Below are 115,343 nucleotides of genomic sequence, written 5' to 3'. Positions count from 1 at the left end.
TTGCTTCTTGAACCCACATATCAATTCGCTCTACATCTTTTTTTGAAATTAAAGCTGATACATCCGTTTCCTCAAGCAATGGATCACCAACAACAACTGATTCCATCGCTTTCTTTAGCTTTGAGAGAAATTCATGTATTTTCGTTTCATGTACAAAAACACGTTGTACTGAAATACAAACTTGCCCATTATTAACAAATGCTCCCCATTTTACACGTTCAATTATTTCATCTGTTAACTCTACATCTTCATCAATAATAACAGCAGCATTTGAGCCTAGTTCTAACGTAACTCGTTTTAGCCCAGCCTTTTGTTTTATTCCGATTCCAACTTTTGGACTTCCGGTAAAAGTAATAGAAGCAACGTAATCATTTTTGACGATTGCCTCACCAACCGTGGGGCCAGGGCCAGAAATGATATTTAAAGCTCCATTTGGCAATCCTGCCTCTTCAAATAACTCAACTAATGCATAAGATGATAATGGCGTTTGATCAGCTGGCTTTAATACAACTGTATTTCCGGCAGCGATTGCTGGTCCAACTTTATGCGCTACTAAATTTAATGGGAAATTAAATGGTGTAATAGCCCCTATAACCCCAATCGGCTTTCGGATTGTATATGCAATACGCCCATCTGCACCAGGTGCGGCGTCTAATGGCAATGTCTCACCATATATACGCTTCGCTTCTTCAGCTGCAAATTTGTACGTTTGAACAGTACGATCTACTTCTCCCCTTGCAGCACGTATTGGTTTTGCAGCTTCTTTTGCAATAATCTCTGCAAATTCTTCTCTTCTTTCATCCATTTTTTGTGCAACTTTCTCTAAAATAGTCGCACGATCATATGCAGATAATGTATTCATTTTTGTCATTGCATTTTTTGCAGCGGTAACAGCCTCTTTTACATCTTCTTCCGTGCCTTGTGCAATTTCCGCTAATGTTTCTTCAGAATATGGTGCGTATAATGGTTTATACGTGTTTACAGATTTCCAATCTCCATTTATATATAAATGCTTTTTCATACTTCTTCTCCTTCCAAATATATGTATACAACAATACTTCACCTAGTGAAAGGTTCAACTTATGTCATTGTATCATAGCCCCTATCCCTCAAAAAACATTATGCTCAAAAAAACTCTGCTATATAGCAGAGTTTACGAGCTAATTTGCTCTTGTAACGAAATTTGTTTTTCATCTTCTAAAATAACAATCGATTCTACTATCTTTGTAACTTCTAATCTTTTTATATAATGTCCATCTAATTCTTTCACACAAAACTTATAATTTTCAATTTCAATGGAATCCTCTTCAGCAATCTCTATATTCTTCGTTAAAATCCAACCACCGATTGTATCAACACCATCATCATCAATCCCTAAACCAAATAACGTATTCACTTCACTAACAAGTACTTTTCCCTCTAGTATCGTCTTCGTTTCACTAACTTGTTGAATTTCTGGCTGCTCATCCGTATCAAACTCATCCTGAATATCTCCAACAATTTCTTCCAAAATATCTTCAACAGTAACAAGTCCAGATGTCCCACCATATTCATCTATCAATATAGCAATATGTGTTCTTTCTTTTTGCATTTTTAAAAACAAATCATGAATTGGAATAGAATCGATAACTAAAATAATTGGTCTCATATATTGCTCTACTGTCTTCTTATTAACAGCTTTATGTTGTACAAACTCAGTAAAAATATCTTTAAAATTCACAAAACCTATTACGTGGTCTTTGTCGCCATCAACAACTGGATACCTTGTATATTTTTCGCGAGACATTTTTTGCAAAGCTTCTTCAGCAGGCATTTCTTTACTTATAATATTCATTTCAGTTCGAGGTACCATTATTTCTTTTGCAATCCGATCATCAAATTCAAAAATTTTATTTACATATTTATATTCAGATTGATTAATCTCACCATTTTTATAACTTTCTGAAACTAACAACCGTAATTCTTCTTCTGAATGAACCTCATCATGCCCCTTCGGCGGTTTCAGCCCTAGCAGCTTCGTAATGATTCGAGCTGAACCATTTAATAGCCAAATGAATGGGAATGCAATACGATAAAAGAAAATTAACGGCTTAGAAACAAGCAAACTCACTTGTTCAGATTTTTGAATTGCAAATGTTTTTGGGGCCAATTCCCCTATTACAACATGTAAAAAAGTAATTAACAAAAATACTAAAGTTACAGCAAAAATGTCTGCTAGTTGAGTAGAGATATTCCAATTTGCAAAAAGCGTATCAAACATTTGCTTTAACGCAGGTTTACCAAACCACCCAATTCCTAAAGCTGTAACAGTAATTCCTAACTGACAAGCAGATAAATATTCGTCTAAGTTTGTAATGACTGTTTTGACCGATGTTGCACGATTATTTCCTTCTGCAATTAAATAGTCAATTCGTGAACTTCTCACTTTAACAATTGCAAATTCTGCTGCAACGAAAAATGCCGTTAAGGCAATTAAAACAATCACTATACTTATACTATATATGTCCAAATACTTTTCCTTACTTACTTTGTAAGCAAGGAAGCCACCTCCTACTTAATTTTATTCAAGTGAAGTAAGCATTCTAATACTCTAACAAAATTCTACATTAGCAACCACCTTTTTATATATTATATGCATACATAAAAAAGATATTTATCATTATGATAATCTAATTCATTTACACTCGTCAAATTATTCTAAATGTTACGATAAGACATTTTTATTTAAAAGAACTATTCTCCTCAACTCAATTTCGTGAAAAAACACTTTCTTTGCCGATTCCACACTTCTTTTGTCGCACTAGAAGGGAACTTACTTCATAGCTCGAAATCATTCAACAGGATATATATAGGGGGGATTATTTTGGAATATAAAACACCATTTATCGCAAAGAAATTAGGTGTTAGCCCAAAGGCTGTTGTCCGGATCGCGCAACAATTAAATCTTACGATAGAGAAAAACAAATATGGCCACTTTATTTTCACACAAGAGGATGTCGATCAAATGTTAGAACACCATCGATTTCAAATAGAGCAATCTCAAAATTCTCAATCTACTCAAAAGGCTTCCTCAAATGAAGTTGAGGAATTAAAAACTCAAGTTAATACAATTGTTCAAAACATATCATCGAATGATTTTGAGCAATTAGCTAATCAATTAAACACTATTACGAGAAGACTTGATCGAATGGAAGAACAAATGCAAGATAAGGCAAATGATGTCGTCACGTACCAACTTTTACAACACCGTCGTGAAATGGAGGAAATGTTAGAGCGAATTCAAAAGTTAGAAGCTGCCCTAACGAAAGAAGAACCCATTTATATTACTCCGGATTCAAAACCAACATATGAACGAGAAAAGAAACCGAAGCGCCGCAAAATGATTTTTAGTATATTTGGATTATAATTTTTAGACCCTTATTAAAATAATAAGGGTCTTTTTTAATGAAGAGTTATATCCTATACAAATATTATTCTCTTTATTATACATATTCACTTCGCTTTATTTCGTTAACATAATATTTTTACTGTATTCTGTAATTAATGCCTGTGCATGAGCATTCCCTTGAATCACATCACGAAATTCTTTTAAAGAATACAAATGCGTAACCCCTTTTCGAGCATGAATTCTTACTGGTACACCTTGTAAAGTATCATGAAACTGAAAAGGATTATCTATTGGTTCAATTGGAAAACCAAGTGTAAGTAAATACATATACATTCTTTTTGTTACTGCTGCAATGTACCATTCAGCTTTTGTTTCTAACGCATGTATAAATAAAATAGCTGTTAGCCTTTTGAAATGTCCTCTTCCACGAGACGTTTTCGAAATACTTAACTTGCCTATTTCATATACATTCTTCAAATCTTTTACTAAATCATTTTTAGAAAACGGATAGAAAAACTCAGAATTCGATTGTTCAGGTACCGTATACTTAATACATTCTACTGTACCAATAGGATGTTCATCTTCTATTAATAAAAATCGTGATGGATTTAAATTACGTTCTACGAACATTAAGTTTCTTTCTTCACAAAAATCTCCCCATAGTTGCTCGAACCCAAAATGTTCTTCCTTTGTTTGAACACGCTGGAACATATTTAACCGCCTTTCCCATCGCCGCTCTGTTTTTTGATAACGCTTTCACTATCTATCATATAAGAACAAATCTTCGTATGCAACTAAAAATATTTATGACTTATTATATTCTGCAAAATGAATTAGATTCCAATTTAATCGACTTTTATCCCGCGCTCACATTCCTTTTAATAACACATTTGTAGCACTTTTCAAATCTAAATTACACTACGTTTCTTTCCATACAGCATATAATTCTTCTTAATCTAAAGAAATCCTTTATGAAAAAGGATTTCTTTTACTTCTTAATGCTTTTTAGCCATTTTTCAAAAATTTGTACCATCCCATGTTTTCCAGCTAATTTCTCTTCCCCTTGTTTCGTCTTATATGGATATAACTGCAAGAAAACACCGCATCCAGACTCAATTTTTTTACTATGCATATGGCTTCCTGGATATACACAAATGACTTCATAAATTGACCTTCGATAATAGACTCGCTTTCCATCCTGTTCTTCTACATACTTTATAGACCAGTACTTATACATTTGCTCAGTTGCTTTCGTATTTCCGACGTGCTGAAAAATATTGTACATTGGACTATACTTCACTTCAATAATAATAGAAGATTTATATACGTATTTCCCATCTTCTTTTACATAACAGTCTAAGCGAATATCTGGCTTCTTCGTATCCTCACCATTGTAAAAATTACTACCTTTACTTAATGCAATAAGAGGATGTGTTTCAATTAAGTCATTAAATGCGACATGCACCTTTATATCATCTCGTTCTAAAACTACTGTCGTTCCATCTTGTAATCCATCTACATAAAAATGTTCTTGTATTTGTTCACGGATGGAGTTTCTAGCCTCAAAACCAATTTGCTCTAAAAGTGAAATAACGATAAAAAAAGCGTAATATTCATACACTAAAAACGTTGGCTTATAAACAAATAATAATGATGGAGATTGATCCGTATATTGCGGGAGTACTTCTAAATGATGTAGTAATTGTTGATGTGGTATCGGTAAATCATGTAAGTTCATGTTACTTGTTTCAGTAACTTCCCTCCAAAATGAAGAGTGCATTAACATTTGAAAGTATTGTACATTTTCATGCACAATATGCGCCAATATTTTATATTCTTGTATTTTCATTGAGCTCTTTCGTAAATCGGCTTCTTTTAGTAAATGTATATTTTTATATTTTTGCTTCTCTCTATCGGTTACTGATCCATTACGCTCAATTGTTTGTATAATCGTTTTTACAGCTTGAAACTCTTCTGATTTTTTCTTTTTTTCTCTTTCTAATATTTCAATTGTTTGACGTAAAAAACTTTTAGCTTCAATTAAATAATGATAAAATTGCATCGCTTTATATTTAAGAAATGCATTTTCCTTACTATTTTTTTGTTCCATAAACTTACGATTATAATGTTTGGCATAAGGTTTTCGTTCTGCCACTATAGTTCCTTTTCTTGTTGGCTTTCGCTCTTTTCCTTCCCATTTATATTCATTTATAAATTTTGAGCTTGATTCTATTTTCTTAAAGATTTGCTTTATCATTTTCATTTTTTGCGGTAACTTTCTAAGTAACACTAAATAAGAAGAATCCTCAATATCGCTAAGTGCAGAGAAGGTTTTTTTATAGTAACCTCTATCCAAAATCAACTCATTTAAAATTGACTTCACATAGTCTTGAATCATTTCAAATTGATCATCAAAAAAGTTTTTCGGTACGATTTGAAATGCGCCATAATACGTTGTATCTTCTATACGCACTTCAAAATGGTATAGACCACAGCGCCATGGATAAAAGAATTCTGTTTTCCCGTGTTCATATATTAATACTCTTTGTTTTTTTTCATTTATTTCATATTGAGCCTCTTTTATATTTTTCTGTCCCTCATATACTTTATTCCATATAAAAGTAATATTCATTGGGATTTCATAATTGTACTGCAATCTTATTGGTTTTAATTCTTGTACTTTATAAATACATTGAACTAATGCTGTAGTAGATGTACAAAGACGATTTAATAAAATATAATCTCCTTTCCCCTCATTTCCAATGATTAACTTTAATACAAAAGGGAGCGTTTCATTCGTATCAACGATTTTTGTTTCATAACGCCCTTCATTTTGCATATCCATACAACTCCAGTTCTCTACGTTTTTCTCGTATATATGCTAAAGAGTGTTCAAATGTAGATACTCTGTTTGCAAGTGTAGATTGCAAAAGAGGTACTAAGGTCGCCCCCCTTTTTGCTTCTTCAGAAAGTAAAGGCCCAACCATCATTTCGGTCCCTCTGATTTTCGTCAATACACGCTGCTTTATTTGTAAATCAAACCCCTCTTCTCTACTAATCATATAGGTATGGTTATTTTGAAACGGTATGTTTTGCAAATAAGTCGCAATTGCATTTGCACATCGGAAAGAAATTCCCTTAGACGCGTCATGTGATGACAATACGACATGCAACTTATCTAATAGCTCTAATTCTTCTTCAGAAAACACTTCAATCATCGCTTTATTTCTCATCCAATTTATCCGAAATTCTCCCGCCGTTACTTTCAAAGGTGGATGTAATACGACTTTCCCCTGTTCCATGCCCATCTCACAAAACGGAATTTTCTGTAACGTTATTAGGTTCGTTCGGTCTAATAATCGATCAGAGAGCTCTTTCGTTGTTTCATCAAAATTTACAGTACCTACAAATATAATATTTTCTCCAATTTCAATTGTTGATGGAATTGAATTCTCTATGTCCTGTACACCCTCATACAAGTTTAAAATACGATTTTTTGTTTCAAGTTCAAGAACAGATAGAAACGGAGTAAACCAATGCTCAATATGAGACATGTTCATTTCATCAAAAACGATTATATACAGTTGATTTGGATTTTCTTTCGCCTTCATTAACGTCCTAACTAACTTCGCTTCAGATTCAATAAAAGTACCATTTGGATGAAGGTAACCAAGTAAATCATGTGGTTCTTGATACGATGGCGAAATTGGAATCCAAACCAACTCTTCCCCATACTGTAACCCTAATGCTTCTGCATAAGTTTGCACAAAACGTGATTTCCCAACGCCCGGTATACCACCAAGAATCGTTAACATATTTGTTTTTACACTTATATGGAAATTATAAATATCCGTTTCATCCAAATATAACCCTTTATTATGCACCATACTTTGTACATACTGTAAAAAGGACGATTCACGCTCATCCCATTCCCATTCATCTTTTTGTATTTTTATATCCTCTACTTCAACTAGCTTACCTTCTTCATGCATTCGTTTTTTTAATTGCTCATATACATAATCACTTACAAAATATAATTGATCTTCTACCGCTATTTCTACATACTTCGTCCAGTCACTGCAGTTTATATATTTACATTCACGTTTCTGTTCAAAATAGGCGATTGAGCTAATTGATGACTTTAGGGATATGTTTCCGTACAGTCTTCCATCGTGCCACAATAATTCGGGAGGCTCAAAGTCTTTCGGAAATTTTGGCATAAGAAATGATAAATAACCGTTGCTAAGTTTTCGCTCTAAAGATTCTCTTTTTTTATGATTTGTAACTTTAGGTGCCGGAATCATTTTATAGCTGCTTGCTATTTCTTTCGGTTCTTCTGTACATATTAACTCCACGTATACATTTCCTCTTTCATAATAAAGACGAAACATTACTAATTGCTTTTCTAATTTCCTCTTCTTTAATTCCGAAAAGATTTTTTCATTCTTTTTATTGCTACATAACCCTTCAAATACATATGGTTCATTTGTAAATTGTTCCTGTAAAGTGAATGGTATTGGCGATAAGCAGTGTACAAAGAAATTCTCTCCACTCTTCTCTTTCTCAGCTTTTGTAAATTTCCCTAAAAATCTCATATAGTACATTCGTTTTATAAAACTTGGCTGAAGAGCTTTATGTAATTTCACCTTAGTCACCTTCTTTTTTCATACTATTCTTAGTGTATGAAAGAAACGAAAAACTAGAAATAAAAAACCTGACGTTATCCGCCAGGTTCAAAATAAAAACTTATATTAATGAGAAGGAAATGCTTTTTTCTCTTGTAAAATTGCATTATGAGCAATTTTCATTTTCGCAAGTACGTAACGTAATCGATCTTCAGCGTTTTCATCTTTACTTATTTGTAATTCCGCCAAATTTTCAACAGAACTTGCTAAATTTTCAATGACTCCTCTTAGTTCAGGATGATGATTAAAAAAAGATTCTTGCACTAATACTTTCCTTAACTCACTAGCTAAATCAATTATTCTAGACAACTGTTCTTTTTCTTCCATTCTCATCCCTCCTGAATATCTTATGTAGTAAATATTCTCTAAACAAAGAAAAAAGCCCTTTAAATGAAAAGGACTTTTTACATTTTTATATTTCCAGTTAATAACATATATATTGATGTGATAGCCGCAACAATAATTGCCCACATCACATACTTCTCTGCACCTACAAAGCAACGGTTCCCTTGTTCTTTTCTTGCAAACGTGTAAACAATAATTCCAATTCCATACACAATTGAAACGAGTAGTAAATTCTTTAAACCAGCTGCATAAAGAAGCCATACAGAGTAAATAGAAGCAATTAAAGCTAACGCTCCGTTTTTTAATTTAGCGTCTTTTAGTTCGTTTGTAATGACTAATTTAAATTGGAATAACGCTGATAATAAATATGGTAATAAAATTGATGTTGATGCAATGAAATACATAATTTGATATGTTGATTCCGAAAACAAAACGATGATAAATATAATTTGGGCAACACCATTTGAAATCCATAATGCCATGTGCGGTGTTTGCTTCTTATTTGTTTTCGTAAAGACTTTCGGAAATACGCCATCTTTTCCTGCTACATGAGAAATTTCAGAAACAAGTAAAAACCAGCCAATTAATGTACCGACAAGTGAAGCAACTAATCCGATGTTAATCGCAACTGCACCCCATGGACCAACAACGTGCTCTAATACATGTCCCATGGACGGAGTTTCTAACACAGAAAGTTCGCCTCTTGTCATAGCTCCCATTGACAGGACAGAAATTAAAATATAAATGGACATTACTAAAATAAGTCCCAATACTGTTGCCTTACCAACATCTCGACTATTCTTCGCTCTTCCAGATAATACAACCGCTCCTTCAACTCCAATGAAAACCCAAAGTGTTACAAGCATTGTATTTTTCACTTGACCAAGTATAGCGGAAAGTGAGATCGTTCCTTCTCCCCAAAAATCATGTGTAAATGTGTCCCATCGAAAGGCTGTTACCATTACAACAATAAATAAAACGATTGGAACTAACTTCCCTATTGTTGCGATCACATTCATAATAGAAGCTTCACGGATTCCAAATAAAATTAAAAAATGAAGTGTCCATAATAAAAGTGATGCCCCAACGATAGACGCAACATTATTTCCTCCTTTGAAAATTGGAAAGAAATAACCTAATGTACTAAACAGTAACATAATTGTTGCGACATTACCTAAGATTCCTGCTAGCCAATATCCCCAAGCACTATTAAATCCAATATATTCACCGAAACCAGCACGTGCATAACTATAAATTCCACCTTCAAGTTCCGGTTTTTGTCTTGCTAACGTTTGATATACGAGCGCAAGTGGAATCATTCCCATCGCTGTAATACACCAGCCAATTATTATTGCACCACTGTTTGCTCCTACTGCTAAATCATGCGGTAAACTAAAAACACCGCCACCAACCATTGTTCCAACTACTAATGCGATTAATGGAAAAAATCCTAACTTCTTTTCTATTTGTACCACCCCATCTGTCATTCTAGGTGTTATGTTCGTTCAACTATTAAAGTCACCTTTTTCTCTAATAGACGTTTCTCTTATATTTTTTCAGGAAAACATTACTTATTCTAAAAGAAAATGAGCAAAAATGGAATACTTTTTTGAAAAAATGTATAAGTATGCACAAAAAAACCGCTCATTTTGTAATGAACGGTCATTTCAAACATATAAATTTGTATATTTCTTGTAAATTTAACGAAGTAACTTCTCTTTTTGTAAAAATTGTTTTGCGACTTCTTCACTACTTTTACCATTTACGTTAACTTCATAATTCATTTTTCGCATTTCTTCATCTGTAATCTTTCCAGATAATTTATTTAATACCTTTTCAAGTTCAGGATATTTCTGTAACGTTTCTTTTCTTAATAATGGTGCTCCTTGATAAGGTGGGAATAACCCTTTATCATCTTTCAGCACTTTCAGTCCGTATTGCTCCAATTCACTATCTGTTGAATATGCATCAATTACGTTAACATCTCCAGATTCAATTGCGCTATAACGCAGCTTCGGCTCCATCGTTTTAACATTCGAGAACTTATAGTTATATAATTTTTGCATTCCTTTATAACCATCTTCACGATCAGCAAATTCCAATGTAAATCCTACTTTGGCTTCCTGTGCAACATTCCCTAAATCAGAAATTGTATTTATATTCTTTTGATCTGCTATTTTTTTCGGCATAGCTAGTGCATATGTATTGTTATACTCCATTGGCTTCAACATAATCATATTATATTTCTTTTCCATTCCAATGCGAGCCTGCTCATATACTTCATCACGATTTGTACTCTTTGGTTCTTCTTTCACGAAAGTAGATAAAGCTGTTCCTGAAAATTCTGGATATATATCTACTTCCCCTGATTTCAACGCTTCAAATACAAATGCTGTTTTTCCAAGACCTGGTTTTAATTGTACGTGTAAATCTGTATCTTGTTCAATAAGCTGCTTATACATTTGAATTAAAATTTCAGGTTCTGATCCAAGTTTGCCCGCAATAACAATATCTTTCTTTTCTGTACTCCAAAGAAATGGAGAAGCAATCATTATACAAACAATACATATCGTCAATATAACACGCTTAGAAGAGCGTTTCGGTCGTTCAAGTATGCGAAGTACTATATCAAAGAATAAAGCGAGTAACGCGGCTGGTACGGCCCCTAAAATGATAAGTGCATGATCATTTCGATCTATACCTAATAGTATAAGCTTACCGAGCCCACCAGCACCAATGAGAGCTGCTAATGTAGCCGTTCCAACAATTAATACCATCGCTGTACGAATACCGGCCATAATGATAGGCAATGCAAGAGGAAGTTCTACCTTCCACAATCTTCTCCAACTATTCATCCCCATAGCTTTCGCGGCTTCTATTAGAGATTCATCTAATTCCCTTATTCCTGTATATGTATTTCGTAAAATAGGTAATAGTGCATACACAACTAATGCGATAATCGCTGGAAGTTTTCCGATTCCTACTAATGGAATTAATAGTCCGAGTAATGCAAGTGATGGCACTGTCTGCATTACTGCAGAAGTTCCTATTATAAATTCAGCCATTCGTTCTTTTCTTGTTAATAAGATGCCAAGTGGCACCGCTATAATTACTGCAAAAAATAATGAAATAAGCGATATTTGTAAATGCTCACTTAATGCAGTTAGTAATTCTATTTTTCGTTCTTGGAACGTTTGTATAAAATTAGTCACTGTTTAGCCTCTTTCCTTCATTTGTTCAACAATGTAATTGACAATATGACGACTTGTTAACGCTCCAATATATTGACCGTTTTTTTCAACTGGAACGACCTCCTCATCACGCACACGAACTAACGCTTCTTGTAAAGAAGAATGTAATGATAGCGCCTGCCCTTCTAATTGCACACTTTGATCAAGCGGCAATACATCTGCTATACTTTTCCCCTGATACCAAGTTCGTCCGCGATTTCCAATAAACTCCTCTACAAATTCATTTTTCGGATTATGTATAATTCTTTCTGGTGTATCTAGTTGAACAACTTTTCCTTCTTTCATAATACAAATGCGATCTCCAAGTGATAATGCTTCTTGCATATCATGTGTTACAAATACGATTGTTTTTTGAATCTTTTTTTGCAACTGTACAATATCCTTCTGAAGCTGTTCCCTACTTAATGGATCTAACGCACTAAATGGTTCATCCATAAGAACGATTTTCGGGTTTGCAGCTAATGCTCGCACGACACCGACACGTTGTTTTTGTCCTCCTGACAATTCATCAGGCATACGATTTCGATAAATATCCGGATCTAATCCAACCATATGTAACAATTCATCGACGCGTGCTTTAATTTCTTTTTTGCTCCATTGCCTCATTTCAGGAACAATTGCAATATTTTCAGCAATTGTCATATGAGGAAACAAAGCAATCTGTTGCAACACGTATCCTATATCCCAACGTAATTCGTTTATATTATATTGTTGAATATCTTTTCCATCGATTAAAATCGATCCTTCAGTCGTTTCGATTAAACGATTAATCATCTTCATTGTCGTTGTTTTCCCGCATCCACTCGGACCGATGAGAACAAAAAATTCTCCCTTTTTAATTTCTAAATGCAATGAATCCACTGCTTTCGTGCCATCTTCATACGATTTTGACACATGATTAAATTGAATCACAAATACAACTCCTTTAATGTTGTTTCCTTTATTTTGATGGAATATGGCATTCATTTCAAATGATACGCTTTTAAATTAAAAAAGAGCTCACATTTGAGCTCTAACGGTCGAACAATATTGTTTTCATAATAGCAGCATATTCGCGAACATACATTTTTCTCTTAGAACGAATTGGTGTTTCAGCAGCTAGTGCCTCCATCTTCATGCCTAAACGCTTTGCAATTATTTTCGTTCGATATAAATGATACGTATTACTTACAACTACTGCATGTTTCACATTATATAAATCCATACTAAACTTTAAGTTTTCATACGTATTTGTAGATTGATCTTCTATTAAAATACGACTCTCATCTATACCGTGTACCATTAAATAGTTTCTCATACTGTGAGCTTCCGGTATATCTTCATCTTCTCCTTGACCACCTGAAACAATTACTTTCGCTTCAGGATGGGAAAATAAATACTCCACCGCTACATCCAAACGATTTTGAAGAGATAAAGACGGTCTATCTCCAAATAACTTTGCACCCAGTATAAGAACGTACGGAGAGTGATAGCTCAACTTTTCACGAGCAACTTTGTTCATTCTAAACGTCATATAAATGATGTATAGTGGCGGTAATAATAAAATGATAAGAAAGATCCATTTGTTCATAAATAAGTTTGCACTCCCTTTCTTTTTATTATACAGAAAAAGAAAGGGCGGCAGAAGTGTTTTTTAAACGATTGATTTATTAGAAACATTCGCCGCTACTTTACGTTGTGATAGTACATAATAAATAGCGATTCCTAATGAGAAGATCAATATGCAGCTTAATACGTAAAACGGAAGCATTACTCCGGCTTTAGATACACCCGCTGTAAACAGCATTAATAATACAATTCGTATTCCAGTACCAATTAGGCGAAATAAGCTGTCTACACGTCCCATTACTTCGTTTGGAATTTCCTCCATCATCAATACATTTCTCGCCACTCTTGTACCCGCATTTCCAACTGCATGAAAAATTGCAAGTCCATATAAGAAAATTACGGAAGGTTCAATAATCATTGCGGTAATTGAAATTACATAAATGAACATCGTCATAACGATTGAAACTTCTGTTTTTACATATTTCATTATGAGTGGAATACAGATTCCTGCAACAACCGCTCCGACACCGTACATCGTGCCCTCTATTGCGTATACAGAGGCATTGGCTTTAAGTATATCCGAAATATAAACTGGTATTAAATAATTTGCCATCATAACACCTATAAACGGCATATAAGTGGCCAGTAAGAACCAAAAGAGCTTAGGACGTTTTTTCATAAAGTGAATTCCTTCAAACAATTGCTTCTTAAATGTTATTTTTCTTTTCACTTCTTTTTTCTTTACGTACGGTATACATAAGAAAAGAAAAAATGCTCCAGCAAAAGTTAACATGTCTACTAACAAAATCCACTTCAAAGATACAATTTCAATTAAGAAGCTCGCAGCCGCTCCAGAAATAACTTGTGTTAACTGTCCTTGTATTTCCATCGTTCCACTTAAACTTTTATAATGTTCTGCTTGAAATATCTCTTGGTTGAACGCAAATATTGTAGGATAAAACAATAAATAGTAGAATGATCCGGCTATATAAATAAGAATATAGTGAATAGAATGATAAGGTTGCCCAGCAAATCCCCATATAACCATTATTCCGATTACGGCTATTCCGATTCCTTCGTTACATAGCAATAAAGATTTTCTTGAAAAACGATCAATACTTTGCCCAATGAATGGTGTTAATAAAAACATAATGAGGGTTGCAATGATAGAAACATAACCAAATGTTGTCTCTCCTCCACTCTCTTTAATTAACAGCCAAGGAATCGTTATCATAACAATTCCGGAACCAATAGCAGATAGACTATTGGCTCCTAGAATGTAATACAAGCGAGAATCATGATAAAGTGAGGACATATCATTCCACTCCTAGTTGTTTTTTCACCTCTTTATATACGCTCATATATGCTTTTAATTCTTTAACTACATCATGAATTAATGGTTTTGCATCTTCTCCAAGTTCACCATCTTGCACATGTAATCCATCAAGCACAACTTGTTTTGGAATTGCATTTGCATAAACACCTCTAGCGACCGTTCGCATGCTGTTTAATGCATTTATTCCACCTTTACCGCCACCAGCAACCGCTAACAATGCAACTGGTTTATGAATAAATTCACTACTACTTAAGTAATCTAAAGAGTTTTTCAGCGCACCGCTCATCGCATTATGATATTCTGGTGTACATAATACAACCCCATCCGCAGCTTTCACTAACGTTTTTAATTTTTTCACTGCCTCTAAATCACGTTGTGACTCTTCTCCATTGTATAAAGGTAACTCCTCAATTGCTAAATCATATAATTCCCCTTCAAATTGATCCGCAATATATTTTGCCACCACACGAGTTCGACCAAATTTTCTTGGTGTACCGTTAATAACGACTAGTTTCATGATTATTTCTCCCCTTTGTTTTCAAGTTCTACTTATATATTATCAGAAATTTCTATACAAAACACAATATAAAGAGTTAACTTGTTTCATAAAATAGTATGATAAACAAAAAAGAACTCATACTTTCGTATGAGTTTTGTACAATTACTTTGTTTCATCTCTCATGCTCAATGTACCTAAACTTTCATTTGCTTCAAAATGATTATATGCTTTTTCCGCTAATCTTTTCCGTTCTTCTGGTAATTCTATATATTTCATTACGTTTTCAATTATTTTTTCGTACGGAGTAAACACAATTCCTGGCCACTCTACCTCATCTTCTGGATTACTATTTTCGGAAATAATAAATTTCTTATTTGCGACTGCATAAGACACGCGAGGTGTTTCAAGAATTCCTGATAAATAAAAATGAATATTTAATATAATTTTAGCTCTAGCAATCAATTCATTTCTAACAATTCCCCACGCATTATTTTTAAAAACTATATTTAAATTCGGGGCAATCGCTTTTAGATGATCAAAAATAGCTTGTCGCCTCGGATTAAGAGCACCTATAAACAGAATATCAATATCTTCAATAATTTCATCTTCAAACGCATCTTTTTTTATTTCCAAAGTTGGAGCATAGTTCATTTCTACATGTTTTATTTCTTTTCCTACCCCTTTTTGTTTAAGCCATTCTATATTTTGTTTACTATAATCCCAAATCACTCTATCTTTTAATAATATTAAATAAAGGGGGTGCGCATATGGACTTCCTTCGTATAGCTGTTCTAAATTATAAACAATTGCATCTTTCGGAAGAAGGTTCGGGTTATATGCATATGTATGTGCTCCAAAAACAACTGTATTCTTTACATTTTCCAGTATTGTTTCTGATATAATTACTGTATTTCCCTCCTGCTCCAACCTCCACTTTAAAGCTCGCGCAACATCTATGAAACTACCGTATGTCTTTGGGCATATAAAAAGACAATAATCATATTCTTTATTCAAATAAACTTCCATTAATCTTAAATTATTTTTATATAGATCTACATCCGGATGTTTAAGTACCAACTCATTTGCATGTTTTCTTGCTACTTTATATAATCCAGCATAATAAGCAGCGATGCATCTTCTTAATTCGATTCTTTCCCGGTCCTCATCTAATACATCCATGTTTAAAAGAAGATTTGCGATACAATACGCTTTTAAATGATCACGATCATAATAATAGTCTAGTAGTGGCATCAATTCTTCATACGTATTTCCATGCACCGATTCTCCTAGTTCAATCGCCCATCGTATTAATTCCATGATTACTCCACTACTCCTTTAATCGAAAATGTATTTAATAAAATTTCGCATTATTCTCTACTATATTTGCTATATGAAATGGAATCTTTTCTTTTATCGATTCCAAATACTTTTGCGACACCGCCCCTAAATGTTTTTTATGAGGTATATAGAAAGCACTAATAGAAATTTCATAGTCAAATAAGTAATCATACACATGATAATCTACAAATAGTAGATCATCCTTTGGAAAAGGAATTTCCTTCCCTTGCAGAGCATACATCAAAGCAATATTGTTTTGAGATCGTAATCGATACAACCTTGCAAGTTGGTATAATGGTTCAGCCCGGGTTGGTCTATATTCCCAAGCTTTTTGAAAATAAAAAACAGCTAACGCTAAATATTGCTCTTCTTGCCCTTTAACAGTTTCTTTTTCATCAGCATCTGTCACTTCATTTTGTTTATTTGCTGAACGATTTGCTAACTGCTCATAACAAAATCCTATTCGCAATAACGAATAGAATACCTCTTCAACCCATCCTCCTGCTTCCACACGTTTTTTATACCATTTAATTGAATTCTCAAATTGACTTAAATGAAAATAAGTCTGAGCTAAATAAAATAAATATCTTATATGCAAATCTGGCGTTGTTTCTGGGTCGTTTATTCCCTGTAACAACAACCTCTCATCTCTTTCAAATTTATCAGCTTTGCTCCCGCCATCTCCGGGATCATTCACGACAAGAGTCTCTAACCGAGCTACCCTCGTATTGTAATTCGCTCCAACTTTTGAACGATCTATATCCCAATACTCATGAGTAACACCGACAGATTTCCATGGTAAAGAAGCTTTTAAAAGACGTGTAAGCCAATATTTAATATGAACATCATATTGTAATGTAAGATAATGATCTTCCGTTAAGCTCGTTTTATCGAAATTCGGATCAACCTCTAAAATCATATCCGCATCTAATATTAATAAATAATCTGCTTCTGGGTATGTTTTTTGCGCTAACGAAACAGCTAAGCTTCTGTTATAACCAAAGTTTTTAAACGGCTCATGATGAACCGTCCCAGGTATCTCATTTTCCTTACACCAATTTTCAATAATTTCAGGCGTATTATCCGTCGATCCAGTATCACAAATAGAAACAAAGTCTACAATTGATTTTGTTGCATTTAAACATCTTTCCATAATTCTAGACTCATTTTTAACGATCATACAAAGACATAACTTTTTTTCTTCCTTTACAGACTTCACTTGCTCATTTCCCATTTAACCACCTCATATTTTATTAACACGCTCTTCTCATATGTAACAACATTTCTTAGCTATACTGATGACATAAGCACCCTTTTACTATTTATGAAAACTTCATTTTATTTATTCTTACTTTTATGTTGGGACATATTTCATGCTTCGCTTTATATTTGATACAATCAATACAAAAAACATAATACGGGAATCCGTACATTTCAAAGTCTAAGAGGAGGTTATATTTTGTTGGATTACATTTGGCTAGATGACAAATCACCAATTTTAGAACAACTACCAAGAAACTTTAAATCTGCAGCTATATTGCTACATCCTTTTATCCAAATGCCTTTAGAATGGGAAAAGTCTGTGAGAAAAAGACCATATGAGCACATCTATCCTAGCGCTGAAGAAATCATTTATAATGGGAAATCCGTTTCTTGGAAGGAAATGATGTCTTGTAGTGGATTACATTCATACGCAGACCTAGCAATGGCCATGTTGACTTCCATTAGTGCCCTTTCAGAAGAATATAAAAGAGAGGATTTAGCTGAAAAGCTACATTCAAACTAAAAAAAAGATCTTTATTATCCAACAGAAGATTATACGTCTATATTTTTATTACACAAATTACTTAAACTCCTCGGTTCTAAAGGTGCAAAAAATCTATATTTCTCTGAACCAATTCTTGATACAAACGGATTATTACAGGTAAATAATACTACTCCATTAGATATTTGGGACATTAGCAATAATGAGTTAATTATTACTGGCGAAGATAATGAGTATGCGTTTATGAGTATATACGATTCCTTTACAACCTTATTATTAGCTAAAGAAGAAAATATAGAATATATTGTTCATTCAATGAACGTCGAAGCTATCATTTGTGACAAAAAAACGATGATTGATTGGTATTTTTAAATTAGTAATTTCTTAAACTATAAAAAAGAAACTTGCGCTTATACACAAGTTTCTTTTTAAAAACATCCTTATTTTTTCACAACTTCATGTCCACCGAACTGATTACGTAATGCTGAAACTACTTTTCCATGGAATGTATCATCTTCCTGAGAACGATAGCGCATAAATAATGACATAGCGATAACTGGTGCTGCAGCTTGAAGTTCAAGTGCAGTTTCAACAGTCCATTTTCCTTCTCCTGAAGAGTTCATTACACCTTTAATGCCATCTAGTTTCGGATCTTCTGCAAATGCTTTTTCAGTTAAGTCCATTAACCAACCACGGATAACTGATCCGTTAGCCCATACTTTTGCAACATCTTCATAATTGAAATCAAAGTCACTCTTATCTAGTACTTCAAATCCTTCAGCGATTGCTTGCATCATGCCGTACTCAATACCGTTATGAACCATTTTCAAGAAATGACCACTACCAACACGGCCAGCATAAGAATAGCCATTTTCTACTGCTAAATCTTTAAATAAAGGTTCTAATTGGTCGTAAATTTCTTTTTCTCCACCAACCATTAAGCAAGCACCGTATCTAGCTCCTTCTACACCGCCTGATGTACCGATATCTACATAATGTAATCCGAAGCTTTTTGCTTCTTCAGCACGGCGTAACGTATCTTTATAGAATGAATTTCCGCCTTCAATAACGATATCACCTTCATCTAATAATGGATATACATCTTTTAGTACTGACTCTACAACTTCTCCTGCAGGCACCATTACCCAAATTGTACGAGGAGCTTCTAGTTCAGCAATCATTTCTTTTAATGTATGACGTGCAGTAATTCCTAGTTTTCCTGCCTTTTCAACAAGCTCTTTATTTACATCGTATACAACTACTTCATGCTTGTCTTCATATAAGTGTTCAGCTAATGGAAATCCCATTTTTCCTAATCCAATTAAACCTAGTTTCATATTAATCAATCTCCTATTCTATACAAATATATTTAATATCGAAATTAGCCCAAGTGCTACTACAGATAATATAGTCTCCATTGCAGTCCATGTTAATAATGTTTCTTTCACAGTCATTCCGAAATACTCTTTAATCATCCAAAATCCTGAATCATTCACGTGTGATAAAATTAATGACCCTGCACCAGTTGCAAGTGCTAATAATTCAACATTTACACCTGGTGTGCTTGCTGCAATCGGCGCAACAATACCAGCTGCTGTCATCATAGAAACAGTTGCCGATCCAGTTGCAATTCGGATTAGTGCCGCAATTCCCCACCCTAATAATATCGGTGAAATATGTGATTCTTTCGCCATATCTGCAATTGTCGTTCCAATTCCAGAATCTAATAATACTTTATTAAATGCGCCGCCTGCACCAATCACTAACAATATGTTTGCAATAGGTCCAAGGCAATCATTTGTAAATTGTAACACTTTATCTTTTGAGAAACCTTTTGCATATCCAAGACTAAAGAAAGAGTAAATGGTTGCAATTAATAAAGCCACAATCGGATCTCCAATAAAGTGTAATACTTGTGCTAGTTGACTCGTTTTATTTAATGCAACTTCTGCTATTGATGCACCAAGCATAAGAAATACTGGAAGTAAAATTGTAAACAATGTATTCCAAAAGCTAGGAAGCTCTTTTTTATTATCTTTTTCAACAAATTGCTCCGCTATATCTAATGGTACTTCCTTATGTATACGAGCACCAATCCATTTCCCGTAAAGTGGACCTGAAATAATTGCAGTTGGAAGTCCGACAATTAACGCATATAAAATTGTCTTCCCTACATCTGCTTTAAAAATACCAACTGCCGCCATTGCCGCTGGATGCGGTGGAACAAGTCCGTGTACGACTGACAGTCCTGCTACTAGCGGAATACCAATTGTAATAAGTGATACCCCAGTTTCTAACGCAATTGTAAATACTAACGGAATTAATAGTACAAATCCAACTTGGAAAAATACCGGAATCCCTACTAAAAATGCAACGAACATCATCGCCCAGTGAACTCGTTTCTTCCCAAAACGATTAATTAATGTGTTAGCGATACGTTCAGCACCACCAGATTCGGCCATCATTTTTCCAAGCATCGTTCCTAGTGCTAAAACTATTGCTAAAAACCCTAATGTATTACCAAGCCCTAGTTTAATAGAATCAATAATCCCTGGATCTTTTGGTGAAGTTCCAATTAAAGGCATTCCCATTGCTAATCCTACACCAATTGCTGTTAAAATTAATGCGACAAATGGATGCCATTTTACTACCGTAATAAGTAAAAGTAGTATGACAACTGCCGCTAGTACGATCCCAACTACCATTTCTCCCAATCCCCCTATTGTTTACGTTGGAAAGCAGCTATACAATCAAATTCTTCTTTCAAGCGATTGTAAAGTCGTTCATACATATAAAACATTTCTAAATATATAGCCGTATTTTCTTTATTCGGTACATGGTGATGGACAATATCAATCCAATCCTTTACCTCTTCAAGAGAATCAATTTTTCCTACAGCATATAAAGCAACTGCCGCTGCCCCAAGCGCAGATGCTTCATGACTTTCAGGTACAAGCAATTCTTTTCCCATCATATCGGACAACATTTGTCTCCAAAATGCAGATTTTGCAAACCCTCCTGAAACTCGTATTTCAGTAAGTGGCCCTGTACAATCCCTGATTGCGAGTGCTACTGAATATACACTCATACAAACACCTTCCATCACTGCACGTATAAAATGTTCTCGCTTATGTTGAAGATTGATTCCAAAGAATGTACCACGAGCATTTGCATTCCAGTAAGGTGCGCGTTCTCCAGATAAGAAAGGTAAGAACAATAGCCCATCCGCTCCAGCTGGTACGCTTTCTGCATATTTAATTAATAAATCATAGGGATCAATGCCGAGCTTTCTTGCTACTTCTTGCTCTGGACTACCAAATTCATCACGTAACCATCTCAGTAATATTCCGCCGTTATTCGTTGGACCACCGATTACCCAGTGCTCATCTGTTAATGCGTAACAAAACGTTCTCCCTTTCTCATCTGTATTTATATTTGATGAGATTGTTCGAACCGCACCACTCGTTCCAATCGTAATTGCAGCCGCACCCGGTGATATCGCACCAACTCCTACATTTGCAAGAACCCCATCACTTGCTCCGATGACAATTGGTGTTTCTGCACTTATCCCCATCTTCTGTGCTAACTCTGGCTTCATACCTGATAAAATATATGTAGTTGGTACAGGGGTTGATAATTTTTCTGATGACATATGTAACATAGTTAAAACATCTTCATCCCAGTTTAATGTTTCTAAATTAAATAACCCTGTAGCAGAAGCAATCGAATAATCAACTACGTAGCGTGAAAATAATTGGTAAATCACATACTCTTTAATGGAAATGAATTTATAGGCACTTGTATATAACTCTGGTTCCTCTTCTTTCATCCATAACAATTTAGAAAGTGGTGACATCGGATGAATCGGTGTACCTGTACGTCTATAAATTTCATGCCCATTCATTTGTTGTAATAATTTTTCTGATTGCTTCGTACTTCGATTATCTGCCCAAATGATAGAACGCGTTAATGGCGCACCATTTTCATCTACTGCAATTAATGCGTGCATAGCTGTACTAATACCGATTGAAGAAATATCTTCTGGTAATACATTACCTTTTTCAATGGCAACGCTTACACTTTTGTATACAGCGGCACATATTACATCAGGATCTTGCTCAGCCCATCCTACATTCGGTTGAATAATTGGGTAATCGATTGCATGTGATGCAATGACTTTTCCTTTTTCTGTGAACACAACCGTTTTTGTACTTGTGGTACCGATATCAATCCCGATTACTCTCCCCCTTGTTTCCATGCGAATCTTCCCTTCATTACTAGCAAAATACGATTTAGTAAACCGTTTACATGAATTAGTATATAAAATATTTTTTCATTTATCAAGTTATAAAAAGAAAATTTTTTTCATACCAAAAATAAATCCCCTCATTCCATTTCACTTATATACTAAATTTAGCTTTTCCATGCGGTAAAATTACGTTATATTCGTTACGCAATACACTCTTTCCTCTCATTAACAACACATACATAATCCTCCATACGTTCTACTTATTTGCTTGAAGAAAAAGTTGAAAAGCAATATTCATTTTTAGCGGTCACGTAACATCACCATCAAGCCAAGAAAAGTAACTAACCGCAGAATGAGAATTCTGTGCATTTTACTCATATTTATTGTTTTAGGTTCACTAGTCTTTTATCTTGATAAACATAGAGCGTGGCCCCCTACTATCACTTTTTTATCTTGTAAATATATCTTGCATACTATAAAACTGAAAAGTATTTTTATTTTTCAGAAAAATAAAAACAATAACACGAAATTTATTGTATAATGTTGTAAAAAGATGTCGGAGGGATTTAATGTTAAATAAAATATCTCAATTCACAATTAAGCTTTCATCAATTCTTTTATCACTCTTACTATTATTAAATTTACCTTATTTATTTATCACTCAACAAGGATTTACCTTTCAACCAATTTATTTTTTTAATCAGACCGTTACTATGTTAAAACAAGTTTTTTCCCCTGAATCATTAGTGATTATAGGATCAGACCCGAAGTTTGGCCATTTCAAAAAAACACCATTATTTCCAACTGTTTTAGAACCTTACCTATATTCATTTACTATATTATTTTTAGCCTTTTTTCTTGCTCTCTTTTTATCATCTAGCATGGCATTTTTTTATTTTTTAGCAAAAGATTATATAAAAAAATGGATAAACCGAATTGTGTTCATATTAGAAGCTGTCCCTGATATGATGATGATGATCTGTTTGCAAATATTTTTCATATGGGTACTTCAGAAATTTGGGGAATCTCCTGTCACTATTATTTCCTTTAATGAAAATCGAGCTTATTTACTCCCTATTTTATCATTAGCTGTCTTACCTACATTACAAATGTTTCGGATGATGGTGTTATACATAAAAGAAGAGCAAGGAAAACATTACGTAGAGGTTGCATATGGAAAAGGCCTTTCATCAAGTTATATACTATGCATTCATTTATTCAAAAATATATCTATCCACTTCTTCCACCATTTAAAAACGATTTTTGTTTTCTTACTTTCTAATTTATTCATTTTAGAATTTGTTTTTAATATGGAAGGCATTATTCAATTTTTATTTAATAAGGCGTTTGTTTCACCTCCAGCTGCATTTATCATACTTGTTATGATTATTTTACCATTTTATGCTATTTTCCAAATAGTCTCATTCATGATGAACAGATGGAAAAAGCAATTGAAAGGAGTATCATTATGAAATCTATTTGGAAATCAAAACGCTTTTTAATCGGCTTTACTTATCTATTCATACTTATTTCAGCTAGTTTTATTTATAGTTGGTTCTTTAAAGATAACATCCCAAAACCTCCTCAGTTACTTTACAATGACAATAACGAATTACTTGGAAAGGCCCCCTTTCCGCCATCGTTAATTCCACCTTTTGGATCTGATCGTTTTGGAGAGTCTGTTTTCTTACAAATTGTAGAAGGAGCAAAATTCACTATTTTATTAGCCATGGCAATTAGCTTCTTTCGAATTTTATGCGGAACATGTATAGGAATCCTCTTAAGTTTATTTGCTCCAAAACTCAAGAGATTTTTCCAGTCATGCTCAGAAGTTTTTTATTACATTCCAACTCTATTTATCGCATTCATACTCATCACGCCCGTTAATATTATAATCACATCAAATGCTGATGGGGTAGATCCAAATATTTCATTTACGTTTTATCAAGTACTCGTACTTATTTTCGTCGCTCTGCCTACACTTTCTTTATACATATCCTCAGAGGTTGATGAATTTATGAAACAAGATTACATCTTAAGTTCACAATTACTGGGGGCTAGTCGTTTTCATATTATAAAAAAACACTTACGAGTCTTATTACTTGACCGCTTATTTGTATTATTTATGGAACATATCGTCCAAACACTCATACTCGTTATCCATTTAGCGTTGCTTAACATTGTAATTGGCGGCATACAAATGCGTGAACTCTATGACGGAGTGCTCAAACCTGTTTCTCTATCTAATGATTGGGCAGGTCTTATTGGATTAAATCGTAATGAAATGAATCTTTCATGGTGGATTATTTTTTATACTCTCGCTTCATTCTTTATTACGATTCTATTTATTAAGCTTATGACCATCGGGATTCAAGATGCACTGAAAGCAAGAGATTCGCAAATTGTAGCAATTCAAAACGTTCCAGATCATAAAAAATTTGTTAAACATAAAGATTCCTTTTCGTTTGCAAATAAAGTAAACCTTTAATCATTTCTCATTAATGAAGTATTAATTGGCATCGATATTAGTAGAAAATAAAGAAGATGATCCCTATTAAATACAGGGATCATCTTCTTATGCTGTCTAACTTTTTTACATGTCCTTTGCTAGACTCATGTTTTTTATATTTAAAGTGAATTATTTGCAATCACAATTATGTTTTTTAAAATCAATTACCATACGCCCTTGAATTCTACCTTGTTCCATTTCTTCGAATACATTTTGTACTTTATCTAGCGAACAAGTTTGAACAACCGGCACTACTTTTCCTTCTGCCCCAAACATAAACGCCTCTTCCAAATCTTTACGAGTACCAACTAGAGAACCAACTACTTCAATTCCATCCAGTACAAGTCGTGGGATGTTTAAGTCCATTGTTTCTACTGGTAGCCCTACTGCAACTACTTTACCGCAAGCACGTACTGCATCAACTGCTGAGTTAAAGGCTACTTTAGAGACTGCTGTTACTACCGCAGCATAAGCGCCACCAAACTTCTCTTGCACAATTTTATCAGCAGGACCTTGAGAAATTGGATTGATAGTCATATCAGCACCAACTTCTTTCGCTAAGGCTAATTTATCGTCATTAATGTCTACTGCGATTACCTTTGCACCAAATACATTTTTAGCATATTGGATAGCTAAGTTACCTAATCCACCGCAGCCATAGATTACAATAGGTTGACTAGGTTTAATATCTGATACTTTAATAGCTTTATATGTAGTTACACCAGCACAAGTAATTGATGATGCTTGAGCAGGATCTAATCCTTCTGGTACTTTTACCGCATAATCAGCTGTAACGATACATTGTTCAGCCATACCACCATCCACTGAATAACCAGCGTTTTTAACTTCACGGCAAAATGTTTCTCTACCAGTTACGCAATATTCACAACGTCCACAAGATTGGAACATCCATGCAATACTTACACGGTCACCTATCTTTAGTGAAGTAACATCATCAGCTATTTTCGTAACAATACCTACACCCTCATGACCAAGAATACGGCCATCAGTGTTACCAAAATCATGATTCGCAACGTGTAAATCAGTGTGGCAAACTCCACAATACTCTACATCTACTAACGCTTCACCTGAGTGTAACGGACGTAATTCTTTTTCAATCACTTCGATGTTTGCTTTGCTGTTTTTATTAACCACTACTGCTTTCATATGTGATCTCCCCTTTAGTGTTTTAGCATTTTAATGAGTTTATCTCACAACTACTTTCTTCACTACTTTGGCTAGTTATTGTACCAAATTTAAGTGTTCAATCATCATTACATCTTCATCATAACATGACACTTCATAAACAATTTGTGAAATTATGAACAATATTTGAATTATTACATAAATCGGTCTTTATTTTAAATTTTTAAAAATGAGAGTTTATCACTGACTATAAGTAAGTCATACATTTCTAAAAGAAAATAAAGTAACAAACTTCTCATCGATAAAAAAGCTCTTCACTCAATATTTTCTATATTTAAACACTTAGTTTCACAGTAATAGCCTTTGCCACCAACATAAACTTTTTCTATTTTATTCTTGCTATTGGTTGCTAATTTAACTAATATTTCGGAAGGCGAGTGTAAAGAATAACCTTGTTCAAATACATAGACTTCTTTTTGCAAATAGTGCTGTTCATAAAGATAGCAAGCTAATGCACCGTTTGAAGTTCCAGTCGCTGCTTCTTCATTAATGTCGTATAGTGGAGCAAAATTTCTGCATATAATTCGATTGTCATTAAAAGTATATAAATGCATCCCGACAACATTATAATACTTGCTGATTTCTTTAATTTTTTCAAAATTAGGTTGCAGTGCATGTAATTGTATTTCGCTTTTTATAGGAATTAAAATATCTTTTAAGCCAGTGGAGACAATTTGAATTGGGTATTTATTGTCTATATCTTTACTATCAAAACAGTCGATGAACTCGTTTGGAGATACAACATCATAGAATCTCGGTTTATTTTGTTCCATGAATATGATGTCATCTTTTATAGTGATAGTAAGAACACCGCTGTTCGTTTCAATCGTATAGCGATTCCTGAAAAGTTTATTTAAATGCATCAGTATCGCGAAAGAGCCAATTGTGGCATGACCACATAAATCAACTTCTTCTTTTGGAGTAAAATACTCAAATTTATAATCAGCAATTTCAGATTCTGATATAAATGCGGTTTCCGCATAACCCAGTTGTTTGGCTATTTCGATTTTTTGAGTAGTGGTCAATGTATTTGTATTCTCAATAAATACCACTCCTGCTTTATTTCCGCCTTTATGCTCCTTGCTAAATGCACTTGCAACATAAACAGATATTTTCATAAGACATCTTCCTCACTTATAGTAAATTATAGTATAGAAAGCACTACATATAAATTCCATTGGATAAATTATCCCTAAAATAAGAAACAAACTATTTTTAGCATTTGAACTCTCCAAAAATAGTTTGTCTCCAGTCTGAAAGCTCTTCATTTGAAGAGCTTTTTTTATATTCGCTTCATCGAAATCGTTTCACGTATACTTTGTAAATTTTTTAGAGTTTCCTCTTGTCGCTGCAACGACAACCCTACATACAAAGTATCTAATAAGCTTAACTGTGCTAATCGTGATGAACTTGCTTCTGTGCGGAATTCAGTCTCACGTGTTGATGTATATAACGTTATATCAGCAAGTTGACTTAATGCTGATTTCTTATAGCTCGTAATCGCAATAATTTTGGCTCCTCTTGCTTTCGCTACTTCTAACGCTTCAAGTAATCCTTTATTGCTACCAGAATGAGAAATACCAATAACAACTGAATTTTCTGAGAGTAAACCTGCTCCCATAATTTGAAAATGCGAATCAGTATGAGCGATACAAGAAATACCCGTTCTCATAAACTTATGATACGCATCCATTGCAATAATACCAGAGCCACCATTTCCATAAAACTCAATTCGACTTGCTTCTTGTAAGGCTCGTACAGCCTGCTCAAGTGCCGTTTCATTAAGCAAATGTAAAGTATCTTGCAGTCCTGTAATATGCGAATGAAAAACTTTTTTAGCAACAGTTACCATACTATCTTCTGCTGATACCTCTTCATGAATATTTTGCATCGGTGTATGTACAATTTCACGAGCTAATGTAATCTTTAAATCTTGAAAACCTTGCAAACCAAGGTGTTTACATAAGCGGAATATCGTAGCTTCGGAACTATTCGTAACTTCAGCTAATTCTGTAATAGATTTATGTACAACATCTTGTGGATGTTTCAAAATATGTTCGGCAATACTTCGCAATTTCGGTGATAAACCATTTAACGAAGCCTGAATCTTTCCAATCCCACTTCTTGTACCAGGCATAGCATATCCTCCCCTTCCATCGTAGCTTTATCCTGTAAAAACCGATTAGTTAAACTAATCATCAGTGGGGATGGTCCCCCACTGATTAGAGTTTCACTTTATTGTACCTAATTATCGAAAGAAGAAAAACCTATATTAGGGATTACTATAAATTTTAATTGCTCCTATGTATTCTGTCATACGATATAACAGAATTATTCATGCTTATGAATAATTCTCTCCATGTTTCACTGCGTATAATGCGGCTTGCGTACGATCATCCACTTCCAATTTAGCTAAAACGTTTGAAACGTGTGTTTTCACAGTTTGTTCTGTAATATGAAGTTCTGCTGCAATCTCCTTGTTGCTTCTTCCTTTCGCAATTTCGCGAAGTACCTCTTGCTCTCTTTTCGTTAACATTGAAAAAGGATTTTCTACTTCCTTCTTTACTGCAGAACGCCCCATTAATGCAGGTGTTACTTTCGGGTGAAAATTCGCATTTCCTTGATGTACTGCAATAATAGAAGCGACAAGTTGCTCAGGTTGTACTTCTTTTAATTGATAACCATCTGCTCCAGCTTCAAGTGCTGGTATAACATAATCTTGCTCTGAAAAACTACTTAATATAAGTACCTTTATTGTCTCATCATATTGCTTTAGACGTTTTGTTGCCTCAATTCCATCCATTTTCGGCATCGATACATCCATTAGTACGACATCTGGTCTTTCTTTTTGCATGAAATGTAATGCCTCTTCGCCATTTTCCGCTTCCCCAATAATTTCAAATTCTTCTCTCGTTTTCAAAAAGAATACAAGTCCTCTTCGAACGATATGATGGTCCTCAACTAGTAGCAGTTTAATCTTCAACCTTATTCTCCCCTTCAAATCGGCAATTGAATTTCTATTTTTGTACCCTTTTTCAGCTCTGTTATAATTTGAAACGACCCCTTCATTAACTGAATACGTTCCTTCATACTTTTCAGGCCAAGTGCTGATTCCCTTACTTGTTCTTGTATAAATCCTATTCCATTGTCTTCTATGTAAAAATGTAACTGGTTATTTTCTATTTTCAAAAGAATATGTACCTTTTCACACGAAGCATGCTTTTTACAATTATGTAGCGCCTCTTGGCTAATACGCCATAAAACTTCTTCTATTTCATCCCCAATTGAAACCATCCCATCAATTCGAACTTCCACTTGAACTCCTAATAACTTCCCGTAATTTTGAATTGCTTCTGCTAATCCTTTCTCCAATCCTTCAGGTCTTAATTGCCAAATTAATAGCGTCATCTCTTGTAATGCTTCTTGTGATAATTCCCCAATATAACTTAACATCTCTTGCAATTCTCTATCTTGCGTCATATTCAGAGTACCTTTCGCTGTTAGCATAATAGAAAATAACAATTGTTTTACTGAATCATGTAAATCACGTGCAAGTCGATTTCTTTCCGCTACCACTACATATTTACGTTCTTTCTCAACTAATTGAATACGTTGTATTGTCGTTCCAATTTGAAATGCAATTGATTCTAATAACGCTAACTCTTCCTCAGAAAAATGAGTCTTATGAGGTGCAGCCACATTTAGTAGACCAAATTTTTCTGATCCAGACCTAAGCGGAATTGTCGCATGATGTGTAACATCTTCTGTCTCTCCCCAATTACATTCAATTGCATCTTCTATTCGCTTACATTCAATAATATTAGTCGCTTTTTCCAATCTCCCATTCACAAAACGTTCTACACACCAACAGTTTCCTTCACACATCGGCTTCTTCTTTTGCCACGTAAGAGCCTCTGGTAAATTTTCGTCTACAAGCATGCTGTGCTTTCCACTTTCATCAATAAAGAATATCCACCCTGTTTGTAAATTCATTACTTGTAACAATGTATGCAACACTTTTTCTAACATATCCTGTAAGTTTGTTGCTTCATTTAATAATTCAGCAATTTCTTTTAATGCTTCTAAACGACGCATCTCTTTTTCTTCAAAGTTCATTCTCATCACCAACTACAATTATAACATTAAGAAATTTCTAAATTCTATAAATAAAAAAAGAACCGAATTCTTTCAGCCCTTTCTTTATATCAATCATTTTATTATTGTTATTCTATCCAATGTTGGAAGCAGAATTTTTGTTAACAAACGATTCTACTTTAGCTGTCCGATAAAGATTGTCCACCATGGATATGCTGTAAACCTTCAGTAGTAACAACCATATTCGCTGCTGGCATTTGCACTTGATTCTTATGGAACATAGACATTAATTCAAATCTTACTTGTCTAGAAGTTTCAAAATAATCTTCTGGCTTTATTAAACCTGTAATACAAAATTCATAGCCAACATATTTCAAGTTAGGATTTAAGTCTGTAACACCGACGTATTTAAATGGTTCAACAGCCTCATCCTCTACTCTATAAAGAGTTTGATTCAATTCTTCATTGCATATAACACATACTTCTTCTAACAATTCCTTCACTCTTGTTGGATCTTCCTGATAACTTACCGTGATGCGTTCAATTACACGCATCCATCCTTTATTAAAATTTTGTATCGTTCTAATCTCTCCGTGCGGGATGGTAAGTAGTTTTCCTGACCATTCACGAATTTGCATAAAACGAATACTAATCTCTTCAATAGTTCCTGAATTTGTTCCGTTAAAAGTTACAAAATCACCAACCCGAAACTCTTTGTCCGCTAATCTTGCAAAGCCTAATATAACATCTTTTAGCATCTGTTGTGCAGCAAAACCGATGACAACTCCAGCTATCCCTGCACCTGCAATAATACTTTTTATATCTACAAATTGGCTAATTAAATATATGATAAGACTGATGATAATGATATATCTAAAAATAGATCGAATTACACTTTGAATCGTCTGCTCTACCTCTTCATCAAAAAAGCTTGATTTCCTAAAAAACCAATCAATAATACGGTTTATTACAAAAGAAATAATGATTAAAACTAAAGCAAATAGTAAAAATCTTAAAAGTAAAAACTCTCTTACATAATTAAAAAATTCTTCAGTATACGTTAATAAGCTCATTTAACCACTTCCTTACTAATTAAAAAATTCATAATCGCCTAAGTTTGTTCCAGAAAAATCTATTATCCTAATCTAAAATGCCACTATCCTTACTATGTATTTTGACTCTATTACTAATTCACCTTAAACAGTATGTCTAGGTGTTCTTTTTCCTTTCCCTTTAAATATACCCTTTTTAATAACCTAAGGGGGAGCGAATCGTGAAATTTTTTTATACGTTAAAACTTTATTCATCTCATTACGATTTCAACTCATTTATTCATTAACTACGTAAAAAAAGAGCTGAATTTATCAGCTCTTTTATTCAATATTAATTGTTGTCTTACTACTTTTTTCTTCTTTCAATTTTGGCAATTCAATTGTCAGTACGCCATCTTTATAATTTGCTTTAACATTTTCTTCCTCAACTTGTTTAAAATTAAAGCGTCGAGTTACAGAACCTATAGAACGTTCTTTACGAATATATGTGCCATTCTCATTTTTTTCGTCTACTTCATTATGATTCGTTGCTTGGATCGTTAATATATCTTGTTCAAAATCAACTTGAATGTTTTCTTTTTGAAAACCTGGTAAATCTGCTTTCACAGTATATTTACCAGATTGCTCATGAACATCTACTTTAAAAGTATCCATGTTCAGTGGCTTAAAGAAAGCATCTGTCATCCCTTCTAATAAAGAAGGCCCAAAATCAAAAATGCCATTTTGACGTTTTGTTATCTCTGGAAATAAATTACGCATATTTTTTCCTCCTTATTATTTATGAATGAAAGATTATCTCTTTCTGCCTTTATTATAACATTTGGTCAAAAAAGGTCAAAGTTTTTGTTTGACCTTTTTTGATGTATATTTTACCAAATAAAACAAATAAGTTATATGTCATCTCTCCCCTTATAAAGAGGAATATATCTACATAATAACGAATAGTTTATTTGCTCTTATTTTTTCTTACGGAGGTTACATACAATGGGATATATTGAAGAACTTAGAAAAGTTGTCGGATCAAGACCACTCAATCTAGCAGGAGTTGCTGTAGCTGTTTTCAATGAACAAGGACAAATATTACTTCAGCAAAGGCAAAATGGTATTTGGGGTGTTCCTGGTGGATTCGTTGAACTTGGTGAATCCACAGAAGAAGCTGGGAGACGGGAAGTGTTCGAAGAAACAGGGATTGAAATAGGAACCTTACAATTAATAAGCGTATTTTCTGGAAAAGAATTTTTTGTAAAATTACCGAACGGTGATGAATTTTATCCTATAACTATTGCCTACCTTTGCAAAGACATTACAGGCGGTACGTTAAAAGCTGATGGAATTGAATCATTACATGTACAATTTTTTGATATAAATGCGTTACCAGAAAAAATAAGCCCGTTCATAAAAAAACTAATCGAGCAAAATGTCGTTTCTATTTAAACGTAAAAAAGAGACCTTTTTTAAAGGTCTCTTTTTTCACTTCACTTCTGCATGTAAGCATGACTTAAAATGTCCAAGTGCATATTCATGCCCTTGTGCATTAAAAGATGCAACCGCCTTTTCATAAACAACAATTTTAAACCCTTTATTATAAGCATCTACTGCTGTATGAAGAACACAAATATCAGTACAAACACCTACAAGATGAACTTCTTCTATTCCTCTTTCTCTTAGCTTCATCTCTAAATCCGTTCCAGCAAACGCACTGTATCGCGTTTTGTCCATATAATATACATTCTCTGCATTTTTATATGTTTCGTACACATCTTGTAATTCACCAAACAAATCTCTTCCACTTGTACCAGCTATATTATGAGGTGGGAATAACTTTGATTCTGGATGATATACATCATTTTCTTCATGTTTATCAATAGCAAAGACAACGTAATCTCCATTTTCAATATATTGCTTCGTTATATGTACAATTTCCTTCTCAATTTCCTGTCCTGGTTTCCCGCAAGTTAAAGCACCCTTTTCCGCTACAAAATCATATGTATAATCAATATTAATAAGAGCTCGTTTCATAACCACTATCTCTCCTTCTTCTGTTTCACAGTAAACAATAGAAAATTTGTTATTACGACATCGTATGTACTATTCGACATTTCAAATGAAATACCTACATTTTTCTTCTGAAACTTACCTTAGTCCGAGTTTATCATATAATAGATAAACAATGGTAAAACAAATAGCTCCTATTAACAAGTCATGAATTTGATAATTGAGCGTTATTTGCATAAACTCTTGTATCGTAAACCAAATTACTGCCATCATTAGGCTAATCAAAATGATACGAATACACCGATTCACGTATTCAACCTCTTTCTCTGTCATAGTAGTAACAAGTGATTACTTCCTATTTAATCGTATTAGAAAATGAAATAAGTTATTCACTCTTGCCCACTTTAGTCCAAACAAAAAAGCACACTACTTTTTGAGTAATGTACTTTTTATTCTTATTAAGACGCAGGTTTTGTCTCAAATGTTGCTTGATTAAAACTAATAACCTTTCCTTTCGGGTCATTGTTTTCATACTGAACTGCAGTAATTGTATGACTACCTGTTTCCAGCGTTTTTTCTTTTAACTGCACTGTTGTCTGCGTTGTACTAGTTACTTGATGTTTATCTGTATACATTTGATCTACAAATACGAATGTTTCTTTATCACTTTGAAAATTAGAAAGTTCTAATTCAACTTGCTGAATTAATGTATCCTTTTTGATGAATACAGTCGGTATATTGCCGTTTTCAGAAGTACCATCTGGAGTAATAACTTTTACTTTCCCTTCTCCAATTGACATTGCTCCTTCAGGAAATACAACCATATTCTCATCACTTGCGTTTACAACTTGTTCTTCCTGTTTTGATTGCGCGTCCTCTTTTTCCTGTGGAGCACCGCAACCAACTAATAACAATACAGACAATCCAGTGATTATGAATTTTTTCAAAATTCATCCCCCCTGTAACTTCATTATAATTTATTATACAAAAATAACTTTTAAATTTTGAGACTACTTTCAACACTTTCATGAACAAATAGAATCTTGCTCACGATTAATGTATCATACTTTCCTTAATAGAACATTAATTTTTTTTATGAAATAAATAGTAATTTCCTCTTATCTATCATTTTAGCCCAACATATGAATTACATACCCTCAAAAATAAAAAGACATTGTTAATTCAATGTCTTTTCTATACAGCAATTAAAAAACAAACGTTGTAATCTCATCTACTTCTTTTCTTGGAAGTTTCTTCGGTTTATCTTTCGGAAATCCGAGTGAAATAACCATATTTATTTGTTTTTCAGGCTCAACTTGTAAATATTGGCGCAGTTCATCTTGAGCTAGCAATACTGGCCCTGTCATTGGACAAGTACCAAGTCCCTTTGCATGTGCAGCTAACATTAAGTTTTGTGCCGCTAAACAGCTACTCTTAATGCCTTCTTCCTCCCAAACTGAATTTGGAACAAAAGCAATTGGATCAAATATCTTTTCACGGAACTTTGATTCATATGGTGTTGCCAAACATACGATTAATACTGGTGCCTCCGAGAAAGCTGTTGCATATGGTCCGAAAGAACGTGTAAGTAATTTCCCTGCTTTCTCTTCTCCATTTTCTGCTGCTTTTGCCGCAAGTTTATGTAATGCATCCCACGTCATTTGTTCAATTTCTTTAATCTTCTCTCGATTCATGATAACTAAGAATTCCCACGTTTGTGAATTCGTATCACTTGGTGCGTAACGAGCACAATCAATTATTTCTTTTATATCATTAGTAGATACTTCTTGATCTGTAAACTTTCTAACACTTCGTCTTCCGTGAATTACTTCTTTAAAATCTTCATAATTCATATATTAAATCCCCTTTTTACAGCGTTTTCAAAACTTGTCCTATGCTTGAATTATATCATGAAAAAAAGCCGGAAGAATACCAGCTTTTTTCTTCATGATTAATTTGTCACTTTAAACAAACGAATACTCTCTTCGTATGCAGCTTGTAGTTTTTTCGTAATTGGTCCTCTTTCACCAGCCCCGAACTGTTCATCACCAATTTGAACGACTGGGAATATTTCAAGTGGCGTCGCTGTAAAGAAGCACTCCTCAGCGTCATATACTTCTTGTAATGAAAACTCTCGTTCCTCTACATCGATATGTAACTCTTTCGCTAATGTAATTACATAGTGACGTGTAATACCATGTAAAATGAAATGATCCGCTGGATGTGTAATCAACTTATTATTCTTCACGATAAAGAAATTGGAATGACACCCTTCAGTCACAATACCATCTCGTACTAATATTGCTTCTTGATACCCTTGTTCATTTATTTTGTTTTTAATCATGATATTAGGAAGCAAATTTAAAGATTTTATATGGCAAAACTTCCACCTGATGTCCTCTTCTACTGTCACCTTAATCCCTGCCTCCATTGAAGCAACTGGTCTTGGGAACGAAACAAGATTTGCAAAATATGTCGGTTGTAAATCTGATTCATATACATGATTGCGCGGTTGTGCACCTCTTGATATTTGTAAATATACATTCCCATCTTCTTGAAATTGATTTTTTTCAATCATTTGATATAACTCTTCTACTAATTCTTCCTTCGTAAATGGTGGAATTAGTTTTATTTCTGCCATAGAGTTAAAGAATCGTTCCAAATGTAAATCTAATAAATGAGGCTTGCCATCGTATAGTCTAAATACTTCATAAATCCCATCACCAAATTGGAAGCCTCTCTCTTCTAATGCTACCATCGGCTGTTCTTCTTTCGTATTAATCATTCTCCCATTAAACAAGATCCAATCTTTATGAGTAGCTTTCATTCTTCCCCACTCCTTTATCACATGATTGATTTTATTGTACAACTTATGACACCCTGAAAGAAGGAATTTTCTGTATTTTCGCAAACTAAAAATACATCACTTCGTAAAAGTGATGTATTTTATCATTTATTTAAGGAAATATTTTTCAATATCATCTAACATAAGGTTCGCAGCTTTAATACCGCCTGCTGTATTCCAGATTACCTCATCTACTTGGAATACTTTATTATTTTTAGAAGCCTGTAGTTGCTTAAAGAGTGGATCTTCTGTCCATTCCTTCGCTAACGAATTTCCTTCATTATTCTTATCTGCATCTTTATCAGACGTGAAATAGAATAAGTAGTCTCCGTCCATATTTGGAATTTGCTCTTTTGTAATTCCTTTTATCGCAAAATCATCTTTATCTTGTAATGGTGGTCGTTTAAATCCAATATCATTTAAAACAACGCCCGAGAATGAGTTTTTTTGATAAATACGAACATCACCTGGCACGAAACGAATAATAGAAACTTTAGAATTCAATTTATCGCCTAACTTCTCTTTCATTCCTTCAATGCGTTTTTTATAATCATCAAGAGCTTTTTGCCCTTCTTTTTCTTTATTTACAGCTTTTGTATAAAGTGTAAAGTTTTCTTTCCAATCACCGCGTAATGTTTCTGCATAAACAGTTGGTGCGATTTCTTTTAGCTGATCATATATTTTTTCATGACGCATTTTATTTCCGATAATTAAATCTGGCTTAAGCTTCATTACAGCCTCTAAATTAATATCACGTTCAGTTCCTACAACTTCCGTGTTTTTTAACTCTTTCGCTAAATGAGGATACCATTCATCACCAGCACGTGGTTTCGTAGTCCCCACTGGCGTTACGCCCACAGCTAGGAGAGCCTCTGCGCCTTCATTTGTTAAAACAACAACTTTTTTAGGTGTACCATTTACTGTCGTTTCACCCATTGCATGCTTTACCGTATATGAATCTTTTGCTTTCGCTGATATATTATTTTCTTTTTTCTCTTCTTTACTACATCCTGCAATTACAACCATGAGTATCATAATGCAGAACATAATTAGTTTTTTAGTATGTATCATATGTCCTCCCTAGATGAAATCGATTATCATTAACATTTAAAGATTAATGTATCTTACATACATTGTCAATGTATATCAGAAAACTTTTTTAATATATACTATTTAGATTCTATCCGCTTTTCTAATGTTTCTTTTTAAAACATAGTGCATAAGTATGAAAAAAATGTTGTTATTAAAATGCGTACCCTTGTTATACATAACAAGGATACGCATCCATATTGCACTATCATTTCAATTCCTAATATTGAGTATACTTAATATACGCTGAGTCATTATATACCCACTGATTTCCCCCAAGGTTTAACCAACCATTTTCATTTATATATACTAAATAAGATTCTGGAGAATTTAATTGGCGGATAACTGCAGATGTAGTTGATGGACCACTTCTTAAATTTACATTCATCCCTTGTATATATGCAACCCCAATCGGGCTTCCATCACTATTGCTTGTCTTTACAAAATTAATGTAAGAAGGATCATTATACACCCATTGTCCATTCCCCAAATCTAGCCATCCATTACTTTCTTGATATACAACGTAAGATTCTGGAGAATTTAATTGACGAATAACTGAGGAAGAAGTTGATGGACCATTTCTTAAATTTACATTTTTCCCAAGAACATAAGCGATTCCCTTCGTTTGAGGTGTCGGTTGTGGGTTAGGAGGTTGTGGATTTGGAGTTACTCCAAAAATAGCTGCTATTCCATTTGCATACGCTTGACTTAGATCTTCAATAAATTGTGGATTTTTTAATAAATTTGCATCAAAAGCTGTATCAATAAAAGCAGTCTCAGTTAAAATTGCATCCATTGCGGTTTCTCTTAATACCGCATAATTTTCTTTTTTTGCTCCTCGATCACGAAGACCATATTTTGTTAATACAGGATTGACAGCTGTATGCATTTTTTGTTGCTTTGCATATGCAGTGCTGCTATTGGATAACGCATTATAAATATAACTTTCAAAACCTGTACCCCCGCCGCTATTAATATGAAATGAAATAAAATAATCCGCACTGAAAGCATTAGCAATATTAGCACGTTCAGATAAAGAAATAAACACATCACTATCACGTGTCATTTTAATTGTAATTGGGTAATTTACCGTTAAAATGTCTCGAACGCGTCTAGCAATTTGAAGTGTTAAGTTTTTTTCTACTAAACCATTACCAACAGCACCAGAATCATATCCACCATGCCCTGCGTCTATAACAAGTTTCATTTTATTGCCCCGCCCCTTTCTTGTAATATGTTTGCATTTCTACTCGTCCTATTTTATGTGAAATGTACAAATTCTGTTACAATTGCAAATAAAAAAACCGCCTTATGTAAGGCGGTTTCTATCATCTTGCTTTAACCAATTTAAAATAAATATATACGATTGATAGTGAACATAACGTATGCAAAATAAAATAAATAAAAGTGCTATTCCAACACCACTATAAAGTAAACCGAACTTTAAAAAAACATTTACAAGTGGTGGAAAGTTTATTAGATTTTGTAATGTACTAAGCATGCAAAACATAATGAAAAAGACAGGGACGTATTGTAATTCATACGGCTTTTTTTTCTTAATCATTCTTTTCCGAATGATTATATGACATAATTCTGCTACTATAAAGCACCCTCCAATTAATACAAGACCAGAAGTCATCGTCATACATCCACCTGCCTTATATTTATTGTATCGCATAAATAATCATCGTTATATTTTCTTTACATACTCTTCATCTTCTGAAGTAAAACCAAAACTCTCTATGAAAGACTTCGCCTTTTCTGTTAATTTCTCTTGTAGCACTTTTATTTCTTTCACATTTCTTTGTTTCATCATTTCTTCAAATGTAAAATACGTATTTGTACCATAACCGTAACCTTGGTAATCAAAATGAATAATTAGCTGTGATAAAACAGCCCGTTCCTCTTGTACACTATAATCTATTACACCAATATATGTATCATCAACTTTCACACAGTACTGTACCTTTTTCTCACCTAAACTATGCGATTTAAACATTTCTTTAACAACGCTTTCATTTTCTACAGTAACTTTCTCAAACGTAATCATATGTTGTCCATCCTTTTACTATTATTGTATCAATAATACTTCCTATTTATGAAAAAAAACCTTAAGACCGTATGCGATCTTAAGGTTTTTCTAATTAAACTAAGCTATACGCACGTTTTGTTTCTTCATGGAACTTATTCGTATCGTATTTATGCTCAACATAAATTTGGTGCCATACCATAAACGCAAGTACAGTCCAAATTTTACGGCTATAATCGCCTTTATCTGCACAATGTGCTTCCAGTAAGTTTAATACATACTGTTTGTCGATTAAATGCTCTGTCTTACTTTCGTTTATAATATTTATAGCCCAATCATGCATTTCGTCTTTTAACCAGTGACGAATTGGTACTGGGAATCCAAGTTTTTTACGATCTAATACGTGATCTGGAACGATTCCGCGTGCTGCTTCACGTAAAATGGCTTTCGTAGTTCCGTTAGCAATCTTAAATTCAGTTGGAATTTTAGATGCAACATCGAATACTTCTTTATCTAAGAACGGTACACGAAGTTCTAATGAGTTTGCCATTGTCATTTTATCAGCTTTTAATAAAATGTCACCGCGTAACCATGTGAACATGTCAATGTACTGCATTTTACTTACATCATCATAATCTTTAATCTCGTTATACAATGGTTTCGTGATATCCATATAGTTAACACTTTCATTGTAATACTTCATTAATTCAGCTTTTTCTTCTTCACGGAAGATTTTAGCATTTCCATAGTAACGCTCTTCAATTGGTGTACATCCACGCTCTAGGAAGCTCTTACCTTTAAATCCTTCTTTAAGAGCACCACTTAATGCTTTTAGAACGCTCTTACCTGGACTAGGGATGTAAGAGAACATTTTTAGTGAGTTTGGCTCACGGTAAATGTTATAACCACCAAATAGCTCGTCTGCGCCTTCACCAGAAAGAACAACTGTTACATGTTTACGTGCTTCTTTCGCAACGAAGTACAATGGTACAGCTGCTGGATCAGCTAAAGGATCATCCATATGCCAAATGATTTTTGGGAACTCATCCATAAATTCTTTCGCTGAAATGAATACGTTATGGTTTTTAACGCCTAATTTCTCAGCAGTTTCTTTCGCAACATCAACTTCACTGAAACCACGTTGCTCAAAACCAACAGAGAATGTTAAAAGATTTGGATTCATTTCTCTTGCGATAGAAGCGATGATAGATGAATCGATACCACCAGATAAGAATGAACCTACTGGTACATCACTACGCATATGCACTTTTACTGAATCATATAACACATCACGAATTGCTTGGATATGCTCCTCTTTCGTTGCACTTGAAGCGTTGAAATAAGGTTTCCAGTAGCGATGGATTTCCATCTCTTTACCGATTTCTTTTACGAAATAATGACCAGGCTCGATTTTATTAACATCAATTGTTAAAGTTTCTGGCTCTGGACCATATTGGTACGTAAAGTAATGTTGTAGTGACGTTGGATTAACGCCTTTATCTTCCATCACATGCATAATACTTTTCTTCTCAGATGCGAAGAATGTAGTATCACCTTGTTGTGCGATGTATAAAGGTTTAATACCGAAGTGATCACGTGCACCGAAAAGTTTCTTTTCTTCACGATCCCAAATCATAAATGCAAACATACCACGAAGGTAATCTACACATTTTTCTTTCATATGTGCATACAATGCAATGATAACTTCTGTATCAGATTGCGTTGCAAACGTTGCACCTTTTTCAAGTAACATTTCACGTAATTCTACATAGTTGTAAATTTCACCATTAAAAATAATTACATATCGATCATTTTCATAAGTTAGCGGCTGATGTCCTGCCTCTAAGTCAATGATGCTTAAACGGCGGAAGCCAAATTGTACATGTTCATCACGAAAATATCCTTCGTCATCTGGACCACGGTGGAAAATCATCGTGTTCATATTTTCAAATTGATGTTTTTCTGTTTCTGAAAACTCTCTAGGGTTTTCACATAAACATCCTACAAAACCACACATACTTCTTACCCTCTTTCAGTTTTCATTCTGTCTCTATACTACTATATCAACCCTATTTATACTAGCATAATCAACTGAATATGGCGACCAAAAACTATAAAAAAATCACTCCATTTCACATTTTTAACAATTTTTTATGAAAACATGAAAACTAGGCACTCACCTTTCTCCGCTTTTGTCATATGATATTGCAAATTGATTTCTAGGAGGGAATACCATGAGTGAAGAAAAAAAAGATTCTTCTCGCCCACCGGTTCGTAATTACTTAAAGCAAATTGATGATTTCTTCGAGCAAACACCTCTTCGCAATGTAATCGCTGATTTAAATCATTTTTTCCAAAAAGGAAACCGTTTATTAACATTCCCTGTAGATTTATATGAAGTTGGTGAAGAACTCGTTGTTACAGCTGAACTACCAGGTATACAAAAAGAACAAATCCAAATTGAAATACAAAGTGAATACTTAAAAGTCTCTGTAAAAGAAGAGATACTTGAAGAGGAAGAAGAACAAACATCCCATAACTATTATCGCCGAGAACGTTCCATTTCAGAAGCATCAAGATTGATTAAATTGCCGTATTCAATTAATAAAAAAGCGGCAAAAGCTTCTTATCAAAACGGCGTATTAGAAATTCGGGCGCCGAAACTTCCCCAGCAACATGACATTTTATCGATAGACTAATGCAAAAAAATAAGGGTGCTATGCACCCTTATTTTTAACCCACTAATCGCTTCATATCACGTATAATGTCTTCGTATGGCGTATTACTAATGCCACTATACTTTTTCATTACTTTTCCGTTTTGATCAATTAAATAAAATGATGTACCATGCATGACCTGACCGTTCTCCGGCTTATCTACAAGTGATTGGAAATTATCTTTTGAAAACTTTGTAATATCTTCTAACGAATACCCCGTTAATAAATTCCAGTTACTAGTATCCTCTGTAAATTTTTGAATAAAAGCTTTCAGATTTTCTGGCTTATCAAGGTCTGGATCTACACTAAATGAAACAAACTGAACGTCTAATTTCTCTTCTTTTGCCATCTTTTGAAGCTTGGCCATATTTGCAGTCATTGGTGGACAAACTGTCTGACAATTTGTGAACATAAAATCTGCAACCCAAACTTTCCCTTTTAAATCTTTTGTACCAAATTTCTTTCCATCTTGATTTGTAAATTGGAAGGTTTCTAAATCCCAATTTAATGGTTTACGAAGCTTTGAACCTGATTCACTACATCCAGCAAGTACAAAGAGACAAAATACAACCATAAGACCAATTATTTTTTGATAACGCTTCATTTATAAACCTCTTTTCTCTATCCTAAATTTAAATAGGTTATGTTTATAATAACAAAAGTTAACACTACGAGAAAATTGTTTACTACATTTGTTCACGAAATCGTACGAATTTACGTATGTTACTTTTTTATTTCAAGCGAATTACTAGACAAAATATATTTTTTTACTATTATTTCTCTAAATAAAAGTGATAAAACTAATTTTATTGTTACTTTTGTAAATACCTCTCCCTATTTTTTAACAATTCCTTAAACATTAATCCATGTTTTACACTGTATTCCTTAACAACATTTCGGTACAATACAAATACAACGATTTTAAATGAGGTGATGTTCATGGCAAAGCGCTATGAAAATATGGATAATGTTAGTACAAAAAAATCAATTCGCTCTTTTTTACGCTGGCGTAAAGAACGAAAGCAAAACAAAAAAGATTTTTCTTTCTTAGTAGAACAATCACCCGTTAAACAAAGTGCATTTTTGCAAAGTAATGTTGAAAAAACGACTATCACATGGATTGGGCATTCCACTTTTCTTATCCAAACGAATGGACTTAATATATTAACAGATCCAGTATGGGCTAATAAATTAAAGCTAATTCCAAGACTTACAGAACCTGGACTCTCTATAGAAGCACTACCTAAAATTGATATTGTCCTTATTTCACATGGTCATTATGATCATTTAGATTTTTCAACTCTTCGTCAGTTGAATGATGATGTTCTATATCTTGTACCTATTGGATTAAAAAAATTATTTACTCGTAAGAAATTTAAACATGTAGAAGAGTATAAATGGTGGGAAAGTACGATAATTAACGAAGTTTCTTTTCACTTCGTACCCGCTCAGCACTGGACGAGAAGATTCTTATTTGATATGAATACGTCTCACTGGGGTGGATGGATTATTGATAATGAAACGACTATGGAAACCATATATTTTTGTGGTGACAGTGGCTATTTCCAAGGTTTCAAAGAAATTGGTGAACGCTTTTTAATTGATATTGCTCTTATGCCCATTGGCGCTTATGAACCAGAATGGTTTATGAAAGTATCTCATGTTTCACCTGAAGAGGCCGTGCAAGCTTATTTAGATTTAAACGCTACGCATTTTATACCAATGCATTACGGTGCTTTTGCACTCGCCGATGAAACACCTCGTGAAGCAATAACTAGACTTCGAAATAATTGGAATTTGCGCATGTTACCGTGGGAACAACTGCATGTACTCTTTTTAGGTCAAACTTTTATTTATAGTAACGCAACAAATAATAAGCAAATAAACGAAAAAATTGAAACTTTACATGTGTAACGTAATGACTGATTTTCTATATCCAACATATAATATAGAAAATCCTATAGTGAAACTTTAATTAGTGGGTTTTCTTCATCCCCACTGATTATTTGCCTTCACCAATCAAGCTTTTACGGGCAGCCCGCTACCTAACCTCTTTGCTCCAGCTAAATTTGAGGTAGAGAGTTTTACTGTCCACAAATAGCGGGATAAAGGGTGTTTTCTATGAATGAATATTTACAGACTCGCTATATCATTAGCGGTAGTGCCTGTGTAGCTCTTCTTATTTCTTACTTTCTATTTACATAAAAAAGCTACTTGAAATATATTTTCAAGTAGCTTTTTTATTACTCTGCTAAATACATAAATCCGATTGCGCCCGGACCTGTATGAGTACTAATAATAGGCGTTGTATAGAAAATTTCTGATTGAGCAAATCCACTTACTTTTTCAACCGCCGCTTTCATACTTTCAGCTAAAGGAATTGCTTTCGCATGCGGAATTGCAACAGCTTTTACGACTTTTCCAGCCGTATCTTGCTCAAATAACTTAGCTAATGTTTTTACAATTTGGCCTTGGCTACGAACTTTCGTTACAGGATTATAAACACCGTCTTCAAGACTAGCAATTGGCTTTATATTAAGTAGAGAACCGATAAACGCTTTTCCTTTACCGATACGTCCACCCTTCACTAAGTTTTCTAATGTATCCACTACTACATATAAACGAGTATTCTTTCTTACTTCATCTACACGTTTTAAAATTTCTTCTAGTGAGCGTCCGTCATTTGCCATTTTTGCAGCTTCAATTACTTGATATGCTAAAGCATGTGTAATAAATTGAGAATCAACAACTGTTACTTTTGTATCAGTCATTGATGCAGCGCTATTTGCAGTTGCTACAGTACCGCTCATTCCACTTGTCATATGGATAGAAAGGACTTCGCTTCCATCTTCCCCTAGCTTGTCATACATTTCTACAAATGTACCCATAGCTGGTTGTGATGTTTTTGGTAATTCCTCTGATTTAATCATTTCTTCAATAAATTCGTCAGGTTGTAAATCAACGCGATCTAAATATGTTTGTCCATTTACAGAGATTGATAATGGTAAAACATGAATGTCATACTTTTCGATTACGTCTTGTGATAAATCTGCCGTTGAATCTGTTACAATTTTAATTTTTTGCATACTATACTTCTTCCCTTTCCAATACGCTCTCCTTGTTATTATACTAGTATTCCCATTGCTTTCAACAATTTGGAACGAAATTTCATCAAATTAATTATATTTTCATATCTAAAATGAAAAAGACAGAGTTTACTAACCCTGTCCGTACTTCGTATCATGCATTTTTTTCAAGGGTATTTGTTTTATATACATTTAAATAATCATTCCACTTCAAACAATTTTGTAAATATTCACGGAAAGAATACGAAAATCTTGGGTGTTTTTGTTTTTGAATTTTTGCAATAAATAATTGAAGACGAGACTGAATTAGAAACGATAATGGATGCTGTGCCTGTAGGACAGGGATTTCGAATATTTTAATGCAATCCCCTGTTGAATGAGTGAAATAAAAACTTTTCGTAATCACAATATCAATCCTCTTTTTCATTGGATTTTTGAACTTCCTCTACTTTGCGCTGTAACACGTTGTTTAAAGTGGAGTAAAATCAGACTTATATGATTTCTGTAGTCCTTATGGCTAGAAGATTTATACTCTATTCATCTCCACCTAATTCACCTTCCCGTCCTAAATATCTCTGAGACGGGAATCTCATTATCCATCAATTGTTTAATACATTTAGTATAAGCTTATAAAAGCGCAAAGTTTGTCTAAATTTTGGAGATTCTATAATTTTTTTCTTCTATATATTGTATACGTTTATAGCTATAGTATAACAAATAAATAAAAAAGTGCCTTTATAACGAGGCACTTTTCGACTGCATTTCTTCTCTTTTCTTTTTCCTCTTACTAACAACCTTTGATAACGCAATACTTACTTCATAAATACAAATAAGCGGCACTGCAACTAAACTATGAGATAAAAAGTCTGGCGGTGATATACAAGATGCAATGATAATTAATGCTACGTAAGCATACCTTCTTATTTTTATTAAAAATTCCGCCGTAAGTATTCCAATACTAGTTAAAAACATTACAACGACTGGCAATTCAAAAATCACAGCAAATGGAACTGTTAAATTAAGTACAAAATGAAAATACTTTTCTGTCGTAAACATCGTATTAAACATTTCATTACCTATCGTAGTTAAAAAGTGAAATAGAAACGGCATTACAATGAAATATCCAAAACATAAACCTGCGAGAAATAATATAGACAATACCGGTATATACATTATTGTCATCTTTTGTTCATTTGGATGTAAACCCGGTTTTACAAATAACCAAATTTGTATAGCAGCAAAAGGAATTGTACAAACGATAGCAAATACTGTAGCAATCGAGAAAAAAATCCACAATACATCACTTGGACCGAGAACAGTTAATTTCATTGGTAAATCTTTTACAAGCCAAAAATAAATATCCTTTGTAAAAGTAAATCCAATAATTAAAAATAGTACAAAGGATAACACCGTATATATTACTCTTTTTCGAAGCTCAACAATATGTTCTACTACGCTCATTTCCCGATTTTCCATCTCGTTCACCACACTTTATTTATCCATTACAAGGAAAATACACTACATTTTTTCTTTCTTTTCCTTTTCTTGAAATGCGTCATCTGTCAATTCTTTCGTTGATTTTTTAAACTCTTTTAACGTTTCCCCTAAAGCCTTCCCGATTTCCGGCAATTTTTTAGGTCCAAATAAAATGAGTACTGCTACTAAAATTAAAATTAACCCTGGAAAGCCAATATTTGAAAACATTTCCCCATCCCCTTTATTAGTAGTTTCCTTGTCCTACTATTACATAATTTTATTTTGTCAAAAAAGTTTGAAAACGTCAACAAATCCATTGTCTTTTGTCAAAAAAATTCAAAAATATAATCAATTATACAAATTTCATTTTCTATTGCTCTTGTGTATGATATGGTAAGGGAAATGACATATTATTTTATGATAGTAGAAAGGATTTGCATTATGACTGAAAAAATGACACGAATGACCCAATTTGTAAAAGAAGAAATTGCAAATGCAATTACACATGGTATCGGTGCCATTTTAAGCATCCCTGCCTTAATCATATTGATTATTCATGCTTCTAAGCACGGTACCGCATCAGCCGTAGTTGCATTTACTGTTTATGGTGTAAGTATGTTCTTACTGTACTTGTTTTCAACATTGCTACATAGCATTCATCATCCTAAAGTAGAAAAAATATTTACTATTTTAGATCATTCAGCCATTTACTTATTGATTGCTGGCACGTATACTCCTTTTCTACTTATTACACTTCGTGGCCCATTAGGATGGACGTTGCTTGCTATAATATGGACACTAGCAATCGGAGGTATCGTCTTCAAAATTTTCTTTGTACGTCGCTTTATTAAGGCATCAACGCTATGTTATATCATAATGGGATGGCTCATAATCGTTGCTATTAAACCACTTTATGAAAATCTAACTGGACATGGTTTTTCACTACTTTTAGCAGGTGGCATTTTATATTCTGTCGGAGCTATATTCTTCCTTTGGGAAAAGCTACCTTTCAACCATGCCATATGGCACCTGTTCGTTTTAGGTGGTAGTGCGATGATGTTCTTCTGTGTACTCTTTTATGTCTTACCTACAGCATAATAAAAAAGGATTCAGCTTACGATAAGCTGAATCCTTTTTTATTACTTATGTAATTGTGATGCAATAACTTCCTGTGTATGCTTCGTTAATTCTTTAATATCCATATTCGCATAATCTTCAGGTGTAATCGGCTTAGAAATTGTTACTGTTGCATGAGCTGGCTTCATACGATTTCCATTCGCTTCAAACATCTTATATGTACCATCTAACGTTACAGGTAAAATTGCTACACCTGACTTTACTGCAAGATGAAAACTACCAGCCTTAAACTCTCCAACTTCGCCACCCTTACTTCTCGTTCCTTCAGGGAAAATTACGATAGAATGTCCATTCTTTAATAGTTCAATTCCATCTTTAATCGCTTGAAGAGATTGACGACGATCGCTACGATCCATAAATACACAATTCATCAGTTCCATCCAAGTTGGTACAACTGGGAACTTTTTAATCTCTGCTTTTGAAACGAATCCAATTGGTTTATTTAAGTAACCTAGTAAAACAGGGATATCCATATTACTTTGGTGATTACTTACAACTAGCACTGGCTTGTCTTTCGGAACATTTTCAAGTCCTTTCACTTCTACTGCCCCTCCAGCTACACGTACCATTTTCTTACCAAACCAATTTGTCGTTTTATACACAGCATTGTCTTTTTCTTTTGGCGCCATCGTATTTACTTGTCTTTTAAGACGCCACATTCTCGGTGTAATCGCAATTACGATTAAAATTAAATAAAAGATTTTAAAAAACGTTTGAATCATACAGAACCCCCACCTATTATCATTCCGACCTTCATTATACTAGACAAACGAAGGAAAAAGAAGAAAAAAAGTCCAAACAGCAAGTGTTCGGACTTTTTAAGCATTCTATATTAGAAACGTTTTGCTAATTCACGAGCATTAGCAATTGCTGCTTCTTTAATTTCTTGTGCTTTTTCAGGGTTTGCATTCATGCCTTCAACTGCAATATATTCAGTATCATTCACACCGACAAATCCTAATACAGTCTTTAAGTGATTACGACCGAAGTCTACAGCTGCGTATGCTCCTTCAGAATATACGCCACCTGTTGCTTGAATGTGAAGTGCTTTTTTACCTTCTAATAAGCCGACTGGACCATTTTCAGTATATTTGAATGTTTTACCTGCGATTGCTACGTTATCTAAGTATGCTTTTACTACTGGTGGATAGCTAAAGTTCCACATTGGAGTTACGAATACATAACGATCTGCATTCATAAATGTTTCTAAGTTTGTGTTCATTGCTGCTACTTTTTGTTGTTGAACTTCAGTTAAAGCTTCAAAGCCTTCACCTGCTGCAAATTTACCCCAAGCAGCAAATACATCTGCATCAATTGCTGGTACTGTAGTGTTGAATAAATCAATTGTTACAACTTCGTCTTGTGGATGTTCGTTTTTATAAGCTTCGATGAAAGCTTCCCCTACTGCCATTCCGAAAGAACCTTCTGCTGAATTTGGATTTGCTGTAATAAATAGTACTTTTGTCATTGTATTCTCTCCCTTTTTTCTCTTTATCTTTAATTCAAGATTTGTTTTTTAAAAGTTAATAACTTACCTTATGTAAGTATAATATAAAAAGTTTTAATCAATGTCAATAAAAAATAGCTACTTTTTTTTCGTAAGTTAATGATTTACTTTGTTTCCTTAAAATTTAGTATACAGATATTACAAACTCTTTCATATAAAAAGGCTACCTCTACAACCTATAGAGATAGCCTTCTATTACATATTATTTTTGAAATACATGTTTTACTTTTTCAGCTGGAATATTACTTCCGCCTCTACCTTTTACATCTTCAATCATCATTGTAATGACCATATCTGGCGAATTTAAATCAAATGCAGCGAACCAACCTAGTTCTTTTCCTTCGGCCTCTTTTGATACTTTTAATTCCGCTGTACCTGTTTTTCCAGCAAGAGTCATACCATCAATTTTAGCAATTTTCCCTGTACCATCTGGATCATTAATTACTTTCGTCATTGCAGTTTTTAATATATCCTGATTTCCTTTAGAAATTACATTTTCTTTCCAAGCTTTTGGTTGTTTATCTGTTTTAATAATATACGGTGACGGAATCGTTCCATCATTTACAATTGGCGCATACGTTAAAGCTAAATGAAGAGGAGTCATTAATACTTGTCCTTGTCCATATCCCGTATCTGCCATTTGAATATCATTTTTAATGCCGTCATTTGCAATTTTAGAAGCAGGGAATCCATATTCAATTGGTAGTTTCTCATCGAATCCGAATTTTTTTGCTTCACTCATAAACTTGTCTTTTCCGATTTTCAAAGCTTCTTGTGCGAAGTAAATATTATCCGAGTATTTCATCGCCTTATCAAGATCAATCGGATTTGCATCTTTCACACGCGTTACATAGTAATTACCCCAAGAAGAATCTTTTGTCCATTTTAATCCTTCAATTTTCAACTCTTCTTTTGGATCAATTGTTTTCGTTTCAAGACCAATTGCAGCTGTAATAGGTTTAAATACAGAACCTGGTACCGACAATTGTGTAAAGCGATTTGTCATTGGTTTTTTCGGATCATTATTCCAAGCTTCGCGTTGTGCCTTCGATGTCCCTCGTGCAATTATATTAGGATCATATGCTGGACTACTTACTAGTGCAATTGTTTCTCCACTTTTCGGATTAATTGCTGCACTTGAACCAGCTTCGCCCTTCATTTCATTATACGTTTTTTCTTGAACAACACTATCAATAGTTAAAGTTACATTTTCTCCATCAACAGCATCTGTTTTTGCCAAGTTTTTAATTTCTTTTCCTTGCGCATCTTCTACAAAGACACGGCCACCTTTTTTACCGCGTAGCTTTTCCTCTAATACTTGCTCTAAACCAGCTTTACCAACTGGGTCATCAGCTTGATAGCCTTTCTTTTGTAGCGTTTTTAAATCTTCAGCATTTACCTTTCCAATATAACCAGTCAGATGAGCTGCCGCTTCCCCTAACGGATATGTACGAACATTTACAGGTTTTGTTGAAACACCTGGTAAATCAATGTACGTATTTTGTGTTGCCCCTTCAGGCAAAATTCCAATTGGTACGAGATACCCTGGTTTTACCCATTTAGCAGCTAATTTTTGATCAATTTCTTCTACAGACATATTTAATAACTTCGCTACTGTTTCTTTCGTTTGCGGAGCAGTATCGCCTAACTTTTCAGGAATCAATCCGATTTCAGAAGCTTTCCCATTCGTTGCAAGACCTTTTCCATTACGATCGTATATTTCACCACGTTTTGGCTGTGTTGTCTGCATACGCACTTTACTATCTTTCGTCATGCCTGGGAAAATAAAATCAGGAGTCCAATCTATTTTCCAAGATTCTTTATCTCCATCTTTTTCTTTCACCATTTTTGCTTCATGACCAAATGTAATTTTACCACCAACTGTATCCATGCTTACTTTAAAAGGAACAGGGCCTTCATCTTTTTTATCTTCTTTTACTTCCCCTGTTTCTACCTTTAAGTCTTTCACTTCGATACCAGAATAAATTTTTTCATATTTCTCAGTAAACTCTTTCTTTGAAATATCTTTTTTTGCATTTTTTGATAGTTGATCATACATATCTGCAAATTTTTGTTTATTCCACGCTTTTACATATGTATCAAACGCTTCTTGTGGTTTTTCTTCTTTACCACATCCAACTAACATGAATGTTAAGCAAAGAAAAAGAATCCCCCATATCTTTCTCAATCGATTCTCCTCCTCTTTCTATATTAGTACTTTTGAAAATTTTAGCATTTTTACATGCTACCTATCATTATAGCACTATCGAATCTCATCTATAAACTTATATTGGTGAATATAAATAAAAAGATTGATGCGAATTCTCACATCAATCTTTTTTATTATTGTTGTTTCTCATATACATGGTAATAATACGTATATGGGTTTTTTTCATCCGTTAAACCTTTTTCTACAAAAATCTCTTTCCAATTTGTCATATCTATTTCTGGGAAGAATGTATCTCCTTCAAATGCATGATGGATTTTTGTTATATATAACTTGTCTACATAAGGTAAAAAGAGGTCGTAAATTTGCGCTCCACCAAAAATAAAAATCTCTTCTTCATTTTTACATAGTTCAAACACTTCTTCTACAGAATGAACAACTTCACAACCTTCAACATGATACCCTTCATTACGAGTTACAATAATATTACGTCTTCCAGGCAGTGGTCTACCAATCGCTTCATAGTTCTTTCTTCCCATAATAAGCGGGTGACCCATCGTTGTTTTCTTCACGTATTGTAATTCACTCGGTAAACGCCAAGGTAAATTATTATCTTTACCAATTACTCTATTTTCGTCCATAGCGACCATAAATGAAACAATCATTTTTTCATCTCCTCTACAATTATACTGCAACCGGTGCTTTAATTGCTGGATGCGGATCGTATCCTTCAATCGTTAAATCTTCCATTTCAAAATCGAAAACAGATTTAACATCTGGATTTAATGTAAGTTTCGGGAATGGACGTGGTTCACGTGCCAATTGCTTTTCTACTTGTTCAAAATGATTTGTATAAATGTGTGCATCACCAATTGTATGAACAAATTCTCCCACTTCAAGTCCGCATTCATGTGCAATTAAATGTGTTAGTAGTGAGTAACTTGCAATGTTAAATGGAATCCCAAGGAATATGTCACCACTTCTTTGATATAACTGACAAGAAAGCTTTCCATCTGCTACATAAAACTGGAATAGCGTATGACAAGGCGGTAAGGCCATACTTGGTACATCTTCTGGATTCCAGGCAGAAACGATTAAACGACGTGAGTCTGGTGTTTTTTTAATCATTTCAATTACATCTTTTAATTGATCAAGTGTCTCACCAGCTGTCGTTTTCCAAGCACGCCACTGTTTACCGTAAACGTCTCCTAAATAACCATATTTATTTGAGAACTCATCATCTTCTAAAACGTTCTTTTTAAACAATTCCATTTGCTCGTCGTACTGTACTTTAAATTCTTCATCTTGTTGTGAGCGAAGACCAAAATCAGTCATGTCAGGACCAGTATACTCATCACTTTCTACCCAGCTCTTAAAAGCCCATTCATTCCAAATGTTATTATTATGCTGCAATAAATAGCGAATATTTGTATCACCTTTCATAAACCAAAGCAGTTCACTTGCTACAAGGCGAAACGGTACTCTCTTTGTTGTTAATAAAGGAAAACCTTTACTTAGATCAAAACGCATTTGATATCCAAATACAGATACAGTGCCTGTCCCTGTACGGTCTTCTTTCTTCGTACCATGTTCCATTACATGGCGGCATAAATTTAAGTATTCATTTTCAGCATGTTTCATATGTAGGAAAACCTTCTTTCAATCGTATATGCAATTTATCATAACATGAAAAATGATAAATTTAATAATCCTAATTAATAAAATTTCTTGCGCTAATTCTTACAAAATTATTAACTTTCCAAATATAAAAAGGTTTTCATTTTCTATTACCGAAAGTATAGTGCGGTAGAACAAAATTTATATTTGGAGGTTAGAAGTATGTCTAAAATTGAAACGCCTGTTATGACTTCTTTACAAACAACGGCTGAAAAAATGATGAAGGATTTAAATGTTCCTGGTGCTGCTGTCGCTGTTATAAAAGACGGTGAAGTTATTATTTCAGAAGGTTTCGGCTATCGTAATATAGAAACAAAAGAGGCTGTTACCCCGAATACTCGATTCGCAATCGGTTCCTCAACGAAAGCATTTGGCACACTTTCATTAAGCTTGTTAGCACAGCAAAAAAAGTTTAATTGGGATACCCCTATCCAGTCTTATATACCTAACTTTACTTTATCTGAACTACTTGCTAGCTCACAAGTTACAGGACGGGATTTAGCTTCTCATCGAACTGGAGTGAGTCGTCATGAGGCTCTTTGGTACAGTTCTTCCTTATCTCGAAAAGATCTCGTTGAAAAAATAAAACATTTACCACTTGATGCACCGTTCCGAACTGCATTTCTATATAACAATTTAATGTATGCAACAATTAGCTACATTGTTGAAAACATTACAAATCAAACGTGGGAGCAATACACTACAGAACATATTTTAGAACCTTTAAATATGAGACATACAAACTTCTCTGTTAACGATTCACAAACTACAGATGATTACGCTTTACCTTACATTGAAAATGACGGTGAAATAAAAGCAGTTCCATTCCGTAACATCGATACAGTTGGCGCTGCTGGGTGTATTAATTCCACAATTGAAGATATGGCAAATTGGGTACTTCTCCACTTAAATGAAGGAAAATTTGGAGATCATGAATTAATCTCCTCTGAATTATTACAACAAATGTATACACCACACAATTCAATTCCAGACCAACCGGTTTTATCACTCCCTGAATCTCCATTAAATAGTTACGGTCTTGGTTGGTTTATTAGCGCTTATCGTGGTAAAAAAGTGATTCATCATGGCGGTAATATTGATGGATTTTCAGCGCTTGTTTCATTCATACCAACAGAAAACATAGGCCTTGTCATTTTAACGAATGCTGGAGGAACATTACTTCCTACTTATCTCGCTAATCAAATTTATGACGAACTACTTGAATTAGAATCCATTGATTGGCATAAACGTGCTGTAGAAGATACTAAAAAAATGAAGGAAATGATGAAAGAAGCAACTGAATCCCTCCCTGAACAAATTAAAGGGACTACACCTTCGCACAAGTTAGAGGATTATACTGGTACTTTTGAACATCCTGCATATGGAACATTACAAGTATACAAACGAGATGATTCGTTATATGTACAATTTATGGAAATGGATATTCAATTAGGGCATCATCATTACGACATCTTCTCTGCAAAAGTTGACTTATTCCAAATGAAAATGAGCTTATTATTCGCTTATGAAATGAATGTAAGTGGTGAATTCCCATCCCTTCAGTTACATGTACCAGCTACATTAAGTACTCAGCCGCTTACATTTAAGAAACTTAAATAAGTATTTTGATGGTAAAAAATAAAGGTAGGTGCGAATCACACCTACCTTTTCTATTTCATATCAATCTTATCTGATTGAAACCAAATTGGCTTCGATAACTCAAAGTTATTATGATCCTCTAAAACTATAGTAAGGCGCTCTAACATATCATCTAACATATGCGGCGCTGCTCGTAATGTCCAGACAACTGAGGAGAAAACTGTCATACCAACGTACACCGTGTATAATTTCCAGAATTCCTCTGGTATTTTTCTATTAAAGTATCCTTCTATTTGTCCGATTGAATACGGAATACTAATGTCCCTTGCAAACAGTGCAATTTTTACGAAATCATGAATTGGGTCGCCCCAGTCATAGCCATTAAAATCAACAACACCTACATATTTTCCATCCCGTACAATTATATTTTCTAAATGAAAATCATCGTGTTGAAATCGATTCGGGCGGCTCTTTAAATATATTTCATTTTCTTCTATAAACTTTATGATTTTATCATCATTTTTTATGTTTATTCCACATGTTTTATATGCCTCTAAATATTTACTATGTTTTTTCATTGCTCTTTCATACCATGGAAGTATATTATTAGGAGCTTCATATGTATGCATTTTTGCTAAATCTTTCCCTGCCTCTATACCAATATCATATTGTTCTTTTGGTGAATACGTAGGCAATAACTTCTTCGCATCTTCCCCTTCTAAATACGAAAAGATGCCATAGCATAAACCTTCTTCTGCCAACAAACCTATTTCAATTGGTTTTTGTGCTTGCACACTACGATTTTGCATTTCATTTAAAATTTGAAACTCTATTTTCTTTCTTTCATACTCTTTTATATCGCCTGTCCGCAATAAATATTTATCATTATTCGCACTCGTAATTATATATTTCTTATCAGGTGAAAAACCTTTAGAAATTTCTTTAATATCCACTGCATTTTTTACTATTTGTATATTGTTTTGCCATGCTGTAATTATCTTCATATCTATTCCCCTTACATTTCTGCATTTGGTGTATAGGCAACTTCTACAATAAATCCATTCGGATCGTAAAAATCAATCGTATAGTAACCTTCCGAATAATGATTCATTTCAATTGGACCACGTATTACCTTCACTTTCGTACTAGAAAGAAAATCTGCTACTTCCTCAACTACTTCTCTATGAATAGCTTGATAACAAATATGTCTAGGCCCTAACGTCCTTACAATTTCCTCATCTACTTCTTTAAAGTATATTTCACTTTCTCCTGTGCTATATGCTATTTCATTTAACTTTCTCCACCCAATTATGGAAAACAACTTATTATAAAAAGAAATGGATTCCTCTAAATTTGCTACCCAAAATTCAATATGATGAATGCCCGCTCGCAGTGTATTCATATTAAGAATACGCTCCTTGTACTACCTGCACAATTTCCATCGGCTTATGAACCATGTAATCTGGTGCATCTTTTTTCACTGTTTCAATAACATCATATCCCCAAGATACCCAGATTACGTTCACTCCAGCCTTTTTACACGCTGCTACGTCTCGCTGTTCATCACCGACATATAACATATCTTTCTCTGTTATTTTTTTTGATTTCAAAAATCTTTTTATCATTTTATCTTTACCAAACAAATTTTTAGAACAATACACTTCTTGAATATTTTCGATACCATTCTTGTGTAAAAACGCCCGAATATGCTCTTCTGAGTTCGATGATATGACTGCAATTCCGTAGCCTTTTTTATGTAGTTCATCTAATACTTCTTTCATCCCATGGAACAAAACGAGATTTTTTATAGCAGGCTGATATAATTTATAAAATTCCAACGCTAATATCGGTAGTTTATACAGTGGTACATTAAGTTGTTTACATCTCTCTGGCATCGTTAATTTACGTAAATGTTCAATTTCGTCTTCCTTTACTGCTTTATACCCATGTTTTTCAGCAAGTTGATTATAAATCGGTACAAATATATTTTGTGAATCTACTAATGTGCCATCAAAGTCAAAAACAATATATTTTTGCATTCCCATACTCCCTTTGCTTCTTTTTTCTAAACCTATGTTATTCAACAACATAGTTGTCTGTCCCTTCTATAAAAATAAAAAAGAACAAGATTTTCTCTTGTTCTTTTTAAGACAACCATTTCGGTGGTACATTCGTATTCCAATAAATATTTCCTAACTCATGATGTCCAGAGTATCCATCATCAAAACGGTGGTAATGGAAATTAAAATAATAACCATCTTGCGGTGGATGATCTCTTCTTACATGGAAACGCAATAAATCATTTCCAGATTTCGTATCGTAGACGTGAAAAATCTTCTCATTATTTCCACCAGCTGGTTTTTGAGAAATCGCTAATGATTGTAGTGAATCTTCTGGTACATCACTAGCAAGCTCAGCAATTGCCTCTTCAATTTTCGGTAATATTACATCTTTAAACTCATCTTCAATTACTGGACCAATTTTAGTACCAAACTTTTGCATCGACTGCTTCTCTGCTTCTTGCATTGCATAAGTAATAAAAGTATCGGTGGTTAACCTGTCATTCGTTTCTTCATATGTATAGGACGTGCTCTCCAAACTTTGTTGCCCAGCTGTGCTCGTAGGCTTGTCCGCAGCTTTGGCATTATCAAGTAATATGGAAGGAGGCGTCACTAAACCAAATGTAAACACGGTAATTAATGCGACTAAGGTTTTTCTAAACCAATTTGGCATTTATGTTCCCTCCCCTTTCACTCATTATTTTTTATATAACGGTGGTTTCTTCTATTATACAAAATGATTGTAATTTTTGCACTTTACAATTTTGTTAACGTTCACATATTTTTCACTTGAATATGAAATTGTAAGATTTCATACAATAAAAATACAACAACAATAAGGAGGCGATCAGATGACTTTAGATGTCATGTATTCCGCCGCAAGTATACTCGTTTTAGTATATTTTATTTATCAATGTGTTACAGACTAGAAAAAGAGCCGTCAATGGCTCTTTTTTAATGGTACAAATACAATCCATACAATTAATAAAATAAAAACAACGCTGCCTACCACAGCTGGCAATAAATAAAACTGTGAAAGTATAACTATTCCATATAAAAGTATTGCTGGTAGTAGTAAATAACGATCTGCCTTCCATCTTAACAATAGTAATTTCCCTTCATCACAATATAAACGAAGAAACATCTTATTCGTAAATTCATTCCAATAATCACGTGCATAGCGAGAAATTGCAACTACAGCAAATACGAGAACAATAGCTGCAATCCACCTTGGAGTCATAATTATACTTGCAGTACTGATACATACAATTTGAATATAAAATATTCGTGCAGTACTTGTACGGAAAAATTCTTTCAAAAAAGATTCGACAATACGAGAATCAGCGTTTTTCCCTAAAAGTCTTTTAGAGCGCGGAAACATCCACGGTTTTTTATTCGAACTACTCGGTTTAGCCGCATGACCACCAACTTGCATAATTCCGCTCGTCCAGCGCATGCTTTCCTCCTTTTCTTTCTCGATTTCTTTAAAAAAGAACTTTTTATAATTCATTTTCTCTTTTACTAATACACTACTTAAGAAAATTACTAAACCGATAAATAGAATTGAATACAACGGATTTTTATAAATAAAAAATAAACTAATTCCAAAAAAGGACACGCTCATAGAAAATACTACATTTTTTACAATCCATAAAACCCATCGTTTCCCCACATGTACATGAACAAATCTCGTTAACAACGACAACATAAATCGAAATATAGTAAAGAATACCCAAAATAATAGGACTTGTATCTCTGTTACTTCGATACTTTTCATCAACACTGGTAACATAATAACGACTACTATTATATTCGTTATCGCTATTCGAACAAATGTGTACATCATGCCATACTGGACTAATTTTCGCATATGTGTTGCATACGAAATTAAAAATAAACTATCCGCTTGCTCAAAAAATGAACGAACTCCTCTTGGATATGTTACTAGATAAAATGCGAGTAATCCTAATCCGAAATAAATCGTCTCTTCCGTTGATAATTCATTTATCCATAGCGATCGATAATAGATTCCCATAAATATAAGTGCTGGAATAATAATATATAATGCGACTGTCCAATCTGTTACCGAACGTATAGACTTCCATTTCCGCTGGAGTTCATGGCGTAATCTCTTATAAAATTGTTGTTTAATCATGTTGTTCACGCCTTACAATTACATCAAAGCAGTCTAATAATGAACTACCCGGCATTTCCGCTAATATTTGAATAGATTCTAAATGTCCATCTGCGACTAATGTACCTTGTGAAATGAGTAAAAATCTTTCACAAATTTTTTCAGCAGTATCTAATACGTGCGTACAAAGTAAAATTCCTGCCCCGCGCTCTTTTTCTTTATATAAATAATTTAAAAACTCTTTCGTAGCTACTGGATCTAAACCGATAAAAGGTTCGTCAATGATATAAAAATCTGGCTCAGTTAAAAACGCCAATATTAGCATAGACTTTTGTTTCATGCCTTTTGAAAACTTTGATAAATACTCATGTTTATGCTTATTCATTCGAAAAGTATGTAATAATTGTTCCGCTCGTTCTTCCCAACTCCCCATTTCACTTCCACGAGTTGCCATTAATAATTCAATATGTTCCCAGAGCGTCAAGTAATCATAGTATGTTGGATGTTCTGGTACGTATGCATACGGATTTTTCTTTTCACCGAATGATATTTCACCGTCCATATTTACAAGTAATCCGAGTATCGTTTTAATCGTCGTACTTTTCCCAGCACCATTTGCTCCAATAAGAGCAACTAGTTCACCTTTTTCGATAGAAAAAACTATATCATGAATTGTTTTTTCGCCTATTTCATATCCAGCTGAGCGGATATTTACTTTTAACATGCATTCCCCTTCTTTCCATTTCCAATACAATCAAGGAAAAGAATAACATATAACTATCTATATATCATTATAAAATATTTATTTTCATAGCAGGAAAAAACATTTTTTAACAGAATATTAAATGTTTGATTACATTTTATTGGAGTTGATAATATGTCTTTTCAAATTCGTGAAGCAACGATAGATGATATAGACGCACTTTGTTCTTTAACGAAAGAATTAAAAGGTTCCTCTATTTCCTATGAAGATATGAACAACCGCCTACAATTCGTACAAATGAGTCCGTTTGATTTTTTATATGTTTACGAGGAAGAAGAAGCTATATTTGGATTACTTGGATTTCGTATACGTGAAAATTTAGAAGATGTAACACGTTATGGAGAGATTTCAATTATTAGCGTTGATTCTAACATACGACGGAAAGGCATTGGACAAGTTTTGATGGATTATGCCGAGCAATTAGCAAAGAAACATAATTGCATTGGCACATGGCTAGTTAGTGGAACAAAAAGAGTAGAAGCTCATCCTTTTTACAAAAAATTAGGTTATGAAGTAAATGGCTACCGATTTGTAAAATATTTTTAAACTACTTTATAAAGTGAAGGGACTATAACTATGACAAACATTAAAGCAATTTTCATTGATCGTGACGGTACAATTGGTGGTGACACTACAATACATTATCCAGGATCTTTTACATTATTTCCATTCACAATAACATCCTTGCAAAAACTAAAAGCTAAAAATATAAAAATTTTCTCTTTCACAAATCAACCCGGTATCGCAGATGGAATAGCAACTGTAGCCGATTTTGTACAAGAATTAGAAGGCTTCGGTTTTGATGATATTTATGTATGTCCTCATAAACACGGTGATGGTTGTGAATGCCGTAAACCAAGTACAGGCATGCTGCTTAAAGCAGCAAAAAAACATGGACTTAATTTAACACAATGTGCTGTAGTTGGTGATCGTTGGACTGATATTGTTGCAGGAGCAAAAGTAAATGCGACTACGATTCTAGTCCGAACAGGCGCTGGGTATGATGCTTTGCATACGTACCGAGACAAATGGGAACATATTGAACCAAACTACATTGCAGATAACTTTGAAGATGCAACAAACTGGGTTTTAAATCAACTATAATACAAATGAAAATTTTGATTCACCCGAAATAATTTAAAACATAGTTAAAATAGCCTTTTTGGCAAATAATTGTATTCCACAAAACGGATCACCTCAAAAGGTAGCAAGTTCCCTTTTGATACGCAAACATTGCAATTCAAATTATATTTTTTATTAGTAACAGCAATTAACGTAAAGAAGGAATAGCTTAGTGGCTATCCCTTCTTTATTGACTTCTATTATTTACATTTGTTATCTGTTTTTATTGAGTATTCTCATCGTTTTTATACTCCAAAATATCCCCTGGCTGACACTCCAAAGCTTTACATATCGCTTCTAATGTTGAAAAACGAACCGCTTTTGCTTTCGCATTTTTCAAAATAGAAAGATTCGCCATCGTAATTCCAACCTTCTCTGAAAGCTCCGTTACACTCATTTTTCGTTTTGCTAACATGACGTCAATATTAATAATGATTGTCATATCCGCCACCTCAAACCGTCAAATCATTTTCTGATTTTATGTTAATTGCCTCTTGTAGAAGTCGTTGGAGGATAGCAGCAAAAACGGAGATAACGAGCGAAGCAAAAACGATAATGAGTCCCACTAACCCAATAGGAGGGTCCATTTTTTTCGCTATAAAATAAAAAAGTGGCAAACTTAATACATACAAACCACTGATTGTAATTGCACAGCGCTTTATATTCTTTAACGCCTTTACTGATAATTCCGAGAACGCTGTGTTCTCATCAATGTACTGTAAAAGATTGAAAGCCTGATAAAGAGCAACGTAAAAAGGCACAGCTGCTCCATACATCACAATGAAAACAAGATATTTCATCGGAGCAATATTAGGATACAAATTTGCTGCGAAATTCGCCATTTCCGGCACTAAAAGTATGCATAAAGCAAGCACTGAAATTCCAGCAAGAAAAATAATTACTTTTAAGAACATTGTTGAACTTCGTTTAAGATTCATTTACAATACCTCACTTATTTAATGGCAACATAATTTTATCATAACGTTTATTGTTTAACAATAAATAAATATCGTTTTATTTTTGTCATGTTTTTTAATTTAGGCAAAAATAAAAAAGAATTTCTCATTACAAAGAAATTCTTTTTCTTGAAAATGCCTCTTTCAACTTAATTTTTTAAAACGTTAATTCGTAATGGAAATAACGATTATCTCTCAAATAGCCATTTTCAGCGTATAATCGTTGTGCTGATAAATTATCAATCTCTGTTTGCAATTTTACACCTTTTGCTCCATTTTCTAATGCGTATTCTTTAGCAGCTTCTAATAATTTTTTACCTGTTCCGGCTCCACGCTTCGCCGCTTGTACAAATAAATCATTTAAAATCCATAATTCTTTCATTGAAATGGAAGAAAATGATGGATATAGTTGCGTGAATCCAATATATTCGCCGTTTTCAACTGCTACGAAAATAACGGACTCTTTTCTCTCAATTCGATTTCGTAAAAATACTTTTGCCCCTTCTAAATCAGAATCTTGTCTATAAAACATGCGATAGTTATTAAAAACTGATGCCAGTCCATCTAAATCTGCAATTGTTGCCTCATATATTCTCATTTTACTCCATTCCCCTTCCAATACTGTCTCATTATATCCGTTGCCCATTTAGGCTGGTGTATTTCTTCTGTCGGCATAAACTCTTTCATTATTGGTTTTATATCCAATATAGGAGTGCCATCAATAGCATCTAATCCCTCAACAATAATTGATTTACCTTCTCTTTTGATCACCTTTACAATTGTTACACCTATGCGATTCGGACGATTTTTCCCGCGCTGTGCAAAAATACCTACTTCAGGATAATCCTTATTATTTCTAGGATGTCTAGCAAAATACTGAATTTGCTCGTCAGTTACTTTATGAAAATAAAAAACAACTTCAATATGAGAAAAATCTTCAATCCCTTGTATACTTTTTTCTGCATACATTTCAGTTAAAGTTATACGGGATCTTACTTCTCCCCACTCATCATCTTTTATTTCCTTTCTTTCATTATGTACAAATGCGATTGGTTGAACTGAAAACATACGCATTCCCCCTTAAATGTAACCACTTACATTATAAAGTATTTTCTGAATGTTTTCCAGATATACGAATTAAGTTTACATAATATAATTATAATCTATTTATCTAAAGCTACCTTGACTGCTTCAATTGCATGTATATGGGTCGTATCAAATATCGGGACTGATATGTTTTCTTGCTTTATTAATAAACCTATTTCCGTACAACCTAATATAATTCCTTGTGCTCCTTCTTGTACTAATTCTTCTATAACCCTTTTATAATACTCTCTAGATTGAACTACTATTTTTCCTAAACATAATTCTGTATATATTACTTCGTTTACTTTTTCTCTATTTGTTCCTGATGGTACTATTACTTTTATATCATGCTCTTCAATACGTGACTTATAGAAATCTTGCTCCATTGTATATTTAGTTCCAAGCAGACCAAGCTTTTGAATGTCTTTTCTTTTAATTTCTTTTGCAGTTGCATCAGCAATATGTAAGACTGGAATATCAATTTTCTCCTTTATTTTTTCAACTACCTTATGCATTGTATTTGTACAAATGATTATAAAGTCTGCTCCTCCCTTTTGTAATGAATATGCCGCATTCCCTAGAATTTCTCCAGCACCATCCCAATCTCCGCTAGACTGACATCGTTCAATCTCTTCAAAATCCACACTATTAATCAAACATTTTGCTGAATGTAGCCCTCCTAATCTCTCTTTTATTTCTTCATTAATAATTCGATAATATTCAGAAGTTGATTCCCAACTCATGCCACCTATAAGACCTATCGTTTTCATATAAACACCTACCTAAACTATTTTTATAAAACTAATAACAACGTTTTATTGTGTATATTATACATAATAAAACAAGACTTTAAGTTTGGAATATAAAGTCTTGTTTTAACGGAAATATGGAAATAATAAAGAATAATTCTGCTTTCATTTCCAAGGAAATTTTTATAGAATATTCTGAAATTAATAATCTGATGTTTTTATAAATTCTTTATACTTATAATTAAAACACTCTCGATACAGCTCTTTGATTTCATCATATGATGGAACACGTGGGTTATTAGCTGGGCTACCACTTTCAATTGCATCTGATGCCATTTTAGAAATAGCATTTTCAAATTCAATTTCATCGATTCCGTATTCTTTTAAATTTGGAATACGAAGATCAAAGCAAAGTTTTTTTATTTCACCAAGTGTGTAGTCTGCTACTTCCTCATCAGAATTCGAATACAAATCCTTATTTAAACTACGTCCAATTTTTGCTAACCTTTTCATTGCACTTGTTTTTGTAAACTCTAACACTGTAGGTAATAGTATGGCATTTGATATTCCATGCGGTACATGAAATAATGCTCCCACTGGCCTTGACATTCCATGAACTAATGTAACTGATGCATTAGAAAATGCAATTCCAGCTTGTAAGGAAGCAATCATCATCGCTTCTCTTGCCTCCATATTACGTCCATCTTCATATGCTATACGTAAATATTTCATAATACTTTCAATAGCTGAAAGAGCAAGTACATCTGTAAGTGGTTGTGAAAATTTAGAAATATAAGCTTCAATCGCATGACATAACGCATCTATTCCTGTTGCTGCCGTAATTTGTGGGGGTAACGAACTTGTCAAAACTGGATCTATAATTGCTACTTTCGGTATAAAACTAGGATGCTTCATCATCATTTTTACATCTGTTTTTTTATTCGTAATTACTGCTACACTTGTAACTTCCGATCCAGTACCAGAAGTTGTTGGAATTGCAATAAGTGGTAGTGGATTGTTTTCTATTTTAATATCCTTTTGGACATAATCCTCAACTTCTCCACCATTTGTATATAAAACCGCTACCGCTTTCGCAGCATCAATACAACTTCCACCACCAATACCGATAATAAAATCGCACTTTTCCTCTTTACAAAGAGATAACGCTTCTAATACGTGTATATTTGTAGGCTCAGCATCCACTTTATTATATGTACTAACAGTAATGCCTTTCTTATTTAGTTGTTGCATACACTTTTCAACATATCCTAATTTCTCCATAATTGTATCAGTAACTATAAAAGCTCTTTTCCCTAACTTTTTTGATTGTTCTCCCAGTTTTTCAAGCGAATTCCTTCCATATAATACCGACTTTGGCATACGAAACTCAGAAACCTCTTGCAAGTCCCCCACCCCTTCTTATCCTAATTAATATTTTATAACATAAATTATCGATTTGATGAATCTTTACGATTCAAATTTTTTAATAGAGTCCTGTTAAAGTATAGAATGCGATAACTAAAAATACAGCAACCGTTTTCAAAATTGTAATAGCAAATATATCTTTATATGACTGTTTATGTGTTAATCCTGTTACTGTAAGAATAGTAATAATAGCCCCGTTATGTGGTAGTGTATCCATTCCTCCTGATGCCATTGATACGATACGGTGCATAACTTCTAATGGAATATCAAATTGATTGGCCGCTGCAATAAATTTATCTCCCATTGCACTTAATACTATTCCCATTCCTCCTGATGCCGAGCCTGTAATTCCAGCTAAAATATTCGTCGTTACTGCACCATTCACTAACGGATTTGTGAAAGTAGCAGAGATGCCATCTCTCATAATTGCGAAACCTGGAAGTGCTGCAATGACACCACCGAATCCAAACTCAGCTCCTGTATTCATCGTTGCAAGTAGCGCTCCACCAATACTTGTATTCAATCCAGCTTGGAAACCTGTTACTACTCGCTTCCAATATAATAATAACGTTGTTAAGATCCCTATAATAAGTGCCAATTCTACAGACCAAATTCCTACTACTGCACTTAATTCTACTTTTCCAAATGCTTTCATACCAATTGCAGAAAAATCAAAACCGCTTGGATACCACTTCGGTATCATAATAGTAAACACTTTATTCATTACACCTACTAAAATAAGTGGTATAAATGCAATAAGTTGTTGTGCTCTTGTGATTTCAATGTTATTAATTAATGGCATATTTTTTTGTTCTACTTGCAAAGATGCTGCCATTTCAGTATTTCCATCATTAAAACCAAAGTATCCTTCACCTGCCGCTTTTGCCTTCTTACGTCTACTCTCTAAATATAGTAAACCTACTGTAAGAACAAAAATTGCTCCTACAATCCCAAGTATCGGTGCAGCATAAATATCCGTTTTAAAAAATGTTGTAGGTATTACATTTTGAATTTGTGGTGATCCAGGTAACGCATCCATTGTAAACGTTACTGCTCCAAGAACAATCGTTCCAGGGATTAAACGCTTTGGAATATTAGCTTGTCGAAACAACTTAGCTGCGAACGGATAAACAGCAAACACTACTACATACACACTAACACCACTATACGTTAAAATAGCCCCCATTAATACAATCGCTAATATAGTACGTTTTTCACCAACTAACTCAATAATTGTTTTTGCGATAGAATCTGCAATTCCTGACATTTCCACTACTTTTCCAAATATTGCTCCTAATAAAAACACAGGAAAATATAATTTTATAAATCCAACCATTTTCTCCATAAAGATATTAGAAAAGAAAGGTAATACATAACTAGGTTCTGTCAAAAATACTGCAAATAATGCAAATATCGGTGCGAATAAAATAACAGAAAAACCTCTGTATGCTACGAACATAAGTAAACTTAGTGCTAATAATATAATAACTAACTCCAATTTTACCCCTCCATTAAACAGAATATTCTAAATTTTATTGATAAATTTCTACTAACCTTTTAATTCTGACATCCCTCCTCTTATTCATACAAATTTTTATGCTAAAAATGTCTAATTATAATTATTCGATTACATATGAAAAATCCCTTTAAACAGAAACGAATTCATCGTCATACGTTATAAAGGGATTGCTAGAATCTATATTTACTGCTGTATTAAATTTTTCTCTACACAAAAATGATACAGTTCTTCAACATCTTTCACTATGTAGGTCGCACTAACTTCAGTCAGTTCTTTTTCACAGCCATAGCCATATAAAACACCAATTGAAGCAATTCCATTCTGATTTGCACCTATTATATCGTGCTTTCTATCACCAATCATTATCATTTCTTCTTTATTTAGTTCTTCATTTTTTTGTAAAATATGAGCAATTATTTCTTCTTTTTTTATTCTCGTACCATCTAAATTACTTCCAATGATGTCTTCGAAATAATTCGTTAATTGAAAATGCTCTATAACTTGTTTCGCAAATACAGTGGGCTTTGAAGTTGCTACAAATATGCGATTCCCTGAACTTTTTAATTGTTGCAAGAGCTTCAGAATCCCCTCGTATACATTATTTTCAAACAATCCACGCTGCTTTAAATACTCACGGAAGTAAAAAACTGCACGTTCAACCTCTCCTTCACTCATATTATATCTCTCTACGAATGATTGCTGAATAGGAGGACCTATAAATGAATCTAACTCACTTATATGTACTTCTTCAATTCCTACTTTTTTTAACGCATACAAAACCGAATTTACAATTCCTTCTTTCGGATCCGTTAAAGTTCCATCTAAATCAAATAGAAATGTTTTATACATGTTTCATTCCTCCACTTAATTTGCTGTATAAATAACTGCTAACATCTCTTCCACTTCTCCCTATTATACTATCATTATCTATTTTTTCGAAAAATCAATTTCCATATGTCACATACTTTCAGTTACAAAATACGATAGATATGATAAAGTAAAAAAGTTACAATTATTTTAATAGAAACTGGTGAAACAAATGTCAATTACGTTAATTTTTATAATGGCTTTCACAATTGTAATCCACGCAGTTGAAACAAGCTCTTATAGTATTCGATTAGCGGGGGTTCGTTTAAAGAAGATTGCTGTCGCATTATCCGTCGTAGGAATCGTATTACTCATTTCAAGAACGTCAAACTTACTACAAGCCTTTTTACTTGGCGGGATTGTGGACGAAGCAAAACTAGATCCTTCTATTGATTTAGAGCATATTATACGTCTTGTACTATTATCTGCTTCTATCGGTACATTGCTTGCGATTATACTGTATCCAACTTTGACAAAACTATTTGGATATGTCATTCAAAACTTTGAAACAGACGGTTCTTTCATTCGAATGATGAAAACGAATAACATTCAAAAATTAAAGTACACAAAAAAATATGTCCGCTTTCCAAAGTTAGAAATGATTCATAGACTGCGTATCGGCGGTATTCCAAAGCGTATAATGCTTATTAACATGTTCGCTACTGCAATTTATACAGCGGGAGTTCTTTCCGCACTATATGCTTCTTTTTTAATTCCAGCTTTCGCAACAAAAGCCACTACAGCTTCTGGTCTTATTAATGGTTTTGCTACTATTTTATTAACAGTGCTACTAGATCCACGTATTGCTCTTTTAACAGAGCGAGCTCTTCAATCAGAAGAAGGTGCTGAAGCAATGAGTAAAATGTATGCTTGGCTAATGATTTCTAGACTTTTTGGTACATTACTTGCTCAACTGTTATTCATACCAGGTGCTTACTGGATTACATGGATTATAAAGCTTATGAATTAAATTTACTCTCTAAAAAAAAGCAGGTGAGATAACAAATGACTATACAAACAGAACAAGATATCATTCGCTTAATAGAAAACGACGAATGGATGATGAATGTATTACAAATGGCAAAATCACTAGAGCTACCTGATTGGTGGATTTGTGCCGGATTTGTTCGTTCTAAAATTTGGGATACTTTACATGACTATGAAGCTAAAACGGCTATGCCTGATGTTGATGTGATTTATTATGATAGTCTACATCAAGATGAGATATACGAACAATCATTAGAAACGAAATTAATGAATATTGATGCTACTATCCCTTGGTCTGTAAAAAATCAAGCTCGTATGCATGTAGTGAATAATATGCCACCATATTCTTCTTCTGTTAATGCTATATCTAAATTCCCTGAAACAGCAACGGCTTTAGGAGTTACACTTGATGAACTAAACAACGTTATCTTAACAGCCCCATGTGGTATTGAAGATGTCCTTTCCTTACAAGTGAAACCAACAGCTCATTTTCTTAAATCGAAAGAACGATTACATATGTACAAAAACAGAGTTATAAAAAAGAATTGGCAAAGTAAGTGGCCTAGCATCACAATCACATATCCAGAAATTTAGAAAGGGTGCCTCTCATTTATAGAAGCACCCTTTTCTTCATTTCAAAAAATGTATGACTGTTTCTGCAAATCTATCTGCTTCCTCATAATGAGGTGAATGACCGCTCTCTTCAAATACGATATACTTGCCGTTTCGGGCATCTTTATTAAATGTTTTAATTTGTTCTTCACACGTTACTACATCATGTTTTCCTACTATTAATAACATTAGATTTTGTACATCTTTTATTTTTGATAATAATGATGTATGACATGCTCCCTCTAATTTTAATCTATCAAAGTGAATTTTGGAGCGATTTGAAAATATTTCCCACTCTTCATCACTGTATAAACTCTCATCTGTCCTATCTTCCTTATTATCGTAAATCTCCATTCTTTTTTCTTCTAATTCAGCGCTTAATCTTATATAAGCTTCTAACAACTCTTCTGAACTAGCATCGCTAGATGAATAAGCAAAGCATTCTTTTGCTATTTCTTCTTTTCCATACTTTTTTAATAAATGCCCTGTTTTTTGTAACAAAGCCCTACTTGTTAATGCAAAATTAAAAGTTGGTCCTTCAAATATTATTTTCTCTATTGAACTTGGATATATCGACTCATAAAGCAATGCTACATATCCACCGAAAGAGTGTCCAATTATAGACCACTTCTCAATTTGTAATACTTTTTTTAATTCCTCACAGTCTTCAATCAAATCATTTAATCCAAAAGCTTCGTCTTCAGTAATTTCTTCTGAGCGACAAACACCTCTTTGATCTATCATAATTACATATAGAGAATCTTTTAAACGTTCCGCTTGATGAAATGAAAAATCATAACAACTTTCTCCTGGTCCACCATGCAAGTATAAGACTGGCTTATTTTTAGGATTTCCATGTGTTTCAACGTATAGCTTTTTCCCTCTAATATTCATGTATTTCCCTGCTTCTATCAAATTTTCCTTTATGATCACCACCCTTTTTTTACTGAATATTATAACATTTAATATTAAATAATTCCTATTACATTTAAGAAGACGATAATTATTGCAAGTGGTGCTACAAATCGAAGTAAAAATGCCCAACAAGTAAATACTTTCTTTCCATAATTTCCACCTACAAAAAACTCTGCTTCTAGTACCTTCTTCTCCATTTTGAATGAAACGAAAATACTAATAAATAGTGCTCCAAGTGGCATTAATATATTACTAGATAAGAAGTCTACTGCATCAAAAATATTCTTTCCGAAAATCGTAATATCACTCCATACTCCAAATGATAACGCTGATGGTATACCTACTAAGAAAATGCCGAAACCGATCAGCCATGATAATTTCGTTCTCTTTTCTTGTTCACCATTTGCTAATGCTGAAACAACAGTTTCTAGTAGAGAAAATGCTGATGTTAATGTCGCAAATGTAAATAGTGCAAGAAATACTGTTAAGAAAAATCCACCGAATGGGATTTGACTAAATACAGATGGTAATACGATAAATAGTAATCCAGGTCCTTCTGTTGGCTCCATTCCTAATGAAAATACGGCTGGAAAAATAGCAAGACCTGCAAATAATGAAACAAATAAATTTAATCCAACAATTGTTATTGCTGATTTTGGTAAACTTTCTTTTTTATTTAAATAGGAACTATACGTAACCATAATTGAAATCCCGATACTAATTGCAAAGAATGATTGCCCCATTGCAAACAAAATACTTTCTGAAGTAATCTTTGAGAAATCTGGTTGTAAGAAAAACTTCACGCCTTTCATAGCATCATCAAGTGTTAACGACCGAATAATAAGAGCGACAAATAAAACGAACAATGCTGGCAACATATATTTACTTGCTTTTTCAATTCCGTTTTGTACACCCTTTGATACAACCCATATCGTAATGAACATAAAAGCGAAATGTCCCATAATAGCCCAAGCAGGATTCCCAATTGTTTCAGTAAATAATGTACCGTAATTTTGTCCTGGAGTAATCAGTTGTCCAGTTATTCCTCTGAATAAATAAATTAATACCCATCCACCTACAACACTATAAAACGAAAGTAGTATAAAACAAGTTCCAACACCAAGGCGTCCAATCCAATGCCATCCTGTATTTGGTGCGATGCTTTTAAATGCTCCAACTGCTTGTTTCTGCGTACTGCGTCCAATCATAAATTCAGCTATAAGTAGCGGTAGTCCAATTAAAACAGTAAATAATATAAATATTAAAAAGAACGCTCCTCCACCACTCTTCCCAGCGATATAAGGGAACTTCCATATCGCACCAAGTCCAATTGCTGATCCGGCTGCCGCCATTATAAAACCTAATTTCGAAGTCCATTGCTCCGTCTGTTTCATCTCATTTTCCTCCTAATTAAATCTTTTTATATAAATAAATAAATTTTATAAACCTATTCAAATAAACCCTCCATTTCTTCTTCCATATAATAAAAAAATGGCCTCGCATCTCTATATAAAGAGACGCTAAGCCATTTACTTAACGCGGTACCACCCTTATTGATTCCATTATGAATCCACCTTAGTAGTAATCGTTTGATTACAAACCTAATATCGAAGGTTAACCGTTAAGATTTACTAAGAATGTGATTCCGTTCCACCTTACTGCTCCTAGGCGAGTTCAGGATGTCATTTGACTATGTCGCACCAACCCATAGCTCTCTGTACAAATACATGACCTTACTACTCCTATTCAACACATTGTAATATTTAGAATATATTTTCTTTTGAAATTACTATGAAGTATATCGGTTATATTTGTAACTGTCAAGGGGTATATTGATTTTTTTGTCGAAATGGTTCATATTTCAACTGACTTTTACTAAGCTTATTAGAAAAAGAAAGAATCTATATTTTCACCTTTTCAAACGAACTATAAAAAAAGAATCTTCGCGATAATCGCGAAGATTCTTTTTACGGTATGAGACGAGTACAATCTCTCGGAAAAGCACTCGCCTCTCGTACATTTGTTAATTCTAATAGTTTATATACAATCCTTTCTAACCCAATTCCGAAACCTCCATGTGGTGGACAACCATATCGGAATGTATTTAAATAAGATTGAAATTTCTCTGGATGTAATCCTTTTTCTTTAAACGAAGCGAGTAACAATTCATAATTATGAATTCGCTGTGCCCCTGACGTTATTTCTAGCCCTTTATATAATAAGTCGAATGAATCAGTAATAGCTGGATTCTCTTTATTTTGCATCGTATACATCGGTCTCGCTTCTTTCGGATAATGTGTAATGAAAACAAATTCACTATTATATGTTTCCTTTACATATTTCCCTAGTAACTTTTCACCTTCTGTATCTAAATCCCCTACAGGAGATTCTTTACGATACTTACTTTTCAAAATTTCTTGTGCTTCTAACAATGTAATTTTAGGTATTTCAGTAATAACAGGTACTTCTATTTGTAATAGTTGTAGTTCTATTTCACATTTTTTCGCTACTTGTTGAAACATATATCGTAAAACATCCGTTTCTAGTTGCATCACTTCATAAAAATCATGAATAAAACCAAGCTCTACGTCTAACGATATATATTCATTCAAATGACGGGAAGAATTATGATGTTCCGCTCTATATACAGGTGCAATTTCAAAAACTCGTTCTAACCCACCTGCCACCATCATTTGCTTATAAAACTGTGGTGATTGTGCTAAATAAGCTTCTTTTTGGAAGTATGGAAGCTTAAAAACATTTGCTCCTCCTTCTGCCCCTTGCGAAACAATTTTCGGCGTAAAGATCCGTGTGAAATCGTTCTCTATAAGAAATTCACTAAAGCTCTGAACGAGTGTAGATTTCACTTTAAAAATCGCTGCGGTTCGCTCATGCCTTAATGATATTACTCGCTCATTAAGTAGTTGATCTAAGCCAACTTGTAACTTCTTTTTATTTATTTCAAATGGAAGTGGCTCTGCACCGTTTATTACTTTCACTTCATGAGCAAGTACTTCAACACCCAATTCTGTTTTCGACGTCTCGACTGTTTCACCGATTACATGGACAACACTTTCTACATCAACTTTATATCCGGCCAATTCATTTTCTAATACACATTGAATTACTCCTGTTCTGTCCCGTAATAATAAAAAACTAACATTTCCAAGATGTCGAATCTTTTTTACCCATCCTTGAAGTAATACAACCTTTCCGCTTTTCTTTGTACATTCTTTTGTGAGTGAACGCTTCATTATTGAATCCATTATTTTTCCCTCCAGTAATTTTATATTTATTTACGTTATTGTTGTCATCGTCATCATCCACGGTCACTCACCCCCTTTCAAAGAATACAAAAATCCGCCCCTATAAATAGGGACGGATTTTTTCCGCGGTACCACCCAAATTGTCATATTGACCATCTTAGCCCTGATAACGGTAGGTACCGTTTGCTTTTACTAATAATCACGTTCAAAGCAACACTCACAGGTGTCTTTCCATCATGCGGTATCGCAACCTTCCCAGCAACCGGCTGCTCTCTGTAGACCTTTGCACCATGTACTTTTCCTGATCATCACTTTTTATATTTACAGAGTATTCTAACTCCTTACCTTATAAAACGCAAGCTTTTTTTGAAACATTCTGGTTTTATAACTCCTAACTTCTTCTAAAGTGTGAAAAGTTAATTTTGTAATACATATTCTTATGTATTAAATCCAAAATTACACCTTTAATATTTTCCAATTTTTACATAAAAACTAATTCATTTACGCATATTAATAAAAATTTTAAAGCGAGGTGTGTTTATGCAAAAAGCAATTAGTTTCTTTCTCCTTTTGTTTTGCTTAATTGTAGTAAACGAAACGTATGCCTATTCACCAAAATCTTTACCAATCTCTCAAAACTCTGATCGATGGCAAGTGAATATTGATAAACCGAAAAAAACAAACAAGAATATGCTTCAAGCTAAAAAAGATGAATTTCAAACATATCATTTTTCAGTAAAGAATGTCGGGAATAGTGAAGTATATAATGTAAACGTCGAAGTATTCCGCAACGAACCAAATAAGAAAACGAAATATGAACTCTTTTCCCTAAAGGAAAGTCGTTTGGCAAGTGGAAAAACTGGATTTGAACACGCTAATTTACCCGTTGCTACAAAAGCAGATGAAGTTGATGTTATTATTACATGGCAAGAACACCCATTCCGATCGATGCGAAATGGTCAAAAAGTTGAATCTAGAAAATTTAAAGAGCATTTTGTTTTTAAAGAATCCAAAAAGTAAATGGGATACGGATATATTCACACTATCATTGATATAGCTTTATTTACTAGTACCAGTTCTTAAGCAAATTAAAAAGTCGTGGCTTATAATGCCACGACTTTTTATATTAATTCGTACTAATGCCTCTCGCTGCCCAAATGCGATCGATATCAGCAGCATGTTGTCCGCCATATAAAAGAGCATCCGCTTGCTTAATCGCTTTCGCTCCATCACTGAATTTAGAGTTTGGTGTTAATGACCAGTGTGATTGTAAAATGATTTTTGTTGCTACATCACGACCAAAAGCTTGTGCCATTTCGTATTGGCCTTGAGCCCAAATTTCACCATCATCATGCACTTCATTCGTTATATCTTTCGGATATACTTTATTCGTATCTAATCGGCGTAAGCATGTTGGATCTGAACTAGAATAAGCTGTCGCATCCCATTCTCCAACACATGCTTTACCATATCCAGTAGTCGATACTGCATCTTCATATGTAGCACCTAGGAAGTCGCCAAATCCTTCTCCCATCGCTCCACCTTCTGCTGAACTACCAAAGCCAGGAACTTGGTTATCTTGAATCGAATGCCCATATTCATGTGCGATAATACCAGCATCTTCTGCATCATCAACACCGCCAGTACCGAAAGTCAAAGCTTTTGTTGATGGAGAATAGAATGAGTTATCATCAGTTGTACCATTAACATTCACTTTTATCGAACGGTTATTAATATTTTTAAAACCTAGACTTTGAATGTAACGTTGCAATGTGTCAATATGATAGTACGACATAACATCTTCAAAGCTATCATTTGCGCGTGTATAGTTAAATTGTAAATTCGTAGATTTTGTTTTCGCTTTTGAAGAAATCGTTACATATTCTCCAATTAAAAATCCTGTTCCATCTAAACCTTTTAACGTAACAGTTTTCAGTTGGTTCGTTAGAGCTGTTGAATCTGCATCGTTATTATCTTTTAAGCCTACTTTACTACCGCTAGATACGACTGGGTTAGGTAAAAATACTTTTCCTGACCCTTCAGCTTTTCGGTTTATATCAACCTTTTTAATTAACTTTCCATTTTCTGCATCAATAAATGTTTCCCATGCACCAAATGGATTATTAGAATGGACTACAACTTTATATACTGGACGAGCAATTCCTTCTTCAACAATATATCCGAACTCTTTATCTGTAGGAGCCCATAAATTTTGCTCACTTGCTTCTCCAACATACGCCATTGATTTTTGTATTGCATCTTTTTCACTAATTTTTGTCGTTACTTCCTTCACACCTGTAACAGGCTGATAATCAGAAACAGCGAGTACTCCCTTTCCCTCTCCGTTAAGCGTAACTGTTATTTGTTTTGAAAATACAGGTGCGCCATTAACAACTTGTTGGAACCTAACATATGAAGCTACTGACGTTTCTGTTGTAGAAATATATTGCAAGTCTGAAAGATCTGTTTTCAATCCATACTGCGCAGCATTTTCTTTTAAATATTCAGTTGCTTTTTTCTGTGGCGAATAAGCTTCTAACTTTACTTGCTGTTGTTTTTCCAATGCCGAAACCGTAGAAATTGTCCCCATTACTAACGGCACAGTCATTGCCATTGCCACCATTTTTTTATTAAACATAGAACCACTCCCCCTAATAAAGTAGCTCAACCTTATCCCATTACCACTAGGCAATGATTCCCCGCAAAACGGATGGATAAAAATTGAATCTACGAGTAATTCTCTATGAACACTTCTATTACCTTTCCATTTAGGGTAAGTGAAATTTTCTCAATATTTATGTGTAAAGTGAACACAATACTTTAGAAAGAAATTTCTAAATCCATTCCTTATCCCTAAAGCTTTTTATATTACTGTTTAAAAAAATAGGCTATTTTTTACCTAACGGTAGGTTGAAAAAATCACTTGTAAATGATACGATTTAAATAACCTTTTTTTAGGAGGATCTATATGAGTAAAAGTGAAGAAACACTCTCTTCAATAATGGAAGCAAGTTATCGCCTTTTTGCTACGTACGGTATTGTTAAAACAACTTATACGATGATTGGTGAGGAGGTTGGTATCGCAAAACCATCTATATATTACTACTTTAAGTCTAAAGATGCTTTAATTGAATGTATTTTTACTGAATTATGTAAAGCTATGCAGTTCTCTTCGTATTTCCATACAGAAGAGTTTACAAAATCAAATTTTATTGAAAAATGTATTGCAATTGGCCTTAAAATAATTGATGAACAGCGAAACGACCCTTATTTTAACCGAGTGCTACAAGAATATGTATTACTATCTTCAAGAAACAAGATGTACAAAGATCGATTACTAACTGTGCAAACAGAATATTTACATGGATTTGAAGTACTCCTTACAAAAGCAAATGAACTTCAATTAATTGAAAATAAAAATCTAGTTTCAAAAGCTCATATGTTAGCATTAGTGCTTGATAATATCGGAAATTTTATGATGATTGATGCAAAGATAGATTATAAACAAATTTGGATTGAAGCTGTAAATAACATTTTTGAAAGAAGGGGTTGAAGTGAATATAAAAAAACGCATTATCGGCTTAGATTTTGCTAGAGCTTGGGCGATGTTTGGTATGCTACTTGTTAATTTCATGGTGATAACAGGTGCAGAAGGAAATGGTCCCCCTTTTTTAATAACCTTCATGTCACTATTTGAAGGTAGAGCCTCTGCTTTGTTTGTTATACTTGCTGGCATCGGTATAACTTTAATGACTAGGTCAGCCGTTGCTAGCAATGAACAAATAAAAATTTCTAATAGCCGAAAGACCATATGGAAACGATCACTTTTCTTATTTATTTTAGGATTACTACTATATGTAATGGAGTGGACTGGGGATATATTACACTACTATGGTGTTTACCTTTTCGTTGCTGCATTACTCATGACAGTACGCAAAAAACTATTACTTTTTCTTTCTATCATTATTTTATTGTTCGCACAATCTCTTCAGCTTACTTTCAATACTTTCGAGGGTTGGGTAGGTCCAACTCCATTTATAAATTATGTAGACTTCTGGACAATAAAGGGTTTTCTTCGCAACTTATTCTTTAATGGCTATCACCCTATTTTCCCTTGGTTCTCGTTCTTCTTAATCGGTATGTTAATTGGCAGGTTAGATCTTCATAATAAAAAAATAAAAAAAAGATTACTCTTACTCGGTATTACAATCACAATATTGACAGAACTTTTATCAAAAGGACTTACACACTTTTTTATTCCATACATCGGCAGAGAGGCCGCCACATTTTTATTTAATACAGGACCCATCTTACCAAATGTATTATATATTTTATCTGCTACAGGATCCTCTATTGCTATATTAATCATTTGCCTCTATATCGCTGGAAAATATAGAAATAATTGGTTTGTCACTTCCATTGTACAAACAGGACAATTAACATTAACTCATTATGTCAGTCATGTATTTATCGGTATTGGGACATTAATTCTATTAAATAGAATGGAAAATCAATCACTACTATTCGTTTTATTATTTGCTACTGCATTTTTCATTTTCAGCATTTTAATTAGTGTGTTATGGAGAAAGAAATTTTCTAGAGGTCCTATCGAATGGATTATGAGGAAATTAGCCGGATAAATTTCCATCATACAAGAAGGAAGTTGGAATCATTCCAACTTCCTTCTCCTTTAATGAGCCGCGCTTAATTTAATTCGAACTTTCGTTTCACCTAAAGAAAGTTCATCGTCTTCGTTCGTTAAGTGACCAAATGTAAATTGTTTAACGAGTAAGTTTTCTTCCAATAAATCTTTATGGTTCGTTAACGTTCGCTGTAGCTCTACTTCTGTATCAAGAATAACATCCACTCGTAAATTAACTGGTAAATTCAACTGTTTACGATATTCTTGAACCGCACGAATGAATTCACGCGCTACTCCTTCTTGCAACAATTCTTCCGTTACATTCGTATCTAACATAACCGTATATTGTCCGTTAGTCGTATTAGAGAATCCTGATTTTGCAACTTTCTCAACTAACACATCTTCAGCAGTTACAACTACTTCTTCTCCTGGTGTTGCTTCGTAAACTGCTCTTCCTGTTGATACAAAGTTTTGTACTTCTTCTTGTGATAATTGTTTTAGCCAACCATTCACTGCATTCACATTTTTACCGAATTTCGGCCCCGCTGTTTTAAAATTAAGCTTCAATTGATATGATGTGTATTTTGTTTCATCGAGTTCAACATGGAATGCTTTTACATTTAACTCATCCATAACGATATCACGATAAGATTCCCAATCCATATCATTCTCGTTATGCTCAAGTAATACAAGTTCTGCTAGCGGCTGTTTTACTTTTAAAGAATGCTGATTACGGTTACTTCTTCCAAGTTCAACAACTTGTAAAACAGCATCCATTTCCGCTTCTAATTTTGGTTGAAGTAGTGATTCATTTACAACTGGATAATCGGCTAAATGAACGCTGCTTCCTTCTAAATTTAGATGAATGTCTTCCGCGACAAACGGTGTAAATGGTGCAATTAATTTACTAATTGTTACAAGCACTTCATGAAGTGTCTCATACGCAGCTGCTTTCTCAGCGTTCATACCAGATTCCCAGAAACGATTACGTGAGCGTCTTACATACCAGTTACTCACTTCATCTACAAGTGCTGCAATTTCACGAGCTGCATTCGTAAATTGATAATCATCAAGTGCAGTTCTCACTTTTTTCGTTGTACTATGCAATCTTGATAATACCCATTCGTCTAATTTTGTAAGCTTTACATCATACGTTTCTTTCGGATTATACTCATCTAAATTTGCATATAAAACGTAGAAGCTATACACATTGACTAATGTATCTACAAATTTAGATTTCGCTTCCAGTACTGTTCTTTCAGAAAAACGCTTCGCATTCCACGGGGCACTATCAACAAGTAAAGCCCATCTTAGCGCATCTGCACCAAATTTATCTACTAAATCAACTGGATCTAGTGCATTTCCTTTGCTTTTAGACATTTTCTGCCCTTCTTCATCTAAAACATGCCCTAGTGATAACACTCGTTTATACGGTACTTTTCCTGTATATAGTGCTGATACTGCTAATAAACTATAAAACCAGCCGCGTGTTTGATCAATTCCTTCTGCAATAACATCCGCTGGAAACTGCTCTTCAAATAACTCTTTATTTTCAAATGGGTAATGATATTGTGCAAATGGCATAGAACCACTATCAAACCAAACATCAATCACTTCTGGTGTACGATTCATTGTGCCTCCGCATTTCCCGCAGCAGACTTGCACTTCATCTACATAAGGCTTATGCAATTCCAAATCTTCTGGTGTTTCTTTCGTACTATGCTTTCTTAATTCGGCAATGCTTTTCGGTGCGAACTGATGATCACAACTTTCACATTCCCATACATTCAATGGCGTTCCCCAATATCTATTTCGGCTAATATTCCAATCTACCATATTTTCTAAAAACTTACCAAAACGTCCATGTTTCATATGATCCGGATACCAATTAACAGAATCATTATTTTGTAAAAATGTATCTTTAATTGCAGTTGTTCGGATTAACCAACTTTCTCCTGCATAATAAAGTAGTGGTGAATCACAACGCCAGCAATGCGGATAGCTATGTTCATATTTTTCTTTATGATACAGTAAACCTTCCTTCGCTAAATAACGAACGATATCCACGTCACAATCTTTTACAAATTTCCCTTTCAAAAATGGTACTGCCTCTGTATACTCACCTTTTTCATCTACAACGTGCAAGAATGACAATCCTTCACTTTGAACAACTCTATAATCGTCCTCTCCATATGCTGGAGCAATATGAACAAGTCCTGTACCACTATCTCCCGTTACAAAATCTGCTGCAATAACGCGGTAACCATTTGTAACTTCTTTCATCGGAAATGGCGCTGTATAAGATGTGTTTAATAATTCTTCGCCTTTATGAACAGATAATACTTCATAATTCTCTTTTAATACTTCTTGTACACGTTCTTTCGCAACAATGTATACATGACTTTCTTGTTTTGCTTTAACGTATTCCATATTTGGATGGACAGCAAGCGCAACGTTTGCTGGAAGTGTCCAAGGTGTCGTTGTCCAACCTAAGAAATACTCATTTTCACTATCTTTCACTTTAAACTTCACAGTTGCACTTAAATCTTTTACTGTTTTATACCCTTGTGCAACCTCATGTGAGCTCAATGAGGTTTGGCAGCTTGGGCAGTATGGTGAAACTCTATGTCCTTTATATAACAATCCTTTTTCATGGATTGTTCCCAAAATATGCCATACACTTTCGATATATGGATTCTTTAAAGTTACATATGGATCATCCATATCTACCCAATAACCAATACTTTCAGTGAATTCACGCCACTGCTTCTCATATGTGAAAACACTCTCTTTACACTTTTGAATAAATGGTTCAATGCCATATTCTTCGATCTCATGTTTACCAGAAATACCAAGTTGCTTCTCAACGCCTAATTCTACAGGTAAACCATGTGTATCCCATCCTGCTTTTCTTAACACTTTATAACCAGCCATCGTTTTATATCTTGCTACTAAGTCTTTAATTGTTCGTCCAAGTGCATGACCTACATGCGGTAGTCCGTTCGCCGTTGGTGGTCCTTCATAAAACACAAACGATTGCGCGCCTTCTCGATTCTGAATTGATTGTTCAAAAATGCTTTGTTCGTTCCACTGCTTACGAATACGTGTTTCTCTCCCTACAGCTGACTCTTTTACATCTACTTTCTTCATCTACAATCACTCCTTTGAATGTTTTAAAAGCACACAAAAAACCCGTCCCTATGAAGTAGGGACGGGTTTACCCGCGTTACCACCCTAATTCTATTAGCTTTTTCACTAATAGCGCTTAGCAACGTACTATCATACGTGTTCTTTGTAACGGTAGACATCCGTCCGGGCTTACTTACTTTCAGCCTCGGCTCCTCGGAGATGATTTTCAAATAACGTCTGCACACCGGCTTTCAGCAATATACCGGCTCTCTGGAGAACAGCTCACTATTTTACTCTTTCTCGTCTTCAGATTTGTATACTTTATTAAAAGTTATTTTATGCCATTTAGCAACTAATTGTCAACTAATTCAAAATATATCCTTATCTTTTTTCCCTATTCTTATACAATTACTTTTCAAATTCTCGCAATGCTGCTAAATTTTCATCATCCTCAATAAGTTCAGCAAAGAATCCCGATTCATCCTCACGAAGGACAAATTCAAGCTCTTCCTTCGCCTCTTCATTTCTATTTAACTGTGCTAAATAACAAGCTCGATCATATCTTGCTAACAAATCACTCGCGTCAATTATTAATACTTCATTTGTTATTTTTTCTGCCTTTATCGTTTGGCCGGCACCATGATATGAAGATGCTAAAGAAAGAAGAATTGCTGTTTCATTTGGATGATGTACAGAAGCATTTTCTAATATATGAATTGCCTCTTCAAACCTTTCTTGACTTTGATATATTTCTCCTAAAGAAAGAAATGCTCTACTTACAAACGGTGTTTGCTCTGTTAATTGTAAGATAATCTTTTCTGCTTTTCTTTCTTCCCCTGCTTTAAAGAATACTTGTGCTTGCAGAAGAAGAGTATCATAATCATCTGGTAGTTCTCGAACCATTTGTTTCGTTAATTCCAAAGCATCTCTTAACACATCTTCTTCCTCGCACTCAACGAAAAGATTTACAAGTTGCTTCGCTACGTCATAATCCCATTTATTTTCTAGTGACGTGTGCAGAATCTCTATTGCTTCTTTATTCATCTCTACATTCTCATAAAATAGCGCAAATCGCTGTGCTGCCATACTATTTTTCGGATTTAACTTTAAAGAGATTTCATATAAATCAATTATCATAGTAACCATTGAAATTTCTTTCGCACGATTTTTCATACGATAAAAAGCTCTCGTAATGATAGATCGTTTTGGCTGTTCATGCAGCTGGCGTTCAATCCATATTTCCGTAACCGCAGCTGCAGCATACATGAATGCTGTACTCCTTTCTGCTTTTTTCACCTTTAACGTATGAAGAAAATCTCGTATGTTAGACAATTTTTTATGTTGCTCTACTGCTTTTACATAAACATCAAATATACGTTCATTATCAAAATCTTTTTGTATTACTTTCATTGCAACTTCAATTGCTTTTACATTTCTTTTTTTCACTAATACTTTTGCATAATGATATAGAACTTCTATATGCTCACCATCTAATTGTAGTGCGTATTCAACCTGTGCTTGTTCTTTATCTATTTCATTCATCGCGCCGTACACATATGCAATCGCATCTAAACGCCATATTTCAGGTACTTCGTCCGCTAATTGTTCTAGTTCAGTCAGCAATTCTTCCTGAAGATTCATATCTACTGAAAGCTGTGCTAAATATTCCATATTAATATGCAACGGCTCTTCTTTCATCGCCTGAACCATATGACTTTGTTCTTTAGAACGGTTTTCTTCTTTTTCGTATATTTCCGCAAGCTGTAAATGTACACCTACGAAATTCCCATCAAGCTCTAAACATGTTTCATACGCTTGTTTTGCTTCCGTCAATTGCCCTAATGCCATAAGTGTTTCACCAATTCGGTAATACGGTAATGCCGTTTCCATTTGTTCTATCGCCTTATTATATCTTTTCATCGCTTGGCCGTACTGTCCAATAGATTCATATAAAATACCTGCATAACAACCGTACTCACTTACTTCATTTCTTTCTTTGTGTAACGTTCTTAAAAACGCTATACCTCGTTGTACAAATTCCGTTCCTTTAATTCGATTCACATATTCATCTAACGCACTTGCTACATTATAATCACTTTTCTTTATACCATTTTCTAACTTAGATAGTGCTACTTTAAACCCTTCTTCATTTCCACCAAGTTCAATTTCAGCATCCCATAAAACCATTCCTGCATTCATGAGGAAATCTTGGCTCTTTTCAATTTGCTTCTCAAGACCAAGAATATATTCTTTTGCTTCCTTATATTGTTCTCTTGCCATATAAACTTGTGTAAGTCCGAAGTGAGAATAAACATCCTCATCATTTTCTTCTAAAGCACGCTTATACAATACTTCTGCTTCTTCCAAGCTATCATTTTGAAAATGATAATCACCTAATTTTACGTAAAGAGGTGCTTTATCATCACAATTCTCAATACCGTTTAATAAAATTTCTTTCGCACTTTCTTCATCCTTCAAATCAGATTCGTATATTTCCGAGAGTTTCGTATAAATGTAAGGTGCATTACTATCCAAATGAATCGCTAATTTAAGCCCTTTTATTGCTAAATATAATTTCCCTAGTTGATGTGCACATCTCGCTCGTTCATACCATACATGCGCTTCATATTTGTACTCTTTTAACAAGTCATTAAAGATTTCATATGCTTCTTCATATCTTTCTAAATCTATTAATATTAAACCGTGATTTGTTAAAGTGAACCTTTCCGGACTACGCTCTAACGCAACTTGAGAGTATTGCAATGCTTTTTCAGATTGATCAATATACATATAGGATAAAGCGAGAAAACTCCAAGCAATAGGCTGATCTGCGTCTAATTGTAACGATGAACGAAAGCTTGAAATCGCTTCTAGATAACTTTCCTGCTCAAAAGCATATCTTCCGTTTATTAAATGATATAAAGCACGATTATTTTTCTTCTCAACGCTTGTCAGCATTTGCTCCGCTTTCTCTACTTCTTGAAGACGAATAAAACACTGTGCACCATGCAATTTAACAAAGTCCGAGTTCGGAAACTTTTCCATTAACTTATCGATACAATATAAAATAAATTCTTTATCTACTTCAACATCTAAGTGCTTTATCGTATATAACCACGTATTTGGATTATCACTCGTTTCTTTTAAAAATTGTACTAAGTTACTAATTCCCTCTTTGTCATGTTCATCTAAATGATCCGTAAGAGAAAAAATAGATTTAAAATAACGATTTTCTTCTTCACTTAGAAACGCTAGTTGCTCCTTCTTTTCTTTCGGAACAAACGTGATCGCTAAACAGCCTGTATAACGATATTTTTCTTGTAATTTACTATATTCCACAAGAACTGGTTCTATAAAGTTTGGATCTTGAACATAGAAAGCTTGCAATGTATCATCATATCCAGATAGAACTTGTACGTGTGAAGCATGCTCAATATCTATACTTAATAAAACAGGAATTCCTTCGTCAATCAGTCTCTTATAATTCTCTTCATTCCCTTTAAAATAACGATATTCATAACCTAATTCTTCTAAATAAGAAACAGTATCTGAAAACTTCGAACCTGTCATATCAAAAATAAACTCTGCTATTTCATCTTGTGTACGTTTCTCTCCCCATATACGCAACATCATCTCTAAACTTGTCGGAACACAATAATTATCCTTTTGTACAATAGGAACTATCGGCAAGTGAACCTTTTTTCCATCCGGATTTTTTTCTAAATTATGATATAAAGATTCTTTTAAACTCTTTTCTTCTTTTAATAGTTTTTGTAAATCTGCAAATTTATTCATTTTGTACAGTGCTTCTGCACGTAAATGTACAAAGTAAGTATTATAGGCATGATATGGCAGCTGAGTATTTATGTTATCTATTACCGCTAACATCTCTTCATATTGCTCTAAATCTAATAAATACTTTATCTTCTCAAAATGAAAATATGGTACTTGTGGGAATTTTACAATTGCATCATCAATTAACTGTATCGCGCGTTTTTGTTCTCCTTTATTCGCATACAATTGTGATAATAAATAGGTAGATAACTCTTCACAATCTTCATGCTGCATGCCAGCAATAAATTGTTCTTCCGCTTTCTCCCATTTACCTGTATGCATATAAACGTAGCCCCATTTATCAAACACTGCGCGTGCACTGTACTCCTCTGCTTTTTGCATATACATTAACGCTTCTTCGTTTCGTTTCATTTCTAAAAGACATCGTACTAACGTAAAATATGTTTTCGCTAAAAAATCTGCATCTATTTCTTCTTTATTACTCTCTTCTAAAGTTTCTTTTAACAGCTGCTCTGCTTCAAGAATTTTCCGCTCATCAATTAACTCATCACAATATAAAGAGAGCGTTCTCATATTTGGGAATTTTTTATAAGCGTAACGAATGAGGAATGAACTGTATTGGTGCATAAGCCCTTCATCAGTAAGGCGAATTAATATATCGAACTCCTTATGCGAAGGAATATTGGCAAGCCAATTCTTCACATAGGATAAAGTATTCGTTTCTTTTATATATGCAATTTCATTATTTATTTCCTGTAATCCATCTACAAATCTCTTGTCTTTTAAACAAGTTTCTAATTGCTTAAAATCTAGCATGCATTCACCTCGAATTTATATTTAAACTGCTACTTGCTTAGATTTTACACACCATATAGTATGTATTCAACTAAAATCTCTTAAAATGGATGGTATTAATTAATATTATTCAAATTTATAACAAAATATAGTAAAAACGATTGTTTTTCTCCGTATTTTGTTTAATTATATGGAATAACGTAACATGCGGTTTTTATCTTGTAGAAGCTGAAATTAGTACATAAAATTATATCGGCGATAATTCAAATATATCAGCGATTCTTTCATTTTATCGGCGATTTTCAAATTATATCGACCGATTCTTAACATTTATCAGCGATTATATGTCGAATATCGATTTATCGACATTAAACGACAATCCTTATACATCATACCTTTTTACAAACTATGTCACCAAATGTAATTTTCATATTGGGAGCGTATACAAAAGAAGAATACACATGAAATATTTTAAAAAATCGTAGTTCAGCTTCATATTGAGCTAGCGCATTATCATATGTTAATCCTCTGGCTATTAAACGTTCTACAAATTGTTGCTCATCACCCGGATTACCTGCAATCCCCTCTTCTTTTAATGATTGATACAAATCGTTTTTATCATTGTGATGCATATTTGAATCTAAAAAGTTCACTTTGTCGCTTACTCTACATTCAATATTTTTCACACCTAATCCACTTAAATATATCGGTATTTTCATGCCTATATTGCCATCTTTACCATTTCTTTGCGTATCACTTTCAAATAATTTCTGCAAAACACCTAGCTGAATAAATTCCGATTGTTTCTCCCCATCGAGTAAATAAGAAGCCATATTAGAAATCCAATGTGGTTCAAAACAGATTATTTTTCCACCTCCTATTATATACAAAACTAAAGTTCTCTATATAATAGCCGTATTCCTACACTTTTCTTAAAATTTCAAAGCAAAAAAGCTAGTGTATTTTTAATAATACATTAGCTTTTTATTTGGAAGAAAAATTTAACAAGTACAATCACAATCAAAACAATCCGTACAGTCTAAATCGTCACAATCTGCTTTTCTCTTTCTTTTGTTTCTTTTAAGATAATAATACAGTAGCCCAAACAATAGTATACAAATAACAAAAGCTATTATTGCTTCTGTATACTTATTTTGAGTCATAAAACCAATTCCACTTCCGCCTGAAATAAAAATTAGAATTAAGTAAATCCAGAACATCTATGTAAATACCTCCATTACTATATATCTTAAGATAATATCCATATAACACTAGAGGAAATGAATAATCCCATACCATTACCGCTTAATACACCAGTAGTTATTCTTAGCAAATTTGAGCTACTTCTCCATTTCCACTTTTGAGTGAACCCATCGATAAGTAACGGAATTTGAGCGAAAAATGATAGTATGATTGCCAAAAGAAATGAAGGTGTCATATAAAAATAAATTGGAAACATTAAAATACCAATAAGCATGCCTGTACAACGCGCACATAAAGGTATGTACTTTTGTAGTTTAAAAAAACTCCTATCTAATCTTCTATGACAAGGAATTTGTAAAATAAAAGTTCGAATCAATATGAATCCCCCTCTCTAAAAAGATTTTAATTGATTTTGCAAAAAAAATATATATCCAATAAAAAAACAAACCAGGTTTATACTAGACCCAGTTTGTCAGTTTACTACTATGTTACATCTCCTCAGGTGCCTCCACCCCAAGTAAACGTAATCCTTCTTTTAATACAACCGTCACAGCATAAACCAATGCGAGTCTGCTGTCTTTTTCTTTGCTCTCTTCTAATATACGAACATTACCGTAATATTTATTGAATGATTGTGCTACATCTAATATATATTTCGAAATAATCGATGGCTCATTTTTATTGAAAGCCGCTTCAATTACTTGAGGGAATTTATTAAGTAATTTTACGACACTCCAGCTATGATCGTCTTTTAAAGCAAATGTACATGTTTCAAATTCTACACTTTCTTTTCTTAAAATAGAACAAGCACGTGCATGTGTGTACTGTACGTAAGGGCCTGTTTCTCCTTCAAATTTCAGCATATTTTCTAATGAGAATTCGATATTATGCATACGCTCATTTTTTAAATCGTGGAAGATGACTGCACTAACACCGACTTGCTTTGCTACTTCTTCTTTCTGTTTTAAGTTTGGATTTTTCTCTTCAATATTTTGTTTTGCAAGTTCGATTGCTTCTTCGAGTACTTCTTCAAGTAAAATAACTCTTCCTTTACGTGTCGACATTTTCTTACCATCTTTTAAAATGAAGCCAAACGGTACGTGTTCCATACCATCAACCCAAGTATAGCCAAGTTTTTTTAATACGGTGAAAAATTGATTGAAATGTAAACTTTGTTCTGGACCAACAACATATAGCGCTTTATCAAACCCATAAGTGTTTTGACGATATAAAGCTGCCGTTAAGTCACGCGTTGCATAAATCGTCGCACCATCTGATTTTCTAATTAAGCAAGGCGGCATTCCTTCTTCTTCTAAATTAACGACTAATGCACCTTCTGATTCTTCAAGCAACTCATGTTCTTCTAAAATCCCAATAAAATCTTCCATTAAATTATTATAAAATGCTTCTCCCTGAAAATTAGTAAATTCTACGCCGAGAAGTTCATAAATGCGAGAAAATTCTTTAAGGGACTCATGACGGAACCAATTCCAAAGTTCTACCGCTTCTTCATCACCTTCTTCTAGTTTCTTAAACCAAGCACGTCCTTCTTCTTCTAGTTCTTCGTCGTCTTTTACCTCTTCATGGAATTGGACATATAACTTAAATAGCTCACGTATTGGATCTTCTTTAACTACTGCTTCATTTCCCCATTTTTTATAAGCCGTAATTAACTTTCCAAACTGTGTTCCCCAATCTCCTATATAATTAATCCCTACAACTTCATAGCCACATTTTTCAGCGATATGTTTCAGCGAATTTCCTATCATTGTAGAACGTAAATGCCCCATCGAAAAAGGTTTCGCGATATTAGGAGAGGAATAATCAATTACTACTGTTTTTTCACAGCCAAAGTGGTTTTGACCGAACTCTTCTTTCTCCGCTAAAACTGTTTTTAATACTGCATCACTTACAGTTTCACGATTGAAAAATACATTTACATAAGGACCAACGGCTTCTACTTTCGTAAAAAACGGATCATTGAATTTCTCAGCAACTTCCTTTGCGATAAGAGCTGGTGCTTTTTTATATTGCTTCGCTAATGAAAAGCATGGGAACGCTGCATCTCCAAATTCATCTTGTTTCGGTGTTTCAATTAAATCTAAAATTTGTTTTTGCGTTAATTCATTCGTGAAAATATTAGATAAACTTTCCGCAAACTGCATTTTATAATCCATGATACAACCTCCTTATTTTTTAAAACACAAAAAACTCGTCTCTAAAAAAGAGACGAGTTTTAACCCGTGGTACCACCCTTGTTGTTCGTTACGAACCACTTTCCCGTTTATAACGAGGACAGGGGGCCTCGGCTTTCTCTACTATTCGTTCAAGAAGCATCTCCGAAGTGCGCTTCATCTTTTTCTTCCGTACTAGGCTCACACCATCCCTAGCTCGCTTTCCTTCTAAAAAAGACTACTCTCTTCATCACAGACAGTATATTTAATTAATTATTGCTTATTATACATCTTTTCAAACAATTAGCAAGGGTCAATTACACCAAAGTGAAACTTAGCACTTTTTCTTTTGTATACATAAAAATTGTGTTTTTCAAATCTAGAACTACGAAAATGATCTTTTAAAACGACACGTTTTCTCGCCACTCGTTTTGCCTCCGCAATTGTTTCGTCAGTAATATCATGATACAAAGCGAAGTGTTTTAATCCTTTAATTCCATCGGATTCTATGACAGTTTCTTCAAACATCGGATCAAGGTAAACGACATCGTAACTATTGTCTTCACATTGCGCTAAAAATGAAAAATGCTCCGTTTGCTTTACTTGGATTCTTTGCATTGCTTCATCAATTTCAGAAACGGATGAAGACCATGTTTTCAAACCATTTTCCATAATATAAGCCATATACTCATTGCCTTCAAGTCCTGTTACTTTTCCGCTTTCCCCAACAACATAACTAGCTACAATACTATCTGATGCCATCCCGAGCGTACAATCTAACACTGTCATTCCTCTCTCTAATTGCATGGCTTGTACAAACGGATCGTGTTCTCCACGCATTAACCTTTTCACACGAAACATCGCTGAGTTCGGATGAAAGAAAAACGATTCTTCCGTACCTTTTGGATAAATAGCTAATCGGTTCTTCCCTACGACAAGCACATCTTGTTCATACTGCTCATGTAGCTTATGTACTGGTATGTCATTACGTTTAACGAAAGAAGCATTTAATTCTGCTGCTACCTCGTTTGCATAATCTGTCATTTCTTTGTTCGTTCTTCCTGCTGTGGTTACGATCATTGTTTCACCTCTATATAAAGAAAAGAGGGAGATTTACTCTCCCCCTTCTTTAGCAATTCTTTTCGAAAGCTTGTTCTAAGTTCGTAATAATTTCGTCCATAGTTGCACCTTCAATTTCATGACGGTGAATGAAGTGAACAACTTCTTTTCCTTTTAATAATGCCATAGATGGTGAAGATGGAGGAATTTCTCCGAAGTATTCACGCATTTTTGCAGTAGCATCTTTATCTTGACCTGCGAATACAGTTACAAGATGATCAGGTTGTTTTTCAGCACGAACAACCGCTTGACCTGCTGATGGACGTGCTAAACCAGCTGCACAACCACAAACAGAGTTTACAACTACTAAAGTTGTACCTGATGTATTTTCCATAAATTCTGTTACAGCTTCTTCTGTAGTTAACTCTTCAAACCCAGAACGCACTAACTCTTGGCGCATTGGGATTACCATTTGGCGCATGTATTCTTCATAAGCATTTGACATCTTGTAATCTCTCCTTCAACTTTCATTCCAAATTCATCATATCACGCTCTATTAATAGGTGCAAAAGAAAGATAACGATGATTTCATTTTTTTGTAGGGATTTCACAAACCCCACCGCGGCAATGCCCCACTGGAACAAGTTTTCTATTATTAGCGATATAATCGTATACTTTACTTCCAAAACCAAGTACGATAGATAGCTTTATAAAAGGAACAGCAAACCAATAAGATGGAACGGCCTTTGCTAATACATGTATGCTCTGAATACCGTCATACCACTTATTATTTTTTAAAATATACAATCTTTGTTCCATCTTACTTTGTAGTTCTTGAGAAAGTTCATACTTCTCAACTACATCTTCATTTCGAAATGAAACAAATTTCATCTTACCCTTTTTATCTAATTTTTTCGTACGTTCTGCAACGGCCGTACACATCGGACACCAACTATCATAGAAAACAATCATACATTATTCCCCTTTACGAGACTCCGTCATTTGTTTCCATACAGAACCTTTTGCTTCTTCTCCGCCTTCAATACGCTCTAATGCTAGACGTGCTTGCATGGCTACTTCAAACTCTGGATCATCTTGCGCTGCTTTTAATGCTGGAATCGCACTTTCATCTCCAAGTTCAAATAAGAACATCGCTGCACGCCAGCGTACTAATTTACTTGGATCTTTCAGAGATTTAATCATAACGAACATCGCTGCCGGATCACCTACATCTGATAAACAATCTCCTGCAGTACGGCGAACACTTACAGAGCGATCTAACAACGCTTTATATAATAACGGTAATACTTCATCACCTTTTACCATACCTAAATACGCTGTTGCTAAGCGGCGTATTGAAACTTTTTCATCATCTAACGCCATCTTCAACACTGGAATATCTTCTTCAGTAGGATCCATTTGTTCTAATGCTGCAAAACGGTTTTTCCAGTCAGAATCTTTCATCATCTCTTCTGTTACTTTATATGGCTCACGCTTTTGAATCGTTACTTCAACAGCACCTGCTTGATTTAATAATTCTTTAACCGTTTCATTTACACGTTCTTCTGAATAAGCAGCAACAATCTCTTCCACTACTTCTTTCCCAATTTCTTCAAAATTACCGTAACGTGTACTTTGTTCTACCCATTTACGCTCTTTTACAACGTTTGGTGCAGACATTTGTACTTTCATAATTGATTCTTTGAAACGATCTGGTAAGCCAACACGTTCTTCCGTCGTTCCATCTGTTAACTTTACTTGCATTGGAATTGTAAAGAACATTTGAACAAACACTTTCACTTCTCCAAAATGAGCAAGTTGTTGTTCTTCACTTTCTTCCAATACTTCTTCGCCGAAAACAGCACGAACTTGTTGTAATAAAACTTTCCAGTCATACTTCGCATTTCGCTCCACTGCTAAAAAGTCGGCTACATGATATACACCTTTAATGCCTTCAATTTTCAAAATTTCTTGCACTTGCATTGGTGCTTGTTCTTTATTTTCATTTGTATAATTATTACGCGCTCCTGATGGTAATACTTCATTCAAAATAACTTTCATTGTATTTGGACTTGGCGTCGGTTCAATTGCTTTAATCTTCACGTAAAAAACTCTCCTTTATTGCATGTTCTTAGCTGTATTGTAACATGTTATCACTCTATACTCCTACTCGGATGCTTAATTTTACTACTTTCTTCCCGCTACCATACTATTTCATTCTTTTTACATTTTAAATTAGGAACGGGATTTTAAAAGCTTTCGTTTCCGATGATTTTTATTTTTTATCCATTTCTTGAGGTACCACCAGTATTAAAAAAAAAAAAAACACGCTAAGCAAAAAAATATATTAAGCTATCCATATGGATAGCTTATTTACATAATTTTCGTTATCGGTAGCAACAAAAAGGAGGATTCCTTACTCTCAGAAGGAATCCTTTTTTTATTTTCTATCACTCGATTCATCTTTTTATACATTCCTATCCTGTGATGGGTTTTACGGTTCTCGTTTGTTACTGGATTAGCCAAAAAACGTTATAAAACTTTGTATACTCTTTACTTGTTTTTTCAAAAAAGCTGGGGTATCCCCTCTTTAAGTATATTAAAATACTTTCCACAATTTTTTTCCGAAGCTATTACTTCAAATTACCTTTTATTACGATGCCCCCTCCCGCCTTCTCTCCAAAAAGGTAATACTCTCAATCACAACTTCAGTTCTATATATTCTCTTGCCTTGTTCATCATCGTAATTACTAGTCTGAATACGCCCTGTAATCCCAACGAGCGACCCCTTCTTACAATATTCAGTTACATTCTCAGCCGATTTGCGCCAAACGACACAATTAATAAAATCGACTTGTTGTTCACCTAAACTATTTCGAAATCCTCTATTCACCGCAATACATATTCTTGCATAAGCAACGCCTTGTTTTGTGTAGTATAATTCTGGCTCCTTTGTCAATCTACCGATTAATACAACTCGATTCATCATAAGTTATACCACCTCACATATTTTTCTTCATTGTAAGGAGAAGTATTTGAATAGTAAAAAGCACAAAATGATATATCCGTAAGTAAAAAGTATTATTTTAGACCTTACAAAACAAAAAAAGAAACCATACATAGTTCAAACATGTATGGTTTCAAAATTTATTACACTTCAGTACAAGATATGTAATATCCTCCGCGAGCCATCTTTATTTCAGCACGGTACATTACATTTTCTAAGTAAAAAGTAATCGGTTTAACTTTACTCTCAAATTTTAGTCTTTCATTGCATTCAGTTGCATATCCTTCAATCGCTGAAGTAATAACTTCAGATGATGGATACGTTAAAGCTTCATCTAGTTCTATGAAAAAACTTTTAGAAAATAGTTTTTTCATAATCCCCTTCTTCTCTTTCATCATATTCCATCTCCTTCCATTCAAGTTGATAACATCCATATTATACCATACGTTCAATATATCTTTGAAAATAAAAAAACCTGCATTTTTCATGCAGGTTTTTTTTATTAGTCATTTTTCGTAAAGTAAGAAACGAAACGAAGAATTTCTAAGTATAACCAAACTAATGTAAGCATTAGTCCCATCGCAGTATACCACTCCATATATTTCGGAGCTTGACTACGTACACCATTTTCGATTAAATCGAAATCTAGTAATAAATTTAATGCAGCAACTACAATAACAACTGCACTAATAATAATACCGATTGTACCACCTTGGTGAATGTATGGAACAGTTACACCAAACATATTTAGTAGAAATACGACTAAATACATAACCATAATTCCAAGTGTTGCTGCCATCACGCCTGTACGGAATTTATCCGTTACTTTTACTACGCGTGTTGCATATAACACTAACATTGCAAATAGAATTGAGATTGTTAGTAATACAGCATTTAAAACGATAGAATCGCCAAATTTCATTGTATAAACTGCTGAAATACTTCCTAACACAACCCCTTCTACCGCTGCATAGATTGGTGCACCAAAAGGTGAAATACGCGGGAAGAACATAGACGCAAATGCGATGATTGCCGCAACGATTAAAGCACCAATTAATACTGGCATCTTCATCGTCCCCTGCATCATCTGTATGTATGAATAGACAGACGTTGCAAGTAGCAAGATAAGCATAATGAACGTTTTGCCTACTGTTCCGCCAATCGTCATCGCAGAAGCACTTGCTCCCTCTTTACGGAATGCCTCTTTTTTCAACATTGGATTAGATGTTCTCATTTTTTCCCTCCTAAAATAGGTTCTACCAATAGTGTAAAGTTTTTCTCTTTACTTTTCAATATATGCAGCTTGTTTTTATTTTAATCCTTCAACGATGTCTGATAGTTCACTCCATCTTTCCATCTTTTTTTCTAGCTCTTCTTCTGTTTTCTGCTGTGCTTCAGATAATTCTTGTGCCTTTGTGAAGTCAGATCCAACTTTCGCAAGTTCTTCTCCAATTGACTCAATTTTCTCTTCAAGTTCGGCAATTGTATCTTCAATCGTTTCCCATTCACGCTGTTCATTGTATGAAAGTTTACGTTTACGTTGTTGTTTTGGAGCTTCTTCTACAACTTTTTTCTCTTTTTGAACTTCCGCTTTCTCCATAAGTTCTCTCGTCTTTTCCATTTCTAAATAATCTGTATAACTACCTAGAAACTCACGCACTTCGCCTCCGCCAGTAAAGATGAACAGTTCATCTACTACTTTATCTAAGAAGTAACGGTCATGCGATACAGTTAAAACGACACCTGGGAAATCTTCTAAATAATCTTCTAGTACTGTTAATGTTTGTGTATCTAGATCGTTCGTAGGTTCATCAAGTAAAAGTACGTTTGGTTCTCCCATTAAAATACGTAATAAATATAAACGTCTTCTTTCACCACCAGATAGTTTACCAAGTGGTGTACCATGTGAATGCGTCGGGAATAAGAAACGTTCTAACATTTGAGATGCACCAATTACTTTTCCATCTGTCGCATGAATAACTTCTGCAATCTCTTTAATGTATTCAATCATACGCTGATTTAAATTCATCTCTTCATTTTCTTGCGTATAATAAGCAACTTTTACAGTTTGTCCTACTTCCACTTCACCACTATCAGGAGATAACTTACCTGCAAGCATATTTAATAGGGAAGATTTTCCACTTCCATTCGCCCCAATAATTCCGATACGATCACCCGGTTTCACAATATGATTAAAATTATGTAATACCGTCTTATCGCCAAATTTTTTCGTTACATCTTTTAACTCAAGTACTTTCTTTCCTAGACGACTTCCGCTTAGTGCAATATCAACTGACTGTTTTGCAGCTGGTCCTTCTTGTGCCTTTAGCTCATCAAAACGCTGAATACGCGCCTTTTGTTTCGTAGAACGGGCTTTTGCACCACGACGAATCCAAGCAAGTTCACGACGATATAAATTTTGGCGTTTCGATTCTTGTGCCAATTCTTGCTCTTCACGAAGTGCTTTCGCTTCTAAAAATGTACTATAGTTTCCTTCGTAGCTATATAGTTTACCATTATCTAATTCAAAAATACGATTCGTCACACGATCTAAGAAATAACGATCATGGGTTACAAGTAATACCGAACCTGTATATCTCGCTAAATATTCTTCTAACCATTCAACTGTCTCGTGGTCAAGATGGTTCGTAGGCTCGTCTAAAATTAATAAATCCGGTGTTTCAATAAAACATTGTGCCATTGCGATACGTTTTTTCTGTCCACCAGATAAATTCCCAACAATTGCAGTGAAGTCCGTAATTCCTAATTTCGTTAAAAGAGATTTCGCATTTGCATTTGCTTCCCATGCACTCATTGCATCCATACGTTGCTGCACTGCAAATAATTGTTCCTGTACTTTTTCATTACTTGGATCTTTTTCAATATTTAATAGTGCTTTTTCATAATCACGAAGAAGACGAATTAAAGGTGTATCGCCATGGAACACTTGCTCTAATACTGTCAGTTTTTCATCAAACTCTGGTTGCTGTGATAAATAACTAATTGTATACCCTCGTGAATGCGTCATATCACCTGTATCAGGAGTTTCTAATCCCGCAATAATTTTTAATAATGTCGATTTACCTGTTCCGTTTACACCAATAATTCCGACACGTTGTCCTTCTGTAATACTACATGATAATCCATCAAATAACGGCTTTTCTCCATATGATTTTGATAAGTTCTCCACAGTTAACATTTTCATATTTGTGCATTCCACTCTTTCATAAATTGTTCAATAAACTGTTCCATATAAAGATGACGAATTTCAGCCTCTTGTTTTGCTGCATTCGTATTCATTAAATCTTTTAATTTCAAAAGTTTTTCATAAAAATGATTTAAAGATGGATCATTATTTTTTCTATACTCTTCTTTCGTCATTTCTTCACGCGGTGGAATAGTTGGGTCATACATTAATCTCCCTTTCGCCCCGCCATATGCAAATGTACGAGCAATTCCTATTGCACCAAGAGCATCTAAACGATCCGCATCTTGAACAATTTTCCCTTCAAGTGACTCTACTGTGCCGCCATGGCCACCTTTATAAGACATATTGGCGATGATATGAAGAATATGTTTACTTTCCTCTTCTTCAACACGTAGCTCTTCTAACCAATCAGAAACTTTTTTCATTCCTGCTTCTTCACTTTCATTTAGCTTTTCATCTGCCACATCGTGAAGTAATGCTGCCATTTCAATTATAAAACGATTTCCACCTTCTTGCTCAGATAAAGAAATCGCCATTTTATGTACACGTTCAATATGATACCAATCATGCCCACTCGCATCTTTTTCTAAAATATGTTTTACAAAAGTAATTGTTTTTTGAATTTTTTCTTGTTTTGTCATTTTATCTTCACCCAGTTACTTATTGTAACACGCCCGCATTTTTTCATCACATATTTTCTTGTCCGCCCATACACTAGGTGGTAGGCATCATCATGAAGGAGGAATAAACATGTTCTATAATAATCAACCGCCTTATCCAAGGCAACCATTGTATCCTCAACAACAAGAACAGAGATACACAGAACAATACGAAGAACAAGAGTTACAACAGCAAGAGCAACAATATGACGAAAACCCATATGCAACAACGCAAAACCAAGAAACTGAATTTCAACAAAATCCATATGACACACGTCCAAATTATGAATATCCTCAAAATCCATATGCAGCACCACAAAATCAAGAACAGCGATATCCTCAAAATCCATATGTAATACCACAAAACCAAGAACAACAATATCAACAAAATCCATATGCAGCACCACAAAACCCATACACAACTCAACCACAACAACCGCAATATCAACAACAAATGTATCAACCAAACTACGACGCACGTGTCTCACCACCTAAACCACCAACAATAGATCCAACTCAGCCACAAATTTTACCGCCCGGACCAACACTAGACATTACACAACCACAAATCTTACCACCTGGACCAATTACTGAACCAACACAACAACAAATTCAACAAGTTGTCGGTACACAATTTTTACCTTTCAAGAAACCTGTACTAGATTTCGTAAAACCATGGGTAGATTACGGTTTAAATGAAGCAAAACATACATCACACGAACACGCATTAACAGAAGTTGCTGCGATTATGTTTTTAGTTGGTAAAGGCTTCAATCCGACGATTGCACATTATATCGTTGAATCTTGGGAGAAGAATGAGCAGTTTTAGGGTTGTTTATTTGATAAAATATAAAAAACACAAAAGTGCCAAACCCCTTATACCACAAGGGTTTTGGCACTTTTCAATATCTAAAACAAATTTTATTGAAATAATTATTTTTATAGATTTTCATACTTTTTTATATAGTACGTGAACATATACAGTACAAAAATACACCTTTGTATACACATTTTTAGAAACATCTTACGTTTATCAAACAATAACCAAAAGACGTACCTGCAACCTCATCATATAAATAATAGATATTAAAAAGAGGACACTATAAGCGCCCTCTTCCTTAGGTTTTAAATATGTTCTCCATGATCCATAAACACTTCAATTGCTTCGTTTTGTGGTATGTCTTTTGCATTAGTAAGACCAAAAGTAAAAACAGCGGATAACATCATCATTAATAAGATTGCTTTTTTCATTTTAGCGCCCTTCTTTCTATGCTCTTTTTGTCTGCATCTAAAGCGATGTGCAAATACTTGCTTGCTTTTCTATGATTTTCTGAACCATAGAATATTTCACCTAAAAGAGAAGCATATTCTTTTACCCAATCATATAATTCTTCTTTTTCAAAATACGAAATACCTTCTATAACCACATTTTCTAATTCTTCTTGCGGTACATAGTTATGTACTGCTTTTAAAATTCGGAAATGATGACGATAACATAAGTCGCTAATCTTATAGCCATTCTCAATATATTCATTAGCGATATGACTATAACCTAACTTAAAATGTTCTCTTGCTAAAAGAAACATAGTTTTAGCGTTATTTTCTAATGAATCCTCTAAGTGTTTAATTGCTAACTCTGGCATGTTTTGACTTGCGTATAAAAGTCCTAAATTATGCTTAACTCGTTTAATAAGAAGTTCATCATTAGATTTTTGGAAGGTACCTAGTGCTGAAAGTAAATATTCCTCTGCACTTTCGAATTCATTTAGTCGAATGTGTGCCATTCCTAAAGTATTTAAGCATGCTGCAGTTTTTAATTCATACCCTGGACTAATTGAAAATACTTCATTCGCTTTTGTAGCAAATTGAACTGCTAGGATCGGTTTTAATACGTGATAGTAATGGACTGCAAGCCAATAATTAAATTCAGCTTTTTCAATTTCATCATGCATGTACTCTAAAAACGTTTCAGCTTTTTCAAATTGCATTCTTGCTTCACTATGATTTGCTTTATTAATAGCGTAAATTGCTTTAAATAAATGATGATAGTACTCTAAAAATGTTTCTGTAGACTCTGGTAAAGGCTCGATTTTGTCCAGAATATCTTTTGTACTATCCATATCCCGAATTAGCAGTTTATACCGTGCATTCAATAAAGCGTAGTAGACTAATATTGTTTGGTCTTCCTTAATATTATTGATTTTATTTGCAATATCTTCTTTTATTTTCTGAGACTGTAATACACGTTGTGAAATCATAGCTTGATACCAGTCGTTTAATAATTTTGTGATTTCTTCTTTAGAAATAATGTCAACACTCATCTACTTCTACCCCCTTTTGTTAAATGTTATCATGACATGCTTGTTTGCATAAATAAGTTTTTGAATATTCTAACTTGAAAAAATCATTTTTGAATATTCATGTTAACAAAATGGTCCCTTTTCAAATCCAAAAAAGAACACACGTTTGTTTGTAGTGGAGTTAAAAAAACAAAAGTGAGGTATTACATCATGGAATATAACGGCTTTCCTGTAGTACGTGGAAGAGGTATGATGAAATGGAATCCGTTTGCTTCAATACCGGAGCAATACGAGGAAATACATAGAATGTTTGAGGAACAATATAAAGTACCTAAACCTTTTTTAACACAAGATACTATGGAACGAATAGAAAGAGCGTTAATGCAATCTTTTCACGAGGAAGAAGAAATACATATCTCATACTATCGTGATGGAATGGTGCAAGACATGTACATAAATGTATTACATATTGAACCGATGACGAAAACTATATATTGTACAGATGCTTTTGGTTTGAATACTAAGTTTAAGTTTGATGAATTGGTGAATATAAATTAAAAGAAGCCGCCCGACAGGACTGAAGTGCACCCCAATTGTTAGACACAGCCTAACAATTGGGGTGCACTTCACATATATAGGTGGCTTTTGTACGACAAAAAAAAGAGCTCTGCTATACAGCAGAGCAAAAGAAAAGTATATAACCCTATAAAAATAATACAAATTATTGATACTTTCAAAAGACGAAATTTAAATTTCCATCACAATAATAGCTATGTTTAAGATGGTGGGAAGCTTTTCTGTGAAGTTTGTGGTTTTGATTTTTATAAGGCATACGGGGAATTAGAAAAAGATTTCATTGAAGGTCATCACACTGTACCTGTATCAGAGCTTAAAGAGGGCTCTGTAACCAAAGTAGAGGATATTATAATGGTATGTGCTAATTGTCATAGGGTGCTGCATAGGAAGAAGCCCTGGCTGAGTAAAGAAGAACTGCAACTGTTATTAAATAAACTGTAAGATTTAAAAATAATAAGAGTCCTTTTTAAGCAAGGACTCTTTGGAATAATATTACTGGTTGGAGCAATTAGCTTTTGATAGCTGCTCTTTTTATGGATTCACTACATAAACTTCTTCTGCCCACGATTCTCCTATTAAATAGTTATTGATGGAAAAGTAATCATTTCTAGGTACATTTAAAATCAATTCATTTATACGATTAATTGTGTAAGAATTATGATGTGTGATTTCTCCTAATTCCTTGTACTGCCTTACGCTTTTTTTCCATTTCACAATTACAACATCACTTTTTGTAACTGTTCAAATTGCTCTTGTATTTCAAGCTTTACAATATTCATATCCATTCCCCTTACATCTAGTTGCTCCTCATCGTTTTTTGAAGATCACTATAAAAAAAAGCTAGTGTTCCACTATTTCTTATTCACGACTTAAAGCACACACATGTAATACTTATGCTCCAAGCTGGTGAGTATTCTAAAATTATTCAGGGACGCTTAGGACGCTCTTCTATTCAAATGGCTTTAGATAAATATAGTCATATCATACAAAACATGCGGCAACAGGTCGCAAAATTCTAATGTGAACTAAATTTGAGCATTAATAAAAAACAGATCCTATAAACCTGATATGACAAGGTTTATAAGTCTATATCGTTGAATCTTTGGAAAAGAATGAGCAGTTTTAAGGGTGTTTATTTTTAAAACATCAAAAATGCCAAATCCCTTATGTCACAAAGGATTTGGCATTTTTAAGTATCTAGAACACTCGCTAAGTTTAAGGAAAACTTAACAGACATGCGTCCGGCATAATGCCATGTCCACACCCAAGGATTGGTTACATAAAATAACGTATCTAACATGGGAAGTCTATTGGTCTTTTCCCCTTATAGTAACACTCTCTTCTACTAAGACCTTTTCTTTCTAGGACCTACAATTAATTTAATCGCTGTTCTTTCTTCATTATTGATAGAAATCTCTTGAAATGCTGGTACGAAGGCTAAGTCAATACCACTTGGAGCGACGAACCCTCTTGCAATCGCAATTGCTTTAATCGCTTGATTTATAGCTCCAGCCCCAATCGCTTGAATTTCCACATTACCACTTGTTCTTAGTACACCCGCTATTGCACCCGCGACTGAATTTGGGCTTGATTTTGAAGATACCTTTAATATATTTTCCATGTAAGTTGCTCCCTCTATTATTTAATCTCTCTTTCGTTACAATTTTAAATATTTTAGCGTATCTTTAATTACTATTCACACCAAAAACAAACGATGCTTCATATGTACATTATTCTATATTTTCTGACTCCTTCCTGCTCAGCTACGCAAATAAAAAAATAAACTGAATAACCTAATATACATACAGTTAAATGTCATAACTTCACCAAATGATAACATCCATACAGCGAAAGATAATATTGCTGTTTGTCAGACGAAATTAATATAGTAAAGTGAAACTTTAATGAGTGGGGGTTTTGTTCATCCCCACCTAACTTCTTTGCTTTCGCTGAATTTTGAGATGGGAGTCTTACTGCTCGGAAAATAGCGGGATAAACGTTTCCTCGTTACTTCAATCTATTTAGAAATTCCATTTATTTTTCTATCAAATTATGAACCTTATCATCTTCAAAAGGTGTTACAGGTAATACCCAAATACTACATTTCATCATTTGACCACTTTATATTCCACATCTATCTCCTTTTATAGTACAAGCATACACGCCAATTGTGATTCACCTTCATAAACTACTATGTGGTTTAAATTTATTAAGAATAGGAGGTAATATATTGGGTTCATACTATCATTCTTCAAACTCGTATAAAAAATGTTCATGTGACCATTCACATAAACGCAGCTGTCCTGCATACGGAACTTTTTGGCAAACTGAATTTATAACTGTTCCTTTTGGCGATCCTTTTCCATTTAATCACGTTGGACCTTTAGCAGGAGGCGTTTCCTTACTAAATCCTACTACTATACACTTTAGACAATTTGGTGATTATAGAGTTTCGTTCATTTCCAGTATTAATACTACTTTAAATCCTGTATTTCCACATATCCCAGTCATAACTATATTTTTAAATAACAATCCACTTGCTAATAGTCAAGGTGACTTCGCTATTCAAATGAATACTTCATCAAATAACGAATGTCTTCAACTCGTTGGCGAAACGATTGTTACAGTGCCTGCTAATTCAACTCTTCAACTTAGAAATAATAGTGGTTTTAATCGTCAAAGTATTGTAACTTGTGACAATGGTATAAATTCAGTTGAATTAACAGTTACAAAACTAAGTTAATATTATTTCTTTACATTCAGATGCTATTTCAGCATCTTTTTTTATTGAATAACAGTTTTCTTCGACTTTTATTATCTTTCATCACGCAAAAAAAGTGCAGAATTCTTTCTAACACAAGATTTCTGCACTTTTTTATTATACTTATTTATTCTTCCTTATTTCTCTACATAAACCGACTTAACAATCGTACGATTATATGATTTTCCTTCTTTATTCATCCCTTTTATATCCATCGTAACGTTATATACTCCCGGTTGTTTTATATCTTTCAAAGCACCTGTAAATGTATTCGTATTAACATTTTGTAATTCATTAAATTCAGAGACTAACTTACCTTCTTTATTAACGACTCTTACTGTTATGGAAAGATCCCCTTTCATTTCAGGTGCTACAGGTGATTTTTTCAGTTTATACTCAGGTTTATTTACTTTAACTTTTGTAGGCATTTGAAGAACAAATGGCGCGCCATCCTTGTAATCGCTTACAACTAAATATGCATCTTTCGACTGCTTCGCCATCATTTTGATTTTCCATTCGCCTACTTCCAATTTATCAAACTTAAATGTTCTAATTGTCGCCCCATTAAAGAAAGATTCGCCTTCACTAGTAGTTATAGCGCTATCTTTATTTGCATAGATTTTTCCTTTTGGAGATACCATTTGTACTTCAACATCAGAAGAAGCAGTTAGTACAGAAACTATTCCTCCAGCCTTTTTATCAACAGAAATACTTTGCTCTATCCACTGATTTTGTGGTAATTCGCCTCCTAAAATATTTTGATTTGAAGTTGTATTTAATTGTTCTAGATTTTCATTTGAACTAGTGCTGGATGCTACTAAAGCTGGTAATCCCACATTTGTCGTACGTAAATATGGTTCAATTCGTGCAAAAACAGCTGATCCTTTTCTTATATTGTCATGATCAAATCTGGAATCTGTAAATAAATGTGTACCGTACGATAGCTTGGCACTCCATTCATTTACTAGTCCATCATTTGAACCGTACGATGATAAATATAACCCACCCATAGATAATGCAGAAAATGTTGGCCCCCAGCTAGTTCCAGTAGCCGTATAGTAACGGTTTAATTTAGCTGCTGGGTTGTTATCTATTATTGAACGAAACTTTGCCATTTCACCTATTTGTAACGAGTACGTACCATCATCTTTTTGACCTAATATAGAAGCAAGCCACCCTGCCCACCAACTATATGACAAATCTGCTAAATTTGAGCCGTGATGCGGTGTAGCAAGTGTAATAACATTTCCAACAAATCGATTCGCACCATATTCAACTAATGCAGCTTGTGTATCAATTCCACCTTTACTATGCGCTACAATATTAACTTTCTTACCGAAATGATTATATATTTCTTCAAGTTTTTGTGCCAACAATTTTCCGTTATCCCACTGACTAGCCGAACCTTTCCCCGCTGCATCATACAATTGTATAAACACTGTTTGATAGCCTGCTTTTAAAGCATAATCATACATATCATTTATATCATGATATACTGTCTTTCCATACCAACTATCAGCATTACCATTTCTTCCTTGTACAAAGAGAATTGGCGGTTTATTCTCATCATAATTAGCAGGTTTTTGGCCTAAAAACCATTCTCCAGGTGTGAATACTTCTGTATCAGGAAACCCCTTTCCAAGCTCTTTTACAACTTCTGCCTGTACATTTGTGCTAATCGTTGGAGCCATGATAAAAAATACAATTAGTAAGGCCACGCATCTTCTCATCAGTCGCATATTACTCCCCCTATTTTTTTGAAAGAAGGTGTTCTTTATAATATTTTATATTTTCCCTTCCTTAATAATAGCTAATCTTTTATTTTAAAAAGATGTTAGCCCTATTTTTAGAAGGTTACTAGTTGTATACCCTCTTCCTTAACTCTCGTTATTCTCTTTGTTTCTACCTCTTCCTTTTGATAGAATACGACAAAAAAGTTTCTCAATAATTGTTAACTTAGCTACATCCAGATATTTTTTAAATCAATATTGTTTATATAAAGCATACAAATCTTGAAAAAATTTTAGTGAAAAAACATTTTATTACTAGTTAGTTATTTAAAAATATAATAAAGATATGTACTTTCTTTTCATTAAATACAAACTAATTTTAAAGGAGCTTATATTATAAGACTTTCCTACGATTAAAAATTAAACTGAAATTTCAGAATAGAAAATCACATTTCCAGAAACATATATTATGATAATTTCCGCGCACTTGAATTAACTTTTTAGAAGTACTAACCTATCGGTGAGCAGAAGAAAATTCTGTAAAAAGAAAGGAGAATACTTTATGATGACCAATTTACAAAAGGAGTTTTTTAAACGCTTAAAAATTCCTGCAAAAGAAATAACATTTGATGATTTAGATGAAATTCTCTTAAAAATGGGAATGATTCTCCCCTATGAAAATCTTGATATTATGGCTGGTACTATTAAAAATATCTCAAAAGATAACTTAATAGAAAAGTTACTTATTCAAAAACGAGGTGGACTTTGTTATGAATTAAACTCCTTATTGTATTATTTTTTAATTGATTGTGGGTTTCAAGTATACAAAGTAGCCGGTACTGTTTATGATCTGTACGATAATAAATGGAAACCCGATGATGGTCATGTCATTATCATATTAAGTCATGAGGGTAAAGATTATGTTGTGGATGCAGGTTTTGCATCTCATCTCCCTTTACATCCAGTCCCTTTTAACGGAGAAGTCATCTCCTCTCAAACAGGAGAATATCGAATTCGTAAGCAAAATACTCGAAAAGGTACGCATATTTTAGAAATGAGAAAAGGAGCTAACGGAGAATCTACAAGTTTCTTACAATCTGAACCTTCAAATGAATGGAAAATAGGCTATGCTTTCACTGTAGATCCAATAGATGAGAAAAAAGTGAATAACATTCAAAAAGTGATTGTAGAGCATAAAGAATCTCCTTTTAATAAAGGGGCTATCACTTGTAAATTAACTACTTATGGTCACATATCATTAACAAATAAAAATTATACAGAAACCTTTAAAGGCACTAAAAATAAACGACCAATAGAATCTAAAGATTATGCTCGCATTCTTCGTGAATCTTTTGGAATAACGCAAGAGAAATATGTAGGAAAAACACTAGAAAGAGGTTAGTTGACTACAAGTACTTCATAATAAAGCAGATTCTATATTTAGAATCTGCTTTATTTTATACTTTGTTATAAATTAATTTAATTTTGTTGTTACCCTTTAATTTTCAATTATATATTCATCATCATATTTATCATATTGTAGCCCTTCCCCTATCTTTGACTCCGTAACTTGATCTCTTAAAAACGGTGCAGCTTCCATTTTGCTAGTTGCAATTTCAATTCCATATTTTTTCGTTAAATGAGCTAACTCTATTAAAAACCACTCTCTTCGCAATGTAACTGGAATATCCAATGTTTTTCTTTTCATATATAATAGCACCTCTTTTATTTTCATAACTTAAAAACATCACTGGATGTACTTATTAAAACTACCTTTCACCGCTAACATCCAATGAAACATTATAGTATATGCATGTCCATTTCAAACGTGCTATCACAAATATGATATTTAAGTTTACATAATTATATTATGTAATAGTAGAAAAGGAAGGCATGTCCCTTCCCCTTCTACTATAGAGATTTAAATTAAGAACATCTTGGTACACCTAAAGCTAAAAATAAACCTGCTACTCCCGCAGTAATCGGTACTTTTAACGTAATAACATCGTCTACCTTCGTTACTAAAAAGTAAGCATTACCTTCTTGTAATATACAAGTTACCAACAATTGAAATTCCATTCAAATCTCCTCCTTTCAATCGATATACTATAATTTATGAAATCTCTTTCAAAACGTAATAGGATATATATCTATTTTTCCCTATATATAAAATAAATGTTTATAAGTCTAGTAAAAATATTAACTTTCTAAATTTATATAAAACGTGTAATATCCAATAAGTTCCTATATAATCAATAAGAAGAATCTTACAAATGGAGGTATGAAAATGACGATTTTAAGTAATATTGGTGCAGCTTTATTTTTTATTGCTTTTATTCTTTTAATCTTATGTATTATTTCATTCTTTAAGAAAAATGGAAAAGCAAAACAATATGGACGTCCTACCGTTATTCTTTTTATGATTTCTATTATATTAATAACGGCCGGTACAACAAAATCGGAACACCCCGTCGTCGAGTTTTTTTCTACTTTAAGTTTCATTCTATTTATATTCTTCCTTGTTCTAGCAATCTTATCTGTTATTAAGAAAACAGGTGTAGCGAAAAAACAATTTATTATTACAGCCGTATTATTTGTCATTTTTGTTGCGCTATCAGGTATTTCAGATCCTTCTTCTGAAAAAACGACAGCAACTAGTACAAAAGTTGCTTCTAACAATGAAGAACAGAAAGATAGCGAAAAGAAAAAAGAGGCGGACGAAAAAACTCAAAAGCAAGAAGATGAGAAGCGTCTAGCCGATGAACAAGCTCGTAAGCAAGAGGATGAAAAACGTCAGGCTGATGAACAAGCCCGTAAACAACAAGAAGAGCAAAAACGTCTAGCCGATGAACAAGCTCGTAAACAACAAGAAGAGCAAAAACGCCTAGCTGATGAGCAAGCTCGTAAACAACAAGAAGAGCAAAAACGCTTAGCTGATGAGCAAGCTCGTAAGCAACAAGAAGAGCAAAAACGCTTAGCTGATGAGCAAGCTCGTAAGCAACAAGAAGAGCAAAAACGTCAGGCTGATGAACAAGCTCGTAAGCAACAAGAAGAGCAAAAAGCACAGCAAGCTCAAACACAACCTGCTTCAGGAAATACTAGTAGTGCATATTACAAAAATTGTGCCGCAGTTAGAGCTGCCGGGAAAGCTCCTCTATATAAAGGACAACCAGGTTATGACTCACATCTTGATCGTGATGGCGATGGAGTTGCATGTGAAAAATAGTAATAAAATATTCCGACTAATTATTCGTCACTTTTTAGTATCGTACAAGCAATTAGACAAGAATCTGCGAAGAAAACAATTGTGTTGGAAACTGATAAGCTAATGAATTTTACGATAACCGCAACATTATGGATATATATAAACCAGTTGATTGCGAGAAACTAGTTTAATAAAGTTTCTATATGGGATATTCATTCAACCAACTTAGCGCTTGTTCATAATCATCAAAAAACTTCACAGATTCTTTTATATTGGCTTGCTGTAAATAATTCATTATCTCCCCCTCTTCAAGGAGAAACGCAATTGCCTTACTGTGATTCAAAATAGTTTCATTGAAGAACTTATCTTTCCATGCTTTTTGAACAGAAAAATGATTTGGCGTGTATCCTTTTCTATCCACCAACAATTTGTATTTCCGTCCTTCGGAAATGAATTGCTGACAAACTTGCTCAAAACCATTAAACCATTCATACACATCATCTGTTCTTATATTTCCAATTAAATGGGTAATAATTAAATCTCCTGAAACTGTTGTGCTGATATTCTGTTTATTCAATTTGAAATCATCTCCCTTAGTTACAATTATGCGTAAAAATCTCATAAAGTAAAACTTTAATCAGTGGGGGGTTTTACTAGCTAGGAATAAAACTACAAATCATTATTTACTGTATTGCTCTTAGTTACGGAAACAATTATACTAGATGTAATTGAAATAAATAATCTGAATATTCTCAGAATTTAAGTTAGACCTTTACTATCTACATATAGAATTAGAAATATGTCCACTAAATTGATTAGAAAACGATAATAACATTAGGAGGATTACGATGCCCCAGCTTGATTCATTACATCCCACTGTAGAAAAAATAATCAATAATATTGAAAAAATAATGGTCGGAAAACGAAAAGAAACAATCTTAGCTTCGACAGCTCTCTTAGCTGAAGGTCATGTGCTATTAGAAGATGTTCCTGGTGTCGGGAAAACAATGCTAGTACGTGCTCTTTCTAAATCCATTGATGCTGATTATAAGCGAATTCAATTTACACCTGATTTATTGCCGTCAGATGTAACAGGAGTTTCTATTTATAATCCGAAAGAGCTCCAATTTGAGTTCAAGCCTGGACCAATTATGGGGAATTTTGTACTTGCTGATGAAATTAATCGTACATCTCCAAAGACACAATCTGCTTTACTTGAATGTATGGAAGAAGGCAATATTACAATAGATGGCATTACAAGACCTTTACCAAAACCGTTCTTTGTCATGGCTACACAAAATCCGGTCGAATATGAAGGAACATATTCTCTACCAGAAGCTCAGCTCGATCGTTTCTTATTGAAACTAAAAATGGGATATCCTACACCAGAGGAAGAATTTGAAATTTTAAACCGGATGGAAAAAACAAATCCACTCTCTCAATTACAGACCATTACTACAATAGAAGAATTAATTTATTTACAACAAAGCGTACGGGTAGTAAGTATGGACAAAGCAATTAAGCATTACATTGTAAAGCTTGTTAATCAGACTCGTACGTACAGTTCTATACAGTTAGGTGCAAGTCCACGTGGCTCGATTGCTTTAATGAAAGCTTCACAAGCTTATGCATTTATCCATGGCAGGAATTATGTTATTCCAGACGATGTTAAATTTTTAGCTCCTTACGTTTTAGCACATAGACTCATTCTAAAAATGGAAGCAAAATTTGAAGGAATAACAAGAGAACAAGTTATCGGAAAAATCGTTGCACGAACTACCGTGCCTACTCAAAGGACGATGAATCCTTGATGAAACGAATGCTGCGAGCGCTATATCACGTTATGAAGTTATTGCTACTCCCTTTATGTCTAGTCTTAACATTTGTGTACGCTATGCTTCAAGGAGGGTTTGTCAGTTGGTTTTTGTTTTACAGCATAATTCCCATTGCTCTTTATTCGCTACTACTCCCCTTCTACGCTTTACGGGACGCTGAAGTAAAACGAATAACAAACCAAAATGGATATGTAGTAGGAGAACAATTTGTAAGCACGATTACAATAAAAAGAAAATTTCCTTTTCCCTTACTTTATTTAGTTATAGAAGATGAACTGCCACCACAATTTATAAGTTGTAAACAAACAAAGATGAATAAGGTAGTACTCTTCCCAGGATTGAAACGAAATATTTCGTTTCAATATGTTATTGACACAATCCCTAGAGGCGAGCACACTTTTTCAAGCGTTCGTGTCAAAACTGGCGATTTATTCGGCATGATAGAGAAAGAAGTGACTTTTTCAGTTCCAGATACATTTTTAGTCTATCCCCAGTATGTAGATATAGCATATCGACAATTGGAAAATCATTTCGAACAAGGAGCGCTTTCAGCAAATATAAATTCAGCAAAAGACTCTACAATCTCTGTCGGTGTCAGAGACTATAAACCTGGTGATCGCTTTTCATGGATTGATTGGAAAGCAACCGCAAGAACAAACAACATTATGACGAAAGAGTTTGAACAACAGCGCAGCCATAATATTATGATATTCATAGACAGAACTGAATCCCCTCTATTCGAATCAGTCGTCACATTTACTGCCTCTATTGTCAGGGCTGTCTTGAAGCAAAATTCACCGGCGTCATTTGTGTCTGTCGGAAAAGAACGAACTTTTTTCCCTTTAGACAATGGAGATAGTCAGTTGCAGCAAATCTTTTGTCATTTAGCGAAAGTACAAGCAGACAGTGTATTCCCGCTCTCCCAGAGTGTAGAAATGGAACTAAGAAAAATTTATGAGCCCGTCACGGTTATACTCGTGACCAGTAATCTTTCTCCCGATATTCAAAAGTCGGCTGATTGTACTGCTATAAAAAATAGAAAATGTATGGTTTTTGTCGTGAAAGAAAAAGCGAATCAACTTTCACACCGAGAAATCAGTATAATAGAAACTCTAAAAAAACGACAAATATTTGTAAACACGGTTTATGAAAACCGGTATACAAACGTGTTTTTTGAGGTGAGCAAATGATAACATTACAAACAAAATACAAGTGGGATACGAACAGATTCTTTATGCATGCATGTGTATTTCTTCTTTTACTAGAATGGCTAAGACCTCTTATAGGCATTACAAATGTAGGTAGATTAGATATTTTCGTAACATTTATAGGAATTTGCTTCGCTCTCTCTTTTTTTCAGACGAGGTGGCAGATTCCAATAAAAATTGTCACAGTCCTATTTATCATTCATTCCCTATATTATAAAAATGCTTTTATAAATCCATCTTGGCTAACAACATTCTTTTCTGATATGTCTCGAAATTCCTCCCTATTTTTCCAAGGGAATTTACTAGATATTTCTCCAGTTTTTCCGACGGTTTTATTTTTTCTCTCATTTTGGTTTTTGAGTTCTTTCACTTCATTTTGGATTATTCATAAAAAACGTGGGTTTCTATTTCTTGTATTGACTATTATTTATATCGCAACTTTTCATAACTTACATTTATACAATGCAAACTACGCTATTATTCGAACTGTTTTCGCCGGATTTTTTATGCTTAGTCTTCTTCAAGTAGAACGAATAAAAGAGCGTGAACACTTACAAAATTATGCTAGGGAAATCTCAAAATTACTTAGACCACTTACAATATTTATTGTATTATTAGCAACCATCGCATACTTTGCTCCAAAATTTGGCCCTCAATGGCCAAACCCAATGGATTTTTTAAAATTCAACACATCTGAAGCAAGTAAAGAACAAAAAGTTTCTACAATTGGGTATGGTTTAGATGACTCGCGATTAGGTGGTCCTTTTAAGGCGGATCCTACAATTGTTTTCACAGCACGAACGCAAAACAAACACTATTGGAGAGTAGAAACAAAAGATTTCTATACAGGAAAAGGCTGGGAAATTTCTGAAAATCCGAAAAAGATTTCTTTTAAAAATAAAAACGACGTCGTAAGCTGGTACGAACAAAATACAAAAACGGAAACGACTGAGGCAACAATTACCATGCAAAAAAGTTACCCTCACCTTACCTATCCAGCAGGATTAGTATCAGTTGAGGCTTCTTCTGATGTATCATACAGTGTTGACCCGTTTTCAGAAAAAATTTATACAATGAATGAAGACTCTTCTACTACTTTACATTCGTATAAAGTAACATATGAGATCCCTGAGTTTTCCATAGAAAACTTGAAAGCTGTAAAAACAAATGAAGGTCAAGAAACAAACCCTTATTTTATGACAAAGTACACACAACTTCCCGAGTCATTACCACAGCGCGTAAAAGACTTGGCTGTCAATCTTACAAATGATAAAGACAACCGATATGATAAAGTATTAGCTATTGAAAATTACTTCACAGACAACTCTTTTACATACGAATCAACGAATGTCTTATTCCCTGCCAAAAGCCAAGATTATGTAGATCAATTCCTTTTCGATACAAAAAGCGGCTACTGTAATAATTTTTCGACGTCTATGATTGTACTACTTCGTTCTGCCGGGATTCCTGCTCGCTGGGTAAAAGGCTATACAGAAGGAACTCTTGACAATACACTTGCCTCTGCAGAAGGTGCGGATGTTTATACAATCACGAACGATAACGCACACTCTTGGGTCGAAGTATATTTCCCAGGATACGGATGGATTCCATTCGAACCAACAAAAGGATTTACCAATCCCTATAATTTTATAAATAATACGCCTGCTCCTATTTCACAAAATAGCGAAGCAAATAATTCTAATAACGAGCAAATACAACAACGAAATAATGAAGCAAAACTTAAAAGTTTAATAGAAAATACAGAAGAAGCTTCTACTAAAAAGGTCACAAATTCTAAAACTAGTTTTTCTTGGTGGTACGTATTCCTCTCTACGATACTAATTAGTATTATAGGATACATTCTCTTCACCACTAGAATGAAATGGATGACATTTCTTATTATTCATTTCTATAAATACCGAAAAAATGATGCTGTTTATCAAAAAGCTTACGGTGCACTTTTAAAACAATTTGCGAGAATTGGCATACCACGGGGTGAAAGTCAAACATTCCGAGAATACGCTCTCCATATCGATACACTTTACAACTCGGCCGATATGCAACAACTTACTGCCAGTTATGAGAACGCTATGTATCAACAGGGGCAGGCTACGGTAGAATGGAAGAAATCCGTACACTTATGGGAAGTACTTATGAAAAAAGCAGCTTCTCCACCTAAATCAGATGGCTTTGATACAGTTATTTAATCTTGAAAATTTGAGTTTAAAGAAAACGTCTCAAAGAACTACATTGTTCTTTGAGACGTTTTTTAATAAAGTGAAACTCCTACTTATTCCCCAAGCACCTTCTCAATCTCAACCTCTAAATCTACCGGCTTCGTCTGCGGAGCAAAACGCCCTACTACTTTCCCGTCTTTTCCGATTAAAAACTTCGTAAAATTCCATTTCACTGCTTTCATACCAAGTAAACCTGGTGCTTGTTCTGTCATGTATGTATATAGAGGGTGAGCCTTATCACCTTTCACATCAACCTTTGCAAACATCGGGAAGTTTACACCGTAGTTTAATTCACAAAAACTAGTAATGTCCGCTTCTGTACCTGGTTCTTGTCCCCCGAATTGGTTACAAGGAAATCCGAGTATTTCGAGTCCTTGGTCTTTATATTTATCATATACCTCTTGTAATCCTTTATATTGTGGTGTGAAACCACATTTGCTAGCTACATTGACAATAAGAAGTGCTTTTCCTTTGTAATCTTTTAACGATTTTTCTTCACCTGTAATTGTTTTAGCTGAAAAATCATAAACTGTCATTGTCTTTGCCCCTCTCTTCACTATCATTCTATGTTTATACTATACTACATTCGTGAATATACAGCTCTTATTACGTACTTATAAGTTGTAATGATAGCGCTTTATTTCTGTTCAAAAATTCGACACAAACTACTAGACTTTTATGATGGAAAGTTTTACAATTAAAATGTGAACAAAATGTGACAGTTTATATTCCATTATAAAAGAAAAGGATGGTGTTCATTATGAAAACTGCACAACATGAAACGATTTCAAATCGCGAGTTTTATTTCGTACTATATATGATGTTATTGTATGTTACTGGCTGGATAATCGATGTAAATGGTTTATTCTTAAGCTCCTATTTTAATTTAGCAGGAGAAATTATGCTTCCATTAGTAGGCGGGATTGTTGGACTGTTCATTATGTCTATTAATAAACAACAAACGAAATAATAATATTACAAAAAGGCAGAAGACGAGCTTTCGTTTTCTGCCTTTTTTCTATTTTAGCGTATAATAGAAACATGCAGTATATAAGGAGTGGTAAATATGAAAAAAGTAGAGCAATTATCTTCTCACCTATATCTTATTGATGATTTCGATTTACAGCATAATGAACGAACAGGTACGTACGTTTTATTAGGTGACGATATTACTTTAATTGAAACTTGTGCAGCCCCTTCTCTTCCGTATATTTTAGACGGCTTACAACAATTACATATTGATTTAAACGATGTTAAAAACATTATCGTTACACATGTGCATTTAGATCACGCTGGCGCAGCTGGTTTAATGATGGAACAGTGTCCAAATGCTACGTTATATGTGCATTCTCGTGGTGCTCGTCATATGATTGATCCAACAAAACTTATTTTAGGTGCAAAAGCTGTGTACAAAGAAGATTTCGATAAACTTTTTGATCCAATTCTTCCAATTGAAGAAGAACGTGTTCATATTGTACAACATGGTGATACGTTACAAATTGCAGAAGACCGCATCCTTACATTTTATGATACACCGGGACATGCTAAGCACCATATTAGCATTCACGATTCATTAACAAACGGTATTTTCACTGGCGATACAATTGGAATTTATTATAGAGAACTTGCAGACCTTGGTGTAGAACTGTATCTACCATCAACGTCTCCTTCACAATTCCAACCAGATGCGATGATTGCTTCTAAAAATCATATTCAAAGTATGAATGTAGATACTATTTATTTCGGCCATTACGGCGCATCATCCAATGTTACAGAAGTATATAACCAACTGGAGCATTGGTTACCTATTTTCGTTCATACTGGTAAAGAGGTCTTTGAAAAATATAATGATTTCGATGAGGCTACTAAAGCTTTGCAAACTTTGTTAATGGATAAAATCTCTTCTCATCTTACAAAGTTAAACGTTCCATCAGATCATTCCGTTTATAATATTTTACATTTAGATATAGAAATTAGCGCAATGGGCATTATTGATTATTTCACGAAGCAAGAAAAAGCAAACTCCACTATTAACTAACAGTAAAAGAAGAGATATACAACAGTAGTTATTGTATATCTCTTCTTTTTTTGAATATATTTTGAGTAAAGGATGGTGGAATATAATGCAAAAAGTGATGCTATACCTCTGCTTCACATTATTTATCGTCTTATTATTATTTGTAGGAGTAAAAATTCAATTTTATTTAGATACAGATGCACAAGTGAACTTTAACGTTTATCCAAGATTATTCTACTTTACACTCTTCCCTCTTATAGTTGGCATTTTATTACGATTCCTTCAATCTATTAATCGCGAAACGAGTAAACAAAACTGGAGCTTTCAACCGGATAAATTTATTGCTATTACAGTGCCTACACTATTCATTTCCTTTTCCCCAGCACTACTCTTTTCACCACTTGCCGAATACCTACCTTATTTAGTTAATATTATTCTAATAAATACAACTTTTGTTACGATTATTAGTTTAATAGCTGGTTATTCCCTTTTAGATTGTTTTATACAAAAGGATTATGCAACGATGAAAAAATATAATTGAATACTTTATTTTCTTTCAATAAAAAAAGCTCGAAGCTAAAGCTTTGAGCTTTTTACTTATCGCACCTTTTCATTTACATACTCCATAAACTGCTCTGCTTTAATAAATCTTTCTTTGTACGCCTCAGGTACTTCTTCTACTGTTATCCCTCCACTCGATTTCGTTTTTACTAACACAGTTTGATGTGACATTAATGCCTCCATATATTGTT

General features: G+C 33.9%; 112 protein-coding genes, 4 pseudogenes and 4 other annotated features (2 of these 120 cut by a window edge). Of the genes and pseudogenes, 29 read left to right on the top strand and 87 right to left on the bottom strand.

Annotation, left to right across the window (positions count from 1 at the left end):
- Both MR112_RS05025 and MR112_RS05020 read right to left on the bottom strand, forming a co-directional pair.
- A protein-coding gene (locus MR112_RS05025) for an aldehyde dehydrogenase family protein (RefSeq protein ID WP_060852169.1) crosses the window boundary here: on the bottom strand, positions 1 to 1,021 show its 5' portion. Its footprint begins 404 nt before the window's first position; 1,021 of the gene's 1,425 nt are visible here — the first part of the coding sequence; it begins with the start codon at positions 1,019 to 1,021; its stop codon lies off the left edge, out of view.
- Between the two features lie 132 nt (positions 1,022 to 1,153).
- Positions 1,154 to 2,509 carry a hemolysin family protein gene (locus tag MR112_RS05020; RefSeq protein WP_002164551.1) on the bottom strand — a complete coding sequence of 452 codons (1,356 nt, stop codon included), beginning with the start codon at positions 2,507 to 2,509 and terminating at the stop codon, positions 1,154 to 1,156.
- A 354-nt stretch (positions 2,510 to 2,863) separates the two neighbouring features.
- Here MR112_RS05020 and racA point away from each other — a divergent pair, with 354 nt between their 5' ends.
- A complete protein-coding gene (gene racA / locus MR112_RS05015) occupies positions 2,864 to 3,406 on the top strand; it encodes a chromosome-anchoring protein RacA (protein ID WP_000456023.1) in 543 nt (180 codons plus the stop codon).
- A gap of 96 nt (positions 3,407 to 3,502) precedes the next feature.
- Here racA and MR112_RS05010 read toward each other — a convergent pair whose 3' ends face one another.
- The 12 genes from MR112_RS05010 to MR112_RS04955 form a co-directional block, all read right to left on the bottom strand.
- Complete coding sequence (locus MR112_RS05010) at positions 3,503 to 4,099, bottom strand: hypothetical protein (RefSeq protein ID WP_000487796.1); 597 nt, start codon at positions 4,097 to 4,099, stop codon at positions 3,503 to 3,505.
- 277 nt (positions 4,100 to 4,376) lie between these two features.
- Positions 4,377 to 6,227, bottom strand: a complete 1,851-nt coding sequence (locus MR112_RS05005; protein WP_001178729.1) for a hypothetical protein — start codon at positions 6,225 to 6,227, stop codon at positions 4,377 to 4,379.
- Positions 6,217 to 8,034: an AAA family ATPase gene (locus MR112_RS05000; protein ID WP_000766187.1), complete on the bottom strand. Its 1,818-nt coding sequence runs from the start codon at positions 8,032 to 8,034 to the stop codon at positions 6,217 to 6,219. The genes MR112_RS05005 and MR112_RS05000 overlap by 11 nt, the downstream gene beginning before the upstream one ends.
- A gap of 105 nt (positions 8,035 to 8,139) precedes the next feature.
- Positions 8,140 to 8,400, bottom strand: coding sequence for a hypothetical protein (locus MR112_RS04995; protein ID WP_000391445.1), 261 nt, complete (start codon positions 8,398 to 8,400; stop codon positions 8,140 to 8,142).
- Between the two features lie 77 nt (positions 8,401 to 8,477).
- Positions 8,478 to 9,905: a basic amino acid/polyamine antiporter gene (locus MR112_RS04990; protein ID WP_000129444.1), complete on the bottom strand. Its 1,428-nt coding sequence runs from the start codon at positions 9,903 to 9,905 to the stop codon at positions 8,478 to 8,480.
- A 213-nt stretch (positions 9,906 to 10,118) separates the two neighbouring features.
- Positions 10,119 to 11,630, bottom strand: coding sequence for an ABC transporter permease/substrate-binding protein (locus tag MR112_RS04985; protein ID WP_000181014.1), 1,512 nt, complete (start codon positions 11,628 to 11,630; stop codon positions 10,119 to 10,121).
- A 3-nt stretch (positions 11,631 to 11,633) separates the two neighbouring features.
- Complete coding sequence (locus MR112_RS04980; protein ID WP_000614071.1) at positions 11,634 to 12,581, bottom strand: ABC transporter ATP-binding protein; 948 nt, start codon at positions 12,579 to 12,581, stop codon at positions 11,634 to 11,636.
- 100 nt (positions 12,582 to 12,681) lie between these two features.
- Entirely contained in the window at positions 12,682 to 13,239 is a 558-nt protein-coding gene (locus MR112_RS04975; RefSeq protein ID WP_001045715.1) for a YdcF family protein, read from the bottom strand.
- A 63-nt stretch (positions 13,240 to 13,302) separates the two neighbouring features.
- Positions 13,303 to 14,532 carry an MFS transporter gene (locus MR112_RS04970; protein WP_000097165.1) on the bottom strand — a complete coding sequence of 410 codons (1,230 nt, stop codon included), beginning with the start codon at positions 14,530 to 14,532 and terminating at the stop codon, positions 13,303 to 13,305.
- Position 14,533: 1 nt separating this feature from the next.
- Positions 14,534 to 15,070 (bottom strand): NADPH-dependent FMN reductase, encoded by a 537-nt coding sequence (locus MR112_RS04965; RefSeq protein WP_000780355.1) that lies wholly within the window; start codon positions 15,068 to 15,070, stop codon positions 14,534 to 14,536.
- A 144-nt stretch (positions 15,071 to 15,214) separates the two neighbouring features.
- Positions 15,215 to 16,369 (bottom strand): CgeB family protein, encoded by a 1,155-nt coding sequence (locus tag MR112_RS04960; RefSeq protein ID WP_000420431.1) that lies wholly within the window; start codon positions 16,367 to 16,369, stop codon positions 15,215 to 15,217.
- Positions 16,370 to 16,403: 34 nt separating this feature from the next.
- Positions 16,404 to 17,624 (bottom strand): glycosyltransferase, encoded by a 1,221-nt coding sequence (locus tag MR112_RS04955; protein WP_000526219.1) that lies wholly within the window; start codon positions 17,622 to 17,624, stop codon positions 16,404 to 16,406.
- Between the two features lie 139 nt (positions 17,625 to 17,763).
- Here MR112_RS04955 and MR112_RS04950 point away from each other — a divergent pair.
- Positions 17,764 to 18,527, top strand: a pseudogene (locus MR112_RS04950) (DUF2711 domain-containing protein).
- Positions 18,528 to 18,595: 68 nt separating this feature from the next.
- On the opposite strand, the gene gnd reads toward MR112_RS04950, so the two are convergent.
- The 3 genes from gnd to gntK are packed head-to-tail and all read right to left on the bottom strand — an operon-like array spanning position 18,596 to position 22,413.
- Positions 18,596 to 19,492, bottom strand: a complete 897-nt coding sequence (gnd, locus tag MR112_RS04945) for a phosphogluconate dehydrogenase (NAD(+)-dependent, decarboxylating) (protein ID WP_000765995.1) — start codon at positions 19,490 to 19,492, stop codon at positions 18,596 to 18,598.
- A gap of 18 nt (positions 19,493 to 19,510) precedes the next feature.
- Positions 19,511 to 20,860, bottom strand: a complete 1,350-nt coding sequence (locus MR112_RS04940) for a GntP family permease (RefSeq protein ID WP_000260208.1) — start codon at positions 20,858 to 20,860, stop codon at positions 19,511 to 19,513.
- Between the two features lie 14 nt (positions 20,861 to 20,874).
- A complete protein-coding gene (gene gntK / locus MR112_RS04935; protein WP_000450003.1) occupies positions 20,875 to 22,413 on the bottom strand; it encodes a gluconokinase in 1,539 nt (512 codons plus the stop codon).
- Between the two features lie 560 nt (positions 22,414 to 22,973).
- Between gntK and MR112_RS04930 the strand changes: the two genes are divergently transcribed.
- Positions 22,974 to 23,876: an ABC transporter permease subunit gene (locus MR112_RS04930; protein WP_000932683.1), complete on the top strand. Its 903-nt coding sequence runs from the start codon at positions 22,974 to 22,976 to the stop codon at positions 23,874 to 23,876.
- Positions 23,873 to 24,892, top strand: coding sequence for an ABC transporter permease (locus MR112_RS04925; RefSeq protein ID WP_000836565.1), 1,020 nt, complete (start codon positions 23,873 to 23,875; stop codon positions 24,890 to 24,892). The genes MR112_RS04930 and MR112_RS04925 overlap by 4 nt, the downstream gene beginning before the upstream one ends.
- 150 nt (positions 24,893 to 25,042) lie before the next feature.
- Here the strand turns inward: MR112_RS04925 and adhP are convergent, their stop codons facing one another.
- The 7 genes from adhP to MR112_RS04890 form a co-directional block, all read right to left on the bottom strand.
- Positions 25,043 to 26,080 (bottom strand): alcohol dehydrogenase AdhP, encoded by a 1,038-nt coding sequence (adhP, locus tag MR112_RS04920; protein ID WP_000649120.1) that lies wholly within the window; start codon positions 26,078 to 26,080, stop codon positions 25,043 to 25,045.
- A 293-nt stretch (positions 26,081 to 26,373) separates the two neighbouring features.
- Complete coding sequence (locus MR112_RS04915) at positions 26,374 to 27,237, bottom strand: PhzF family phenazine biosynthesis protein (RefSeq protein WP_000704345.1); 864 nt, start codon at positions 27,235 to 27,237, stop codon at positions 26,374 to 26,376.
- 164 nt (positions 27,238 to 27,401) lie between these two features.
- The gene (locus MR112_RS04910; RefSeq protein ID WP_001119642.1) at positions 27,402 to 28,256 is read right to left on the bottom strand and encodes a MurR/RpiR family transcriptional regulator; all 855 of its coding nucleotides are present in this window, start codon (positions 28,254 to 28,256) and stop codon (positions 27,402 to 27,404) included.
- Positions 28,257 to 28,460: 204 nt separating this feature from the next.
- Complete coding sequence (gene casR / locus MR112_RS04905; RefSeq protein ID WP_000694623.1) at positions 28,461 to 29,102, bottom strand: two-component system response regulator CasR; 642 nt, start codon at positions 29,100 to 29,102, stop codon at positions 28,461 to 28,463.
- A gap of 14 nt (positions 29,103 to 29,116) precedes the next feature.
- The gene (gene casK / locus MR112_RS04900; protein WP_001008465.1) at positions 29,117 to 30,235 is read right to left on the bottom strand and encodes a two-component system sensor histidine kinase CasK; all 1,119 of its coding nucleotides are present in this window, start codon (positions 30,233 to 30,235) and stop codon (positions 29,117 to 29,119) included.
- 158 nt (positions 30,236 to 30,393) lie between these two features.
- Positions 30,394 to 31,287 (bottom strand): mechanosensitive ion channel family protein, encoded by an 894-nt coding sequence (locus tag MR112_RS04895; protein WP_000055427.1) that lies wholly within the window; start codon positions 31,285 to 31,287, stop codon positions 30,394 to 30,396.
- A gap of 300 nt (positions 31,288 to 31,587) precedes the next feature.
- Entirely contained in the window at positions 31,588 to 32,025 is a 438-nt protein-coding gene (locus tag MR112_RS04890; protein WP_001245055.1) for an Hsp20/alpha crystallin family protein, read from the bottom strand.
- A 225-nt stretch (positions 32,026 to 32,250) separates the two neighbouring features.
- Between MR112_RS04890 and MR112_RS04885 the strand changes: the two genes are divergently transcribed.
- Positions 32,251 to 32,700, top strand: a complete 450-nt coding sequence (locus MR112_RS04885; protein ID WP_048538753.1) for an NUDIX hydrolase — start codon at positions 32,251 to 32,253, stop codon at positions 32,698 to 32,700.
- Between the two features lie 36 nt (positions 32,701 to 32,736).
- Here MR112_RS04885 and MR112_RS04880 read toward each other — a convergent pair whose 3' ends face one another.
- The 10 genes from MR112_RS04880 to asnB all read right to left on the bottom strand — a co-directional run bounded on the left by MR112_RS04880 (position 32,737) and on the right by asnB (position 41,241).
- Positions 32,737 to 33,285 (bottom strand): cysteine hydrolase family protein, encoded by a 549-nt coding sequence (locus MR112_RS04880; RefSeq protein ID WP_000816763.1) that lies wholly within the window; start codon positions 33,283 to 33,285, stop codon positions 32,737 to 32,739.
- A 114-nt stretch (positions 33,286 to 33,399) separates the two neighbouring features.
- Positions 33,400 to 33,594 carry a hypothetical protein gene (locus tag MR112_RS28860; RefSeq protein WP_017674122.1) on the bottom strand — a complete coding sequence of 65 codons (195 nt, stop codon included), beginning with the start codon at positions 33,592 to 33,594 and terminating at the stop codon, positions 33,400 to 33,402.
- 125 nt (positions 33,595 to 33,719) lie between these two features.
- Complete coding sequence (locus MR112_RS04875) at positions 33,720 to 34,208, bottom strand: putative periplasmic lipoprotein (protein WP_000713496.1); 489 nt, start codon at positions 34,206 to 34,208, stop codon at positions 33,720 to 33,722.
- A 258-nt stretch (positions 34,209 to 34,466) separates the two neighbouring features.
- The gene (locus tag MR112_RS04870; protein ID WP_001105288.1) at positions 34,467 to 35,114 is read right to left on the bottom strand and encodes a nitroreductase family protein; all 648 of its coding nucleotides are present in this window, start codon (positions 35,112 to 35,114) and stop codon (positions 34,467 to 34,469) included.
- Between the two features lie 98 nt (positions 35,115 to 35,212).
- On the bottom strand, positions 35,213 to 36,088 hold the full coding sequence (gene dat / locus MR112_RS04865) for a D-amino-acid transaminase (RefSeq protein WP_000648383.1): 876 nt from the start codon (positions 36,086 to 36,088) through the stop codon (positions 35,213 to 35,215).
- A gap of 126 nt (positions 36,089 to 36,214) precedes the next feature.
- The gene (locus MR112_RS04860) at positions 36,215 to 37,177 is read right to left on the bottom strand and encodes an ABC transporter substrate-binding protein (RefSeq protein ID WP_000581989.1); all 963 of its coding nucleotides are present in this window, start codon (positions 37,175 to 37,177) and stop codon (positions 36,215 to 36,217) included.
- A gap of 238 nt (positions 37,178 to 37,415) precedes the next feature.
- Positions 37,416 to 38,402, bottom strand: a complete 987-nt coding sequence (locus MR112_RS04855; protein WP_000779892.1) for an N-acetylmuramoyl-L-alanine amidase — start codon at positions 38,400 to 38,402, stop codon at positions 37,416 to 37,418.
- A gap of 102 nt (positions 38,403 to 38,504) precedes the next feature.
- On the bottom strand, positions 38,505 to 38,834 hold the full coding sequence (locus MR112_RS04850) for a hypothetical protein (protein WP_000200455.1): 330 nt from the start codon (positions 38,832 to 38,834) through the stop codon (positions 38,505 to 38,507).
- 51 nt (positions 38,835 to 38,885) lie between these two features.
- Positions 38,886 to 39,245, bottom strand: coding sequence for a GNAT family N-acetyltransferase (locus MR112_RS04845; RefSeq protein WP_000627523.1), 360 nt, complete (start codon positions 39,243 to 39,245; stop codon positions 38,886 to 38,888).
- A 94-nt stretch (positions 39,246 to 39,339) separates the two neighbouring features.
- Positions 39,340 to 41,241: an asparagine synthase (glutamine-hydrolyzing) gene (gene asnB, locus MR112_RS04840; RefSeq protein ID WP_000333816.1), complete on the bottom strand. Its 1,902-nt coding sequence runs from the start codon at positions 41,239 to 41,241 to the stop codon at positions 39,340 to 39,342.
- Between the two features lie 217 nt (positions 41,242 to 41,458).
- Here asnB and MR112_RS04835 point away from each other — a divergent pair, with 217 nt between their 5' ends.
- Complete coding sequence (locus MR112_RS04835; RefSeq protein ID WP_001288085.1) at positions 41,459 to 41,923, top strand: Hsp20/alpha crystallin family protein; 465 nt, start codon at positions 41,459 to 41,461, stop codon at positions 41,921 to 41,923.
- Between the two features lie 34 nt (positions 41,924 to 41,957).
- On the opposite strand, the gene MR112_RS04830 is transcribed toward MR112_RS04835, so the two are convergent.
- Complete coding sequence (locus MR112_RS04830; RefSeq protein ID WP_000833331.1) at positions 41,958 to 42,545, bottom strand: SCO family protein; 588 nt, start codon at positions 42,543 to 42,545, stop codon at positions 41,958 to 41,960.
- Between the two features lie 335 nt (positions 42,546 to 42,880).
- Here MR112_RS04830 and MR112_RS04825 point away from each other — a divergent pair, with 335 nt between their 5' ends.
- Entirely contained in the window at positions 42,881 to 43,855 is a 975-nt protein-coding gene (locus MR112_RS04825; RefSeq protein WP_048538756.1) for an MBL fold metallo-hydrolase, read from the top strand.
- Positions 43,856 to 44,184: 329 nt separating this feature from the next.
- On the opposite strand, the gene MR112_RS04820 is transcribed toward MR112_RS04825, so the two are convergent.
- From MR112_RS04820 to MR112_RS04805, 4 genes are all read right to left on the bottom strand, one after another.
- Positions 44,185 to 45,027, bottom strand: coding sequence for a DegV family protein (locus MR112_RS04820; protein WP_001169470.1), 843 nt, complete (start codon positions 45,025 to 45,027; stop codon positions 44,185 to 44,187).
- Between the two features lie 154 nt (positions 45,028 to 45,181).
- Positions 45,182 to 45,433 carry a DUF2535 family protein gene (locus MR112_RS04815; RefSeq protein ID WP_000629012.1) on the bottom strand — a complete coding sequence of 84 codons (252 nt, stop codon included), beginning with the start codon at positions 45,431 to 45,433 and terminating at the stop codon, positions 45,182 to 45,184.
- 329 nt (positions 45,434 to 45,762) lie between these two features.
- Complete coding sequence (gene tatC / locus MR112_RS04810) at positions 45,763 to 46,503, bottom strand: twin-arginine translocase subunit TatC (RefSeq protein ID WP_048538757.1); 741 nt, start codon at positions 46,501 to 46,503, stop codon at positions 45,763 to 45,765.
- A gap of 42 nt (positions 46,504 to 46,545) precedes the next feature.
- Positions 46,546 to 46,731: a twin-arginine translocase TatA/TatE family subunit gene (locus MR112_RS04805; protein WP_000492443.1), complete on the bottom strand. Its 186-nt coding sequence runs from the start codon at positions 46,729 to 46,731 to the stop codon at positions 46,546 to 46,548.
- A 213-nt stretch (positions 46,732 to 46,944) separates the two neighbouring features.
- Here MR112_RS04805 and trhA point away from each other — a divergent pair, with 213 nt between their 5' ends.
- Positions 46,945 to 47,601, top strand: a complete 657-nt coding sequence (gene trhA, locus MR112_RS04800; protein WP_000136889.1) for a PAQR family membrane homeostasis protein TrhA — start codon at positions 46,945 to 46,947, stop codon at positions 47,599 to 47,601.
- A 41-nt stretch (positions 47,602 to 47,642) separates the two neighbouring features.
- On the opposite strand, the gene MR112_RS04795 is transcribed toward trhA, so the two are convergent.
- From MR112_RS04795 to MR112_RS04775, 5 genes are all read right to left on the bottom strand, one after another.
- Positions 47,643 to 48,362 (bottom strand): lysophospholipid acyltransferase family protein, encoded by a 720-nt coding sequence (locus tag MR112_RS04795; RefSeq protein WP_000616577.1) that lies wholly within the window; start codon positions 48,360 to 48,362, stop codon positions 47,643 to 47,645.
- A 110-nt stretch (positions 48,363 to 48,472) separates the two neighbouring features.
- Positions 48,473 to 49,108 (bottom strand): FMN-dependent NADH-azoreductase, encoded by a 636-nt coding sequence (locus MR112_RS04790; protein WP_000170025.1) that lies wholly within the window; start codon positions 49,106 to 49,108, stop codon positions 48,473 to 48,475.
- A gap of 241 nt (positions 49,109 to 49,349) precedes the next feature.
- Positions 49,350 to 51,335 carry a penicillin-binding protein 3 gene (gene pbpC, locus MR112_RS04785; protein ID WP_001227248.1) on the bottom strand — a complete coding sequence of 662 codons (1,986 nt, stop codon included), beginning with the start codon at positions 51,333 to 51,335 and terminating at the stop codon, positions 49,350 to 49,352.
- Between the two features lie 155 nt (positions 51,336 to 51,490).
- Positions 51,491 to 51,979: a dihydrofolate reductase gene (locus tag MR112_RS04780; protein ID WP_000637205.1), complete on the bottom strand. Its 489-nt coding sequence runs from the start codon at positions 51,977 to 51,979 to the stop codon at positions 51,491 to 51,493.
- 19 nt (positions 51,980 to 51,998) lie between these two features.
- Positions 51,999 to 52,955 carry a thymidylate synthase gene (locus MR112_RS04775; RefSeq protein ID WP_000679609.1) on the bottom strand — a complete coding sequence of 319 codons (957 nt, stop codon included), beginning with the start codon at positions 52,953 to 52,955 and terminating at the stop codon, positions 51,999 to 52,001.
- A 198-nt stretch (positions 52,956 to 53,153) separates the two neighbouring features.
- Here MR112_RS04775 and MR112_RS04770 point away from each other — a divergent pair, with 198 nt between their 5' ends.
- Positions 53,154 to 54,611, top strand: a complete 1,458-nt coding sequence (locus MR112_RS04770) for a serine hydrolase (RefSeq protein WP_226368540.1) — start codon at positions 53,154 to 53,156, stop codon at positions 54,609 to 54,611.
- A 50-nt stretch (positions 54,612 to 54,661) separates the two neighbouring features.
- Here MR112_RS04770 and MR112_RS04765 read toward each other — a convergent pair whose 3' ends face one another.
- The 6 genes from MR112_RS04765 to MR112_RS04740 form a co-directional block, all read right to left on the bottom strand.
- Complete coding sequence (locus MR112_RS04765) at positions 54,662 to 55,594, bottom strand: aminoglycoside phosphotransferase family protein (protein ID WP_071740323.1); 933 nt, start codon at positions 55,592 to 55,594, stop codon at positions 54,662 to 54,664.
- 11 nt (positions 55,595 to 55,605) lie between these two features.
- The gene (locus MR112_RS04760; RefSeq protein ID WP_001094664.1) at positions 55,606 to 55,992 is read right to left on the bottom strand and encodes a VOC family protein; all 387 of its coding nucleotides are present in this window, start codon (positions 55,990 to 55,992) and stop codon (positions 55,606 to 55,608) included.
- Position 55,993: 1 nt separating this feature from the next.
- On the bottom strand, positions 55,994 to 56,629 hold the full coding sequence (locus tag MR112_RS04755) for an HAD family hydrolase (RefSeq protein ID WP_025687389.1): 636 nt from the start codon (positions 56,627 to 56,629) through the stop codon (positions 55,994 to 55,996).
- 106 nt (positions 56,630 to 56,735) lie between these two features.
- The gene (locus MR112_RS04750; protein WP_001134421.1) at positions 56,736 to 57,323 is read right to left on the bottom strand and encodes a YpjP family protein; all 588 of its coding nucleotides are present in this window, start codon (positions 57,321 to 57,323) and stop codon (positions 56,736 to 56,738) included.
- A 267-nt stretch (positions 57,324 to 57,590) separates the two neighbouring features.
- The gene (locus MR112_RS04745; RefSeq protein WP_242244823.1) at positions 57,591 to 58,805 is read right to left on the bottom strand and encodes an ABC transporter permease; all 1,215 of its coding nucleotides are present in this window, start codon (positions 58,803 to 58,805) and stop codon (positions 57,591 to 57,593) included.
- Positions 58,798 to 59,508: an ABC transporter ATP-binding protein gene (locus MR112_RS04740; RefSeq protein ID WP_242244822.1), complete on the bottom strand. Its 711-nt coding sequence runs from the start codon at positions 59,506 to 59,508 to the stop codon at positions 58,798 to 58,800. Before MR112_RS04740 ends, MR112_RS04745 begins: the two co-directional genes overlap by 8 nt.
- A gap of 153 nt (positions 59,509 to 59,661) precedes the next feature.
- On the opposite strand from MR112_RS04740, the gene MR112_RS04735 reads away from it, so the two are divergent.
- Positions 59,662 to 60,093, top strand: coding sequence for a GNAT family N-acetyltransferase (locus MR112_RS04735; protein WP_000009777.1), 432 nt, complete (start codon positions 59,662 to 59,664; stop codon positions 60,091 to 60,093).
- Between the two features lie 30 nt (positions 60,094 to 60,123).
- On the top strand, positions 60,124 to 60,651 hold the full coding sequence (locus MR112_RS04730; protein ID WP_226368542.1) for an HAD-IIIA family hydrolase: 528 nt from the start codon (positions 60,124 to 60,126) through the stop codon (positions 60,649 to 60,651).
- Between the two features lie 241 nt (positions 60,652 to 60,892).
- Here the strand turns inward: MR112_RS04730 and MR112_RS04725 are convergent, their stop codons facing one another.
- The 8 genes from MR112_RS04725 to MR112_RS04690 all read right to left on the bottom strand — a co-directional run bounded on the left by MR112_RS04725 (position 60,893) and on the right by MR112_RS04690 (position 67,253).
- Entirely contained in the window at positions 60,893 to 61,111 is a 219-nt protein-coding gene (locus MR112_RS04725; protein ID WP_000152532.1) for a helix-turn-helix domain-containing protein, read from the bottom strand.
- Positions 61,112 to 61,121: 10 nt separating this feature from the next.
- Positions 61,122 to 61,607, bottom strand: a complete 486-nt coding sequence (locus tag MR112_RS04720) for a DUF2975 domain-containing protein (RefSeq protein WP_071740321.1) — start codon at positions 61,605 to 61,607, stop codon at positions 61,122 to 61,124.
- Between the two features lie 175 nt (positions 61,608 to 61,782).
- Positions 61,783 to 62,223, bottom strand: a complete 441-nt coding sequence (locus MR112_RS04715) for a GNAT family N-acetyltransferase (protein ID WP_001223873.1) — start codon at positions 62,221 to 62,223, stop codon at positions 61,783 to 61,785.
- Positions 62,220 to 62,693: an SAM-dependent methyltransferase gene (locus MR112_RS04710; RefSeq protein ID WP_000493257.1), complete on the bottom strand. Its 474-nt coding sequence runs from the start codon at positions 62,691 to 62,693 to the stop codon at positions 62,220 to 62,222. The genes MR112_RS04715 and MR112_RS04710 overlap by 4 nt, the downstream gene beginning before the upstream one ends.
- A 95-nt stretch (positions 62,694 to 62,788) precedes the next feature.
- Positions 62,789 to 63,481, bottom strand: coding sequence for an aspartate/glutamate racemase family protein (locus MR112_RS04705; RefSeq protein ID WP_242244821.1), 693 nt, complete (start codon positions 63,479 to 63,481; stop codon positions 62,789 to 62,791).
- 180 nt (positions 63,482 to 63,661) lie between these two features.
- Entirely contained in the window at positions 63,662 to 64,864 is a 1,203-nt protein-coding gene (locus MR112_RS04700; protein WP_065211744.1) for an iron-containing alcohol dehydrogenase, read from the bottom strand.
- Between the two features lie 79 nt (positions 64,865 to 64,943).
- Entirely contained in the window at positions 64,944 to 66,383 is a 1,440-nt protein-coding gene (locus MR112_RS04695) for a GntP family permease (protein ID WP_000424332.1), read from the bottom strand.
- Positions 66,384 to 66,587: 204 nt separating this feature from the next.
- Complete coding sequence (locus MR112_RS04690; protein WP_000278485.1) at positions 66,588 to 67,253, bottom strand: HAD family hydrolase; 666 nt, start codon at positions 67,251 to 67,253, stop codon at positions 66,588 to 66,590.
- 190 nt (positions 67,254 to 67,443) lie between these two features.
- Between MR112_RS04690 and MR112_RS04685 the strand changes: the two genes are divergently transcribed.
- Positions 67,444 to 68,241, top strand: coding sequence for a lipid II flippase Amj family protein (locus MR112_RS04685; protein ID WP_000028911.1), 798 nt, complete (start codon positions 67,444 to 67,446; stop codon positions 68,239 to 68,241).
- Positions 68,242 to 68,276: 35 nt separating this feature from the next.
- Complete coding sequence (locus MR112_RS04680; protein WP_000155287.1) at positions 68,277 to 68,852, top strand: nucleotidyltransferase family protein; 576 nt, start codon at positions 68,277 to 68,279, stop codon at positions 68,850 to 68,852.
- Positions 68,853 to 68,888: 36 nt separating this feature from the next.
- Here the strand turns inward: MR112_RS04680 and MR112_RS04675 are convergent, their stop codons facing one another.
- From MR112_RS04675 to aspS, 3 genes are all read right to left on the bottom strand, one after another.
- Complete coding sequence (locus MR112_RS04675) at positions 68,889 to 69,764, bottom strand: alpha/beta fold hydrolase (RefSeq protein WP_242244820.1); 876 nt, start codon at positions 69,762 to 69,764, stop codon at positions 68,889 to 68,891.
- Between the two features lie 74 nt (positions 69,765 to 69,838).
- On the bottom strand, positions 69,839 to 71,179 hold the full coding sequence (locus tag MR112_RS04670) for a sodium-dependent transporter (RefSeq protein ID WP_000814537.1): 1,341 nt from the start codon (positions 71,177 to 71,179) through the stop codon (positions 69,839 to 69,841).
- 116 nt (positions 71,180 to 71,295) lie between these two features.
- Positions 71,296 to 71,544: a binding site (T-box leader), on the bottom strand.
- A 208-nt stretch (positions 71,545 to 71,752) separates the two neighbouring features.
- Positions 71,753 to 73,051: an aspartate--tRNA(Asn) ligase gene (gene aspS, locus MR112_RS04665; protein WP_000377334.1), complete on the bottom strand. Its 1,299-nt coding sequence runs from the start codon at positions 73,049 to 73,051 to the stop codon at positions 71,753 to 71,755.
- A gap of 105 nt (positions 73,052 to 73,156) precedes the next feature.
- Positions 73,157 to 73,369: a binding site (T-box leader), on the bottom strand.
- 222 nt (positions 73,370 to 73,591) lie between these two features.
- On the opposite strand from aspS, the gene MR112_RS04660 reads away from it, so the two are divergent.
- Positions 73,592 to 74,071, top strand: coding sequence for a hypothetical protein (locus tag MR112_RS04660; RefSeq protein WP_242244819.1), 480 nt, complete (start codon positions 73,592 to 73,594; stop codon positions 74,069 to 74,071).
- 106 nt (positions 74,072 to 74,177) lie between these two features.
- Here the strand turns inward: MR112_RS04660 and MR112_RS04655 are convergent, their stop codons facing one another.
- Positions 74,178 to 75,689 (bottom strand): M36 family metallopeptidase, encoded by a 1,512-nt coding sequence (locus MR112_RS04655; RefSeq protein ID WP_000482274.1) that lies wholly within the window; start codon positions 75,687 to 75,689, stop codon positions 74,178 to 74,180.
- 330 nt (positions 75,690 to 76,019) lie between these two features.
- On the opposite strand from MR112_RS04655, the gene MR112_RS04650 reads away from it, so the two are divergent.
- Both MR112_RS04650 and MR112_RS04645 read left to right on the top strand, forming a co-directional pair.
- The gene (locus tag MR112_RS04650; protein WP_000045224.1) at positions 76,020 to 76,604 is read left to right on the top strand and encodes a TetR/AcrR family transcriptional regulator; all 585 of its coding nucleotides are present in this window, start codon (positions 76,020 to 76,022) and stop codon (positions 76,602 to 76,604) included.
- 1 nt (position 76,605) lies between these two features.
- A complete protein-coding gene (locus MR112_RS04645) occupies positions 76,606 to 77,691 on the top strand; it encodes a DUF418 domain-containing protein (protein WP_242244818.1) in 1,086 nt (361 codons plus the stop codon).
- 50 nt (positions 77,692 to 77,741) lie between these two features.
- Here MR112_RS04645 and ileS read toward each other — a convergent pair whose 3' ends face one another.
- From ileS to MR112_RS04570, 15 genes and pseudogenes are all read right to left on the bottom strand, one after another.
- The gene (ileS, locus tag MR112_RS04640) at positions 77,742 to 80,843 is read right to left on the bottom strand and encodes an isoleucine--tRNA ligase (protein WP_242244817.1); all 3,102 of its coding nucleotides are present in this window, start codon (positions 80,841 to 80,843) and stop codon (positions 77,742 to 77,744) included.
- Between the two features lie 54 nt (positions 80,844 to 80,897).
- Positions 80,898 to 81,138 (bottom strand) — a binding site (T-box leader).
- Positions 81,139 to 81,230: 92 nt separating this feature from the next.
- Positions 81,231 to 85,433 carry a tetratricopeptide repeat protein gene (locus tag MR112_RS04635; protein ID WP_242244816.1) on the bottom strand — a complete coding sequence of 1,401 codons (4,203 nt, stop codon included), beginning with the start codon at positions 85,431 to 85,433 and terminating at the stop codon, positions 81,231 to 81,233.
- 368 nt (positions 85,434 to 85,801) lie between these two features.
- Positions 85,802 to 86,287: pseudogene (locus MR112_RS04630) on the bottom strand (class I SAM-dependent methyltransferase); the annotation flags it as partial.
- Positions 86,288 to 86,413: 126 nt separating this feature from the next.
- On the bottom strand, positions 86,414 to 86,632 hold the full coding sequence (locus tag MR112_RS04625) for a hypothetical protein (protein ID WP_000498604.1): 219 nt from the start codon (positions 86,630 to 86,632) through the stop codon (positions 86,414 to 86,416).
- 29 nt (positions 86,633 to 86,661) lie between these two features.
- Positions 86,662 to 86,991: a DUF2085 domain-containing protein gene (locus MR112_RS04620; RefSeq protein WP_000621475.1), complete on the bottom strand. Its 330-nt coding sequence runs from the start codon at positions 86,989 to 86,991 to the stop codon at positions 86,662 to 86,664.
- A gap of 112 nt (positions 86,992 to 87,103) precedes the next feature.
- Complete coding sequence (argS, locus tag MR112_RS04615) at positions 87,104 to 88,792, bottom strand: arginine--tRNA ligase (RefSeq protein WP_226368552.1); 1,689 nt, start codon at positions 88,790 to 88,792, stop codon at positions 87,104 to 87,106.
- A 45-nt stretch (positions 88,793 to 88,837) separates the two neighbouring features.
- Positions 88,838 to 89,052, bottom strand: a binding site (T-box leader).
- Between the two features lie 40 nt (positions 89,053 to 89,092).
- Positions 89,093 to 89,869 (bottom strand): class I SAM-dependent methyltransferase, encoded by a 777-nt coding sequence (locus tag MR112_RS04610; RefSeq protein ID WP_000637456.1) that lies wholly within the window; start codon positions 89,867 to 89,869, stop codon positions 89,093 to 89,095.
- Between the two features lie 49 nt (positions 89,870 to 89,918).
- A complete protein-coding gene (locus tag MR112_RS04605) occupies positions 89,919 to 90,353 on the bottom strand; it encodes a BrxA/BrxB family bacilliredoxin (RefSeq protein ID WP_000063706.1) in 435 nt (144 codons plus the stop codon).
- A gap of 83 nt (positions 90,354 to 90,436) precedes the next feature.
- The gene (locus tag MR112_RS04600; protein ID WP_060852175.1) at positions 90,437 to 90,820 is read right to left on the bottom strand and encodes a thiol-disulfide oxidoreductase DCC family protein; all 384 of its coding nucleotides are present in this window, start codon (positions 90,818 to 90,820) and stop codon (positions 90,437 to 90,439) included.
- 3 nt (positions 90,821 to 90,823) lie between these two features.
- Positions 90,824 to 91,951 carry a conserved virulence factor C family protein gene (locus tag MR112_RS04595; protein WP_000692564.1) on the bottom strand — a complete coding sequence of 376 codons (1,128 nt, stop codon included), beginning with the start codon at positions 91,949 to 91,951 and terminating at the stop codon, positions 90,824 to 90,826.
- Between the two features lie 550 nt (positions 91,952 to 92,501).
- On the bottom strand, positions 92,502 to 92,837 hold the full coding sequence (locus MR112_RS04590) for a single-stranded DNA-binding protein (RefSeq protein ID WP_000982013.1): 336 nt from the start codon (positions 92,835 to 92,837) through the stop codon (positions 92,502 to 92,504).
- 161 nt (positions 92,838 to 92,998) lie between these two features.
- Positions 92,999 to 93,253 carry a DUF4318 domain-containing protein gene (locus MR112_RS04585; protein WP_000975133.1) on the bottom strand — a complete coding sequence of 85 codons (255 nt, stop codon included), beginning with the start codon at positions 93,251 to 93,253 and terminating at the stop codon, positions 92,999 to 93,001.
- 104 nt (positions 93,254 to 93,357) lie between these two features.
- Positions 93,358 to 94,089: a Bax inhibitor-1/YccA family protein gene (locus tag MR112_RS04580; RefSeq protein WP_001260655.1), complete on the bottom strand. Its 732-nt coding sequence runs from the start codon at positions 94,087 to 94,089 to the stop codon at positions 93,358 to 93,360.
- A 75-nt stretch (positions 94,090 to 94,164) separates the two neighbouring features.
- Complete coding sequence (locus MR112_RS04575) at positions 94,165 to 96,060, bottom strand: ABC-F family ATP-binding cassette domain-containing protein (RefSeq protein ID WP_242244815.1); 1,896 nt, start codon at positions 96,058 to 96,060, stop codon at positions 94,165 to 94,167.
- On the bottom strand, positions 96,057 to 96,704 hold the full coding sequence (locus MR112_RS04570) for an HD domain-containing protein (protein ID WP_000165965.1): 648 nt from the start codon (positions 96,702 to 96,704) through the stop codon (positions 96,057 to 96,059). Before MR112_RS04570 ends, MR112_RS04575 begins: the two co-directional genes overlap by 4 nt.
- 109 nt (positions 96,705 to 96,813) lie before the next feature.
- Between MR112_RS04570 and MR112_RS04565 the strand changes: the two genes are divergently transcribed.
- Positions 96,814 to 97,551, top strand: a complete 738-nt coding sequence (locus tag MR112_RS04565; RefSeq protein ID WP_000499731.1) for a hypothetical protein — start codon at positions 96,814 to 96,816, stop codon at positions 97,549 to 97,551.
- A gap of 296 nt (positions 97,552 to 97,847) precedes the next feature.
- Here the strand turns inward: MR112_RS04565 and MR112_RS04560 are convergent, their stop codons facing one another.
- Both MR112_RS04560 and MR112_RS04555 read right to left on the bottom strand, forming a co-directional pair.
- Positions 97,848 to 97,973 carry an aspartate phosphatase gene (locus MR112_RS04560; RefSeq protein WP_000709201.1) on the bottom strand — a complete coding sequence of 42 codons (126 nt, stop codon included), beginning with the start codon at positions 97,971 to 97,973 and terminating at the stop codon, positions 97,848 to 97,850.
- Positions 97,970 to 99,043 carry a response regulator aspartate phosphatase gene (locus MR112_RS04555; protein ID WP_000109855.1) on the bottom strand — a complete coding sequence of 358 codons (1,074 nt, stop codon included), beginning with the start codon at positions 99,041 to 99,043 and terminating at the stop codon, positions 97,970 to 97,972. The genes MR112_RS04560 and MR112_RS04555 overlap by 4 nt, the downstream gene beginning before the upstream one ends.
- A gap of 189 nt (positions 99,044 to 99,232) precedes the next feature.
- Here MR112_RS04555 and MR112_RS04550 point away from each other — a divergent pair, with 189 nt between their 5' ends.
- Positions 99,233 to 99,580 (top strand): YolD-like family protein, encoded by a 348-nt coding sequence (locus MR112_RS04550; RefSeq protein ID WP_075676935.1) that lies wholly within the window; start codon positions 99,233 to 99,235, stop codon positions 99,578 to 99,580.
- Positions 99,581 to 99,805: 225 nt separating this feature from the next.
- Positions 99,806 to 100,039 (top strand): annotated as a pseudogene (locus MR112_RS04545) (HNH endonuclease); the annotation flags it as partial.
- A gap of 90 nt (positions 100,040 to 100,129) precedes the next feature.
- Here MR112_RS04545 and MR112_RS04540 read toward each other — a convergent pair.
- Positions 100,130 to 100,312, bottom strand: coding sequence for a hypothetical protein (locus tag MR112_RS04540; RefSeq protein ID WP_226368569.1), 183 nt, complete (start codon positions 100,310 to 100,312; stop codon positions 100,130 to 100,132).
- A 73-nt stretch (positions 100,313 to 100,385) separates the two neighbouring features.
- Between MR112_RS04540 and MR112_RS04535 the strand changes: the two are divergent.
- Positions 100,386 to 100,617: pseudogene (locus MR112_RS04535) on the top strand (site-specific integrase); the annotation flags it as partial.
- 326 nt (positions 100,618 to 100,943) lie between these two features.
- Here MR112_RS04535 and MR112_RS04530 read toward each other — a convergent pair.
- Positions 100,944 to 101,219, bottom strand: a complete 276-nt coding sequence (locus tag MR112_RS04530) for a stage V sporulation protein S (RefSeq protein WP_000427801.1) — start codon at positions 101,217 to 101,219, stop codon at positions 100,944 to 100,946.
- 609 nt (positions 101,220 to 101,828) lie between these two features.
- On the opposite strand from MR112_RS04530, the gene MR112_RS04525 reads away from it, so the two are divergent.
- Positions 101,829 to 102,341, top strand: a complete 513-nt coding sequence (locus MR112_RS04525; protein WP_000536148.1) for a hypothetical protein — start codon at positions 101,829 to 101,831, stop codon at positions 102,339 to 102,341.
- A 155-nt stretch (positions 102,342 to 102,496) separates the two neighbouring features.
- Here the strand turns inward: MR112_RS04525 and MR112_RS04520 are convergent, their stop codons facing one another.
- A complete protein-coding gene (locus tag MR112_RS04520) occupies positions 102,497 to 104,098 on the bottom strand; it encodes an esterase/lipase family protein (protein ID WP_242244814.1) in 1,602 nt (533 codons plus the stop codon).
- Positions 104,099 to 104,651: 553 nt separating this feature from the next.
- Here MR112_RS04520 and MR112_RS04515 point away from each other — a divergent pair.
- Complete coding sequence (locus MR112_RS04515) at positions 104,652 to 105,491, top strand: arylamine N-acetyltransferase family protein (RefSeq protein ID WP_000988905.1); 840 nt, start codon at positions 104,652 to 104,654, stop codon at positions 105,489 to 105,491.
- 96 nt (positions 105,492 to 105,587) lie between these two features.
- On the opposite strand, the gene MR112_RS04510 is transcribed toward MR112_RS04515, so the two are convergent.
- Both MR112_RS04510 and exsG read right to left on the bottom strand, forming a co-directional pair.
- A complete protein-coding gene (locus tag MR112_RS04510; RefSeq protein ID WP_000824208.1) occupies positions 105,588 to 105,797 on the bottom strand; it encodes a hypothetical protein in 210 nt (69 codons plus the stop codon).
- 218 nt (positions 105,798 to 106,015) lie between these two features.
- Positions 106,016 to 106,168 carry an exosporium protein ExsG gene (exsG, locus tag MR112_RS04505; protein WP_000395679.1) on the bottom strand — a complete coding sequence of 51 codons (153 nt, stop codon included), beginning with the start codon at positions 106,166 to 106,168 and terminating at the stop codon, positions 106,016 to 106,018.
- 208 nt (positions 106,169 to 106,376) lie between these two features.
- Between exsG and MR112_RS04500 the strand changes: the two genes are divergently transcribed.
- Positions 106,377 to 107,315: an excalibur calcium-binding domain-containing protein gene (locus MR112_RS04500; protein ID WP_226368557.1), complete on the top strand. Its 939-nt coding sequence runs from the start codon at positions 106,377 to 106,379 to the stop codon at positions 107,313 to 107,315.
- Between the two features lie 178 nt (positions 107,316 to 107,493).
- Here MR112_RS04500 and MR112_RS04495 read toward each other — a convergent pair whose 3' ends face one another.
- A complete protein-coding gene (locus MR112_RS04495; protein ID WP_078404081.1) occupies positions 107,494 to 107,916 on the bottom strand; it encodes a SpoIIAA family protein in 423 nt (140 codons plus the stop codon).
- A 226-nt stretch (positions 107,917 to 108,142) separates the two neighbouring features.
- On the opposite strand from MR112_RS04495, the gene MR112_RS04490 reads away from it, so the two are divergent.
- Genes MR112_RS04490 through MR112_RS04480 form a run of 3 tightly spaced genes read left to right on the top strand, consistent with a single transcriptional unit; the run spans position 108,143 to position 112,544 of the window.
- The gene (locus tag MR112_RS04490; protein WP_226368558.1) at positions 108,143 to 109,105 is read left to right on the top strand and encodes an AAA family ATPase; all 963 of its coding nucleotides are present in this window, start codon (positions 108,143 to 108,145) and stop codon (positions 109,103 to 109,105) included.
- Positions 109,105 to 110,319, top strand: a complete 1,215-nt coding sequence (locus MR112_RS04485) for a DUF58 domain-containing protein (RefSeq protein ID WP_226368559.1) — start codon at positions 109,105 to 109,107, stop codon at positions 110,317 to 110,319. Before MR112_RS04490 ends, MR112_RS04485 begins: the two co-directional genes overlap by 1 nt.
- Positions 110,316 to 112,544: a transglutaminase TgpA family protein gene (locus tag MR112_RS04480; protein WP_226368560.1), complete on the top strand. Its 2,229-nt coding sequence runs from the start codon at positions 110,316 to 110,318 to the stop codon at positions 112,542 to 112,544. Before MR112_RS04485 ends, MR112_RS04480 begins: the two co-directional genes overlap by 4 nt.
- Before the next feature lie 83 nt (positions 112,545 to 112,627).
- On the opposite strand, the gene bsaA is transcribed toward MR112_RS04480, so the two are convergent.
- Positions 112,628 to 113,110: a glutathione peroxidase gene (gene bsaA, locus MR112_RS04475; RefSeq protein WP_000219440.1), complete on the bottom strand. Its 483-nt coding sequence runs from the start codon at positions 113,108 to 113,110 to the stop codon at positions 112,628 to 112,630.
- Between the two features lie 224 nt (positions 113,111 to 113,334).
- Here bsaA and MR112_RS04470 point away from each other — a divergent pair, with 224 nt between their 5' ends.
- The 3 genes from MR112_RS04470 (at position 113,335) to MR112_RS04460 (ending at position 115,132) form a co-directional block, all read left to right on the top strand.
- Complete coding sequence (locus MR112_RS04470) at positions 113,335 to 113,544, top strand: DUF3925 domain-containing protein (RefSeq protein ID WP_226368561.1); 210 nt, start codon at positions 113,335 to 113,337, stop codon at positions 113,542 to 113,544.
- Positions 113,545 to 113,640: 96 nt separating this feature from the next.
- Positions 113,641 to 114,612, top strand: coding sequence for an MBL fold metallo-hydrolase (locus MR112_RS04465; protein WP_242244813.1), 972 nt, complete (start codon positions 113,641 to 113,643; stop codon positions 114,610 to 114,612).
- A gap of 85 nt (positions 114,613 to 114,697) precedes the next feature.
- Entirely contained in the window at positions 114,698 to 115,132 is a 435-nt protein-coding gene (locus MR112_RS04460) for a hypothetical protein (RefSeq protein ID WP_242244812.1), read from the top strand.
- 56 nt (positions 115,133 to 115,188) lie between these two features.
- Here the strand turns inward: MR112_RS04460 and MR112_RS04455 are convergent, their stop codons facing one another.
- Positions 115,189 to 115,343 carry the 3' end of a DUF3600 domain-containing protein gene (locus MR112_RS04455; RefSeq protein WP_078186667.1) on the bottom strand. It continues 526 nt past the right edge of the window, so only the last 155 of its 681 coding nucleotides appear in the window; its start codon lies off the right edge, out of view; the stop codon is at positions 115,189 to 115,191.

Origin of the sequence: Bacillus cereus group sp. BfR-BA-01330, assembly GCF_022663885.1 — a bacterium.
Classification (GTDB): Bacteria; Bacillota; Bacilli; order Bacillales; family Bacillaceae_G; genus Bacillus_A; species Bacillus_A cereus.
The sequence above is the reverse complement of the archived record's forward strand: the minus strand, read 5'-3'. Positions and strand labels throughout refer to the sequence as shown.

What these genes read in the sequence shown, in the direction of transcription:
- MR112_RS05010 (WP_000487796.1), bottom strand. Translation starts at nt 4,099, where the DNA reads ATGTTCCAGCGTGTTCAAACAAAGGAAGAACATTTTGGGTTCGAGCAA.
- MR112_RS05005 (WP_001178729.1), bottom strand. Translation starts at nt 6,227, where the DNA reads ATGCAAAATGAAGGGCGTTATGAAACAAAAATCGTTGATACGAATGAA.
- MR112_RS04995 (WP_000391445.1), bottom strand. Translation starts at nt 8,400, where the DNA reads ATGGAAGAAAAAGAACAGTTGTCTAGAATAATTGATTTAGCTAGTGAG.
- MR112_RS04990 (WP_000129444.1), bottom strand. Translation starts at nt 9,905, where the DNA reads ATGACAGATGGGGTGGTACAAATAGAAAAGAAGTTAGGATTTTTTCCA.
- MR112_RS04975 (WP_001045715.1), bottom strand. Translation starts at nt 13,239, where the DNA reads ATGAACAAATGGATCTTTCTTATCATTTTATTATTACCGCCACTATAC.
- MR112_RS04970 (WP_000097165.1), bottom strand. Translation starts at nt 14,532, where the DNA reads ATGTCCTCACTTTATCATGATTCTCGCTTGTATTACATTCTAGGAGCC.
- MR112_RS04965 (WP_000780355.1), bottom strand. Translation starts at nt 15,070, where the DNA reads ATGAAACTAGTCGTTATTAACGGTACACCAAGAAAATTTGGTCGAACT.
- MR112_RS04960 (WP_000420431.1), bottom strand. Translation starts at nt 16,369, where the DNA reads ATGGAATTAATACGATGGGCGATTGAACTAGGAGAATCGGTGCATGGA.
- MR112_RS04955 (WP_000526219.1), bottom strand. Translation starts at nt 17,624, where the DNA reads ATGGGAAATGAGCAAGTGAAGTCTGTAAAGGAAGAAAAAAAGTTATGT.
- gnd (WP_000765995.1), bottom strand. Translation starts at nt 19,492, where the DNA reads ATGAAACTAGGTTTAATTGGATTAGGAAAAATGGGATTTCCATTAGCT.
- MR112_RS04940 (WP_000260208.1), bottom strand. Translation starts at nt 20,860, where the DNA reads ATGGTAGTTGGGATCGTACTAGCGGCAGTTGTCATACTACTTTTACTT.
- gntK (WP_000450003.1), bottom strand. Translation starts at nt 22,413, where the DNA reads ATGGAAACAAGGGGGAGAGTAATCGGGATTGATATCGGTACCACAAGT.
- MR112_RS04930 (WP_000932683.1), top strand. Translation starts at nt 22,974, where the DNA reads ATGTTAAATAAAATATCTCAATTCACAATTAAGCTTTCATCAATTCTT.
- MR112_RS04925 (WP_000836565.1), top strand. Translation starts at nt 23,873, where the DNA reads ATGAAATCTATTTGGAAATCAAAACGCTTTTTAATCGGCTTTACTTAT.
- adhP (WP_000649120.1), bottom strand. Translation starts at nt 26,080, where the DNA reads ATGAAAGCAGTAGTGGTTAATAAAAACAGCAAAGCAAACATCGAAGTG.
- MR112_RS04915 (WP_000704345.1), bottom strand. Translation starts at nt 27,237, where the DNA reads ATGAAAATATCTGTTTATGTTGCAAGTGCATTTAGCAAGGAGCATAAA.
- MR112_RS04910 (WP_001119642.1), bottom strand. Translation starts at nt 28,256, where the DNA reads ATGCCTGGTACAAGAAGTGGGATTGGAAAGATTCAGGCTTCGTTAAAT.
- casK (WP_001008465.1), bottom strand. Translation starts at nt 30,235, where the DNA reads ATGAACTTTGAAGAAAAAGAGATGCGTCGTTTAGAAGCATTAAAAGAA.
- MR112_RS04895 (WP_000055427.1), bottom strand. Translation starts at nt 31,287, where the DNA reads ATGAGCTTATTAACGTATACTGAAGAATTTTTTAATTATGTAAGAGAG.
- MR112_RS04890 (WP_001245055.1), bottom strand. Translation starts at nt 32,025, where the DNA reads ATGCGTAATTTATTTCCAGAGATAACAAAACGTCAAAATGGCATTTTT.
- MR112_RS04885 (WP_048538753.1), top strand. Translation starts at nt 32,251, where the DNA reads ATGGGATATATTGAAGAACTTAGAAAAGTTGTCGGATCAAGACCACTC.
- MR112_RS04880 (WP_000816763.1), bottom strand. Translation starts at nt 33,285, where the DNA reads ATGAAACGAGCTCTTATTAATATTGATTATACATATGATTTTGTAGCG.
- MR112_RS28860 (WP_017674122.1), bottom strand. Translation starts at nt 33,594, where the DNA reads ATGACAGAGAAAGAGGTTGAATACGTGAATCGGTGTATTCGTATCATT.
- MR112_RS04870 (WP_001105288.1), bottom strand. Translation starts at nt 35,114, where the DNA reads ATGAATTATGAAGATTTTAAAGAAGTAATTCACGGAAGACGAAGTGTT.
- dat (WP_000648383.1), bottom strand. Translation starts at nt 36,088, where the DNA reads ATGAAAGCTACTCATAAAGATTGGATCTTGTTTAATGGGAGAATGATT.
- MR112_RS04860 (WP_000581989.1), bottom strand. Translation starts at nt 37,177, where the DNA reads ATGATACATACTAAAAAACTAATTATGTTCTGCATTATGATACTCATG.
- MR112_RS04855 (WP_000779892.1), bottom strand. Translation starts at nt 38,402, where the DNA reads ATGAAACTTGTTATAGACGCAGGGCATGGTGGATATGATTCTGGTGCT.
- MR112_RS04850 (WP_000200455.1), bottom strand. Translation starts at nt 38,834, where the DNA reads ATGACTTCTGGTCTTGTATTAATTGGAGGGTGCTTTATAGTAGCAGAA.
- MR112_RS04845 (WP_000627523.1), bottom strand. Translation starts at nt 39,245, where the DNA reads ATGATTACGTTTGAGAAAGTTACTGTAGAAAATGAAAGCGTTGTTAAA.
- asnB (WP_000333816.1), bottom strand. Translation starts at nt 41,241, where the DNA reads ATGTGTGGTTTTGTAGGATGTTTATGTGAAAACCCTAGAGAGTTTTCA.
- MR112_RS04835 (WP_001288085.1), top strand. Translation starts at nt 41,459, where the DNA reads ATGAGTGAAGAAAAAAAAGATTCTTCTCGCCCACCGGTTCGTAATTAC.
- MR112_RS04830 (WP_000833331.1), bottom strand. Translation starts at nt 42,545, where the DNA reads ATGAAGCGTTATCAAAAAATAATTGGTCTTATGGTTGTATTTTGTCTC.
- MR112_RS04825 (WP_048538756.1), top strand. Translation starts at nt 42,881, where the DNA reads ATGGCAAAGCGCTATGAAAATATGGATAATGTTAGTACAAAAAAATCA.
- MR112_RS04820 (WP_001169470.1), bottom strand. Translation starts at nt 45,027, where the DNA reads ATGCAAAAAATTAAAATTGTAACAGATTCAACGGCAGATTTATCACAA.
- tatC (WP_048538757.1), bottom strand. Translation starts at nt 46,503, where the DNA reads ATGGAAAATCGGGAAATGAGCGTAGTAGAACATATTGTTGAGCTTCGA.
- MR112_RS04805 (WP_000492443.1), bottom strand. Translation starts at nt 46,731, where the DNA reads ATGTTTTCAAATATTGGCTTTCCAGGGTTAATTTTAATTTTAGTAGCA.
- trhA (WP_000136889.1), top strand. Translation starts at nt 46,945, where the DNA reads ATGACTGAAAAAATGACACGAATGACCCAATTTGTAAAAGAAGAAATT.
- MR112_RS04795 (WP_000616577.1), bottom strand. Translation starts at nt 48,362, where the DNA reads ATGATTCAAACGTTTTTTAAAATCTTTTATTTAATTTTAATCGTAATT.
- MR112_RS04790 (WP_000170025.1), bottom strand. Translation starts at nt 49,108, where the DNA reads ATGACAAAAGTACTATTTATTACAGCAAATCCAAATTCAGCAGAAGGT.
- MR112_RS04780 (WP_000637205.1), bottom strand. Translation starts at nt 51,979, where the DNA reads ATGATTGTTTCATTTATGGTCGCTATGGACGAAAATAGAGTAATTGGT.
- MR112_RS04775 (WP_000679609.1), bottom strand. Translation starts at nt 52,955, where the DNA reads ATGAAACATGCTGAAAATGAATACTTAAATTTATGCCGCCATGTAATG.
- MR112_RS04770 (WP_226368540.1), top strand. Translation starts at nt 53,154, where the DNA reads ATGTCTAAAATTGAAACGCCTGTTATGACTTCTTTACAAACAACGGCT.
- MR112_RS04765 (WP_071740323.1), bottom strand. Translation starts at nt 55,594, where the DNA reads ATGAAGATAATTACAGCATGGCAAAACAATATACAAATAGTAAAAAAT.
- MR112_RS04760 (WP_001094664.1), bottom strand. Translation starts at nt 55,992, where the DNA reads ATGAATACACTGCGAGCGGGCATTCATCATATTGAATTTTGGGTAGCA.
- MR112_RS04755 (WP_025687389.1), bottom strand. Translation starts at nt 56,629, where the DNA reads ATGCAAAAATATATTGTTTTTGACTTTGATGGCACATTAGTAGATTCA.
- MR112_RS04750 (WP_001134421.1), bottom strand. Translation starts at nt 57,323, where the DNA reads ATGCCAAATTGGTTTAGAAAAACCTTAGTCGCATTAATTACCGTGTTT.
- MR112_RS04745 (WP_242244823.1), bottom strand. Translation starts at nt 58,805, where the DNA reads ATGATTAAACAACAATTTTATAAGAGATTACGCCATGAACTCCAGCGG.
- MR112_RS04740 (WP_242244822.1), bottom strand. Translation starts at nt 59,508, where the DNA reads ATGTTAAAAGTAAATATCCGCTCAGCTGGATATGAAATAGGCGAAAAA.
- MR112_RS04735 (WP_000009777.1), top strand. Translation starts at nt 59,662, where the DNA reads ATGTCTTTTCAAATTCGTGAAGCAACGATAGATGATATAGACGCACTT.
- MR112_RS04730 (WP_226368542.1), top strand. Translation starts at nt 60,124, where the DNA reads ATGACAAACATTAAAGCAATTTTCATTGATCGTGACGGTACAATTGGT.
- MR112_RS04725 (WP_000152532.1), bottom strand. Translation starts at nt 61,111, where the DNA reads ATGACAATCATTATTAATATTGACGTCATGTTAGCAAAACGAAAAATG.
- MR112_RS04720 (WP_071740321.1), bottom strand. Translation starts at nt 61,607, where the DNA reads ATGAATCTTAAACGAAGTTCAACAATGTTCTTAAAAGTAATTATTTTT.
- MR112_RS04715 (WP_001223873.1), bottom strand. Translation starts at nt 62,223, where the DNA reads ATGAGAATATATGAGGCAACAATTGCAGATTTAGATGGACTGGCATCA.
- MR112_RS04710 (WP_000493257.1), bottom strand. Translation starts at nt 62,693, where the DNA reads ATGTTTTCAGTTCAACCAATCGCATTTGTACATAATGAAAGAAAGGAA.
- MR112_RS04705 (WP_242244821.1), bottom strand. Translation starts at nt 63,481, where the DNA reads ATGAAAACGATAGGTCTTATAGGTGGCATGAGTTGGGAATCAACTTCT.
- MR112_RS04690 (WP_000278485.1), bottom strand. Translation starts at nt 67,253, where the DNA reads ATGTATAAAACATTTCTATTTGATTTAGATGGAACTTTAACGGATCCG.
- MR112_RS04685 (WP_000028911.1), top strand. Translation starts at nt 67,444, where the DNA reads ATGTCAATTACGTTAATTTTTATAATGGCTTTCACAATTGTAATCCAC.
- MR112_RS04680 (WP_000155287.1), top strand. Translation starts at nt 68,277, where the DNA reads ATGACTATACAAACAGAACAAGATATCATTCGCTTAATAGAAAACGAC.
- MR112_RS04675 (WP_242244820.1), bottom strand. Translation starts at nt 69,764, where the DNA reads ATGAATATTAGAGGGAAAAAGCTATACGTTGAAACACATGGAAATCCT.
- MR112_RS04670 (WP_000814537.1), bottom strand. Translation starts at nt 71,179, where the DNA reads ATGAAACAGACGGAGCAATGGACTTCGAAATTAGGTTTTATAATGGCG.
- aspS (WP_000377334.1), bottom strand. Translation starts at nt 73,051, where the DNA reads ATGGATTCAATAATGAAGCGTTCACTCACAAAAGAATGTACAAAGAAA.
- MR112_RS04660 (WP_242244819.1), top strand. Translation starts at nt 73,592, where the DNA reads ATGCAAAAAGCAATTAGTTTCTTTCTCCTTTTGTTTTGCTTAATTGTA.
- MR112_RS04655 (WP_000482274.1), bottom strand. Translation starts at nt 75,689, where the DNA reads ATGTTTAATAAAAAAATGGTGGCAATGGCAATGACTGTGCCGTTAGTA.
- MR112_RS04650 (WP_000045224.1), top strand. Translation starts at nt 76,020, where the DNA reads ATGAGTAAAAGTGAAGAAACACTCTCTTCAATAATGGAAGCAAGTTAT.
- ileS (WP_242244817.1), bottom strand. Translation starts at nt 80,843, where the DNA reads ATGAAGAAAGTAGATGTAAAAGAGTCAGCTGTAGGGAGAGAAACACGT.
- MR112_RS04635 (WP_242244816.1), bottom strand. Translation starts at nt 85,433, where the DNA reads ATGCTAGATTTTAAGCAATTAGAAACTTGTTTAAAAGACAAGAGATTT.
- MR112_RS04625 (WP_000498604.1), bottom strand. Translation starts at nt 86,632, where the DNA reads ATGTTCTGGATTTACTTAATTCTAATTTTTATTTCAGGCGGAAGTGGA.
- argS (WP_226368552.1), bottom strand. Translation starts at nt 88,792, where the DNA reads ATGGATTATAAAATGCAGTTTGCGGAAAGTTTATCTAATATTTTCACG.
- MR112_RS04610 (WP_000637456.1), bottom strand. Translation starts at nt 89,869, where the DNA reads ATGATCGTAACCACAGCAGGAAGAACGAACAAAGAAATGACAGATTAT.
- MR112_RS04605 (WP_000063706.1), bottom strand. Translation starts at nt 90,353, where the DNA reads ATGTCAAATGCTTATGAAGAATACATGCGCCAAATGGTAATCCCAATG.
- MR112_RS04600 (WP_060852175.1), bottom strand. Translation starts at nt 90,820, where the DNA reads ATGATTGTTTTCTATGATAGTTGGTGTCCGATGTGTACGGCCGTTGCA.
- MR112_RS04590 (WP_000982013.1), bottom strand. Translation starts at nt 92,837, where the DNA reads ATGATGAATCGAGTTGTATTAATCGGTAGATTGACAAAGGAGCCAGAA.
- MR112_RS04585 (WP_000975133.1), bottom strand. Translation starts at nt 93,253, where the DNA reads ATGATGAAAGAGAAGAAGGGGATTATGAAAAAACTATTTTCTAAAAGT.
- MR112_RS04580 (WP_001260655.1), bottom strand. Translation starts at nt 94,089, where the DNA reads ATGAGAACATCTAATCCAATGTTGAAAAAAGAGGCATTCCGTAAAGAG.
- MR112_RS04575 (WP_242244815.1), bottom strand. Translation starts at nt 96,060, where the DNA reads ATGAAAATGTTAACTGTGGAGAACTTATCAAAATCATATGGAGAAAAG.
- MR112_RS04570 (WP_000165965.1), bottom strand. Translation starts at nt 96,704, where the DNA reads ATGACAAAACAAGAAAAAATTCAAAAAACAATTACTTTTGTAAAACAT.
- MR112_RS04565 (WP_000499731.1), top strand. Translation starts at nt 96,814, where the DNA reads ATGTTCTATAATAATCAACCGCCTTATCCAAGGCAACCATTGTATCCT.
- MR112_RS04560 (WP_000709201.1), bottom strand. Translation starts at nt 97,973, where the DNA reads ATGAAAAAAGCAATCTTATTAATGATGATGTTATCCGCTGTTTTTACT.
- MR112_RS04555 (WP_000109855.1), bottom strand. Translation starts at nt 99,043, where the DNA reads ATGAGTGTTGACATTATTTCTAAAGAAGAAATCACAAAATTATTAAAC.
- MR112_RS04550 (WP_075676935.1), top strand. Translation starts at nt 99,233, where the DNA reads ATGGAATATAACGGCTTTCCTGTAGTACGTGGAAGAGGTATGATGAAA.
- MR112_RS04530 (WP_000427801.1), bottom strand. Translation starts at nt 101,219, where the DNA reads ATGGAAAATATATTAAAGGTATCTTCAAAATCAAGCCCAAATTCAGTC.
- MR112_RS04520 (WP_242244814.1), bottom strand. Translation starts at nt 104,098, where the DNA reads ATGCGACTGATGAGAAGATGCGTGGCCTTACTAATTGTATTTTTTATC.
- MR112_RS04515 (WP_000988905.1), top strand. Translation starts at nt 104,652, where the DNA reads ATGATGACCAATTTACAAAAGGAGTTTTTTAAACGCTTAAAAATTCCT.
- MR112_RS04510 (WP_000824208.1), bottom strand. Translation starts at nt 105,797, where the DNA reads ATGAAAAGAAAAACATTGGATATTCCAGTTACATTGCGAAGAGAGTGG.
- exsG (WP_000395679.1), bottom strand. Translation starts at nt 106,168, where the DNA reads ATGGAATTTCAATTGTTGGTAACTTGTATATTACAAGAAGGTAATGCT.
- MR112_RS04500 (WP_226368557.1), top strand. Translation starts at nt 106,377, where the DNA reads ATGACGATTTTAAGTAATATTGGTGCAGCTTTATTTTTTATTGCTTTT.
- MR112_RS04495 (WP_078404081.1), bottom strand. Translation starts at nt 107,916, where the DNA reads ATGAGATTTTTACGCATAATTGTAACTAAGGGAGATGATTTCAAATTG.
- MR112_RS04490 (WP_226368558.1), top strand. Translation starts at nt 108,143, where the DNA reads ATGCCCCAGCTTGATTCATTACATCCCACTGTAGAAAAAATAATCAAT.
- MR112_RS04485 (WP_226368559.1), top strand. Translation starts at nt 109,105, where the DNA reads ATGAAACGAATGCTGCGAGCGCTATATCACGTTATGAAGTTATTGCTA.
- MR112_RS04480 (WP_226368560.1), top strand. Translation starts at nt 110,316, where the DNA reads ATGATAACATTACAAACAAAATACAAGTGGGATACGAACAGATTCTTT.
- bsaA (WP_000219440.1), bottom strand. Translation starts at nt 113,110, where the DNA reads ATGACAGTTTATGATTTTTCAGCTAAAACAATTACAGGTGAAGAAAAA.
- MR112_RS04470 (WP_226368561.1), top strand. Translation starts at nt 113,335, where the DNA reads ATGAAAACTGCACAACATGAAACGATTTCAAATCGCGAGTTTTATTTC.
- MR112_RS04465 (WP_242244813.1), top strand. Translation starts at nt 113,641, where the DNA reads ATGAAAAAAGTAGAGCAATTATCTTCTCACCTATATCTTATTGATGAT.
- MR112_RS04460 (WP_242244812.1), top strand. Translation starts at nt 114,698, where the DNA reads ATGCAAAAAGTGATGCTATACCTCTGCTTCACATTATTTATCGTCTTA.